Origin of the sequence: Bartonella quintana (assembly GCF_009936175.1) — a bacterium.
In the GTDB taxonomy this organism is placed as follows: domain Bacteria; phylum Pseudomonadota; class Alphaproteobacteria; order Rhizobiales; family Rhizobiaceae; genus Bartonella; species Bartonella quintana.
This window is the reverse complement of the sequence record NZ_AP019773.1, coordinates 1,095,756-1,182,500: the sequence shown is the minus strand read 5'-3', so window position 1 is coordinate 1,182,500 and position 86,745 is coordinate 1,095,756. Positions and strand designations below refer to the sequence as shown.

The window sequence follows — 86,745 nt, the reverse complement described above, 5'->3', positions numbered from 1 at the left end:
GGTGCTGGAAGGTTAAGAGGAGATGTGCAAGCATTGAATTGAAGCCCCAGTAAACGGCGGCCGTAACTATAACGGTCCTAAGGTAGCGAAATTCCTTGTCGGGTAAGTTCCGACCTGCACGAATGGCGTAACGACTTCCCCGCTGTCTCCAACGTAGACTCAGTGAAATTGAATTCCCCGTGAAGATGCGGGGTTCCCGCGGTTAGACGGAAAGACCCCGTGCACCTTTACTATAGCTTTACACTGGCATTTGTGTTTGTATGTGTAGGATAGGTGGTAGACTTTGAAGCAGGGGCGCTAGCCTTTGTGGAGTCATCCTTGAAATACCACCCTTACCGATATGGATGTCTAACCGCAGTCCGTTATCCGGATTCGGGACCGTGTATGGTGGGTAGTTTGACTGGGGCGGTCGCCTCCTAAAGAGTAACGGAGGCGCGCGATGGTAGGCTCAGAACGGTCGGAAATCGTTTGTTGAGTGCAATGGCATAAGCCTGCCTGACTGTGAGACTGACAAGTCGAGCAGAGTCGAAAGACGGTCATAGTGATCCGGTGGTCCCGTGTGGAAGGGCCATCGCTCAACGGATAAAAGGTACGCCGGGGATAACAGGCTGATGACCCCCAAGAGTCCATATCGACGGGGTTGTTTGGCACCTCGATGTCGACTCATCGCATCCTGGGGCTGGAGCAGGTCCCAAGGGTATGGCTGTTCGCCATTTAAAGCGGTACGTGAGTTGGGTTCAGAACGTCGTGAGACAGTTCGGTCCCTATCTGCCGTGGGTGTTGGAATATTGACAGGACCTGTCCCTAGTACGAGAGGACCGGGATGGACGTATCTCTGGTGGACCTGTTGTAGCGCCAGCTGCATAGCAGGGTAGCTATATACGGACGAGATAACCGCTGAAAGCATCTAAGCGGGAAACTCACCTGAAAACAAGTATTCCCTGAGAACCGTGGTAGACCACCACGTTGATAGGTCAGGTGTGGAAGTGTGGTAACACATGAAGCTTACTGATACTAATCGTTCGATCGACTTGATCGTTCCCATTTCCTATAAGCATTCATTAAAAATAACATCAAAAACTAGCTTCTCATCCTTTCTATGCTCTTTGCTGACTTGGTGGTTATGGCGGAGCGAACGCACCCGATCCCATCCCGAACTCGGCCGTGAAACGTTCCAGCGCTGATGGTACTTTGCCTTAAGGCACGGGAGAGTAAGTCGCTGCCAGGTCTGCTAAGCGCATAGAGCATCACTCACAAAATCTGAAAATAGAAAAAACACAAAACCAAGAAAACAATTAAGCGTGGACAAAAAATTACGCTTAATTTATTATCCTTCATAACGCGGGGTGGAGCAGCCCGGTAGCTCGTCAGGCTCATAACCTGAAGGCCGCAGGTTCAAATCCTGCCCCCGCAACCAATATAAATAAAAAGATCAGAATTTAGAAAAATTTCTCTTCAATAACCGCTTCCAGAGAAGTTCAGGTAAAAAATCCCCCCTGATCTGTATCAAAGACAAAAGCAAAAAAGCCACAGGCACACAGCTGCCTAAAGCTCCCCAGAATTATCGGTTCGTGCAGGACGAAAAGTAGGGTGTCATTTCTTCCCTTTGATTCTTCAAACAATGGGTGCGATTTAACAGACCGCGAGACTCCTTCAAACTCTCTCTTCTAAAATCATTATCATAGAAATCTTCCTGGCAGAAATTGCTAGAACCTTGCTAAAACAAGGACAAAACCTCACAGGAGCATTTTGGCTCATGTCTTGGTTAATGCTCGACAGAGGAAAAACCACAAATAAGAAAAAACAACGCAATCTATGGCTCGCAAACGCGCTTGCTCACACGCCAGCTCTGCTCAAAAACAAGACAAGCAAGAGAAAATCCATAAGGCTTTGCTGTTCCATAAAAAAAGACCAAAAACATTCCCTCTGTTTCTAAAGCGCCAAAAATCGGCTCTGAAAATCAAATATCTGCTCATAAGCAAAAGCCAATAACTTCAAGGCTTAACGTCGTAATCTGATCTCCACAGCACTGTCAATCCATCATGCACCTATTCAAAGGCTAAGAGCTTCCATGCTCGTTTAAATCAGATCAAGAGATAGCACGCTTGATGGTTTAAGCGGTCAGAACGCTAAACGAGCGTGCCAACGATTGCTCCCTGTTTGTTTTTGGTCTTTCCTTTCCATTTTTGGCGGATATTTGTCCATTTTGGAACATAATTGTTCAAGAGGCATTTTATCTCCATCATCATTCAAGGAGATAAAAACATGGAAACCCGCATTCCTGAAGACACACCCTTCGATACGCATTTTCTAGGAGAAACATCACTAGAGGAGCAGTATCCTCTCTTTTATACACCCATTTCATGGTCAGCAATCTTTGCTGGCCTGGTGACAGCTCTCGCTACCTCAATCTGCTTATCTTTTCTCGTTGCAGCTTTAGGTTTAAGCCAAATGGACTTCTCCTCTTCCTCTCCTTTTGAAGGCTCTTTCCTCTCTGTGGGGATTGGTTCTCTTATCGTTATGCTGATCAGCCTTGCAAGTGGGAGCTTTGTTGCTGGACGTTTTGCAGAAACATCAGGGGCCCTTCATGGCTTTTTAACCTGGGCTCTGTTAACACTTCTGATGGCTCTCCAAGCTTCCCTCTTGGTCTCAAGTGCAGCAAGCTTAAGCGCTAAGATTGTCTCAGAAAGTGGTGCAACACAACAAATCGTGGATAGTCTTAAAACAGATGTCTTTCCCCTTCTTTCAAAATTAAACGGCAAAAATGTTGAAAGTTTTTTGCGTGAGAACACCGAAAATGGGGTCGATTTTGATAAACTCCGCAGCGAGTTGCGCACCCTTCTCAAAAAAAGCGAAATCTCTGCTCTTGATCCTGACCGCTTGAAACAAGCCTATCAGAAAGCGCTCAAAGATGTTGGTTCAGTACTAACGGCTTTCAAAAACGATCCTTCTCACTCTCGCATATATTTGAGAGAGCTAAGACATCGTCTTTCTGACCATATCCAAACCATGACGGCAAAGTTTAATCAGAGCGAGATCATCGACGACCTTATGAAAGGGGGCATGACACGTGCTGAGGCACAAAAAGCAGCCAACCATGCACTGGATGTTTATCAAACAGCAGAGGCAAAAATTGGACAAACAATCAAAGCTTTTGAGCAACAGGCTAATACCTTGTCTGAAAAGCTAAACACAGCAAAAAACAATGCCCATCACGGTGCGGATAAAACTGCTAAAACAGCATCGCACATGGGATGGTGGGGCTTCTTGGGAAGCTTGATTGGTGCCATCCTTTCCAGTGTTTTTGGCTATTATGGTTACAGAAGCCGTAAGAACTCTTTCACGCTTTAATAACTTTCCTTTCATAAACCATGAAACCAATAAAAAGCTGTACAATCGGGTGCAGCTTTTTGTTTGCAAACCTTCTTATGCCTTTGTTGTAGGAAATGATCCTTCATACGCATAAAAGAACTAAGGGCTCTCTCTTCTGCGATCACTTAGCATCCTTGCTCAAAAACCTTGTATGGAGGAGAAATGAAGTCTCCCTGTTCAAGCACCATCTCCACCTTTACCTGCTGTAAACCAAAGACAATCTGTTGGCACGCTAGTTTAGCGTTCTGATTTGCTTAAGCCATCAAGCCTGTTCTCTTTTGAGCGGATTAATCCCATGGCGATATTTTAGCAAGCTTCGAACCAGGAAGCTGATCCTGTTCCTCAAGTAGATTGCCAAAAAATTGCCCAAAGTAATATTGTTTTATATGCGCAAAAGTGGACAATTTGCGCAAGAAATTTTTGAGAAAGTCGCTCAAACTTTATCCAGAAATGGAAGAAGATATTCACAATGTGGATGTGGTCGCTTTCTGGAGGGCAATTAAGCCAGAGAAGTTTGCTGGGATTGTTGCTGAAAGTATTTTGGGGATATGCTCTCTGAGCTTGCTTAAGGAATAAGAAGGTTTGCAAACAATTGGGGTAATGCCAGCTTGCCCTAGTCCAAATGGGGGACGCAATATCCTTATTGTCAGTCTGTTTAAAGAGAAAGAAGATAATCTTTACACAAGGAGGCTGTTTTGTGAAATATAATATGTGATGTTTGTTCTGTTTGCGCTGTGTCATGAAGTTTGAAAGTATTTTTAAATTTTATAAAACATGTTACCTATCACTTTTATAAATGAATTGCTTTTTGATAGTATCGGAAAATTTAAACAGAGATTGTGTTAGGTTGTAGAATGTTTTGTTCAGCTTTTTTAAAAAAGCGTGAAATATATGGACCGCTTTGTATAGGTTTTGATCCTAGTCACCACATTTTACAATCATGGAACTTAAGCTTTGATTATAAAGGATTAAAAGACTTTTGCGATATCCTCTTAGCGGCAGTTGTTGGTCATGTGGGTATCATAAAACCACAAGTCGCATTTTTTGAATTATATGGTGTGGAAGGCCTTCAAGTTCTCAAAGAACTTATTGAAAATGCACACGAACAAGGTTTATTGGTTATCGCTGATGCAAAAAGGGGTGATATTGGCTCTACTGTGGAAGCTTATGGGAAAGCTTGGCTTGGTTCAAGCAGCGCATTTAAAGCTGACGCTATAACAGTCAATGCTTTCCTGGGTTTTGATGCTCTTATACCTCTGATAAAGGTTGCAGAAGAAACAGCAACAGGAGTTTTTGTGGTTGTGCAATCTTCAAATCCAGAAGGCAAGCCCATTAGAAATGCACGTATCGGCAACCAAACACTCTCTGTTCATTTGGCACAGCGTATTTGTGACTATAATAGCCAGTCTTCAGGCAAGCATCAGTCTGTTGGTCCTATCGGTGCGGTCATTGGAGCAACATTAGGAAATGAATCAAAAGATACAATCGAGCAATTAAAAAACAGTCTGTTTTTGGTTCCTGGTGTTGGCGCTCAAGGTGGAACAATAAAACAATTGGCAGATCAATTTCCTCAAAGGCTATGGCAGAATATCATTCCCTCAGTTTCACGATCGATAACAGATGCTGGTCGCAATGTTGTTGATTTAAAAAACATTATTAATAGCTTTGTGGAGCAATCTCAAAGCACTCTCTTGTCTTGAGGTTCTTTTGCTTACGGTATAAAGATGAAAATCTCTTATAAACGAAGGGTGCTTATTCCAAATAAATGCTTTTGGGCTTATCCAAAATTAGCAGTTGCTAGAAGTGAGAATGACTAAAATCAAAAATTACTTGTGGTACTGCTAAAAATTACTGACGCATATTCCACTTAGTGTTTAGATAGGCATAAAAAATGGAGCAGATGATACTTGGGAGGCATTGATTTGATGGAGGGAAAGGAAAACGCAGTCAATTTTGGGAAACGTGTTTAAGTGCAAAAAGTCTTCCGCAGCCTGAGGTTGAGGTTAGTTTATCCCCTTCTTTGGAGATATTAGAAAACCAGAAAGTAAGTCTCGGACATGCTACAATGACTGTACAGATGACAAGCTATGGTGATGATCGTGTTTTTTTCCTATACACAACCGTTTTTAGGTGTGGTCTTACAGGAATATGCAGCTTGGTCAGTTTTAATATGAGGATGAGGCGTGGAAATTCATTGTCAAAAACAATATTGGTGCAAGACTAAACTGTTTGGTCTTGTGATATTTTCTTGTTTCGGGCACTCTTACCTGTTACCTGCGAAAATCGTGCGATCATAGTCCAAAAAGATGAGTGAGTAGATTGAATATGGGAGCTCTGAACCGTTTAAGGACAAAAGCCGTAGGAACACTGCGGGGATAAAAATAGATGGGCATTCGTCTCTGGCTCCTCCTCATTTTTGGTCAATGAATGTAAGGACGCTAACATAGAATTTACTTCCTGATATGGAAAGTGCAAAAATCTCTTAACGGATTATCCTAAAGGCGGCCCGCTTTGCCTGGTAAAAAGCAAAAACTTCTGAATATTACAGAAGGTCCAGATCGATAAAGTTGGGACTGCTTTTGCATTGAGACGGTTCATGAGAGGCATATTTACTCTTTTCTTAAACGATTTTATTCACATGTTGATCCCTCTTGAGATGTACAAGCGAATGTTTTTTCTGATTTTGAATGTGAGGGTTTGAAATGAGAAAATCTTACTCTTTTTAGGGTTCTTAATTTAAGATGCGAAGCAATGCATTATCTTTATAAGTCAATGTGTTATCTAATATAAGACAACGGCTAAACGGTATTAAAAGCGTTTAACCTAGATTGATGTATCTGCTGAATTTATTATAATTATTGATTACATGGTTAAAATTAATTTTACCAGATGAGGAAATGTTTTAATCTGCATGTTTTTATAAGAAAATGCAAGCATTGTCATTCAGGTTTTGTTTAAGATATTGCTGAGATTAGAATGCTTCATTACCTCCTTTTACAACAAATATTTGTATAATTTCAGGTAAAAATCGTCTGCAGTGATGAATTGTATGAGTTGCTTGTATTGAGTGATGAAATCAAAATTACCTTTGAAGATTAATTTTATTTAGAAAAAAATTCTCGGCACCTGGTGATTTAAAGATGAGAAATGTGTCTTTAAGGGATATGACAGGAAGAACTGCTTTATAAAAAAACAAAAAGATATCTTGATTATCTATGTTATGTACAGAAAAAGTTTTCAAGCTTGATTAAAAATACGCCAATGAAAAGGTTTATTGCAAATATGCGTTGTGAACTTTTTCATCAACAAATTGCCACAAAGTTTTCATAAAAATGTTCTCAAATACTTTTATCTTATTGTACGATGGTTAGGCTTCATGCCGTGTGTGCTATGGGTACCTGGATGTGTCTTGCTTAGATTGATACGAGGAATGACTGTTTTGTATGCAAGATGCAAGGGAATATTTGATCAGCAATTTTTCTACGCTCTATTTGTTTTTTGGCGGACAATTTTTGGCATTTGTTTAGAAAATGCGTTATGTGGTAGCGCTTTTGCATGTTCTCAAGATCACTTCGCTCATTCTGAGAAGTGCGTACTGAATTGTTGGTAAGAGCTTTGATGTTTTATGAAAATACCCGATTTCAGTATAAACCTGCAATCCTGGTCTGTCGACGATAAAATGTGTTGTAAGAGTTTTCAAAAATCGTACCTTCCCGTACAGCCTGTTATGATCTGTGGTGGTCCGCGTAAATGTGAAAGAAAGGGAGAATTTCTATGTATCAGATTGATTACAACAGCTATCGTTCTGTCAAGAGCTTTAATCGTCGTATTCGTTTTCTTGTAATGCACTATACTGCCATCAATTTTAAAGAGTCGATTGCGGCCCTTACGGGAATGCAGGTTAGTGCCCACTATCTTGTTCCTGATCCTTTAGAGCAGACGTATATCGAGGCGGGATTTAAGGATATGCGTATCTTTAATCTGGTTGATGAAAATGAGCGTGCTTGGCATGCTGGTGTGAGTTCATGGGCTGGGCGTAATAATCTGAATGATACATCTATTGGTATTGAAATCGTTAATTTAGCGACTAGTCACTCTGATTGTTCAGAGGAGACGGATGCAGAAGTGGCTTTAAAGGATGTGCGTTTTTCAAATCCAATTCATGAAAGTGGGGGGGCATTGCAGGCTAATATTGGTTCATTAGCTAAGGGTAATAACATGGGTGATACAGCTCTTCCCTATCACGCAGTTAATTTAGTGCCTTGTAATAATGAGGTATTTACATTTCCTCCTTATAATCCCACGCAAATTGATGCAGTTAAAGAACTTGCATTGAATGTTCTTCAACGGTATCCTGATATTATGCCAACCGATGTTGTGGGTCATAGTGATATTGCCATTGGAAGAAAGAGTGATCCAGGTGCAGCTTTTCCATGGAAAGAACTTTATGTAGCAGGCATAGGGGCATGGTATGATGATGAATTAAAGGAGCATTATCAGAGGCAGTTTTGTGAAAGTTTTCCAAGCAAAGCAGATATTGTGACCAAATTGAGATGTTACGGATATGATACTTCAGCTGCAGGAAGCGAAATTGGGTACAATGAGTTAATTCGGGCATTTCAGCTTCATTTTCGTCAAGAAAATTATGATGGAATTCTAGATGTTGAAACAGCAGCGATTATCTATGCATTGGTAGATAAGTATTTTCCCTCGAATGAATTTAACGTGACTTGATTTAAATACATGTTCATTGCCACAATGACCATTTTCTTTTGTTAAGACTATTTTTTGGTTCTCTGCCGGTAAGGTTTGTGTGAGAGAAAGAAGATCATTTATGCTGTAAGAATAAAGTTACATGTGTAAGAATGAATGGGAAAAGGAGAAAAAAGGCTACGTGGTTCGTAGAGGGAGCCTTTAAAATCTCGTTTTTTCCGTCTATGTAGCATGTAACTTTTCCATCATTTTTAAAAAGAAACTTAAAGTCAAGACATGATGCGTAATACAAAAGAACAGAGTACTTTAAGAGTTGCATAGAAAAAGGGGTATGATAATTTATATTCATAATATTGGAGGATAAACGTACGGATTATTAGCACTGTGCAAGAAAAATTTAGTGATATGCCAAGAGTAATTCTGGAAAAGGAGGCGTGTTATGAATGCCTTCATACTCATAATATTTGATGCAAAGGGTGAGGCAAAGTTCAACAATAGTTGAAATAAGCAAACAAGCAAGAGATATACACTGCCAAGAAACAGAAATGCAATGTTTTCAAAACTTTAAAAATATACATTACTCGTGCTTTTGAGTGAATGTTTTTATGTACAAAAAAGTTATTAAAACTTACAAAGAATTCCATTATTTATTTTAACATTTTCATTTTTACTGATAAACATTTTTATGATTTATTTTTACCACACTTTAGATTGATATATTCAAACTTGTTTCCGAGGACATTTGCACAATTTTTATAATAAATTTTTTGATGATCAAAATCTGCGTTATTTGAAACAAGTGTTCAAAGCTTATCAAATATGCTTATCAGCACTCATCTGATTCATTTCTTTGGAGTGTTTTTGCAAAGTAAGCAGTTTTTTTATCAAAGATAGCTGCAGATAAATTTGATGTAATATTGTTGTGACCCTCATAGATGGCTTTAAAAAGAAAAACTGGCAACATGGATCGCCAGTTTTTTTTAAAAGTCTCATCAAAAGGATTAAAATGAACGCTGGAAGCGGATCATACCTTGCAAGGCACTTTTTCCATTCAAAGCATGACTATATATTGTATTATTGTCCACGCCTCTGAAAGTGCGATTATCTTTCCAAGAGATATAAGTCAATTCAGGTGTAATTATGAAGCCTGGAATCGGCGTGTATGCAATATTTACAGAAGTTGCAAAGGTCTTGGCAGCACTATAAGAAACTTGAGCGTTCAAATTTACTTTTTGATTGAGTTTATAAGTTGTACCAGCCCAAGCAGCCCATTTGCTGCCCCAGTTTGCGTAAATCGTTGTATTTTGTCGTGATAGTGTATTGTCTTCGTCTGCTGTGTAGTAATCAACGTTATTTTTATAACCACCCATTACCCATAGGTTTACACGATCATTGATATTAAAATCTAAACGTGCTTTACCAGCCCATTTTTTGTAGTAAGCATCATATGCAGCAACTGTTGAAAAGCCACCCCATTGTTGCATAAATTTTACACCAAAAACCAGATTGGGAGTGTAATTTTTTATCCCTTTACTTGGAAGGCTATCGTTAGAAACGTTAGCAATTTTACCATCTTTATCGATGTAATAGTATTTAATGTCTTTAGTATCGGGACCTGTGGCATTGCCTAATTCAGCTCCAATGATAGCCGAGAATCCAGTATCACCACTAAAGGTATAAGAAATAAAATTGGTGCGTATATTGCCTGCTGGTGCTATGCTGTCATCATTGATAACATTTCCATAACCTCCAGTCCAACTGTTAAAAATTGTATCGTCAAGACCTATACGAAAACCACCAAGTTCAATGTAGGCAGCCGCGAGTTTTGCACCATCTTTGTCTTTACCATTACTCCAGCTTGAGAAGATCCGTGCATATGAACGAAGTGTTCCCATTTCTGTTTCAGAAGCAGCTTGGAAAACTAGGGTTAGCCGTGATGATGCGCCATAGGTTTTCTTTTTATTAGTTAATTGGCTATTGGTTGTTGCATCGATATTATCACCACCTAGAAAATCAGCACGGATATTTCCTGAAACACGGATACAGGTTTCTGTGCCAGGGATATAAAAATATCCTTTGCCATATGCATCGCAAACGCGAACATATTTCACAGGTTCTGGTTCTGCAACCGCTTTTGAAGCTGCTTGTGTTTCAGAAATTGCTAAAAAAGCTACTGTAGAGCTTAAAAAGATGGACTTAACGTTCATAATCGATCTCCAGTGAAAAGATAATTTATCCCTCTTAGGGAACATTATTTACTCAACTCATTACAGACAGGAAAGAGTGAAATACATGATACTTATGATTCTAGCCATACTGTTCTTTTTTAAATATACAAATACCAAATTGTCTTTTTAAAGGATATTTATACTACTATTCAGGGAAATGTGATGAAAAAATCATAATTTTTCATTTGTTAATTTTTTATCTGATTGGATCAATGAAAAAGAAAAATCTCAGATATTTTTAAAAAAAATCGAAAATGACTTGAACTTTATGTTGAGACCGTTTATTCACCGCCCTTGGAGAGGTGGCCGAGTGGTCGAAGGCGCTCCCCTGCTAAGGGAGTAGGGCTCAAAAGGCTCTCGAGAGTTCGAATCTCTTCCTCTCCGCCATTTTCAGTAAAAAAATAACTTGTATAAAAGTTCGGGAATTTTGATTTCTTTAGGTTATTTTTCTATCTATCCCTAACTTTTTTGAAATTTTTTTGATTGCTCCTATTGTTAGTCGTTTTTATCAACTGTTTGGGTATAAAACAATACCCTGCTGTCTTTGATGCAGCCAAAGAGTGTTTTCATTTGCGAAACCGTAGCGCCTGCATAGCAGCACGTTTTTCTGCTAGTTTAGAAAAATTGGCAGAAAAACATCTGTTTTAAATTGGCTCTTTTCTGTTTTAAGTGAATGATATGATCTGTTACATCTTTCCAGCTGCTTCAAACAGCAGCATCATAATGCAAGCTCATGTACAAAAGAACGTTAATCCAAACATTTTCATAAATCCATGATTCCATTATTGATAATATTTCTTTATGTCTTTTCTTGTCTCAATGGGACACTCTGTTTCTTGAGAGATATTCTTTTTACATTCTAAGGTTGAATTGTATTCTAACCAATTCCTACAATACCGCTTATAATGCTACTGAAAGAATTTATCTGGTGATAGAAATGTGCATAATGCAAAAAGCGATTCTGTTTATTGCCTAGAGAATGATAAATCCATCCACGATGGCGTTCACAATGAGGAAAGTTCTCATTTGCATAGAGAATTTGTGCAATAAGCAATAATTAAGTATCGTTATATTGGGTGGTTTGAAGGCATAGAAGATAAAACTTTCCTATCATAAAGACGCTAGCCATAAAAGAGTATTTACGCCGATATCTGTCAGACAGAATAGCACAGAGAAAATCAAGAAGCAGGATGGTGAATGAAAAGGCGATTTGAAGCAAGAGCCAATTTTTCCAGGCTAATTCTATAGACATTAAAAAAAAATTGCATAGTAAATAAACACCAATCAGCATCTGTACTGCACATATAAGCTCCATAAGTGAGAGCGAGAGTGCGTGGTTTGTTCATTGTTATGTTCTACAGACTTTACAGCGAGGATTCTTTTTTAAAGAACGCTATTCCATGAAAAGTTTGCTACTTTATATACCCACATGGCGGTCAGTGAAAAGCAGATTGCCATAACCACCTAAAAATTTAAGGGCATCATTGGCAGACATGGACGCTGAAAGAGTGTTCACAGGAGGAAATGTTGCAACTTTGAAGTTATTTATTGATAGCAGCTCAGGCTTCGTAAATGAAATGATCGCTTTTTTAGAGAGATATCCTACGGATGTGCTGCATGCATAGCCTAGTTTGCCTAGGGATATAAAAGGAACTGAAGACAGCGATATCATTGACATGGCCGGAATTTATATAGGCTTGTTTATTTTTTACACACCATTTGTTTATCCATGGTATCAGCAGCTGCTTAGGTGAATCCGCAGAAATGATTCACAAATCGGCTTTGAGCAATTTGTTGTATCTTCTTTGGTAGTAACCGACATTTTGTAATTCACTCATTTCACTTTCACTGTTTCTCCGTATCAATTTACGCCGAAGAATGGTTGTTTTAAGTAGCTCCTACATCTTGTTCAGTAAAAAGGATTGGTATGGTAAGGTTTGTCATCTCGATTACATCATTGTAGACCAAGAATTAATTTCCCTATGCCAGAGGATGCGAGTATCGCTGACAAATGATTACCAATTCCGCCACATCCTAAAATGACTACTACTTTTTTGTGAAAGGGTATGCTGAACGGCTTCAGGCTCCATACCATAACTTTGATAATGGAGATGACTTCTGAAATATCGATCATTGAGGATATTGTCCTATGTTTCGGTTAAAACAAGAAAGTGATTAGAAAAAAAGTCAAACGCATAGTTAAAGTCTTCTTTTAGCATAGTTGACGGTAGCGATTATAAGCTTCTTCTAGCGCCTTTTTCTCGATCCACTGTGCTGCGATAAGGACCAAAGTCTCCCAATGTATTCGATCATTGATAATAAACTGCTTTACGCCCGCATCAAAAATCACATCATTTTTACGAATGAGAACACGGGTGTATTTTCCCAAAATATATTGCTATTCCATTGTTCTTCTACACTGACTGATCAAATCAACTTTTCCCTGAAAAGCAATTTCAGGGAAAAGAATTCTTCATTATCAGTTAAAACCTATATGATCCATAACACCCCTCACAGTCTCTATGTTTTCGCTATTTGCTACGTCTGTGACAGAAGAGAAAGCCTATGGCAAAAATAATACTGGAAATGCACTTTTATGATGTAAAGTGAATATTTTTATAAAAAAAATTCATGAAGACAATTTTAGAACAAAGAAAATATTCTACGTTAAAGATTATTTTTTGTATTAAAAGAATCAGTGAAATTTGTTTTTGGTAGGCTTATCTTCTATGGTGCTTAGTTGGTTAACTCTCATAAAATTCAAATGATGTGCCCCGGAAGTATTCACTGGATCGTTTTGATATTTCTCTCATATTGGAGATATCGATTTGCTGTCGAATTTTGCCATTAAGTTTTATTTGCGTGGGTGACGAATTTAACGTGTTTAAAGCACATCTCTTGCAGGATAAATTTTGAACAGTAGTTTTCTTATTGTTTAAGATGCAACTCTATTGGATTAAACAATGATTGCCAGAAAGTTAAATTGCTTCTTACGATTTTGTTAAAATGGCATACATTTTCAAAGAGATCCAAGGCATGTTTGTTTTGAGTCGTAAGGCTTGTGATGTGCTACAAGAGAGTTTCAAAAGTTTTGATTTTTTAAAGTGCAAACACTTTGGATGTTTAGAGTGGCTAAAAAAAATAGCTCGAAAAGCAGTCTTGATTTAAAATAGACTATAAAGGTATGTTAGAAAATTCTATTCCTGAGCCTTTATTTACGCATCTCTCACCTTAAGAAAGATATATAAAATCAATAAGTTATACATAAAAAAGAACATGGTGCCCAAAAGAGGACTCGAACCTCCACGCCTTACGGCACAGGTACCTGAAACCTGCGCGTCTACCAATTCCGCCATCTGGGCTTAAAATTCAATTGATCTAAGCTTGAGAAGCAGCTCTGTCAATAAAATTATAGAATTTATTCTTCAGCTTAAAACTATTGGATTGAACTCCTTGTGTCCACTACGTTTTTAGAAATTTAGGGTGTGATAATGGTCTTTGATGAAATTGTTGAATCGGAATTAAATGTATAAATAAGAGGAATGCCAGTTGTTAATTCTTGAGATATAATTTCTTCACTATTTAGACCTTCAAGTGCCATAATAAGAGCACGAAGAGAATTACCATGTGCTGCAATCAAAACAGTTTGAGAACGCAAAATATGAGGTTGAATATGGTAAAGATAGTAGGGCCAAACACGTGCACCAGTATCGCGTAGGCTTTCTCCATTAGGGGGCGCAACAGCGTAGGAGCGACGCCATATTTGCACTTGTTGTTCTCCCCATTGTTGACGTACTTCATCTTTATTTAGCCCAGAGAGATCACCATAATCACGTTCATTCAATGCCGAGTTTTTTATCAATGGCAAATCTGATTGTCCCATTTGTTTTAAAATGTGCTGAGCTGTTTTTTGTGCACGCTGTAAGGCAGATGTATAAGCAATATCAAATTTTAAACCAGCTGCTTTGAGATTTTTTCCTGCTGTTATTGCTTCTGCATGGCCTTTTTCTGTCAAACCGGGGTCTTTCCAACCGGTAAAAAGATTTTTGATATTCCATTCACTTTGTCCATGACGGATTAATACAAGTGTGCGTCCCATTATGAATTTCCTAGATTACATTGATTGTTTAAAATTCATCTTTAAGTCCTAGAACGTCGAGCATTGAATAAAGACCATTTTCATGGTTCTTTGCCCATAAAGCTGCTTTTAATGCGCCATTAGCGAAAATAGAGCGGTCTTGCGCTACGTGTGAAAGAACAATGCGTTCATTTGGGCCTGCAAAAGTGACACTGTGGTCGCCAACAACTGTTCCACCTCGTGAACAGGAAAAGCCAATAGTGCCTTTTTCACGTTCACCTGTATAGCCGTTGCGGGCGTTGACGCTCACATTTTTAAGCATAACATTGCGACCTTCGGCTGCTGCTTGTCCAAGAAGAAGAGCTGTTCCAGAAGGGGCATCAACTTTGCCGGAGTGATGCATCTCGTAAATCTCAATATCAAAATCATCCACTTCTAATGCTTTGGCTGCTTTCTTTACAAGGCTAGCTAAAAGATTGACTCCAAGGCTCATATTTCCAGATTTGACAATAGTTGTATCTTTCGCAAAATCTGCAATTTTTTCTTCTTCTATTTTACTAAATCCTGTTGTGCCAATAATATGGACCAGACTTTTTTGGGCAGCATAGTTGGCATAGAGAAGACTAGCTTGTGGCTGAGAAAAATCTAAAATACCTTCTGTGTTAGAAAAAGCATTTTCCGGATCATCCGTGATGCGAATGTTAAGAAAGTCTGAACCAGTCAATAGACTGGCATCTTTATCTACAAAAGGTGATCCTTTTCTTACAAGCACGGTACAAAGCTCTACATCTTCTCTACGCTGGATAGCTGTAATGAGCTCGCGTCCCATTTTTCCGTTAGCACCAACGACTGTAAGGCGCATATTTGTCTCCTTCTGATACTTTACCCTTTTAAAAGTATAGGCAAATTCTTTTCTTCTTTCTAACGGTTCTTTTTCTCTATAGGAGAAAATTTATCTCTTTAGTTATGTGAACCAATTGCCGGCTTATATAAGCTTGTAATGAAAAATATCTTCTTTATTGGGGAGAGATGCTTAGAAGTCAAGATCTGCATAATGAGGACTCGCCACAATTCCTCGGATACGATCTGTTAAAAGAGAGCGAAAAGAAGGTCGTGATTTGATCCGCATATACCAGTCTTTGGCTGCTGAGGATTGCTCCCAATCAATTTCTCCCAGAAAATCAAGTACAGAAATAAGAGCTGCGGCTGCTAGATCCGCATAGGATAATTTAGAGCCGACTAACCAGTCACGAGATGTACAAAGCCAATTGAGATAGTTCATATGCGGTAGAATGTTGGCACGTGCATTGCGTAAAATTTGTGAATTGGGGGCGCCACCGCCAACGGCTAGTGGCATTTCACGTTTATAAATTCGTTCTCGTACAATATGGCGTGTAGCTTCATTTTCAAATTTATTTAAAAACCAGTCGTTCAGACGGCGAACTTCAGCACGGTCTAAAGGATTTTCCGGAAAGAATTTATTCTCTTGTCGCAAACTCCCATGTGTTTCATCTAAATATTCGTAGATAACAATAGCTCCTGATAATGGAACTTCCTGTTCAACAAGAAGAACAGGGACATTTCCAGCTGGATTAAGTGCAAGAAATTCATGTCTTCTTGCCCATTCATGTTCTTCAATCAGCTGAGTGTTTATACTATATTCGCCAAGAATAAGGCGTATAAAGCGGGAGGCAGAAGAGAGAGGAGAATGAAAAAGTGTCAACATAGTCTACATTAGCAAATAGAGTTGATAAGAATTCTTTCAAGTAATAAGGATTTTTGGATTTTTATAAAATTTCTTTACTGGAAGTACAAGATTATTAGCAGCTGCAAGCAATTATGCTTAATAAACTCTTAATAACAGGAATATGTTCTACACTGCAATCGCTTGTAAAATGGCAGCCCGCAGTTCTTCCAAACCTAATGCTTTTTCTGAAGATGTCACGAGAAGTTCAGGATAAGCTGCTGGATGTTTGAGAAGCTTTGTTTTTGTGATCATTATTAATTTTGCAAGCTCGTTCGATTTGGTTTTATCACTTTTGGTCAAAACAATCTGATAAGAGACGGCTGCTTTATCAAGCAGATCGAGAACATCTCCATCGTTCTTTTTGATTCCATGACGTGAATCAATCAAGACATAAACACGTTTCAGTGTTGTGCGACCTCGTAAGTAGCTAAAAATCAGATGTGTCCACGCATCAACCAGATTTTTAGGAGCTTCAGCAAAGCCATAACCTGGCATATCTACGAGTGCTATAGGAGGGAGATTTCCTGGTTCCCCACTGAAACCATCGGGTACGAAGTAATTAAGTTCCTGAGTACGGCCTGGTGTATTCGAGGTGCGTGCCAAGCCTTTTTGTTGGACAAGCGCGTTTATCAAGGATGATTTTCCAACATTGGAACGTCCTGCAAACGCAATCTCTGGTGGTCCTTCAGGTGGAAGAAAACGGATTGTAGGAATACCACGAATGAAAATCCACTTGCGAGAAAAAATTCCAGAAAGTGAAGAATATTTTGTCATTTATGTGCTTCTTTTTTTGGTGATTTCCACCACATGGCTTTAAGATTATCAAAAAGCTCAATTTTAACACCTTGACGTTTCATCAGGATACTTTGTTGAAGTATCGACAATATATTGTTCCATGCCCAATAGATGACAAGACCAACAGGAAAGGAAGCCAGCATAAAGGTAAAAATGACAGGCATCCACGCGAAGATCATAGCTTGCGTTTGGTCTTGGGGAGCGGGATTCATACGCATTTGTAAAAACATTGTTATCCCCATAATTAAAGGCCATGCACCAAGCATAAGAAACGTTGGAACTGTGTACGGTAAAAGACCAAACAGATTAAAAAGAGAAGTCGGATCGGGTGCTGCTAAATCTTGAATCCAGCCAAAGAAAGGTGCATGCCGCATTTCGATGGTGATATACAGAACTTTATAAAGAGCAAAGAATATTGGAAATTGGATCAGCATGGGCCAGCAGCCTGCAAGAGGATTGATTTTTTGGGTTTTATACAGTTCTATTATTGCTTGTTGTTGTTTTGTTCGGTCATCTGGATATTTTTCTTTTATTTCCAGCAACATCGGTTGTATAAGCTTCATGCGTGCCATAGATTTGTAAGACTTATTTGCCAACGGGAAGAGAAGCGTTTTCAGGAGCACTGTGACGAGAAGAATGGCGATACCAAAATTGCCTGTTTGCTTATAAAGAGTGTCAATGAGGGAGAACATTGGTTTAGTGATGAAATCAAACCAACCCCAATCGATTAAAAGAGCAAATTTCTTAATTTTCAGGTCATTTTGATAGTGATTAATGATTTCAACTTGTTTGGCACCGGCAAAAAGACGGTTTGTAACGATTTTCGTTTCATTTGGGGCAACCGTTAAAAGCGAACCCAGCAAGTCAGATTGATAATGCGTATTCAGGCGATCAAAATAAATAAACCGGCTTGTATATTCTTTATCTTGTGGAGGAATAACCGCCACAGCCCAATATTTATCAGTAATACCAATCCAACCGCCGATGTTTTTGGAGAAAGTTATACTTTTCTGGCTATTATCGGGATTCGGATTAAGCTCTGCTAAGGTTTTGTATTTTTCTGTTTTGAGTGAATCACCTGCAATACCTATCATGCCTTCATGGAGCAAATAGGTTGCATTTGTATGTTCTGGCGGAGCTGCACGGGCAACGCGAGCATAGGATGAAAGATATATCGGTTTATCACTCTCATTTTTGATAGAATCCTCAATGGTAAACATGTAGTGATTATCGACCGAAAGGGTGCGGCGGAAGATTTGCCCTTGTCCGTTATTGTAAATTAAAGTGACGGGGGTTGAAGGGGTTAGTGTTGTATTGTTTCCTTCTATTTGCCATTGTGTATCGGATTGTGGCAATGCCTTTGCTGACAAGGATGAACTTGTGAAACCAAATTCAGCAAGATAAGTTGTTGTAAATCCTTTAGGGTTTAGTAAAGCAATTTCCGGTGATTTTTTATCGACTGTCAGGCGATATTTTTTAAGTAAAAGATCATCGAATTGTGCGCCAACAAGATTAATGGAACCTTCAAGTTCATCGGTTTTTATGGCAATACGGTTTGTTTTAGCTAACGCCTCATTGCGAATTTCAGGGGTAATTGGATGAGTGATTATAGAAGCTGATTCATGTGTTATTGATGCATTGTCAGAAAAATATGGAGTGGAAGTAGAAAGTGTTGACTGTTGTTTTGATAATTGTTGTGCAATTAATCGTTTTTGTTGTAATTGAGCCTGCTTAGGAGCAACATAAAAAAAATGCCATGCAATAAGCACTCCAAAAGACAATCCAATAGCGATAAAGAAATTACGGTTATATTCCATTCATATTATCCTGTTGCCGTTTCTGGTGTTTTGTTTTTGGCTTTATCCGCCGGCTTAATTCACTGATCAAAAATGTAAAAGGTGCATGAAGCGCATCAGAATGTGCTACAATGACGTAATCTGTTCCTGCTTCTATGTCGTCTGTTAAACCAACCCTCACTGCTTCACGCAGACGTCTTTTGATACGATTGCGTTTGACAGCATTGCCATTTTTACGTGTGACAGTGAAGCCTACACGTGCAACAAGAGGAGATTTTATTCCTGCTGTTTGTTCACGAGATTTAACTTCGAGCAAAAATAAGGGACCACGTCGTTTTTCTCCTGTACGTACAGCCAAAAAATCCGCTCTCTTGCGAATGCGGCAGGGATGTTTTCTCTTCATAAATGCGTTTCGCAATTTTGCTAAATGCCTGAAAAGCAGGCATCAGAGGTTTATAACAAAAGCTTCACAACGAAGAAATGATGCGTACTGTTTAACTGTTGTGAAAATTTAAATATTTAAGCGGATAACCGCTTACGTCCACGAGCACGCCTTGCAGCAATGACTTTACGTCCACCAGCTGTTGCCATGCGTGCACGAAATCCATGTCGGCGTTTACGGACAAGTTTAGAGGGTTGGTAAGTACGTTTCATTTATTTAAATACCGCGGAGTGCGGCCCTTCTTAGCTCTATGAGCAATTCTGTGCTATATGAAAAATCTGATCCTATCATAAGATTGCTAACCCATAAGGAAAAACATAAAAAAAGTCAATCTTCGATTATTTTTCTCTCTCTTGAAAAATACACAAAATTTCATGATGGATATTCATTTTGTTTGTGATACTTTAAAGTTTAAGGAAAATAATGATTGGTTGCAATGACTGAGTTGACAGTCATCTCTTCTGTCTCGCAAATGAACGAGCAAGGCGTTGAAGGGGTAAAGAAAGACGTGTAACTTGCTGTTGGCTGCTTAAAAAGTTTGCCCAATCTTATAGAGAAACATTCGATTGTACGACAAACATGTTTGATGGGGTTTTAGATCAGATTTCACGTTTGCGGTTTTTTATTTGAGAATGATTTCGTATTTTAACTAAAGAGATGAGGTATAAAATATTTACACTTTATAATTCTCATAAAGTGGGAAATTTCAGGTGATGAGCCTTAGTGTTTTTTGTCCTTATTGCTACTGTGTTCGCTGGCATTTGTATAGAGAGAAAAGAACATGGATTCTATTACAAGGGAGGCTATCCGCAACGCGTTACGTAAAGTCAAAGGACTGAATGTTGAAAGTGATATTGTCTCGTTAGGGCTTCTTTCAGAAATATTGATTGCTCATGGCAAGGTTTTCTTTTCCATTACAGTTCCTGATGGACGTGTGCAGGAATGGGAATCGTTGCGTCGTGCGGCTGAGAAAGTGGTGAGTGCTATGGAGGGGGTTGAATCTGTTGTGGTCACACTTACGGCAGAAAAAAAAATGAAGGTGGCTTCTCAGGCGCATAGAGACGTAGGGTCAAAACGGAGAGCAAATGGATTGCCTGTGAAAATGCCGATAGAAGGTGTGCGGCACGTGGTTGCAGTTGCTTCTGGAAAAGGGGGGGTTGGCAAATCTACAATGGCGATAAATATTGCTTTAGCTTTACACGATTCTGGTTTCAAAACGGGTTTGATGGATGCGGATGTCTATGGTCCATCTTTGCCACGTTTGACAGGACTTGTTAACCAAAAGGCACAGCTTATTGGCGGGAAAAAGCTTCAACCTCTTGAAAAATTTGGCCTTAAATTAATGTCGATGGGATTTTTAGTCGAGGAAGAAAAGCCGGTGGTATGGCGTGGTCCCATGGTGATGGCCGCTGTAACGCAATTGCTGAGAGATGTTTTATGGGGGCCTTTGGACGTTTTGGTAGTTGATATGCCCCCGGGGACAGGGGATGCGCAATTGACGCTTGCTCAACAAGTACAGTTGACCGGTGCACTGGTTATTTCTACCCCTCAGGATCTTGCCTTAGTTGATGCTCGTAAAGCGATAGAAATGTTCATGAAAGTCGATGTTCCCATTTTAGGGCTCATTGAGAATATGAGTTATTTTATTGCTCCTGATACGGGAAAACGCTACGATATTTTTGGCTATGGCGGCGCGCGTGCAGAAGCAGAACGTAGAGCTTTACCTTTCTTGGCAGAGGTGCCGCTTGATGCAGCTTTGCGCTCTTCTTCAGATGACGGTGTACCTCTCTTGGTGGCTAAGCCCGGTGGGGAGCATGCGAAGCTTTGTCGTGCGATTATTGATCAAGTAAAAAATAAATTCTTTTAAAAATTTATGTTTTTTTAGTAGAATTTGTTAAGAGACGATAATTTAAAACATAAAGAGTTGTTTTGTTGGTGATTTCAATGTTTGAGCGCTTCATTGTTGGATGAGATATTCCAAAAGGTTGAATAAACGAAAAATTGATCATGCAATTGGGTGACTTAGGGAGTGTTTTCCGAACTGTATAGATAAAGCAGTGAGGTGGAGAAAAAAAGAAATATTGGCTATTCACGTCAAAAAAAAATATGGAGAAAATGAGAACAATTTAAGCAAGATCGTATAAACTTAAAAGGTTGCCCAAAAGATAGTTTTTAAAACGATGCATCAAAGAAAATATCAATATATTTTTATGTGTTCATAAAATAAACGGTGCCTCATTCAGGTACTAAAAAAGCGTTTTTTGATATGAGATTTTTGGGTATTGATCATACTCTCTTGCGAAGGTTTTGGAGAATCTTGTAAGATCAAGTATTTTCATGCTGAAGTTTCCTGCTTTTTCAAAAATAATGCAAGCACAAGCAGTTGTTTCGTTGCTAAAATGAGAGATTTACTTGGGGTGACAATTTTGCTGCAGATGGATGCGGTTGGTTTGGAAATGTGGGTTATAAGGATGATCTGAAAAATCTCGCTTTAGGGGTGGAGTAAGCGTAAGATAGAGAAAGAGGCGAAATTATTGTTTTGTCCTTTGAGGCAGAGGCTTTATGGAAGGTTATTGAGGTTGATAAAACATTTATAATATAGGAAATTCACTTTGCTGGAAACAATAATGGTAATCAAGATGCTGGAGAAAGTCATTTTGTTGTGGTGCGTCCTGTGAAAAAAATTTTGGCAAACATGGCTTATGAGTATGATTGGTGAGAGTTAATGGAGAGAGATTACTTGAACATGAAAGAAAGGCATGCGTGAAAAAGCATATTTTATAGGTGCTCATGCTTATTCTGCACCCCTCCTAGAACCAGCGCTTTATCTTGTGGCAACACCTATCGGAAATCTTGCAGATATCACTCTTCGTGCTTTGCAAGTGCTTGCAGGAGTTGATATTTTGGCCTGCGAGGATACGCGGGTGACCCGTATTTTGTTGGAACGCTATGGTATTCAGAAAAAAACTTTTCTTTATCATGAACATAATGCACAAAAAGCGGGGCCGAAGTTATTAGCGGCTTTGTCAGAAAATAAAACTGTAGCACTTGTATCAGATGCGGGGACACCACTGATTTCTGATCCCGGCTTTAGACTGGTAGAAGCAGCTCGTAAAGCCGGTTATAAAATCGTTCCGATTCCTGGTGCATCAGCTCTTTTAGCCGCTCTTGTGACGACAGGGCTTCCTACCGATAGTTTTTTCTTTGCGGGTTTTTTGAGTGCGCGCAAGGCACAGCGCCAGAAGCGGTTGGAACAATTAAAAGCCATTCCCGCAACTTTGGTTTTTTATGAATCGCCGCATCGTCTTGTCGAGACTTTACAGGATATGGTCTCTCTTTTTTCAGCTGATTGTCCTGCTGCAATTTGTCGTGAGTTAACAAAAAAGTTTGAAACAATAGATGTTTCCAATTTAGGAGATTTGTTAAAAAGCTATAGGAAACAGTTACATATTTATGGGGAAATTGTTGTGCTTGTTGGGCAAAAACTTGCCCCTTTGGAAGTGATGAGCGATCAAGAAGTGGATGAATTGTTATTAGAATTGGCGCATACACATTCTGCTGCTAAAGTGGCAGCTTTGGCTGCAAAAAAGACTGGCTTAAAAAAGCAAGAACTTTTTCAACGGTTGAATTTTTTAAAAGATGCGTGAAACTTTAAAGGATTCTTGAGCCTATGAAAAAAGAGCGCAGGCAAAAGTCTTTTCATCGAGGTGTTCGTGCAGAAAAATGGGCTGCTTGGTGGTTGCGGTTTAAATGGTTTCACATTGCTGAAATTCGTTTTAAAACAAAATGTGGTGAAATTGATTTAATTGCACGGCGTGGAAATCTTGTTTTAATCGTTGAGGTAAAAGCACGTTCAACATTGGCTGAAGCAATGGCTGCGGTTTCCCGGATGAATGAGAGGCGCATTGAGGCAGCAGCCGATATTTGGTTAGCACGGCAAAAAGATCGTGCTCTTTTAGATGTACGCTTTGACTTGATCGCGATTTTGCCGTGGCGTTTGCCGCAGCATATTCCCGCATTTTTTACGTCTGATAAATAAGAGTTTGTATAGCGTTTTAACCATGGTAAATGAAAAATATTTCGTTTTTATGAGCATATGGGGTAAACCAAAGTGCGTGACAGTTTGAGCAAGGATGAGGAGCAAAAGATGGATGATTATGAGAAGTTTGCAACTGGCTTATTGATTGTTTTTGGGGCGCTGATTATTGGTGGTTTAATGGCAATGCATATCGTGCTCATGAATAAACCGGGTTTTTTATTTGCATTAACGGCAGCTAGCGCTGGTTGGTTTTCTGCGTTTGCAGTTCTCTTTGATAAGCCCAAAATCTATTTGGGATTAATTATTTTTGCTATATTATGTGTTGCTTCTTCAATTAGTGTTTATGTTAGTTAAAATGCATGAAGTGCTGTTTGAGCTTCGTTTAAAAATGTGAGAGCGAGGAGTAGAAATGAAAATTGGCTTTTTGGGAACTGGTAAAATCAGTGCTTCAATGGTTGATGGCTTAATGATGAGCGTTTTTGATGTTTCTTCCATTATCATTTCACCACGCAATGCGCAAATAGCAGCGCGCCTTTCGCACAATTATAATAAGGTTAGGATTGCTGAAAACAACCAAGCGTTGCTGGATGTTAGTGATTGTGTGTTTCTTTGCTTGCCTAATCAAATTGCAGAAGAGGTTCTGCGTCCTCTTCGTTTTCGTCCAGAGCAGCTTGTCATTTCCGTGCTTGCTATGGCAAAAGCAGCAGAGATCGAAAAGTGGATCAATCATAAGGTTTATCGTGCTGTTCCGCTTCCTTTTGTGGCAGAATGCAAAAATTTGACGCCAATTTATCCAGATCATCCATTTTTACGCAATTTATTTGATGCGTTGGGCGGCACATTGGTGCTGGAAGTGGAAGATCAATTTAATCTTTTTATGACTGCCGGCTCACTCATGGGGGTTTATTTTAATTTTATAAAAACAGCACATCAATGGTTTGTAACAAAGGGGTTAAAAAAACAGCAGTCGGCAGATTTTCTTGCCATGATGTTTGGAAATCTTACTGATGAAATGCGCAAAATTACAAAAACTGATTGTTCAACGTCTCTTGATTTTGCACTGCTTGAGAAAGAGTTTTCAACGAAGGGCGGAACAAATGAGCTTTTGTCAAACTGTTTTTCGCGTCAAGGGGGAAGAAGTGCTTTAACAACGGCTCTTGAGACCACTTTGCAAAAAATGAATACTTCATTTACAAATGAAAATGCTTGATCAATATTTTGTCTTTTTTGATCTGAAAGAGAGGCATATTTGCGCGTTTTTTTATCCTTGCGTGAACAAGGTTTAGCAAAATTGTCTGCTGGGCACACTCATATCTTTCGGATCAGAGGTGTAGGATTCGCTTAACGGTGGTAAGTGGAATAGCATCTATCGATAAAGCTTGTGAATTTTGGTGTAAGAAAGGCGGTAGGCAGATGTTTTGGCAGAGCTTACCCAAGGACTTACAGGTTATGGTGGTGACGCTGTGAGGATCATGCCATCTTTGTCAAGGTTTATCCCTATGCTGCGAACTGTAAATTGTACAGCAGGTTATGGAGAAGATTAGTATAAGAAGGCAGTGTTGGCAAAAAGCACAAGGAAGAGTTATCTGCAGAGTTATGCTGTAAGATGCCTTGGCCAAGTTTTCCGTTTTCTTCTTAACGACAGGAGACTGAAATGCATTTATCCGAGCAGCTTCGCTTATTGAAGGAGGGAGAATACATAAATTATCGCTGATAAAGGTTTTGTTCAGAGATACAATAGAAAACGCATAAGAAAGCAAAACAGCATTCCTGTCCTTCCTTTTCGTTCAAATAAGAAAACAACGCAGAAGAATGGTGAACATTTTTACAAAGAGTGTTACCTTATCGAAATTTTATTTAATAAAATTAAATAGTTAAGACGCATCTCCTTGTGATTGGGATAAAAAACTTCTTCTTTTATGGGATTCGTGGTTTCTGCTTCAATTTTTTTTCTAGCTTAGAGAATGAGGTATCCGAAATCTCGTATTTTATGATGGTTATAGTGTAAAGAGCGTTTCATTGTGTTAAAGAATTGTATGTATTGATGGTGTGGGAATGAGATTTTGGTCTAAGAAAGCACCGTCATTGATTGGGTTTTATAGACTGCAATTTTAGTGAAATGAACAATGATTACATATTTGGATAAAGTGGTCCTTCGTTGCCTTGCGGACAGGTCCAATTGATATTTTGATTAGGATCTTTGATATCGCACGTTTTACAATGGATGCAGTTTGAAGCGTTGATAACATAAGTTTCATGATCATTATGGTCTAGCCATTCGTAGACAGCAGCAGGGCAATAGCGTACGGAAGGTCCTGCGTAAATTGCATATTCAGAATCTTTTTGTTTTTCAAGTGAGGCTATTTTTAAATGGCAAGGTTGATTTTCTTCATGATGCGTATTGGAAAGGGCAACACTGGAAAGTCGGTCAAAGGTTACAACACCATCTGGTTTTGGGTAAGCAATGGGTTGAAATTTTTCTGCTGGTTCAAGACATGCATAATCTACTTTTCCATGAGAGAGCGTTTTAAATAAGGAAAATCCGAATAATTGTTGCCACCACATATCAAAGCCAGCAAGCTTAATCCCGCATTTTGTACCATATTTTGCCCAGAGTGGTTTGGCATTGCGTGCCTTATACAGATCTTTGCCAATCGGACCTTTTCGCCAATGTTCTTCGATTTCATTGATTTCATCATGGGCGCGACCTTGAGCAAGAGCTTTAGCGATTTTATCAGCTGCCAATATGCCGGATAAGATGGCATTGTGTGATCCTTTGATCCGGGGGACATTGACAAATCCGGCAGAACAGCCGATAAGCGCACCACCGGGAAAGGTGAGTTTTGGTACAGATTGCCAACCACCTTCGCTGATAGCGCGTGCACCATAGGAAAGGCGTTTTGCACCTTTGAAGATCTCATAAAGTTTAGGATGTGTTTTAAAACGTTGAAATTCTTCGAAGGGAGAGAGATAAGGATTTTTATAATCTAAGTGCACAACGAAACCGACAGAAATTAAATTTTTTTCCTGATGATAAAGAAAACCTCCACCGCCAGTATTATCGTCTAATGGCCAGCCGGTAAAATGTTGAACTAAACCAAGGTTGTGTTTTTGGGGATCGACTTCCCAAAGCTCTTTGAGACCTAGACCAAATTTTTGTGGTTCACGGTTTTGGCTAAGATTAAACTTTTGTATCAGTTGTTTTGCAATTGAGCCCCGTGCTCCTTCCGCGATGAGTGTGTATTTCGCCAGTAAGGCCATACCAGGCATATAATTTTTTCCAGGAATTCCATCTTTTTCAAGACCCATATCACCTGTGAGAATACCAATAATAGCTCCGTTATCGTTTTGGATGGTATCCGATGCAGCAAATCCAGGATAGATTTCAACACCGAGTGCTTCGGCTTTTTTACTTAGCCAGCGGCAGACATCGCCAAGCGAAACGATATAGCAACCGTCATTTGATAAAATTTTTGGGCGAAAAACATTGGGAAATATTTTAGCCTGCTTCGGCGTTAGCGAAAAAAATTGGTCACTGGTGACGGGCGTTTTGAAGGGATGATCGGGTTCGTTTCTCCATTCTGGTAAAAGTGTATCAATGCCGATGGGATCAACAACTGCACCGGACAGAATATGAGCACCGACTTCGCTACCTTTTTCAACGATTGTAACAGATAATTCGGGATTAATCTGTTTTAGACGAATTGCGGCAGAAAGTCCTGCAGGTCCTGCTCCCACAATCACTATGTCAAACTCTATGCTTTCGCGTTGATACAGAGTTTCATTCATAACTTATAAAGCTTTCTCTAATTCAGGGATAATTTGGTGAAGATCGCCTACAAGGGCGTAATCAGCAATTTGCATGATGGGGGCTTCTTCATCTTTATTGATGGCTACAATAATTTGTGCATCCATTATACCGGCTAAATGCTGGATTGCACCGGAAATACCAACGGCGATATAGAGCTCAGGGGCAACAACTTTTCCTGTTTGTCCAATTTGCCAATCATTGGGGGCATAACCTGCTTCAACTGCTGCGCGGCTGGCGCCCAAAGCAGCTTCTAGTTTGTTTGCAAGAGGCAGAAGGAGCGTCATAAATTGTTCTTGTGAACCAAGACCGCGTCCGCCTGATACAATAACACGGGCTGAGGTAATATGAGGGCGATTGCTTTTGTTGGTTTCTGCTTTTACGAAAGAAGAAAGCTTTGGGTTTGGGGCTGGTGTTATTGTTTTAATGGGAGCAGCATTATTTTGGGAGAGGGTTGGTGTGAAAGAGGCTGTGCGGACTGTTATAACCTTTTGACGATCATTGGTGCGTACAGTTTCAATTGCATTTCCTGCATAAATTGCTCGTTTAAAGGTATCGGGTGCAATAACGGCGATAATGTCTGAAATTTGCATAAGATCAAGAAGAGCAGCCACGCGCGGCATCACATTTTTCCCGGTGCTGGTGGATGCCGCTATGAACACATCATAATCATTCGCTTGTTTAATGATTGTATCCGCTACAGGTTCAGCCAATTGGTGTGCTAAATGATCAGCTTCAGCGACAAGAACTTGCCGTACGCCAGCAAGGTTGGCGCTGTTTTCAGCGATCACTTGAACATTTTTTCCACAAACCAAAATATCGATATCGTTGCTGATTGCGCGAGCAGCGGTGAGTGCTTTTGCAGTTTCTTCTGTATTATGTTCGGCCAATAAAAGAATTGCCATAAGTTTTTACCTTTTTATGCAGTGTTGCTTTTGATCCATTGGTTATCGAATATTAAATGCAATTTGTTTGTTTTAATGCGCTGATAAGTTCTGCTACATTAGCTACTTTAACACCAGCTCGACGGGGTTTCGGTTCTTCAACAAGTAAGACTGTTAAGCGTGCTCGTGTCTCTGTACCAAGATCGGCAAGAGCTCTTTGTTCAATGGGTTTCTTTTTCGCTTTTATGATATTGGGGAGAGAAGTATAACGTGGTTCGTTTAACCTTAGATCAGCGGTCATAACTATGGGAAGAGGAAGGGAAAGGGTTTGTGTGCCGTTATCTACTTCTCGGATAACTATAGCGTGCCCATTTTCTATGTCCAGGCTTGAGGCAAAAGTCGCTTGTCCCCAACCAAGAAGGGCAGCTAACATTTGTCCGGTTTGATTGCTCTCATCATCAATAGTTTGTTTGCCTAAAAAAACCATATCTGGTTGTTCTTCGTGAACAATGACCTTGAGAATTTTAGCAATTGCTAAAGGTTCGAGTGTTTCTTGCGTTGTTACAAGGAGCGCACGATCTGCACCCATTGCAAGCCCTGTTCGTAAGGTTTCTTGTGCTGCTTCTGGTCCAATTGAAACAAGAACGACTTCTGAAATTTTGCCGGATTCTTTTTGGCGGATTGCTTCCTCTACGGCAATTTCGTCAAAAGGGTTCATGGACATTTTTACATGGGACAGATTAACGCCTGTGTTATCGGGTTTGACGCGTATTTTGATGTTATAATCAACAACATGTTTAACAGCGACGATTATCTTCATAATGATCCTCTTTGTTTGTATGATCACAAGTTTATAGTAATAACCACAAGAAACAAAATTATTTAGAACTGAATCTCACTTAATAATTAGTTTTCTCATTATATAAGCTTTCTTATGTTTACTTGTATGCTTTTATCGTTGTTTCCAATTTACGGTTTTGCTGTCTTTTGTGCTTTAATTTGCTTTCTTCGCTTGAAGAAAAAATCAATGTGCAATCATTTCAAGCGAATGTGATTATCAGAGTTTGTAAAAAAGAAATTACGAATAAGGATTTGAAAGAATAGGAGCACAAAATGATAAATGCTAGACGAATAGTAAAATGAAGATATCCTTTTTTAGTTGCACATGCTCAGTTTATAATGGGTTAATAGGTTTTTAATGTAATGAAAAAAGAGTAAAAAAAGCAAAAATAGAGAAATAATTTTTCAATTCAAATCTTGAGAGCAGGAAAATCAAATATCACTCTTTCAAACTATTTCTGGAAAATGTTTTTGGAAGTTTTTAAAGCTCTATTTACTAAAATAGAACACACTTCCCATTCATTTGTGTGATTCTTTGCAGAAGATTAATACGGCGTAACATTTGTGAATACAATTAGGGGTAGCGTTTGTGAAAACGAAGAATTATATTACAAAGCAGGTTAGGCATGATAAACCTTTTTCTTTTGTTGTTGAGCAGAAAGAGAACATGGGTGCATCTGCTGAAGTAACGATGTCAGATATCGCTAAGAAACTACGCTCTGTTCACACACAAATGGAGATGAAGTATTCGCCTCATCATTTGATATCGCGCAGTTCTTTGGAAGAAAATTTTAAATCTTATTTGGATGACATTAGTCGGGCGATTTTGGCTGAGTATTATGTACGTCGCCAAAAAGAAAAAAAGCTTTTTGAGTCTCTAGAGCAGATTATAATGCTTGTTCAGAGTTTGCAGAGCGAAAAGAAAAGCTTAGAAGAAGCAACGGTTACACGGCGTGTTTCTGATTCAAAATCGCTTGATTCTGTTGTGCAGCACCTTGCTCAGATGGCATGTGAGGGAAACCAAGAACGTTCTTCGTGCCAAGAGGTAACAGGTTTTTCCGGACAAAACAGTATAACTCCAATTCAAACAAATGCTGTAAATGTATTGCAACAAGGTGATAGAAGCTCTTTGCTTGTAAATGCTGATAGTGTGGAGCCTTCTTTAAAAGAGGTCAACGGGCTTGTGGGGAGTTTTGTAATGGAAGAGAGGCGTTCTGATGTTCAAGCATCTGGTCGTTCTATCGTGAAGGATCAGTATACTCCTTCCTTAAAGGTAGAATCTCCTTCTTTAGATGTGAAATCTGGGGACACTTTCTTTTTTTTACGTTATCCTGTTAAAAAATTGCTTCTTTGTTTTTTAACCATTGCATTTATGGCAGCAGTAACGTTATGCTTTCTAAGAGCAGCTCATTTTTAATTTTATGATATTAGATTAATAGACATGGTGTGTGCAATTCGATTTTGCAAAGGCATGTATGGCATCTAAAATTGTTCTTTTAAACACACAATAAAGATTGTTGGAGAAGGGTTCTCAAATTAGCTAAAAAACCTCATATTGTCTTGAAGGTTCTGTAAGTGAGTATTTATTTACCAATTGCTGAAATCTCGCTCAACATGCTGATCTTGATTGGTATGGGAGTGGTTGGTGGTTTTTTTTCAGGTCTTTTTGGAATTGGGGGTGGTTTTCTTATCACGCCTTTATTGATTTTCTATAATATTCCTCCTGCTATTGCTGTTGGAACAGGGGCTAATCAGATGATTGCCTCCTCTGTGACGGGGGCGATTACACATTTTAGAAGACGTACTCTTGATATCAAACTTGGTATTCTTTTAGCGATTGGAGGGGGGATTGGTTCTTTAGTCGGGATTCAGATTTTTTCTGTTTTGAAAAAATTGGGGCAATTAGATTTAATGATTTCGCTTCTTTATGTAATTCTTCTTGGAAGTGTGGGAAGTTTGATGATTATTGAGAGTTGGCGCGAGATGCTGCGTCAGCGCAAGGCACAAAAAGTCAATATTTGTCTTGCTGGTAGACACAATTGGATTCATCGGTTGCCGTTAAAAATGCGTTTTCGGACATCAATGATCTATGTCAGCATTATTCCAGTTTTAGGGATTGGTTTAATTGTTGGATTGTTGTCTTCTATTATGGGAATCGGTGGAGGATTCTTCATGATACCAGCATTGATTTACCTTTTGCGTGTCCCAACTAGTGTTGTGATTGGAACTTCACTTTTTCAGATTACATTTGTCTCCTCTTTTACGACAATTTTGCAAAGTGTGAGCAATCAGTCAGTTGATATTGTTTTGGCTTTTTTGCTGATGCTTGGGGGAAGTATTGGTGCGCAATATGGAACAAGTGCTGGACGGAAATTAAAGGCTGAACAATTACGTATGGCGCTTGCATGTTTGGTGTTAATTGTATGTATGCGTCTTGCTTTTCAATTATTTGTACGCCCTGATAATCTTTTCTCTCTCGATATTCTGATGAGATAAAAATGGGTAAATTATTTTCTTTATGCATCATTGCAAGCTGTTTTTATGTCATCTCTTTTCCTATAAGGCCATATGTTAGCGCAAAAGCTTCTTTCATTGATCAAGTTGATCACGAAACTATCCAAATTATCTTAACAACGAATAGGATTACGGTTGATACACATTTCGATGGTTGTGATCTTTATATTGCCGGCGTTTTAGATCCGTTATATTCTCGACAGAACCGTTATGATATTGTTGTGAGCTTGGAAGGGCAAACGCGTTCGATGATTATGCGCAAAAAAAAACGTAATGCTGGAATTTGGATTAATGCAGACTCTCTGATTTTTAAAAATGTTCCTCTCTTTTATTCAATGGTAACAACGCGTGCGATTGATGACATTACCAGCGCTGAAAATTATAAACGCTTAGGCTTAGGATTATCCTATTTGTTGCTACAGTCGGATGAACAAGATCAGGAGAAAATACAAATCTTTCGTGATGAACTTATAAAATTGCAAAAGGCCAAAAAACTTTATAACGAGGAAGTGGGCGGTGTTCGTTTTGGTTCTGGCTCACTTTTTACAGCGCATTTTCGGTTACCGGCAAATATTCCTGTTGGACATTATCAGGCTCGTGCTTATCTTTTTCGCGATGGACAATTTATTGATAGTGCGACCACGACTCTTGAAATTGTAAAAGCACATATTGCTTATACAATTTTCTTTGGTGCTCATAAGCATAGTTTCCTGTATGGTATTATTGCAGTATTTGTGGCTGTTAGTACAGGCTTTTTATATCGTTTGATTTTTCGAAAAGATTAGTGGAAGGAAAACTCTAAGGCATTTATTTTTGCGGAAAATGCGTGAAAAAAGAAAAATAGGTAAAACAATGACTGCTCTCATCATGGTCATATGGAAGAAGTTTATAAAAGTTATAAATCCTGTTTTCCATGGAAATTTAAAAAATTCCATTATTGCTTGCACAAAATCATAAGGCGTTCACCCAAAAAGCTTCATTACCACGCCAACCAGGATTGAAAGAACAAGTGATTTCATAGCAACATGTTTGAATATCTCTCCCAAAATGAATAAAAAGAATTCGACAACTTTTTCTTTTTATTCTACGTCTTTCCCTGCGTTTACTAAATATTGAAAAAGAGCTCCACAGCACAAAGGAATATACTGCGTGCTTTCCTCGTTCTTTCATGTGCAATGTGGAGAAACAATGCGCTTAGGTAGAAGTTGTGTTGAGACTTTTTATAAAGTTCTTCTCATTGACACACTTTTGAACATAATGTACTCCAGTTGTATAAATACAATGGTCTCATCGTCATAAAATTGAGGAACGCAAAAATAAGGAATACAAAGATTTTATTGCTGTTTATTTTTCCGTTTGTTTTTTCTTACCTCTCTTTCGAGTTTACCACCTTGTAAGACAGGCGTTACCTCTGTACTGATTTCTGAAACACGTTCATGTTCTATAGGCATTTTTCGTGGTATTTTCATAGTATTTTCTTCATTAGTTTTTTGGATATTCTTTTATTTTTAGGAGTTCGAAAGGGAATGTTTATGCTGTTTTGGTGTTTTGCATAGGTTGAGAACTTTTCAGTCCATCGAAGGTTCCTCATAACTATATTAATATGTTGTGTGTAGAATGGGATTTCAAGCCATTCCCTTTTAAAGAGAGATATTCATTCCTATAAAGATGTGCTTGTATGGGTGTTAGGATTGAATGTTTCAACATCCATGAATTGAAAAAATGATGAATTTGTTTTTTGAAAAAACAGAAGCAACGAATGTTGCAGAATTTAGTGTTTCCGAAATAGCGGGGGCTTTAAAGCGTGTTGTTGAAGAAAGGTTTAGTTATGTGCGGGTGCGTGGGGAAATATCGGGTTACCGGGGCGCCCATGCTTCAGGTCACGTCTACTTTTCCTTAAAAGATGATAAAGCACGATTGGAAGCTGTCATTTGGCGCGGCATTATGGAAAAGCTCAAATTTCCTCCTGAAGAAGGGATGGAAGTGATTGCTGTCGGCAAGCTTACGACTTATCCTGGGTCTTCAAAATATCAAATTGTCATTGAAGCTCTTGAACCAACAGGCGTTGGCGCTTTGATGACACTTCTGGAAAATCGCAAGAAAAAGCTTGCGGATGAAGGCTTATTTGACGAAGCAAAAAAGAAACCTTTGCCTTATATGCCTCGAATTATAGGCGTTGTGACATCACCAACAGGCGCTGTCATTCGTGATATTATTCATCGTATATCGGATCGTTTTCCGTTGCATATTTTGGTTTGGCCGGTACGGGTTCAGGGGGATACAAGTGGTCGTGAAGTGGCTGATGCTCTTAAAGGTTTTAATGCTCTCCCTTTCGGAGGACTTGTTCCTAAGCCTGATCTTATTATTGTTGCACGGGGAGGGGGAAGTTTAGAAGATTTGTGGGGATTTAATGACGAAGTCGTTGTTCGTGCTGTTTATGAATCTGCCCTTCCAGTTATTTCTGCTGTTGGGCATGAAACGGACTGGACCTTGATTGATTATGTCGCTGATTGGCGTGCTCCAACTCCTACGGGAGCAGCAGAACGAGCTGTTCCCGTTAAGCTTGATCTTGAAGTGCAAGTGGCATCGCTTGGTGCACGTTTGCGTATGGGGCTGGCCCGTTATTTTGATTTTCATCAACAAAAATTGCGTGCTCTTGTCCGAGGACTTCCAACCGTCGATCAACTCTTCGCTTTACCTCGGCGCGGTTTTGATGAAATTTCAAGTCGATTACAGCGTGCTCTTTGTGTAAGTTGCGATAAAAAACGTTTTTATTTTCATGGGCTTAATCTACGTCTTTCGCCGCGTTTACTGAATACTGAAAAAGAACTACGCAATACGAAAGAATATACTGCGCGCCTTCATCGTGCTTTTGTGCGCAATGTGGAAAAACAACGCGCTCAGCTAGAGGTCGCATCTAGGCTTTTAAAAAGCACTTCTTACCAGAATATTTTAGAACGTGGTTTTGTTTTGGCTTTGGGGCCAGATAATAAGCTCATTAAACGATTGGTGCAGTTTCCTGAAACTGGGCAAATAAATTTGCGCTTTTTTGATGGTGAAATGAGTGTTTCAGCGCGTGATCATGGTCTTAATCGATCTTCAAAATCTAAACGGATAAAGTCGAAACAAGATGATCAAGGAACACTCTTTTAATACGGGAAATGGAATGTTCGATGAAGGGCTTCTTAAGGGAGCGGATGGAAAAGTTCGTTGTGCATGGGCAGGTACAGATCCGCTGTATTGTGCTTATCATGATAATGAATGGGGCAAGCCTGTTTTTGAGGATCGCCGTTTATTTGAAAAAATTTGTCTTGAAGGTTTTCAGGCAGGGCTTTCTTGGCTCACAATTTTAAAAAAAATCTCTCATTTCCGCCAAGCTTTTGACTTTTTCGATTTTGAAAAAATTGCCTGTTATGATGAAGAAAGGGTACAAATGTTGATGCAGAATAAAAGCATTATTCGTCATGAGGGGAAAATTCGGTCAGTGGTTAACAATGCCCTCAAAGTGCGCGAAATAATTACAGAATGGGGAAGTTTGTCCCACTATTTTTGGTCTTTTCAACCACCACAATCAGAGCGGTATGAAAGGATAGATTTTCAAACACTGTTGGCTCATTCCATAACACCTGCTTCTCTTCGTTTTTCTGCAGATTTAAAAAAACGTGGTTGGACATTTGTTGGTCCCACAATTTGTTATGCTTTTATGCAGGCAGTAGGGATTGTCAATCATCATCTTGAGGGGTGTTTTTGTCGATAAATTTGTGAAGATCTTTTCCATAAGGGGTGGGGGTATTGTTGAAGAGGACAATAGAAGAATGGGGGTGCTTTTCTGATCGTTTAATTTTCTTCTTGTTCTTTGATAATTGCTGCTGAGCATGATGCTATAGTATATACTGGTTTTAACAGGTAGAGCAATTTTATAGAAAAAGGGAAGGAAAATCAGTTAGCGGTTTTTCAGGGGTAATTTCTAAAATTTTTTATTTCTGGAATCATGGTGAGTGCAATTTATGCCATTGGTTTGAGTAATACTTATCCGTTTTATTTGTACAGTGGTTATAATAAGGCAAATGATAGGCGTTTTATTCATGCCTGTTGATGAAGGTGAAGTGGTTTTCAAGTTTGTCGGTGCGGAACTATTATGCATTGTTCTGTTTTTTGAAATTTAATGAAATATGTTTGTTAAATTTTTTACTGAATGTATCACCATTTTTGTATGGTATTATTCCCAAATGCTTGTGTTACGCTTTCTGATAGCTTTCTTTTCCAGGAAGTGATTTTGCTACGTGTGAGTTTCAGTTTTTTAGGAAGGTGCTTAAGATCAAATAGATTTGTATCCACTGCCTTGTTTCATTCAATCCTTAAAATTTTTTTTGAAGGCGCAGCAATGATGAACGTCCAAATTGGGAAGGATTTAGAGCTAGTCATGTCTTTAGGGGGAAGTGTGATGCATTTTATTTTTACTAATGAAAAAATCCATTTTATTATGTACTTTCTCATTGGCTATGATGTCTTATCGAGAGATAAAATTTAGAGAATTAATGTTTCTCATTGCAATTTTATCTCTGTCGGCTCGTTTAGCATTTTAGATAAAAAAAGAAAAATTTCCTTTTACGCTCAGCTTTTAAAAGACTAAACGGCTTGGGGGGCAGAATGCTAGCCAGAATGTTTTTTTGTGTTTTGCTGGCTGTTCAGTTCGCTCTTGATAATCTGGTAAGGATGAGTGTACACTCTGAAATTGAATGTCTGAGAAGATGGAATTGTTTTTAAAATTTGCACAATTATTTTTGATACAGTTTAAGGAAGTGCAATGGTGAATCTGTGAATCTCCGTGCGATGACTTTTCAGATGACTTATTGGAAGGTTTGTTTGAGAATGGTATGTAATTTATTGTGGAGGAAAAAAGTATTGTAATGTCGATGTGATATTGGATCTTTGAAGGTGTACTATATGTTTTCTATGGTTTAATTGCAACGTAAGCCAATGAGTTTGAAAGTGAATGACTCTGTCTAGGTCGTTAAAACATGTTTGTTCAGTCTTTATTTTTATAAATTTACCGTATCGTTTCAAACTAATTAATCGATACAATAATATTTAAAAGGAAAAGTCTATGAACTTGAAAAGAAAGATATTGAAAGGCAGCAGTTCTTTTGTTTCTGCTCTTATTGCTATGGGGATGTTTTCGCAGCAAGTTTCAGCAAAAACACCTGCCGATACCCTCGTGATGGCTTGGAATATTGATGCAATCGAGACGTTTGATCCTGCGCAACTCAATGACGTTTATGGAACTGAAATTATTGTCAATGTTTGTGATAATTTAGTCGATTTTTCTACAGATGATGCTGCTAAAATGGTTCCCTCTTTGGCAAAAAGTTGGGATGTTTCAGGTGATGACCAAAGCACGGTGATTACTTTTCATTTGCGTGATGGTTTGAAGTTTAACGATGGTCGGCCCGCTAAGGCCAATGATCTTGTGTGGAGCATGAAGCGGGTTGTTAAATTGAAGTTGGCCAATGCGGCAACATTTAATGAATATGGTATTACAGAAAAAAACGTTGATTCTGCTCTTCAAGCACCGAATGAGAAGACGGTGGTGATGAAATTTGATAAGCCTTATCCAGCGGAGCTTCTTCTTAACAATATTGCTGCAAGTCATGCTGCTGCCTTGCTTGATCGTGAAACGATTATGAAACACGAAAAAGATGGTGATATGGGAAACCGGTATTTGGCGAGTCATGCTGCTTGTGTTGGTCCTTATCAGTTAAAGAGTTGGCGTCCTGGAGAAGCTATTTTGTTGCGTGCAAGTTCCAACTATTGGAGGGAAGCACCTAAGCTTAAGCAGATTTTAATTCGCCATATTGTAGAACCAGGAATGCAACGTTTATTGTTGCAAAAACACGATATTGATGTCGCACGTAATTTAACGCCAGAGGATCTAGCAGATCTCCAGGCAAAAACAGATCTTAAGGTTGAAAAAGTGTTGGAGCCATCCATGATGTATTGGGGGTTCAATACGACAAATCCACTTTTTGCCAATGAAAAAGTGCGTTTGGCGATGCGCTATCTTATTGATTATGAAGGTCTGGGAAAGACTCTTCTCAAAGGTGTTGGTGTTCCACGTGCAAGCTTTATTCCTCTTGGTAATCTTGGAGCTTTGGATGAAAAAGAAGGACAGCCTTTTAAACTTGATCTTCAAAAAGCAAAGCAGCTTTTAACGGAAGCAGGTTATCCAGAAGGGTTTGAGGTCAATTTTTTAGTGGGAAACTCTCCTTATGCTTTGTCTATTGCTCAGTCCCTTCAAGATAGTGCAGAAAAGGTGGGTGTACACCTTAAAATTGAACGTTTAGCGGGTACACAGTTATTTTCAAAACTTTATGCACGTGCTTTTGATACGGTTTTTGTTGGGTGGAATAATGACTCTACCGATCCTCATACAATGGCTTCGCGCCTTGTTTACAACCCTGATAATCGGTTTGAGGCTAAAAATACAGCCTACCCTAGTTGGCACCATGGATATTTGGATGAAGATATGAATAAAAAGGTTGAAGATGCGTTGTTTCAAAAAGATCCACAGAAACGAGCACAAATATATGCTGATTTGCAGCGTGAACTTATGCAGAAAGGGCCTTATGCTTTCATCTTTCAGAAATATGGTTTTGTCGCAATGACACCTGATGTTAAAAAATGGGTTTGGAATAATGCACCGCGTATTTTTTATAGTGCAATTGAGAAATAAAAGCATATTAAGTGGTATAAAATATAAAGATATAAAGAGAGTGTAATCATAATGTATGATGACAGTGTCTCCTGCGTAAGAGCAGTTTCAAGGCCATTTAGTAGATCAAATTGTAGGGGAGCTTGCTGTAAATGCTGTAAAGTGCGGTTAAGGTGCAAGTTTAAGGAGGTGTGGTCAATATTGATAAGCATGGAGATAATATTTTAGAGATATTTGTTCATTGTGGTCTAGCTGTGTGCCTCTCAATGAAATGATAAGTTAATTTTTCAGAATCTGTGTTCTCATGAAAGTTAGAGAGGAGCGTTCATTCTTATTATGTTGTGCTATCTATGCTGTTGAGAGATGAAGTGGATACATCAGAAATATTTTAGGTGTGAATAAGGCAAAATAAAATGCAAAAGATAAAAAATGCAAGAGTGGGAAATAGCGTGAGAAAGAAAGGAATATTGAAAAGTTTTGGTGTTTTATTAGGGGCAATTGGATGTTTGCATATATCCGTACCACTAGCGCTCAGTGGATCATCTAAGGACATCTTGGTGATGGCTTGGAATATTGATTCTATTAGCAGTTTTGATCCAGCCCAATCGGTTGAAGTTGTAACAAGTGAGTTATTGACGAATATTTGTAGTGCATTGGTGCAGTATGATCGGAATGATCCTATGAAAATTCGTCCTGCTATGGCTCAGTCTTGGGATGTTTTTGATGGTGGGAAGAGAATTGTTTTTCATCTTCGTCATGATTTAAAATTTGATGATGGAAGGAAGGCAACTGCACGAGATCTTGCGTGGTCAATGCAGCGGATTGTTAAGTTAGGATTGAGCTATGCCCAATCTTTGATCAGCTATGGATTTACGAAAAACAATGTTGAAACAAATATTCAGGCCCTTGACGATAAAACTTTACAACTGAAATTGGATAAACCTTATCCTCTTCAACTTATATTGACTGTGATTGGACAGTCCTATGCTTCTGCTTTGCTTGATCGCCAAACGCTTGAAGCGAATAGTGTTGGTGGTGATATGGGCAATAAATATTTAGCTACGCATTCAGCTTGTGTTGGCCCTTATAAATTGGAGCGTTGGATCCCGGGAGAGCAGGTTGTCTTGCAAGCTACCCAACATTATTGGGGAGATGATGTGCCAAAGATTAAACAGATTGTCGTGCAACATGTCCCTGAATCAGCAAGTCAGAGACTGCTTTTGGAAAAAGGTGATGTGGATATAGCCCGTGATCTCTCTTCAGAGGATATCTTGGATATTGAAAAAAAGGGGGGGCCGATCAAAATTAGCCGTGTTTTGCGACCGCAGTCTGTTTACTTATCGTTAAACAACAAAAACGCAATTTTTGCTAACGAAAAAGTAAGGTTGGCACTTCGTTATTTGATTGATTACGAGAACCTTGGAAAAACTGTTTTAAAAGGTATTGCAATTCCCCGTGCAAGTTATATGCCATTAGGTATTCCAGGGGCTTTGGATGAAAAAGAGGGAGTGCCGTTTAAGTTTAATTTAGAAAAGGCGAAGCAATTAATCAGTGAAGCAGGTTATCCTAATGGTTTTAAGGCCAATCTTTTAGTTGGAAGCCTTACCTATATGTCATCTGTTGCGCAGTCTATCCAAGAAAATGCACGTAAAATTGGTATCGAGTTTACAATTCAAAAAATGGCACAAACTCAGTTATTAAGCCGTGTGCGTAATGGAAATTATGATACCGCTATTATGGGGTGGGGAAGTGCTGATCCTGATGGACATCCTCCTTCAGTAAATCACGTTTTTAATCCTGATCCAACATTTACAAAAAAACATAGTATGCATTTGGCTTGGCGTGCTGGTTATTATGATGAAAATGTCAATAAAATGGTGATAGATACGTTGTTTGAGCAAGATCAAAATAAGCGTATTGCACAGTATCGTGCTTTACAGCATTATGTGCTTGAACACGGCCCTATGGTTTATTTATTTCAGACATATTATACCGTTGGTATGGGACCAGCCGTAAAAAAATGGGTTTGGAATACTTTTAGACTTTACTACAATGATGCAGAAAAGTACGCGCAGTCACAGGAATAAAGATTGCGGGGGCTATTTGATTGTAATGTTTGACTGTGTGGCAAAGGGGGGATGCTACACTAATATTTTAGATTTGTAGGATCTTATCAAGATGACTTTATCATCTCCAAAAGCCAATGGGGTAATATCACCATGGCAGAAAAATCTGGATATATGGGTATTTCTTTTCAAAGCATTTAAGCTATTGATTTCAGTATTTATTACGTTGCTTGGTTTGGTGACTATCACTTTTTTTATTGGTCATCTTCTTCCTTTAGATCCCGTTCTTGCTATTCTTGGCGATAATATAAGTCAGGAAGCTTATGATGCAATGTTTTATAAGTTGGGGCTTGATAAGCCATTGATTGTTCAATATTGGAATTATCTTCACAATATACTTTTGTTTGATTTTGGGGATGCTTTAACCTCGGGGCGTCCTGTCTTAACAGATATTATGCGTGTATTTCCTGCAACATTAGAGCTTGCCACAGTTGCTATTGTTATTGGAACAGCTTTTGGTATTCCGTTTGGTGTCTTTGCCGCGATGTATCGCGATTCATTTATCGATTATTTTGTTCGTGTTTTTACACTTCTTCGTTATTCAACGCCAACTTTTTGGCTTGGATTAATGGCGTTGTTGGTATTTTATGCTAAGCTTGGCTGGATTAGTGGTCCGGGACGTCTTGATTTTCTTTACGAATATTCCTTTGAACCCAGAACAGGATTTTTTCTTTGGGATACCGCCATGCAAGGGCAATGGGAGGCTTTTGGCAATGTTTTTAGCCATATTATTATGCCTGCTTTAATTTTAGCTTTTGGTGCTATGGCTTATATTAGTCGTATGACTCGTGGGTTTATGATTGAACAACTTAACCAAGAATATATTATTACTGCACGCGTTAAAGGATTATCTTGGATGCGAACAGTTTGGTTTCATGCCTTTCGGAATGCTGCTGTTCAGATTATCACTGTTATCGCGCTTTCGTATGCTTTTTTATTAGAAGGTGCTGTATTAACAGAGACAGTTTTTGCTTGGCCTGGTTTCGGGCGTTACTTGACCAATGCTCTTTTATCTGGAGATATGAATGCAGTTGTGGGATGCACTTTGCTTATAGGATTTCTCTTCGTCGTCATTAATTTATTTTCTGATTTACTTTATCGCATCTTTGATCCAAGGACACGCTGAATATGGCTATAATGAATCATCCTAAACCGCAATCGTTATTTTCTTTAAGCCGTTGGTTAAATGAATCTGTTCCACGGTCAATAATTCAAGCGAAATTACAAAAGATTTATCATTCAGTGATCAAATTTTCTCGTAATTTTTCGGCTGTATTTGGTCTGATTATTATTTTTGTTATGATCTTATGCGCAGTTTTTGCTCCTTGGATTGCGACCCATGATTTTGTTAGCAATGACCTTGCTCATCGATTGCAGCCACCATCTATGTTGCATTATTTGGGGACAGATGAATTGGGGCGTGACATTTTTAGCCGTCTCGTTTTTGGAACACGTATTACTCTTTATATTATTTTTCTCACGACAATTATTGTGGGGCCGATAGGGCTGATTATTGGCACTGTATCTGGCTATATAGGGGGGTGGGTTGATACTCTTCTTATGCGTATTGTTGATATTTTTCTCGCTTTTCCAGGTTTGATTTTAGCGCTTGCTTTTGCCGCAGCTTTGGGACCAGGCATTGAAAATGCATCTATTGCAATTTCAATTGCAGCGTGGCCACCAATCGCGCGTTTAGCGCGTGCTGAAACTTTGACTATACGTTCATCTGATTATGTCTCTGCAGTTCGCTTGCAAGGTGCTTCTGCTTGGCGAATTATTTTGTTTCATGTTGCTCCGATGTGTATTCCTTCAGTGATTGTACGGTTAACGTTAGATATGTCTGGAATTATTTTAACCGCTGCTGGTCTTGGTTTTTTAGGGTTAGGCGCTCAACTCCCAAGCCCTGAATGGGGAGCAATGCTTTCGACGGGCCGTGAATTTATGATGACATGTTGGTGGGTAGCAGCGATGCCCGGGTGTGCAATATTGTGTGCAAGCCTTGCCTTCAACCTTTTAGGTGATGGACTTCGTGATATATTGGATCCACGCAATGGATAAAAAATTATTAGAGATAGAAGATTTGCGTATTTCTTGTCCTACAATGCGCGGCGTTTCAGAAATTGTGCGCGGTGTTAGTTTTTCCATGGGAAAAGAAAAAATCGGAATTGTTGGAGAATCTGGGTCCGGAAAATCAATGACTGGTCGTGCGATACTCAGATTGAGTCCAAGATCGGCAATCGTTAAAGCTAAAAAGATGTGCTTTGACGATGTCAATTTATTGACAACCAGTGAACTACAAATGCGGGCTATTCGTGGCAAGCGTATCTCAATGATTCTACAGGACCCAAAGTATTCGCTTAATCCATTAATGCGAATTGGAGATCAGATCATGGAAGCTTACCGTATTCACCATCGTGTTTCAAAAGTCGATGCGTGGGAAAAGACAATTTCTATGTTGGAATCTGTTCATATTCGCAATCCTGAACATGTGATGCGATTATTTCCTCATGAAATCTCAGGCGGTATGGGGCAGCGCGTGATGATTGCAATGATGCTTATTCCTGAGCCGGATTTAATTATCGCAGATGAGCCAACTTCTGCGCTTGATGTCACTGTGAGATGTCAGGTTTTGTCAGTCTTAGATGAACTTGTGACAAAATCGGGGACGGGACTTATTTTTATTAGTCATGATTTGAATATGATTGCTGATTTTTGTGATCGTGTTTTGGTTATGTATGCTGGTCGCATATTAGAAGAATTGCCTGCATGTGATTTATCTCGTGCGCGTCATCCCTATACCAAGGCTTTATTAGACAGTTTGCCACGGCTTGATAAACCGGTTGATGTTTTGGTTGTTCCTGAGCGAGATCCTGATTGGCTCCATGGGCCAACGATTGTTAATGGTGTTTGAGGGAGTTGTCCATGGCCAATTGTGAAAATATTATTGATGTTTCTCATTTGTCGGTAACCTTTGGGCGTAGGCATAGATCAGTAACAGTTGTTAAAAATGTCAAGTTTCATATTAAGCGTGGTGAAGCTTATGGTTTGATTGGTGAATCAGGATGTGGAAAATCAACCATTTTGAATACATTGGTTGGGCTTATCCCGCATTATAGTGGGCATTTTGTTTTTGATGGACAAGAAGTAGAAAAAAAAAGAAATAAGGATTTTCTGCGCCGTGTTCAAATGGTTTTTCAAGATCCTTACGCTTCGCTTCATCCAAGAAAAATGGTCTATACTGTTCTTTCTGAATCTCTCAAAATCCATGGTATGGATAACCTAAAGGAACGGGTGCATGATGCTTTAAATTCCGTTGGTTTAGATTCTTCATTTCTTTATCGTTATCCGCATGAATTATCTGGAGGGCAACGTCAGCGTATTGTTCTTGCGCGTGCTTTGATTATCGAGCCAGAAATTTTTCTGCTTGATGAGCCGACATCTGCATTGGATGTGTCGGCACAGGCTGAAATTTTAAACTTATTGAAATCGTTACGAGAGGAAAAAAAACTCACTTATTTGATGGTATCTCACGATCTTGCTGTTGTTGCACACATCTGTGAACGTGTTGGAATGATGCATCAGGGGATTATTCTTGAAGAGCTCAGTAATGATGATTTGCGCAATTTACACGCGCGAAATGACTACACAAAGATGTTTTTTGAAGCCAGTATTAAACCTATTCCTCATAGAGAAGAAAGAGTGTGATAGATTTTACAGAAAAGAGGATGATATTTCTGTTAGAGGTTTCTGCTGCCGCAATATAGGATTCATTTATTGTTTTCTTATAGTTCTTAACTTAGAGAATTTTATCAGTATAAATTTTCTAAGAAATGTTTTCGCTTATAATATTTATTCTGTTATGCGCTCAACGTTGTGAGCTATAAGATATAGCTCATAAGGTGCGTTATTTTTCTGATATTGTATTATATTTCTTTACGATGATGAATTTGTATTCAACGGTTTTTATTATGGAATTTTGAGTGTGAGGCTTGTAAGAATAACAATATGTTATTAGAGGCGCTGTATTTCATGGAAATAATTCTGATTTTTTATAGCATATATTCTCTTTTTGTTGTCTTTAGCTTGTTTTCTCTTCGTTATATTTTTTAAGTTGATTTATTCACAAATGGTGAGCGTAATTCTTTGAAAGATAGATGGATTTTTTTAAGAATCTTGTAATCGCAAATGGCAATTGTTCAAATGTTTTTGGTTATTTTCGATCATAAAAAAGAGAGAAAACTTCTTTTTAATAAAGAAAGATAATTTTAATACTAAAAGGCGACACCGACATATTACGCTGCCTTTCATATTAAAGCAAACAGCATGAAAGTACGTTTACTTTTACAGGCTTGTCTTAAAACTGAAGTGCATTCCGCCTGAAAAATTCGCTCCAGTTATACCAGTTTTTTAAATTTTGTTGATAACTAACATCACTATGAAGCAAGAAATTCTAAGATAATTGGACACTGATGTTAAGTCCGCTTTCAATTGAAGATCCTATGGGATCATGTTGATAATTCTTATCAATATATATGCTTCACCATCGCTAAAAATTTTGATTGCATTCACTTTTTCATAGAAGGAAATAGAACGACCGTTTTTAGCGGTTATAACGGTTTTGGTCAAATGCTCACCAATATACGGATTAACTATTGATGGGGATTGTTCATATTAACTTTAAAACCATCGGTATCTGCAAGAGTATCAAACATTAAATGTTGGTAGACAAGTTGTGCTTGAGGTTCAAGTGTCACGCCTTCAAAACCGGTTGCAAATTGTTTGCCAAATAGCAGAGACATTTAGCATCTTCGCATTTATCAATTTTTTTGTTTTGCCATAACATTGGTGATATCTCCCTTATAGGATTCCACTTAAACCTTTACCATGAATTATACCCATACTGGTTACCTGAATTTTATCATAAGTTGCGCTTGGGGTGCCTATTATGTCTTCTCCAAGCTTTAGCTGAAAGGGTGGTTGCGTCATGTGCATTGAAATGGACGTTAGATAGCATCATGACTATAGCAACTGTACACGGTAAAGGATATTTTTATACATAATATTTCTGTCCTCCTTATAATTTCCAAAAGTTCCCCACTTATAAGAAGGATAATAAATGGATATTTATCTTCCCGACATGAATAGGTTGTTTTTATTTTCGTGTTAAAATGTTATGTTAATTAAATAATATTTTTATATTTAGCCATTAAAATGTTATGAAGTTTTGATACCAAGTTATTATGAGATCTTTTATTGATAAGTAAATATCATTTTGTACCAATCTTAATTGTTTTCTCAGAAAAGAGAAAAGATACTGAAAAAATCAGAAAAGAGACTTTTTTCAAGAGAGAATGGTAGTGTTTACACAAGCTTTATACGTGCCAAAGAAAGATTTTTGAAAATCACTTGAAAAAATAAATTAGTATGAAATTTTGTGAAAAATTGTACAAAGCTGGCTGAAAAGCTACACTACAAAGTGCAAAAAAATCTCTGAAAAATATTATGAAAAAAATGGTAGCGGAGGAGGGATTTGAACCCCCGACACAAGGATTATGATTCCTCTGCTCTAACCTACTGAGCTACTCCGCCAAAACAGACAAATATTAATAAATAAATATGGTTGCAACTTATCTCATCTTTTGCGGATATAAGAGGTAGAATAGTGAGATGTCAAGCATCGTTTTTAAGCTTTTCTCTTGTCATTCTATTTTATCCTCGATATGGAATATATGGAAGTATAGTTTTCATATGATTAATAGGATAAGGCATAAAAAATGGTGCCACGTGTAGCGGTTTTAGGATGCGGTCATTGGGGGCAAAATCATATACGAACACTCAAGAGTCTTGGAGCTTTAGCAGCAGTTTCTGATGTTGATGTTGATCGTGCTGCAAGTTTTGCAAATATGTACGGTGTTGATGTTGTTGTGCCTGATGATCTTTTTACTCATAAAGATATTGATGCTCTGGTGCTAGCATTACCTCCACAATTTCATACAGAAAATGTTCTACAGGCTGTTAAAAATGGCAAAGATGTTTTGGTTGAAAAACCAATTGCCTTGAATGTTGCGGATGCTGAACGTCAAGTTCAGGTTGCTAGAGAATACGGACGGATTTTTATGGTGGGCCATATTTTGCGCTTTCACCCTGCTTTTGAAAAAATATCTGAATTGGTGGCAAAGAAAGAATTGGGGGATGTGCGGTATATTTATTCTCATCGATTAGGCTTTGGAAAATTTCATACACAAAGCGATGCTTTATGGGATCTTGCTCCTCATGATCTTTCAATGATTTTGGCTTTGACGGTATGTGAACCCTCTGAGATTCGCGGAGAAGGGGCAGCTGTAATTGATCAGTGTTCTGATTTTGCTCATATTCATATGACTTTTCCAAATGGTATCCGTAGTCATCTTTTTGCTTCACGCCTTAGCCCCTATCGTGAAAGGCGTTTAACGGTTATTGGTACAAAAGCTATGCTCGTTTTTGATGATATGGAACCGTGGAGCCGTAAAGTGGCATTGCACCGTTTTGCCGTTTGGAAGGAGAATAAAGAGTGGGCTTTTAGCACTGATGAGTTCAATTATATTGAGCTTTGTGAAGATTTGCCGCTTACTTGCGAATTGCAGCATTTTCTTCATTGTATTGAAACGCGTCAATCGCCTCGTACAAATGGCGATGATGCTCTTGCTGTTTTACGGATTTTAACTGCTGCGAGTGTCAATTATCAGAGATAAAAGAGATATAAGTAGCGCTTTTGCATTCTTGTGATTATCAATGGAGTTAATATGCAATTCATCGATCTTGGGGCACAGCGTGCACGCATTAAAGATAAAATTAATGCTGCAATTACGCATGTGGTAGCCAGTGGCAAGTATATTTTGGGACCAAAAGTAACAGAATTTGAAGAGCGATTGGCAGATTATCTTGGCGTTAAACATGTGGTTGCGTGTGCCAATGGAACTGATGCCTTGAAGATGCCTCTTATGGCTAGAAATATTGGTCCAGGTGATGCTGTTTTTTGTCCTAGCTTTACGTTTTCCGCAACTGCTGAAGTGGTCGCGTTGGTGGGAGCAGAACCTGTTTTTGTGGATGTTCGGCCTGATACATTCAATATTGACGTTGATAAACTTTGTGAAACAATTGAGATGATTAAAAAGGAGGGACGTCTCAAACCAAAGGCGATTATTGCTGTTGATTTATTTGGACTCTCTGCTGATTATGCACAAATTACTAAAGTGGCTGTAAAGGAAAATCTTTTTGTGATTGAAGATGCCGCCCAATCTATAGGGGGGAAAAGCGGTAATATTATGTGCGGAGCTTTTGGTGATGTTGCCGCGACAAGTTTTTATCCTGCAAAACCATTGGGGTGTTATGGCGATGGGGGTGCTATGATGACCAATGATGAAGATTTAGCAGCAGTGTTACGTTCGATCTTATTTCATGGTAAGGGTGAAACGCAATATGATAATGTGCGTATCGGTTTGAATTCACGTCTCGATACAATTCAAGCTGCAATTTTACTAGAAAAGTTCGTTATCTTTGAGGATGAGATGGAAAAGCGTCTAGCGATTGCGCAATATTATTCCAATAATTTAAGAGATATTGTCACAGTTCCAGAAGTGGGAGCAGATGCTCGTTGTGCTTATGCACAATACACTATTAAGGCAAAAGACCGCGATAGATTACAGGACTATTTACAGAAAAACTCTATTCCGACAATGGTTTATTACAAAACTCCATTGCATCAACAGCTAGCTTATAAGCACTTTCCTTATGTAAAAGGTTCTCTTTCTGTTTCTGAGTCTTTAGGAAACTGTGTTTTAAGTTTACCTATGCATCCTTATTTGACACAAAGTGATCAGGATATGATTATCCAGAAAATAAGAGATTTTTACCATTCTTGAGAGAGTGTCTTTATCTTTAAAGCTATCTCATAACGAACTTTATTTGCATTACATCTTTGAAGGTGTTTTAGAAAAATAGTGATTTAAAAAATAGAGGTAGAATTATACCAAATTTTATTAATAAGGAAGCTCAGAGAAAGGTTTCTTATGTTTATTTCTTTCAAGAAAGATAATAAATTTATTGAGTTATGGAAGATACAGTTAATATTAAGGTTTATTGATTCAGAAATTCATACTAAACTTTTTTTGAAAGACGACTTATGGAAGAGATTTTTTTTTGATGCAGGTTATTTTTTTGCGAATACGCGATGCTAAGTCGTTTTTGCTTTTAGAATTTTCGATCAGTATGCTAATGGGTGAGGATTCACCTTCTTGCAGGGCTATTTGAGCAGCTAATGTCGCCGCTAAATCTTTTGTTTCTTCGCGCAGTTTATATAGAAGTTGATGGTTAGCAGCAGCGTTAAGCTCATCGGATTGAATTTCCTGTAAACGTTGTTGATAGTGTGCGATTTTTTCACGCATAGTTTTGATTTCCATTATGAAAGTATTTGTTGCGAGAGTACTGTTTTCGTTCTTTATCGGGGTAGTTTCTTTTTTATGAGGGGAATAAGAAGTCCCTTGTGTTGGAGGATACAGCCGGTATAGTTTTTCTGTTGCTTGGCTAAGTTGTATTTTCTGTTGGGCGTATTTTTTTTGCAAAGATTCATATTTTTGTTCGTTGCGTACTAATTCTACAGCATGTTGGGCACAGAGAATATCCTGGTTTGCTTGTATTTCAGTCAGGGATAACGGAATTTGTGTAGAAACAGCTTTATGTGCAAAGTGAAGAGCTCTGCGCCAAATAAGGGGAGAAAAAAGCACTAACAACCAGGAAGTAGTGGCAACTCCAAGAACAAAAAAAAGAAATAATTGGATAAACATAAATCCCCTTTTCAATTGAGAGTTCGTTTAAAATGGATTCCATGTTGGTTTGGATGTTAATTTTAAATACCCTACGTTAATACCAAGCCGTGCGCCAATTCCTGTACGTACTGGAATTAATAAGATATTTTTGCGTTTAAGGACATGAAAACCAACACCTGCTACTAAATAGGCCGAACCTGCAATACCTCCATAGCGTCCCCATAAATTATTTATATTATTGAGATCATAAACTAAGATCATTAAACGGGAGCCTTGACCGCCAAAATCCCATCCCAAAGAGGGACCTTGCCAAAAAACTTTATGCTGACCGTGGCTTTTGGTAAAAAGCTGTCCTTCGCCATAGGTTAATCCAGCAAAAAAGGCACCAGAAGCTTCTTCGCCTAAAATATAGGCATTGGGATAACCGTATTGCGAAAAGATATTTTCAATTGCGACTGCTATACCGCCGGCAGTTCTTCCAAAAAAAGTATGCCCGGAATCGATAATTTCTTGCAGCGAATAATAGGGGTCTTTGTGTTCTATTGGTTGGGGTTGAGCATGTACAGCGTTTATTTTTACGAATAAAAGGAATATCAAAGGTACGATATTTTTGTACCAGCGTGTTAGGAGAGAGAGAGCCATAGAAATTTTCCCTTTTATTGGTTACAAACAAAAAGATAATATTAGCATTTTTATTTGATTCAAATAAAAAATAAGACGTAAGGTTATTTAAATTCTTGAATTTGCTTTTGAAAAAATTTTTAGCATGATTGTTAAAGTTCCCTATATGCATTGGATGTTAAGAGTTTTTCTTTAAAATGAAGCTTATTTTTAAATCTAGGAGTTTTCGATAATTATGACGTTAGCTGTTTCTTTAAAGTCTACCGATCTTGCTGCTTTGCTCTGTAGCCGTATTTGCCATGATTTGATTTCACCTGTTGGTGCTATCCAAAATGCGATGGAGCTTTACGATGAAGGAGGAACAGATGAAGATACTTTGCAATTGGTGCGTTGGGCCGTTGCAAGTGCTTCTGCACGTCTACAATTTTTGCGATTAGCTTTTGGTTTTTCAGGAGCAGCTGGGAGTCAAGTAGATACGCGTTCCGCTGAACAGGTTGCTCAACAATATATGAAGGAAGAAAAAGCAACATTAAAATGGCAAGCTCCTGCTTTGCTTTTACCAAAAAATGAAGTTAAACTTTTGCTTAATTTGTTATTGATTGCAAATACAACAGCTTCTCGTGGTGGTGAAATAGTTGTTATGATTTTGCAAGATGAAGATAAACGTTCTTTTCGGTTTGAGATTTGCGGTAAAACTTTACGTATTCCTGCTCATTTTGTTGCTTTATATAATGGAAGAATTCAAGAAGAACTTATCGATGCGCAAGTTATCCAGTTTTACTATACAATGTTACTTGCCGAAATGACAGCCATGGAAATAAACATTGAAGAAACTGCTAGTTGTATTGTTTTGGAGAGTACAAAGAATCTTTAAGGAAGATAAAATTATTTAAGCCGTTTGAGAAGATGACTTAAGATTGTATCAGTGAACGGGACTAGATCAGGGAGCGGTGGCTTTAGGATCTCTTAAGCTATAAACATTCCCTCTAAACAAGAGAGCTTTTATGTAGCGAGCCTTTTGTTGTAACAGAGAATAAAAATCTCGGCCCGCTATACTCCGAGATTTTACAATGTGCATTTTCACTGCTTAAGCGGTTTTACGTACGTTTTCTTCAACTGGATCACGTAACACATAGCCCCGTCCCCAAACTGTATCAATGTAGTTTGCGCTAGAAGATACTTCTTCTAATTTCTTCCGCAGTTTACATATAAAAACATCAATAATTTTCAGTTCTGGTTCATCCATTCCACCGTAGAGATGATTGAGAAACATTTCTTTGGTGAGTGTGGTGCCTTTGCGCAGAGAGAGAAGCTCTAGCATCTGGTATTCTTTACTAGTTAAATGAACGGGACGTCCAGCAACTTCGACTGTTTTTGCATCAAGATTGACGGTGAGATCGCCAGTGACAATGATCGATTGTGCATGGCCTTTAGAGCGACGAACAACCGCATGAATACGTGCAATGAGCTCATCCTTATGGAATGGCTTAGTCATATAATCATCCGCACCAAAGCCAAATCCCCGGACTTTATCTTCAATGGCATTCATGCCGGAAAGAATGAGAACAGGGGTTTTTATTTTTGCCAATCTTAAGGTCCGCAGGACATCGTAGCCTGACATATCCGGTAGATTCAGATCAAGCAAAATGATATCGTAATCATAAAGCTTACCTAAATCGGCACCTTCTTCACCTAGATCAGTGATATAGACATTAAAATTTGCCGACTTTAGCATTAACTCAATACTCTGAGTGGTTGCTTTATCATCTTCAATTAATAATACGCGCATTTTATATCCCTCACTTTGTTCCTCTCGAATCAAGAGGAGCATCTTTATTTTATGGCAGTTGATAAAATCACTGCTTCTAAAAAATAATTCATAAAATCAAACACTTATCATAAAAGTGTTTATGAATATTTCAGTGGTACGCGTAACAATCACCACTGAATTTCCTACTATCTATGATAGTGGTTAACAAAATATTTTTATTTTTAAAAGAGGTTCACAAAATTATTTTAGAAAAACCGTATATTTTTAATGAAATAAAAAAGGAAGTGTTTTTTCCACTAAATTTAACTTTAAAAAAAATCCGGTAAAAGATGATTTTAAATCACTTTTTTACAATTTCAGTATTTATTTACCGAGCTTTAAATCTCTTCATCCTATAGTGGAGGCGAAAAGTAAACAAATGGTTATTGCTCTTAAAGCAGGTCGTGTTTGCAGCTGCTTTATGGATAGGTAAAAATATAGTTTCAAGTTAAAAAATGGACTTTTTTTATCAGAATAAAGTGTAACGAAAATTATACATTAAGAATGCGAATTGTGAGTTGGCGCAATCAAGGAGTAGTGAGTATGAAGCCACGGGAAAGTATGGTGCGACTAAAGATGTTTCAAGTGCGTGGGAAACGTCGTGAAATCGCACAGCTTGAGATGATGATCGCAGAATTTGAGCGAATGGTATTAGAGCTGGAAGCGCAAATTATTCATGAAGAACGTAAATCTGGAAACAATGATATTCATCATTTTGCTTATTCTTCTTTTGCTCGTGCAGCGCGACAAAGGCGCGATAATCTTATAAATTCAATTCGTGATTTGCAACTGCAGAAAACAAATGCTGAAATTGCTCTCCATGAAGTCACTACAGAGTTACAACGTGCACGGCTTTTAGAGGTGCGGGAAAATGGGGCAGTAGCAGGTGATGACAGTATCATGATTCAATCTAACTCGATGACCAGATAATAAAATTTTTTGGAAATCTATTCCTTGCGATACTTGACTTGTATGCTGAAAGCACAAAACAGCCAAACCCTTATCGAGCTTAGCTATTCTAAAAGTATTTTGAAGCCGGATCAATGGCAATTAATGTCTATAATGTTGGATTCTGGTTGTTCGTAATCCAGCTAAGCCATGTTCATCGATCAAACTCTGCCATGAAAGAAATTCCTCTACGGTCAAAGTATAGCGTTGACATGCCTCATCAAGACTTAACAATCCACCTCTTACAGCTGCAACAACTTCAGCTTTGCGACGGATCACCCAGCGCCTTGTGGTTTTAGGCGGTAAGTCGGCGATTGTGAGTGGACTTCCATCTGGCCCAGTAACATATTTCATTTGTGTTTTTATCGAGTTTGTCATTGTATCGTCTATTTTTAGTCAAGGACTTGATTCGTTTATAAAACATGAAATTTAAAAAAGAGCTAAATGCGTTGAAAGAAAAAATTAATAAAGCCAATTAATACGTGAAATATGACACAAAGGGAAGTGATAGAATAGCCTATTGTACCTTATTTCATCACTCTTTCTTCATCTTCAGATGCTTTATAAGAACGTGATTCTATTGGTTGTGGAAAGGATAAAAAAACAATATAAAAAGACAGTAAATAGCATAAAAACAATGTGTGCATAAGAACATGAACGGATAGATGCACATTAAATAGAGAATGAATACATGTTTTTGAACAGTCTTGATTTGCCAGGACAACCTGATAATTCTCGCATTGTTGTAGCAATGTCGGGCGGGGTTGATTCATCGGTTGTTGCAGGTCTTTTGAAAAAGGAAGGTTACGATGTCATTGGGATTACGTTGCAGCTTTATGATCATGGTGCTGCAACACATCGCGTAGGAGCATGTTGTGCTGGACAAGATATTGAGGATGCGCGTCGCGTAGCAGAGACATTGGGAATACCTCATTATGTTCTTGATTATGAAAAACGATTTCGTGAAGCTGTGATTGATCCTTTCGCAGAAAGCTATGCACATGGAGAGACGCCTGTACCATGTGTGGCATGCAATCAGACTGTGAAGTTTGCTGATTTACTAGCAACTGCGCGTGAATTAGGTGCGGATGCTTTGGCAACAGGCCATTATATTCGCTCGCGTCCTCATGGTGCGCATCGGGCACTCTTTCGCCCTTTTGATGTTAAACGTGATCAGAGTTATTTTCTTTTTGCAACAACACAGGAACAGATTGATTATTTGCGTTTTCCACTTGGTGACTTGCCTAAAGCACATGTTCGTGAAATAGCAACAGAAATGGGCTTTGTTGTTGCCGATAAACATGACAGTCAGGATATTTGTTTTGTTCCGCAAGGAAAATATTCTGATGTTATCACAAAACTGCGTCCAGAAGCCGTTAATCCTGGGGTTATTGTGCATATCGATGGACAGGTTTTAGGTAAACACTCGGGAATTGTTAATTATACTGTTGGTCAACGTCGTGGTATTGGTGCTGCAACCGGTGAAGCGCTTTATGTAGTTTATCTAGACGTGGAAAATGCACGTGTTATTGTTGGGCCGCGTGAAATGTTGGAAACACATAAACTCTTTTTGCGTGATGTGAATTGGCTTGGTGATGAGCGATTGGACAATTTTCCTTCCGATGGCCTTGAGGTGGCTGTAAAAGTTCGCTCAACGCGTCCTTCACATCTTGCTCGCTTGCATTATAAAGAAGATGTTTTTTCTGTTGACTTTTTGGAGTGCGAAAATAGTGTAGCACCAGGGCAAGCTTGTGTTTTTTATGATGGAAATGGTGATGGAGCCCGCATTCTTGGGGGTGGGTTTGTAACCCATTCACAACGTGCTGTTGGTGTTGAAATGATGTTGAAACGCGTTTTATGCAATCCAGAAACAAAAGCTGCTGTTTCCTCCGAACTTAAAACAACCGCTTCTAAATAAAAGAGATACACTCATAGGATGTTTTTTAAACTTAAAGTGTTATCATCTTTAGTGGAGCTTATCAAAATCGGTAAAATGAGCTAATGCAAATCCTTATGCTGTGGCAACATTGAGATTGTTAAAGTCGTGAGCCATAGGAATATGTAAGGTTTTTGATTTTTCTAGTACATGGATTGGTAAGCCATCGCCTTCTGTTCCTGAAATAAGCACCACCCTTCTTGTTGTTTTTACTTGCTTGAGAGTAATACGCAGAGGGAGAAAGCGCATAAAGATGAAAATTTGCATCGTTTAGAGCTGCTCTAATGTCATTAATATCAGCTCCTTGCGTATAGGATACCTTTAGAGTTGCACTTGCAGAAACTCTGATTGATTTCCTATAAAGTGGATCGCATGAAGTTTTATCAACGATAATATCATTCTGGCAAAGGCGGTTGCGTTGCGAAAAATAGCTTCTCTCATGGTTAGAGATATTACATAAAACCAGAATCAAAGCTTTTTCTGGAAGATCGTGTAAAAATTTTTGTAATGATGATAGTGCTTTGCATTCGCCTATACCGAGTAGTCCACGATGAAATATGGAAGCCTGCAATATTATCCATGATTTTTTGCGGAACGTAATAAATGGGACAGGTTGGCTGGGTTGCTTCTAAAAGAGACATAAGTCCAGGAAGACGTTCTGTCACAATGAGTAGTAAGAGAGCAGAGAATTCTTTTGAATGCAGCAATGCTGACAAGATTATTTTTCCTTCAGCAATAAATTGATGTTGCTGTCTAACAAGATTTTTTCACGGGGATATTGTTATGGTTTCTCAGACGAGGATCATCAGTTTTGTAGATTGTTTTGATATTCAAACACATACAGAGCTTTTAACGTTATTTTTTACAATGACCAGATGTTGAATGTTTGCTTTATTTTTGAAGAGAGAGATGAGAAAAATTCATTATTTTAAAACTTATGGTAGAATACATGTTGACAAATTACAACCATAGGTATAATATAGAAATACCGAGTGCGGCACAATGGAGTGTTTCCGTACCAGGTGCAGAGTCTTAGGTCCCCGCTATTTCCTAAACTCTGTATATCCTTAAATTCCTAAGGGAAAAGAATCTGGGTCCCCAATGCCCAGATTCTTTTTAGGAGTGATTATGTCTTTCTCTTTACTCTTTCCTTAAAAGAGTTCTTAGGTTATTTTAACGATCGTAATGTTTTTGATACAGTTGAGGTGTAAGGTTGCAGTAGGAAGTTGAGCAGCCTTTTTTGCTATGTGCAATTATATTGACAGGTTGATTGGTTTAATGTTCATAAAAGGTTGATAAACGGCGCATAAGTGTGATGCGTTTGAGCAAAAACAACAGGTGATTTTTCAATCATAAGGCATTAAAACCGTTAAGCACTTAAAAAGCTATGAGCATCAAAATGATGCATTTGATTGCTGTTGGAGAGTTTCTTGTTTCTATTTTTGAGTCATATCTGTGTTACTCTATTTGTTATGTTATATCGTATAAAAGGATAGTTGTTGGAAATGACAATAGGGTCTTTGAGAGTCGTTTATTGTATTGTGAAACTTCTGTGATATTGAGAAAATATTGGCGATATATCAAAAATATCATTATATGAGTGAAAGTGTTATTCCTTATTTTGTGTAGAAGACGAGGGTGTGGTTATGGATGTAAAAATCAATATACAAAGCTTAACCTTATACTCTATTTTTGTTGCTTGTATCGTTTTTGCTTTGAAATATTGGGCATATCACATCACCGGTTCGGTTGCACTATATTCTGATGCATTGGAATCAACCGTCAATATACTTGCGACATTGGCAGCATGGTGGGCTGTTAAAATCAGTGTGAAGCCGGCAGATCATAATCATCCTTTTGGACACCATAAAGCGGAATATTTTTCCACAATTCTCGAAGGAGTGCTGATCATTATTGCGGCAGTTATCATTTTAAGAGAAGCGTGGATGGCTTTTTCGACCGTTAAATTGTTGCAGGAACCTGGAATATGGCTCGTTATTCATTTTGTCGCGAGTGTTATAAATTATCTGTGGGGTTGGATTCTTATGAGGCAGGGAAAAATCCATCGTTCACCGGCTCTTAAGGCTGATGGCATGCATTTTATAACAGATGTTTTTACTTCACTTGTCATTTTAATTGGTCTGGTTGTTGGTTTTGTGGGTAGATGGGGTATTTTGGATCCAATTTTAGCGATAATTGTTGCTGTTAATATTCTTTTTCAAGGATGGAAGGTGATTAACAGTGCCATTCAGGGATTAATGGATGTTGGTGTTGAATTGAATGAAAATATGCGGATTCGTGAACTTATTTCTGCAAATGCACATGGTGCGCTTGAAGTGCATGATTTGCTTACGCGTGTTGCTGGCAGAGTTACTTTTATAGAATTTCATTTGGTTGTGCCGGCTGCAATGCAGGTAAGAGAAGCACACCAGATTTGCGATAAAATTGAAGGTGTTCTTCAAGAAGAATTTGACAATGTGCGTATTTCTATTCATGTAGAGCCAGAGAATGAGGCTAAGTTGCCTCCAGGTACAACGATGATTCCTTTTTTATAAAGAGACTTTCGCCAATTCTATTATTGTTTAAAGACATATAAACCAGAAGATATTTTCCCTTGGGTGTTTTTCAAAGTGTTAAAGATCAATTATTTCAGTACACGCCATTTCACTTTTTTGATTGATAAGACTATAACGTTGTAACTGACAGTGCCATTGATGATGAAACCGCTCAATGGAAAATAAGTTGAAGCCTGCGGGGGGGGAGGTATCGCCAAAAGCTTGCGATGCAGAGGCAACACCCACAATAGGAATTTTCCCCATTGTTCCTTCAACGATATTCAATGTTGGTAAATGGGTATGTCCGTGAAGAACAAGGTCACAGCCATGATGTTTAATAACCTTTAGAAAACGCTCTATGCCCCATAATTTTTTATGCCAAGAGGTTGCATGGTGAAAGGGGGGATGATGGATCATGATGACACGAAAGAGATTGCGTGCTGCAGCTTCGTTTAAAAGTTGTGCTAAAGTTTGCGCTTGCATTTTGCCAAAATAGCCAGAAGCTTGAAAAGGTGGTGTAGCAATGGCTGAAGAAGCACCTATAATGGCTACATTCTTGCGAATGCGCATATAAGGAAAGGGAAGAGCGTTCTTTTGAGGAAAATCACCTGTGATCCAAGGTTGGAAAAGAGTGCATGCCTTTTGGAATGCTCCACGAACATAGGCGTCATGATTCCCAAATGTTAAAGAAATATTTTGAGGCTGACCTTGGTTAAGCAACCAATTACGTGCTTGTTCAAATTCCTTATCGAGAGCAAGATTGATAAGATCACCAGAGATCACCAAGTGATCAGGTTTTTTCTTTTTTAAGGTGTCTATTAAAGTTTCTAGGGCATTTTTTGCCATTTGGTTCTTGCGTTTTTTTTGCCAATTAAGATAGCCGGTAAAGCGCTTCCCCAAAAGCTCGACTAAGGAAGGTTGTGGCAGAGGTGGAAGATGTACATCTGATATGTGGGCAAGATAAAACATGGGCGTTAGCATAGCGTTGAAAACGATTTAGACAATAAATAAAGAACATAAGGCAAGTTGGGGCGTTTTTGAAGGCAAGAGAGAGTGATAAAATGAGAAAAAGTTTATGGAAAATGTGAGAGAAACTCTTGGGGAATTTACGTTTTACTAATCTTTGAACGAAAAAGGGGAGTGGTATGGTACATTATTTTTTGTATCATCCGTGTCTGTTTTTTTGTGAGATAGGCTTGCATTTTAAAGTAGCAACACAAAATCTTAAGACTTTTTAACGGCTTTCACGATACCACATACTGCTCAATAGTAAAAGGCAGGTGAGCAGTGCGCAGAAACCAGAAAAGATCGAAAAATAAAAAGCGTTAATTAAACGGGTTTCTGTTGCTTCTTTGAGAACAATTGAACGAACAAGGGGAGATGTAGAGCCGGTTTGTGATCGAACCAATTTGATAGGAGGAAGATCAATGCTTTCTTTTTTCTTGTTGTGTAATCGTGTGATGTGTCCGCCAGTGTGTTTACTGATGGGAGCTAGTTTTTCTTCCGTTGAAATTAAGTCAAACAATTCCAGATTATCGAGCATCCCCACAGCAGAAAGGACTGTTAAATCCCCATTTTGTATGGTAAAAATCCCTTTTTCATTGGTGTTGATAGCTGCAGTAAAGAGCCCTTCTTTCTCTTTGGTAAGAATGATATTTTCTTTTTTGCCGGAGGGAAAGGTTATTTCGACTGGTTCTGGGTGATCTTTGAGCGTTTGGCGGCGAATCATTAAACGATGATGGTCACTAGTGGTGCTTAACTTTTCCTCTTCAAGTTCTGGTTCTTTCATAAGCCAATGGGAAATTCGCCGATAAAGAGCTGCATATGGTCCTCCACCCTCAAAACTTCGTGCCCAAAGCCAACTTTCGTCGGAAAGCAACATGCCTACACGTCCTTTACCAAAATGGGAGAGAAGTAAAAGTGGTTGTTCATCAGCTCCTTTCATGAGGGCAATGCCTTTGTTTATGTTTTGAATGGCAATTTGTCGTAGCCATTGCCCCCATTGAGAGGCTGGATAGGTAGGTGTTGCGAGACCTCTTGTGACAGGATGACGTTTACCTTCTTTGGTTAATGTAGGACGAAAAGGCTTTTGAATAATAACACCATTGGGCAATGCGGGCAGGACGCTTATTAAAGGTGTCTTCGCAAGCGAGTTTTTTTGGGTAAATTCAGGCCCTGTTATTATCAGCAATGCACCACCCTTTTGTACATATTGGGCAATATAATCATAATAGATTAATGGAAGAACCGCAGAATGTTGGTAGCCGTCCAGGATAATCAGATCAAAATTATTAATCTCTTCAACAAAGAGCTTTGTTGTAGGGAATACCACAAGTGACAATTGGCTTAATGGCGTATTGTCTGCTTTGTTGGGAGGACGCAAAATCGTAAAATGAACGAGATCAATATTGGAGTCACCTTTCAAAAGATCACGCCATGTTCGTTCACCATTGTAAGGCGCACCTGAAATAAGAAGGACACGCAAATTTTCTCTGATTCCTTCAATCATGGCTATGGCGCGATTATTTTCAGAGCTTAATTCACCTCTCTGTGGATCAGTGGCAACTTGAATGATATTTTTTTCAGCATGGGGCAGGGTAATTTCAGTTTGAAAAATGGTCCCGGGAATTACAGAGTAATGGCCAACTTCTTGTCCATTGACACTTACCGTAATATTTGCCTGCGCTGATGTAGATTCTTGGGGTTGACCTTTATCTTCTACTAAGATGGAGAGCCTTTGTGGTTTATTTATAAAGGCAAAGCGGGGGGGAGCAATAAATTTGATTTGGCGGTCAAATTCATCTGATTTTCCTGTTATAAGAGCATTGACAGGCGCTTTATGGTGAAGATCGGATAATGGTGGAATGTCATGCACTTGCCCATCAGTGATTAAAATTGTGCCTGCATAACGAGATAGTGGTACATCGGCTAGAGCCTGTGTTAAAGCATGAAACAAATTCGTTGAGGGTTCATATTGATTGTTAGAAAGTTTTCCAGCATCGATAAAGCACGGCTCAAATTGTGGATAACGCGCCAATGCATTGGTTAATTGCGCGCGTGCTTCGTCACTATCGATTGTACGTGTGCCGAATGTTTGGCTGTTGCTACGATCAATCACAATGCCGATAGTGCTTTTGAGTGGTTCACGTTGCTCTTTTATGATCATTGGATTCAGCAAAGTAACGATCAATGAAGCCAATGTCATTAGACGCAATAAAGATCCTTGACGCTGTATAACGAGGCCGGTAATCACAAAAAGAGCAGATATCCCTCCTAATAATAGGATCCAAGAGAGTGGCAAAAAAGGCTGAAAAGTAAAGAATGATATCATTGCCTTTTTTCTCTTTTAAAGCGTTCCAAGAGTGCAGGGACATGAACTTGGTCGGCTTTATAGTTTCCGGTAAGAACATAGATAACAATATTCAATCCTGCTCGAAATGCCCATAGGCGTTGCATTGGGTCATTGGGAATAAGTGGATATTTCCACATGCCTTTTTCGTCCAGTGCCCAAGCACCAGCGAAGTTATTGGCGGTAATAAGAAGAGAACTTACATTATCACCAGTGGCAAGAGGATTTTTGTTTTTTTTATTCATTGATGATGATTCAACCCATAAAGGTGAACCACGATAGAGACCAGGAAAATCTGGCATAATATAAAAAGAATAAGCAATAACATGATCAGCTGATGCGGGCTCAATGGCTGGAATGTTTAACCCTTTTAAGATGGTTCGTAATCTTTGTGTGGCTGGGGTTGCAGTGCCTTCAAGATTGAGATTGGCATTTATTTGATCGCGCGTGTCAAATAAAACTGTGCCTCCATTTTTCATAAAATTATTTATTTTTTCAAGACTCCTTTGTGTTGGTAAAGGACTGTTAGAATCAATCGGCCAATAAATAAGAGGATAGAAGGCGAGTTCATCTTTATCAAGATCAAGTCCTATCACAGAGCTGGGCGAAAGCATTGTACGCTCTGCAATAAATTGACTGAGAGTTTCTAGTCCGCTCTTACTCGTTGTATCGATTTCATGGTTGTTGGTTATAATATAAGCAAGATGTGTAGCACCAGCTGCTTGTACTATGGTTTCATCATGATTTTCTGCGTCGTATGCATGAACAATTGGTACATGGAAGAATAATGTGATGAGACTTAGTATGAGGGGGAGAAAAAAAAGCATATTGCTCCGTCGATTGAGAAAAAAAGCGCCTCCCATCCATAAAATGAGAAAATTGTCAAAGGCGAATAATAAGATGGCTAATCCTAAAAGTGGACCAGTGAGATGTTTTTCTTTTGTGTCGTAGGATAATGGACTCTTACTTAAAGAGGGTGGCAAGGACGATTGTTTCATCAAGCGCGATGAATGATTTAAGAGATTGAGTGCATAAAGATTATTTTTAAAACCGTAAAGCCCGGGCGGGGTATGAAAAGAGGCAAGGGGTGGCTCTTGCGCATCAATGACGAGCGGAACAACATCAGAGGGAGGGGGTTGTAGTTGTCCATCGGCGGTTAATGTCCGCCAAGGGTTTTGTACTGTTGTTATTTTTATCTGTGTTGGGTTTTTGTTTTCATAGGCACTCAATGTGATGAGTTTTTGCAACATTTGTGCAAAAAAACCAGAAAGAGGAAGATTTGACCACGTGGGGTCAGGGGCAATATGAATAAGAATGAGTATGCCTTTGCCACGACTAGCCGCTGTAATAAGAGGTGTTCCATCAGCAAGGCTGAGCAAAGTTTTTTTTAAAAGATTTGAGTTCGGTTCCGCTAGAATTTGGCGTGAGACTGTGATGTCTTCGGGGAACGGAAGATCAAAGAACAAGCTATTTTTTGTAAAAGGTGCAAGTTTTTGCGGCTTAGTCCAAGACATGATACTTCCAAGCAGGCGTTTGCCAGGACGCAGTGGCACTGGTAGCAGGTTATCATGGTGTTCTGTCGCACTTAAATTTTCTCCTGCAAAGCGGATGAGTGTTCCACCTTTATTGATAAAATCAGAGAGTTTGTCTTCTGCTTCTTTTGACATATTGACAATGTCACCCATAATGAAAACAGATGGATTTTGTTTGAGTAAGTTATTAATATCAACGGAAAACTCTTTTCCTCCTGCTGTTATAAGCTGCGTATGGCCTTGCAATGCCTTGATAATGTAATAAAATGGAGAAAGTAAGGGCTGTGCCATTTCATTGACATTTGGTGAGAGAAGCGCAACGCGGTTTACTCGATTATGGCTATCAACTAGGAAGGTGGCTGCAGCATGGGCATGGTTTTCGATTTTTATCCATGCAATATTATTGTATAATTCAAGTGGTAGGTTAAAAGGAACAAGAGTTGTTGTTTCTCCCTCGTGAAAGTTTTTCGCAAAACGGCCAAGGAGTTGACTGTTTAAGTCATAAAGGTTTAATGTGACCGTAGTTTCTCCGTGCGTGGTTGCACGAATGACGCGTGCACCAATGTCTCCGTTGTTATTTTCTATGGCTATTATGCCAGTTAGATCGGAAATATCAGCTAAATACCACAAAAATGTTTTGGGTTTTAGCTGTTCAATGAGAGAGAAAGCTTGATTATCTTCGGTTGTTTGTAATCCATCGCTTAAGTAAGCAATATCGAGAGGTTTATCTTTGGCTTTTTCAATCAGTTTTTTCAGTGCGCGTACACGGTTGACAGGCCAAGGTTGGGGTTGCAAATGCATTAAATGTTGTTTTACTGTTTTTGCAGGCAAGGGACCAATATTCGAAATGTTGCTTTGGGCTGTTGGAAGAAAATAAACATTTTTTTGATGTTTTTCTGCTTGTGCAAGGAGGGTTTCGGCAACAGTAACACGTTTTTTCCATTCTTTTGCAGATGCCCATCCATTATCGATAATAAGTGCAAGTGGTTGAGATCCGGAGAGTATCGTTGGCTTTTTATTCCAAGTAGGCTGTGCCAAAGCGATAATAATCAGTGCTGCCATGGTTAATCGTAGCACCAATAGCCACCAAGGTGTATGGTTTTGGGCTTCCTGTTGATTGCCTGATTTAGGCAGAAAGCGCAAAGGAGGAAAGAGTTCTTTATGCGGGGATGGAGGTGTTATCCGCAACAACCACCAAATGATCGGTAAGAACAAAAGCCCAAGTAAAAGCAGGGGAGTACCAAAACTCAAAGTGACCTCCTACTGTGAGATGGAGAACCACCTATTTTGTTTGCAAGTTGCAGAATGATTTCTGTTAAGGGCCGATCGGTTTTACTCACATGATAGGTCCAACCTTGGCGTGAGCAAAAATCTACCAATTGTTGGCGCCGTGCTTGATACAACTTGCAATAGTGTTCACGGAAGTTTTCTGCTTTTCCTAAAACGCGTTTTTCTTTTGTTTCAGGATCAAAAAATTCTGTACGTCCTGTGTAGGGAAAGTGCTCTTCTGCGGGGTCAGCAACTTCAATTAAATGAGCAGTGGTTTGTTTTGCAGACAAAACTGTTAAATGCTGGATAATTTTTTCCGGAGCATCGAGAAAGTCGCTCATGATGATGGCATGTGAAAAACGTGTTATGGTTGAAAAATCTGGAAATGAATTTTCTGTGTGATGATTTGCCAAAGTTAATGCCATACGTTCTATGACATTGGATGTTCTTGTAGGTGGCATTAAATTGGGGATAGCAATATGTTCGTCGCTGCGTACAAGAAGTTTTGCTAATGCAAGGGCAAGAATGATGGCATGATTGCCTTTAGAAATTTGCGAAAAACGCGAACAATAATGCATAGAGGCGCTCTGATCAGGCCAAATCCAAACTGTTTGTGTCTTTTCCCATTCGTATTCACGTAAGTAAGTATGTTCACCACGCGCTGAGCGGCGCCAGTCAATACGTGTGATGGCTTCCCCTTCAATATAAGGACGAAATTGCCAGAAATTTTCCCCGTTACCGCGTTTACGTTGTCCATGCCATCCGCTTATCAATGTATTAGCGATATGGTGTGCTTGCAAAAGAAAATACGGCATTTTAGCAGCATCTTTATGCGGTTTGGCAGCGAGTAACAGTGGAGATTCTTTTGAAACTTTTTTGCCAATGGCCATTAGAGAATGTCTTTCACAAGATTATCGATAATGTCTTTTACGGTTATATTTTCAGCATGTGCAGAAAAATTGAGTGCCATACGGTGTTGTAATATAGGTTGAGCCAATGTTGCAACATCATCAAGTGAGGGCATTAAACGTCCATGATAAAGAGCGCGGGCACGGGAACAAAGGGAAAGTGCTTGTGATGCCCGAGGACCAGGTCCCCAAGCAACATAAGTGTTTGCGAGGGTGTTGTCTTTATGAGGGCGAGCTGAACGAACAAGCTTTAAAATAGCTTCGACAACATTTTCGGAGATGGGCATTTTTCGGACAATTTGTTGAATTTTTTGCAGTTTTTTTGTTGATAAAATCGGTTTTATACTTTGTTTTTTTTCTCCTGTTGTTTCTAAGATAATACGTCGTTCCGTGATTAGATCAGGATAATCAATATCGATTTGCATCAAAAAACGATCCAGTTGTGCTTCGGGAAGTGGGTAAGTTCCTTCCTGTTCGAGAGGGTTTTGGGTTGCAAGCACATGAAAAGGTTTTGGTAAATTGTAATGAGTGCCAGCAACAGTAACATGATATTCTTGCATAGCTTGTAAAAGAGCTGATTGTGTGCGTGGAGAGGCGCGGTTAATTTCATCGGCCATGAGCAGTTGGGTGAAAATAGGGCCTTGAATGTAGCGGAAAAAGCGTCTATCGTCTTTATCTGAATCTATAATTTCAGAACCGATAATGTCCGATGGCATCAAGTCAGGCGTAAATTGAATGCGTTTTTCATCAAGCCCCAATACTGTTCCCAATGTTTCAACAAGACGCGTCTTAGCAAGCCCTGGAACACCAACGAGAAGAGCGTGTCCTCCAGCCAAAATGCTTGTTAAAGCGTATTCTATCACATGATTTTGACCAAAAATAACTTTGTCAACTTCTTGTTGTAGAATATCTAATTCTTTGTGTGCTGTATCAATACCGTCAATGATAACTTGAGCTTCGTTATTGATAGGAGTCTTCTTCATAGAATTGGATAATGTATCGCTTTGACTCATATGTGTTCCTTACGGCGGTTTGTCGCAAAATTGATAATTTTCTTTGTATGATTAAATATTTTATAATTTGTAGCAGAAAATGACGAGAAAAGAAGTGTAATACGCTGTTTTTTTAAATATTCGTGCACAGATACAGAGAGAGAATTCTATTTTGACGAATGGGAGGATTTGTAAAGGATGTTGTGGAAAATTGTTGTCTTATAAGGATACCAGTTTGAGGGAATGGTGGCAATTTGTTTGAAAGGTTAAAGAGTGAGCACAATACAAAATTTCAAACATGTTGATTGGTTGCAGCAGAGTCAACTCCAAACGCTTCTTCATGTTTTATCTTTGGACGGTGAAGAGGCACGTATTGTTGGGGGGGCAGTGCGTAATCAGCTGTTAGAGCAACCGATTAGTGATATTGATGTTGCTACAACCTGTTTTCCACAACAGGTTATAGCGCGTGTAGAAGAAGCGGGATTTAAAGCTATTCCTACAGGTATTGCGTTTGGTACAGTCACGGTGGTTGCTCAGTCATGTTCTTATGAGGTTACAACTCTTCGCTCTGATATTGAAACGGATGGTCGTCATGCAAAAGTGGCGTTTGATCGTGATTGGCAAAAAGATGCTGAACGGCGCGATTTTACTATGAATGCGCTTTATTGTGATGCTGATGGCAATCTTTATGATGCAGTAGGAGGTTTGAACGATGTTGCGAGCAGAACAATACGTTTTATCGGTATTCCAGAGAATCGTATTCGCGAAGATTATTTGCGTATTTTGCGGTTTTTTCGCTTTTTTGCTTGGTATGGAGCGGGACGACCTGATGTGCAAGGATTGAAAGCGTGTGTTTATTTAAAACACGGTCTGCAAAAACTTTCATCTGAGCGTATTTGGGGGGAAATGAAAAAACTTCTCGCTGCTCCCAATCCAACACGTGCTCTTTTATGGATGCGCCAGAGTGGAATTTTGACACTCATTTTCCCTGAAACAGAAAAATGGGGTATTGATGCGATTCATTCACTTGTGAAAACGGAACAAGCTCTTGGTTGGAAAGTCGATCCGTTGTTGCGCTTAGAAAGTCTTCTTCCTCCTGATCCCATACGTCTTCATGAAATGGCACATCGCTTGCATTTATCTTATAAGGAAACAAAGCGATTAAAGGAGTGGGCAGAGTTGGAAATAATTAGCCAAAACTGTTCAGAAAATTTTGTGCAAAAATTGATTTATTTTTATGGTCGACAGCCGGTTTTAGATCAATTATCTCTCTCTTTGGTTGCAGCACATGTTGATGCTTTGAAGGGAAACGAGGCTTTGCAAAAAGCAGAAAATTATATGAGGCTTTATCAGCTTGCTCAAAAATGGCAGATTCCCACTTTTCCTGTTAGTGGCAAGGATTTGATGAAGAAAGGTTTGGCTAAGGGAGTGCTTTTAGGACAAAAGCTCAAAGAGCTAGAAAGAATATGGATTGAAAGCGGATTTTCAATAGATCGCAATAGCTTATTAGAAAAAATTAATGTATGATGCTAAATTTTTCGAAGAGTATTCTGCTTTTTCCTATTAATTAGAGATTCACAACTATTTTTCTTTTAGTGATGCTATTTTAGAGTTGCTGATCGCCGAACTGGCAAGAGATTTTTAGTGGTGTTGCGATCTTCTATAAAGATGCGGTAATTTTTACTCTATTTGAAAACTATGGGCGATGTGCAGTGCATCGGCATTTTTATTAATATATTAAAGATCTTAATGAGGATTTTGTATTTTTCTCATCAAGTTTTTCTTTTTTCATGATAACCAATTTGGCGGAGTGCTTCCCCTGTTGTTATAGCGACACTCATTGCAAGGTTTAGAGAGCGTGCGTGTGGTTGCATGGGAATTTTTAATGAGTGATCAACGGCTTCATGAACATAATCGGGAACCCCTGCTGATTCACGACCAAAAAGTAAAACATCGTTTTCCCGATAGCATATCTGCGTGTAACATGTTTCTGCTTTTGTGCTCAAAAGCAAAAGACGACGGTTAAAGTGTTTCATAGTGCTCATAAAATTTTGCCAGTCAATGTGTCGGTTTAGCGAGGCATATTCGAGATAATCCATGCCCGCTCGCTTAAGGTTGCGATCTGATAGGCTAAAGCCTGCAGGTTCAATAATGTGCACATGTAAACCAAAACACGCGCTAAGGCGCAAAATCGTTCCCGTGTTACCAGCAATATCGGGTTGAAAAAGAGCAATGTGAAGCATCATACACCATGTATTTATGGTTTTTCTCTTATATTTGTAAAGGAGCTTTGTGGGTTATTCCAAAAAATATAATTGAGAAGCGTGTGTTTTTTGCGTTTAGCTATATCATTCACTCTGGATTTCAGGAGAAAAGTTATGGCTATAAATTTATCACTAGATAAGAAAAATCGTGATCTGTGAAGAACGACAATGACCATTCATATCTGATGCAGATTTGCATGAATACGAAAATATGCACTATTTAGAAAATTTTTAGGACACCTTTATTTGCGAAGTACTGTCGCATGTTCTGGATGTCTAACTGGGTGAGGATTTTTTCTGACGATAAAGATGGCAAGCAGAAGCGTGTTGGTTATGAAATCAATTTTAATCATTTTTTTACCAGTATTCCCTTGTTGCGAAAGCTTTACGATACGAATGAAGAGCTGAAACAGATTGAATGGGAAACTGCAGTACTGTTTGAAGGTGACAGCAGTTCTGTATAAGTCTTATTCTCTGTAAAAAGATTATGGTTTTGCGTAAATTGGTCAGATATCAAAGCTTGGAATATTACTCGAAACAAATGGATTGCAGGTTTTTGCAATGAGTAGCGCATTAAATATATCTATCTGACGATATTACCTTATATGGCTTGAAAATTTTCAGACTGCGTCCAGGCTGGAAATAGAAAATTTCGATTCTAAAATGCAAATATCCGAGAAACCAAAGAGTGTTGTAGATGTGAAGCATAAGGAAGGGTGAGAAACTGTTTATTAAAATTGAGATTAGAGGTTTCCTCTTCAAGGAGAGGAAAAATTGTGCAAACGGCAGAAAGGCTTCTCTAAGTTCTGTGCATTTAATTTAAACGAGAGAAGCAGGTAGAGTGATGGTCACGTCCCATGTTAAGAACAGCAGTGTTACGGGGAAGAAGTATGGCCTCAGTAGCTAATCAAGGATTGGCAAAGGATTGACCGTTTATGGAGGCTAAGTCTTTCAGATTGTATGAGGGCTGAAAATTTTACCCATCGTTTTATTGAAGATGTTCATTTTATTTTAAAACGGAGTTTCAAAGGCAAGAATTTGCTTTACCCCTCAAGATAAAGGTGGAGCCTTCATCGCTAAGAGTTATGAAATCTGGTGTCAGAAAGGAATCCTCACAACTGGTTTTGGTAATGCTTTTCAAGAACTATAGGTTATGATGGTGAAGCTGTGAGAAGGATATCACCTTTTCTCAGATACATCTGTGTGCTGGAAGTTATAGATTGTTGAGCAGGACTATAGAGAACATCAGCATGAAAGGGCAGTGTTGGCAAAAGTGAGCCAAGATTTGATAACGAAAGGTCATATTGTGATGGATGCTGTGCGTCAAGCTTTACATTTTTTCTTGACGACAGAGAGCAGACATGACGCTGCTCAAGCAGCTTAGCTTATTGATAGTGGTGAAAATACATCAGTTATTTTGAGAATGGTTATGTTCAAAGGTAGCAAAGAGAAGGAGTGAGGAAGCAAGACTGTTTTTCTGTCATTTTCCTTTCTGCTTAAACAAGAGGACAGTACATGACGATGTTGAACATTTTTCCAGAGAACGCCACTTTATGGAAGTTACTTTTAATAAATGCGAATATTTCAAACGTATCTCCTTAAATGGGATAAAAGGCTGCTTTTTTATGGGATTCTTAGTTATGCTTTAATCGCGCTCTGAATTAGAGAGTGAGGTGCACAAATGAAAATAGGTAAATAAAAATAAGAAATTTTCTTAGGGTGATAATACTGTGTAACAATAGCTAGGTAATTTTTATGAGGGTTGTATTTTTCAGGTTCACATGATGCTATGTAAAATGTGGTGGATAATATTTAAGAAAATTTGATATCTATGAGACATTTCATGAGCTTAGTTCTTTCTTTTTGTGTTTGCGTGGGGGGCGTAATGATACGTTTGGTGAGCTATTGTTTCTGTAGGGCTTGCAGAAAACAGGTTGCAGTGCAAAAATAGATTCATGTCTCACCGTTTCGATAACTTACCAGATTTGTTTAATTTACCACTTAAGCCAAATTTTTCATGCGAATTGGATTTGCAGAAACAGGGGTTCTTTCATATAGCGGGTGTTGATGAAGTTGGACGCGGTCCTCTCGCTGGGCCTGTGGTAACAGCAGCAGTTATTTTGGATAAAGACCATGTTCCGGATGGATTGAATGATTCAAAAAAACTTTCTGCCCAACGACGTAATGAACTTTACTGTGAAATTTTGCAAAGCGCATTAGCAGTTTCGATTGCGAGTCTTTGTGCCCGTACGATTGATCAATCTGATATTAGAAAAGCAACTTTAGAAGCAATGCGTCGTTGTGTTACAGGGTTAGCAATTCCGGCTCATTATGCGCTCATTGATGGACGCGATATTCCTTTCCAGCTACCATGTCCAGCAACTGCTTTGATTAAAGGTGATCAACATTCGGTTTCAATTGCAGCAGCATCGATTATTGCAAAAGTAACGCGTGATCGCATGATGAAATGCGCTGGACAGATTTATAAAAACTATGGTTTAGAGAAACATGTAGGTTATGCAACACTAGCACACCGTATTGCCCTTGATAAATATGGGCCAGTTGTGGGATTACATCGTTATAGCTTTGCACCACTCAAAGGGCGCTCTAGAGATAATATGTCATGACGATTTTGCCTCTCAATAACGCTTCGATAAAAAAGGCAGTTGCACTTCTTGAACAGGATAAGCTAGTGGCACTGCCGACAGAAACTGTCTACGGATTGGCTGGTGATGCAACCAATGGGAGAGCCGTCGCTTCTATTTTTTTTACAAAGAGGCGGCCAAAATTCAATCCTCTTATTGCTCATGTAAGCGGTATTGTCATGGCGGAACACTATGTCGAAATTGATTTTCTTTCACGTCGATTAATGGAAGTATTTTGGCCAGGTCCCTTAACACTCGTTCTCCCTTTAAAGGCACATCATAATATCCATCCTTTAACTACTTCTGGTCTGAATACATTAGCTATTCGTTTTCCAGATAGTCGTTTTGCAGAAGTTGTCGAACGTTTTGGTCGACCTCTCGCTGCTCCTAGTGCAAATCAATCAGGGTGCATTAGTCCTACTTCGGCTGAAGCTGTTTTTGCATTTTTAGGAGAATCTGTTCCTTTGATACTTGACGGAGGAGCTTGTAAAATAGGACTTGAATCAACAATTGTTAAGGTTTGTGGTGAAAGTATTTATCTCTTGCGTCCCGGGGGGCTTGCTGCTGAAGAAATTGAAGCAGTTGCAGGGAAACCATTGAAGCGACTAGATCAACAGGCAGCGATTGAGGCGCCAGGTATGTTAAAGTCACATTATGCACCCAATGCTATGGTACGTTTGAATGTGCAAAAGGTAAAACATGGTGAGGCACTTTTAGCTTTTGGTCGAAAACGCATTATGGGTGTTGAAAATGCTGTTTCTGTTTTAAATCTTAGCGAGAGTGGGCAGTTAGAAGAGGCAGCTTCTCATTTATTTGAATATATGAAGCAATTGGATTCACTCAAGGTGAAGTATATTGCAGTAGAACCTATTCCATCGTACGGATTGGGTGAGGCTATTAATGATCGTCTCATACGTGCTGCAGCTCCAAAGGAGAAATGAAGATGGAGCAAGGTTTGATTGAGAAATTTAGAAAAATTGTTGGTGCTGCATATGCTATAACAGATCAGGCTCTTATTGCACGGTATTTGCGTGAAGAGCGTGGACTTTTTCATGGGAAAACACCGTTGCTTTTACGCCCATCGTCTACAGAGGAAATTTCATCAATTATGCAATTGGCTAGTCAAACACGTACACCGATTGTACCGCAGGGCGGAAATACAGGTCTTGTCGGTGGTCAACAGCCAGATGAAAATGGCTGCAGTGTTCTTTTATCCATTGAACGATTGAACCAGATTAGATGTATGAATCTTGAGGGGAATTTTGCTGTGGTGGAGGCTGGCGTTATTTTACAGGACTTCCAGAAAAAAGTGGCTGAATCGGATCGTTTTTTCCCTCTTTCTCTGGGTTCAGAAGGCTCCTGTCAGATAGGGGGAAATCTTTCATCTAATGCTGGAGGAACAGCCGTTTTAGCTTATGGCAATATGCGTGAGCTTTGTCTTGGTTTAGAAGTTGTTTTGCCTGATGGTCGTATTTTAGATGATTTGCGTTTTGTGAAGAAAGACAATAGCGGCTATGATTTGAAAAATCTTTTCATTGGTGCGGAGGGCACTCTAGGCGTTATCACTGCAGCAGTTTTAAAACTTTTTCCAAAGATCAGAGGAAAAGCAGTTGCCTTTGTGGGCTTACACAGTCCAGCTAAGGCTCTTGAATTTTTATCTCTTGCTCAGAGCTATGGTGGAGGGATGTTGACTGGTTTTGAGCTGATGGGACAACTGAGCTTACAAATGGCTTTAGATTATAAAATGTGCGAGAAGTCTCCTTTTGAACATGGGCATGAATGGTATGTCTTAATTAATATTTCATCATTACGGGGTGATGATGAGGCATTATCGGTGCTACATACTATTTTGGAAGAATCTTTAAAGAATGCAGTGATCGAAGATGCGGTTATTGCGCAATCATTAAAGCAGCAAGATTTTTTCTGGCAATTACGTGAAAGTATGTCACATGCACAAAAGTTAGCAGGAAGATCTATTAAGCACGACATTGCGGTACCTATTATTTCCATTCCTGATTTTATCGCTGAGGCAGCTCTTATTGTTGAAGATATTGCTCCAGGTGCGCGGGTGGTTTGTTTTGGACACATGGGCGATGGAAATCTGCATTATAATATTGCACAGCCCCTTGGAGCTGATACTGCGGCGTTTTTGCAGTTATGGTCACAAATGAATCATCGCATTCACGCTCTAGTAATGGACTATAAGGGCACATTTTCTGCAGAACATGGAATTGGTCAGCTTAAGCGTGAAGAACTTCGCACTTTCAAATCACCTGTTGCATTAGACATTATGCAGAAGATTAAGAAAACACTCGACCCGTTAGGGATTATGAACCCTGGAAAAATATTATAGTTCAAGAGTAGTAAATTTTGTCATGTATTTTTGTTTAGATTTTAATAACCAAAAAAGAAACCAGTTGTTTTTTATTCAATCTTTTAATAATCCAATGAGAAAAAGCTGTTAGAGGGTGTATGTTATTAAGATAAATTGGGACACTGTATATGGCTAATCAATGCTTTAATCAGGCAAAAGCGGTGCTTGAATTTCGATTGGATCCGTGCCATTTGCCACAGACAACGACATATTTTTCATCAAAAACAGACAATCAAATAATTTGTTCATTAAGTGAACGCGGTGTTTTTTTTAAAACGGATACTTCCTCAAGCTTATCGCGTTTAGTGCCGTCTTATCATTTTAAAGGAATTGCGGCATGTACTGTCAAAACCCGTTCAGGAGAAAGAGCCGTTGCATTAGAGTTGCTTCATGCAGATGAGGAAGCTTGTATCCCGCTTTTAGTTTCTAGAGATTTGAATAATGTTCTTCTGGATTGGAGATTATGGGCGGATACTTATAACCTTCCTATGCTTATGATTAATGAAGATAATCGCGTCATAGTGGTCAAAGATCGTTCTGATTTACGTCAATTTTTTTATGCAACTTTGCATTCTAAACAAAAGCACTTTTTACTGCGTTATAGCAATCCGTTGGGTTTGCGTTTAATAATCGCGAATCGGATTGCACTATAGTTGGATTGATGTACATTCATTTTTCGCCGTTATGCAGCCGGATGTGTTTATTCGCGCTGTATTTTGCATTTTTGTTGACTTTAAATGAAAGTTTTGTGTGAAATAGAAGTTTGTGACAGGCGTCAATGTCATTAAATGCTTATTCTATTGTCATTATAACAGCTCCGAGCAGCTAAGCTATTGGTTTTAATGATAATGGGCATATCTTGTTGACGAATGTAGATTTTAATTTTGCAGCATCATTCAAGCATTGAATGAGTGTTTTAAGTGAAAAAAAATTTACAACTTTTCTCTCTACAAAACTATAACAATAAATAATGCTTGGTTTCCAGCTTGGGTAAGCAAAAGATTGTTTGTAAAAAGTGATGAGAAAATGAGTCTTAAATAAAAACAGCCGTAACGATAATCACGTGATTGCGATCACAATTTTATACTCAGAAAATTTTCTTATTTTATCTGTTTTTCTTATGGGCACGAACATTTTATTTTTAAAGGAACATTCAATATTCTTTCCAAAATCATGAAAAATTTAGTAAAATTAGCAGATTTATGCATCATGCTATCTACATGAGATTATCACAAATCATAAAGAGAAGAACGTTCAAAGGATTTAGCTTTCTCGCACAACGGCTCGCCATCCGATATCGTGGCGGACAAAACCTTCTGGCCAATCAATATAATCAACAGCTTCATAGGCACGTTTTTGCGCCTTGGTAATGGTTTCTCCTGTTGCTGTTATACTTAAAACGCGTCCACCATTAGCAATGAGTTCTCCATTGCATAATATTGTCCCGGCTTGAAAAACTTTCACATCAGGAAGAGCATTTACCTTATCAACATTACGGATAACAGTCCCTTTTTGGGGAGAGTTTGGGTAACCGTTAGCAGCCATCACAACGGTTAAGGCAGTTTTTTCAGACCATTGAAGAGGTTTATTTTCAAGATTTCCTTGAGCTGCTCTAAGAAGAATCGGGAGAATATCATCTTTTAGACGCATCATTAAAACCTGACATTCAGGATCACCGAATCGTACATTAAATTCAATTAATTCCGGTCCTTTCTGCGTTATCATCAATCCGACAAAGAGAATACCTTTAAAGGGGGCTCCCATTTCGTCCATGCTGCGGAGAGCTGGTTCAACAATTTCTTTGAGGGTACGATTAACCATTTCTTGGGTCATGATGGGAGCTGGTGAATAAGCTCCCATGCCACCGGTATTGGCTCCAGTATCACCATCGCCCACACGTTTGTGATCTTGGGCCGATCCGAAAGGAAGTGCAATTTTACCATCACAAAGGCAAAAAAAGCTTGCTTCTTCACCTTCAAGAAAGGATTCTATAACAATTTTTTCTCCTACATCGTTAGATGTACTTTTGAAACAGGCATCAACTGCACTAAATGCTTCTTCCATTGTCATAGCAACAACGACACCTTTACCAGCAGCTAAGCCATCGGCTTTAATGACAATGGGGACGCCTTTTTGATGAATGTATGCTTTAGCTTTTGCTGCATCATTAAAACATTGGTAAGTTGCTGTAGGAATGTTATTCTTACGGCATAAATCCTTTGTAAAAGCTTTTGAACCTTCTAGCTGAGCAGCTTTTTGAGTTGGTCCAAATACACAGATATTAGCGTTATTAAGGGAATCTGTTATACCCGCAACCAGTGGTGCTTCTGGTCCAACAATCACGAGGTCAATAGAGTGCATTTTGCAAAAATCAATGACGAGAAGGTGGTCATCAATGTTCAAATCAATATTTTCACCTAATTCTATTGTTGCAGGATTTCCAGGAGCGCAATATAATTTTGTTAACAGTGGCGATTTTGCTATTTTCCATGCTAAAGCATGTTCTCGTCCGCCTGAGCCGATAAGAAGAATATTCATTGCTTGCTCCTATCACAGAAGATGATGAAATCAGTTTTCTTGTCATAAGAGTGAAATGCTTCTATCGCAAGACTAAAGGTGAAGCCATTTGATGAAAAAAAGTAAAAATATTGCACATATTCAATCTTGTGAGAGTCAAGGGCGAGTTATGGATGCCTCCTCCAAACAATGGGTCTACCATTTTCTTCCGTGCTCTTTATGGTTTTATGCTCAATTAGCACGTTGGGACCGGCCTATCGGATGGCAGTTGTTGATGTGGCCTTGTTTCTGGTCAACAACGATGGCTCTTCTCTCTTATGAAATGCATCGATATCCTCTTTTATCAATGTTAATGAATTGGTTATGGTATCTCTTTCTTTTTTTTCTGGGTTCTGTAGCTATGCGGGGTGCAGGGTGCACTTGGAACGATCTTATTGATCATAAAATTGATTCTCAGGTAAAGAGAACACGTTCTCGTCCATTACCGACAGGTCATGTGAGTCGCTTTCAAGCAAAAGTTTTTATATTAGTGCAATGCTTAGTTGGTTTAGGCGTCTTATCGCAATTTAATAGGTTTAGTTTTTTTCTAGGTATCTCATCATTGGTGGCGGTTGCACTTTATCCTTTTATGAAACGCATAACATATTGGCCGCAGTTTTTTTTAGGTGTTGCATTTAATTGGGGGGCATTAATGGGGTGGTCAGTTGTGTGTGGAAGTTTGAGTTGGGCACCGATCTTCCTTTATATGGGATCAATCTTGTGGACGATAGGGTATGATACAATTTATGCGCATCAAGATAAGGAGGATGATGCTACTGTTGGCGTATTTTCCACAGCACTTCTTTTTGGTAAAGGCACCAAGCATGCTCTGGTATTTTTCTATAGCGGTTTTTTGGTGCTCGTCAGCTTAGCGTTTTATTTGGCGCAAGTCCCTGTTTTTAGTTTTTTGGGGCTTTTTGTGGCAAGTATCCATATGTTTATTCAAATTAAAGTCATTGATATAGATGACAGTTCACAATGTCTAAAACTTTTCAAATCTAATTCGTTTATTGGTTTCGTTGTTTTCGCTGGTTTGGTATGCAGTGGAATATGGAAGGCATTTCATCCTACAGTTTAACAGCAACAAGTTATAATAAAATCGTGGATTATGGGATGCTAAAAGTGAAGGGAATAAAAACCTATAGGGATGCTTTTATTGTTTTTGTTTTTCGCAACTTTCATAGTCTGTTTGCATTCTGTGGTTAAGTTTTTTGATTCTAGCCTTAGTTCTTTCTTATATAAAATTGCCATCTTATAGAAATAAACTAAAAACGGGCTTGAGTTGAGATGTCTGAATTAACCACTTCACTTTATCAGGATTAAAATGTGTAAGATCATTTTACCTTTCTATGTTTCATTTGAATACTGCTGATTGCTTCTCCGGGTTTCTACTGAGGACACACTTTTGCTTGGATAAACCTTGTAAAATTCCAATCTCTCTTCAAAGCGCTACAGTGGACAAAAGATTATTATCAACAAAGTTTTACACAGAGGATGCATTTCTCCGATTTAAATTGAAATCAATGACCTATTCTTAATTTTGCCAATAGCCGTTTCATCTTTATAAAGGCAAAGCCTTTATGCTTTAAAGCTTGGAAGATTAGGGATAAAGTTTTTGTCTTTGCCAATCGACTTGCTCAACAGAATCGCGCGTAAAAAGTAGGCGATCATGTAAACGGAATGGGCGGTCGCACCAAAATTCGATAGAAAGAGGCTTAACACGGAAACCAGACCAATAAGGTGGGCGTGGGATATTGCCTACTGCATAACGCGCAGTATATTGAGCAATTGCCTTTTCGAGGACAAAACGATTTTCTAATGGTTGAGATTGTTTGGATGCCCATGCACCGATTCGGCTGCCACGTGGTCGCGATTGGAAATATACATCTGCTTCCTGAGTACTGACTTTTTCAACAATTCCCCGAATTCTGATCTGACGGCGGAGAGATTTCCAATGAAAAACTAAGGACGCTTTCATTGATTTTAAAATTTCTTGTCCTTTGCAGCTTTCATAGTTGGTATAGAAAACGAAACCTCGGGAACTAAAGTCTTTCAGAAGAACCATACGAACATTAGGTAAGCCTGTTTCATCAACTGTTGCTAACGCCATAGCGTTAGGATCGTTTATTTCGCTCACTGTTGCCTCTTCAAGCCATTTTGCGAAAAGTGCGAAAGGTTTTTGCATTTGCATAAAGTCATTATCCATTTGTACTTTGTTGCTCATAGTATCTCCGAATGTCAGCGAGTACGAGAGGGATATTCTTATTCTGTGGTTTATTTTATCATCGAGAAGTAAAGCGCTAGTTTTTTCTATTTTAAAAAGCCACTTCGGTTATGTATTTTTATGGTGTTTTAATTATTTTTTCCTTTAGCATAGAATTGAATGCGCTATATTAAAAATATCTATTCTATCTGGTATTTTAGTCTCTTTATAGACATATAAAGAGAGAAAAGATTATTCTCTAGAGTGACTGATGAAGCTGTAAGGGATATTGAATAACGTATGAGTTGATATTTTGAAAATGAAAAAATTGAAAAGAGGGCAAGATGCGTGATCCTTACACAATTCTGGGTGTGGCCCGTACCGCAAAACCGCAAGAGATTAAGTCAGCATTCAGAAGATTAGCAAAGAAGTATCATCCAGACCATAATATGGATGATGCAAAGGCTAAAGAAAAGTTTTCTGAAATTAATCAAGCCTATGAAATTATAGGTGATAAAGACAAAAAAGCACAATTTGACCGCGGTGAAATTGATATGGAGGGAAAACCGCTTTATCAAGCCTATGGTGCTGGTGAAAATTTTAGCAATAGACACAATCCTTTTTCAGGAGGAGCGAAGGGATTTGATTTTGGTTCTTCAGGTGGTGCAGGTTTTGACGCGAGTGATCTTTTTCGCGATTTTTTTGGGAAAGGAGGGAGCTTTTCGAATTCTGCACAATATAATCGACCTCAACAAGGAGCTAATGTTCTTGCCAATCTTTCCGTCACATTAGAGCAGATGGTTGGTGTAGAAAAAGTGGAAGCCGTTTTTCCTAATGGGAAAAAGTTAAAAATTAAGCTTCCAGACTACGTTGAGGATGGGCAAACCATTCGTTTAAAAGGTCAGGGAGAAGGGGTGGCTTATGGGCAAGCAGGAGATGCGTTAGTAACTATTCACATTCAAAAACATCCTCGTTTGCGGGTTGAAGGAAGGGCACTTCATCTTGATTTACCAGTTTCCCTTAAACATGCTGTTCTAGGAGCAAAAGAAGAAGTTGAAACTTTAGAGGGACGTGTGGTTTTAACGATTCCTGCTTGGTCAAGTTCTGATCGTGTCTTACGGTTAAAAGGGAAGGGGCTGCGTTTAAAAAACGGAAAAAGAGACGATTTTTATGTGCATATTCGTATCATGTTGCCGGAAGGGGGAGATGCTGCGTTAGAACAATTCTTGCAAATGCAAAAAGGGTAACTTTATAATATATTAAGAGCATAGTTTTTGTTTGATTTTAAAGCAATTACTTGAAGAAAAAGTTGACCTATGTCATAGGCAGGTAATAATATTAATTTCAAGTAGCAACGGGGCAGTGCTGATGGCTAAAGGTAATGGTTTATTGTACGGCAAACGTGGTTTAATTTTGGGATTAGCCAATAATCGTTCTATCGCTTGGGGGATAGCTAAAGCAGCTGATGCAGCAAGAGCAGAGCTTGCTTTTACCTATCAGGGTGAGGCGATGAAAAAGCGTGTTGAGCCTTTGGCAGAAGAAGTAAATGGATTTGTTTGCGGTCATTGTGATGTTTCTGATAGTGCATCTATTGATGCGGTCTTTAGAACAATAGAGAAGAAATGGGGCAAACTTGATTTTTTAGTTCATGCTATTGGTTTTTCTGATAAAGATGAATTAAGCGGTCGTTATGTGGATATTAGCGAATCAAATTTTATGATGACCATGAATATTTCTGTTTATTCCTTAACGGCTTTGACGAAACGTGCAGAGAAATTGATGTCGGATGGCGGTTCGATTTTAACACTGACTTATTATGGTGCAGAAAAGGTTGTTCCCAATTATAACGTGATGGGAGTTGCGAAGGCAGCGCTTGAAGCGAGTGTGAAATATCTAGCAGTGGATTTAGGTCCTAAGCATATTCGTGTTAATGCTATATCTGCTGGGCCAATCAAAACATTGGCTGCTTCTGGTATTGGTGATTTTCGTTATATTTTAAAATGGAATGAATATAATGCTCCTTTACGTCGTACGGTGACAATTGAAGAGGTAGGCGATTCTGCTCTTTACTTTCTTTCAGATTTGTCTCGTTCTGTTACCGGTGAAGTGCATCATGTGGATTCAGGGTATAACATCATAGGCATGAAAGCTGTTGATGCCCCAGATATTTCCGTCGTTAAAGAATAAAGTGATGCTTGATAAGGTTTTATTTGACAGAGGTGATTTAGCCGAGTTTAAAACGGCTAATGGTATTTTGGGGTAGAGTCTGTTTGTGCACAGTTCGACGTGTGCTGTGGTTGTGTGTATTTGACGGAGAAACGAGTCATTTTTCATGTCACATAATACATTTGGTCATTTGTTTCGTGTAACAACATGGGGTGAAAGTCATGGTGTTGCTCTTGGTTGTGTCATCGATGGTTGTCCTCCGGGGATTACTTTTACTCTTGCAGAGATTCAGTCTTATCTTGATAAACGCAGACCAGGACAATCCAGATATACAACGCAGCGCCGAGAACTGGATCAAGTAGAGATACTTTCAGGGATTGTTGTTCAGGACGATGGGGCAACATTAGTGACAACGGGAACGCCAATTTCCTTGTTGATTCGAAATACGGATCAGCGTTCTAAGGATTATGGCTCAATTGTCCATCAATATCGTCCCGGTCATGCAGACTATACGTATGATGTTAAATATGGCATTCGTGATTTTCAAGGTGGAGGGCGTGCTTCAGCACGTGAAACGGCAGCACGTGTTGCTGCAGGTGCTCTTGCACGTAAAATTGTGCCTGGTTTGATTGTCCGGGGAGCTTTAATAGCCATTGGTCCTCATAATATTAATCGTGATCGTTGGGATTGGTTAGAGGTTGAGAACAATCCTTTTTTTACACCTGATGCAGAGATGGTGCCCGTTTTTAGTGATTATATCGATACAGTGCGTAAAAATGGTTCATCTGTTGGTGCTCTTGTTGAGATTGTTGCAGAAAATGTTCCGGCGGGTTTAGGGGCGCCTATTTACGCAAAACTTGATCAGGATATTGCATCATCCTTAATGTCGATTAATGCGGTTAAGGGTGTTGAAATAGGTGATGGTTTTGCAACTGCCTGCCTGACAGGAGAAGAAAATGCAGATGAAATGCGGATGGGAAGTGATGGGAAACCAGTTTTTTTATCCAATCATGCTGGTGGTATTTTAGGCGGAATATCGAGTGGACAGCCAATTGTTGCACGCTTTGCTGTGAAGCCTACTCCATCAATTTTAACATCTCGTCGTTCAATTGATGTTGATGGTAATGATGTAAATGTTATAACGAAGGGCCGTCATGATCCATGTGTTGGAATTCGTGCTGTTCCTGTTGGTGAAGCGATGATTGCTTGTGCTATTGCTGATCATTATCTAAGGCATCGTGGTCAGGTTGGGCGCTTTGAAAGATAAATGATGACATATGACCAAAAAAAATTTGTTTCTGCACTTCGGGCTTTTGAACGCGGTGAAATTTTGGTAGTTACAGATGATAATGACCGTGAAAATGAAGGTGATTTAACCGTTGCAGCTGTCCATTGTACAGAAGAAAAGATGGCATTTATCATTCGCCATACAACGGGTATTGTTTGTGCACCTATGCTAAAAGAAGAAGCGCAACGGTTTAATCTTACTCCTATGGTGTCAGATAATAATTCAGCGCATCGTACCCAATTTACTGTTACTATTGATTTTAAACATGGAATAACAACGGGTATTTCAGCACATGATCGTACACTAGCAGTGCGTAATCTTGCTAATTCAAATGCCGGTGCGAGCGATTTCGTTCGTCCAGGACATATTTTCCCTTTAATTGCCCATGAAGGGGGTGTTCTTATGCGTTCAGGTCACACCGAGGCAGCTGTTGATCTATGTAAATTAGCTAATTTGCCCCCGGTTGGCGTTATCGGTGAATTGGTCAATGATGATGGCAGCGTTAAACATGGAGATGAAGTTACAAAATTTGCGCAAGATAATCGATTGCATATAATAAAAGTTTCAGATTTAATTGCTTATCGTCAGCGTAAGGAAATATTGATCAAGCATGTTGGAGAAATGCATATTGAAACACCAGTAGGACCAGCTGTTTTTCAAAGTTATCAACTGCCTTGGGAAACAGTCCAGCATGTTGCAATCATTTTTGGTGATATCCGTGATGGTGAGGATATTCCTGTGCGTTTGCATCGTGAAAACATTATGAGCGATATTTTTGGTCAATCGTCAGATATTATAACTATCATGCGGCGTATGATGGAAAAAGAAAAACGTGGTGTATTTGTTTATTTGCGTGAGGGATCTGTTGGTGTACAATCAGCTGTTGGTAGTCAGGCATTGGCAATGAGAGGTTTGGAAAACCATGTGCAAGCAATTGAACGCGGAGAAGAATGGCGACAAATTGGTTTAGGATCACAAATTTTAAAACATTTAGGGATTAGTTCTGTTATCGTTTATGCTGCTAACGAGCGTCATTATTTAGGTTTGGAAGGTTTTGGAATTCGTGTATCCAGAACAGATATTTTGTGAGGATCACATGAAACAAGAGATACAAACGGGGGATATTACTGCACTAAGTTTTGAGCAAGCGCTTAAGCAGCTTGAGGTTATTGTTGAAAATTTGGAACGTGGGGATGTTCCTTTAGAACAATCAATTGATATTTATGAGCGCGGTGAAGCTCTTAAAAAACATTGCGATAGACTCTTAAAAGCTGCAGAAGCTAAAGTTGAGAAAATTCAGCTTTCAGAGGAAGGCTCCCCGAAAGGTGTGGAACCACTTGATTCGAAATAATGTTAAATAGTTCTGGAATATTGCAAGGTAAGAGGCGTCGTAATCTCGTTTATAGGAACGGATTTTATCAGTTTCTTTTTTATAAAATGAATTAAAATGAGAAAAGCTGTAGATAATTCCACATCGATAAAGTATTCCGATGGAAATGCACCACACCATAAACGAAAGAGTGGAGAAGGCTTATTCTTACCGTTTCACTCTCTTGATAAAATAATATAAGGGAGTTTTTTTTGTCTCGGACATTGACGCCATTGCTTGACCGTATTTGTTTGCCGCAAGATTTGCGGGCATTGCCTGAGTCTGATTTGGTACGTTTAGCTGATGAGTTGCGGACAGAAACAATTGATGCAGTTTCTGTAACAGGTGGTCATCTTGGTGCGGGGCTTGGTGTTGTGGAGCTTACTGTTGCGTTGCATTATGTTTTTAATACACCGGAAGATAGGATTATTTGGGATGTTGGTCATCAAACCTACCCTCATAAAATTTTGACGGGGCGTAGAGATAGAATTCGCACATTGCGCCAAGAGGGTGGATTGTCAGGTTTTACGAAACGTTCAGAAAGTGTGTATGATCCATTTGGTGCGGGTCATTCTTCTACTTCTATTTCAGCTGGTCTTGGTATGACGGTGGCTAGTGCTTTGAAAGCAGAGAAAAGGCGCAACATTATTGCTGTGATTGGTGATGGTGCTATGTCTGCTGGTATGGCTTATGAAGCGATGAATAACGCTGGTGCTTTGGATGCACGTCTGATTGTTATCCTTAATGATAATGATATGTCTATTGCTCCTCCTACTGGTGCAATGAGTGCGCATCTCGCACGATTGGTTTCCCGTCCTGCTTACCGTAGTTTGCGTGAACGGATAAAGATGTTCAGCAAAAAAATGCCAAAGTTTTTTTTAGATAAGGCACGTCGTTCAGAAGAATTTGCGCGTGGTTTTTTGGTTGGGGGAACTTTATTTGATGAGCTTGGCTTTTACTATGTTGGACCAATAGATGGCCATAATTTAAAGCATTTATTGCCTGTGTTGAAAAATGTTCGTGAATATCCTAATGGTCCTGTTTTGGTACATGTAGTAACCCATAAAGGGAAGGGATATGCACCTGCGGAAGCATCATCTGATAAATATCATGGTGTTAATAGTTTTGATGTTGTTACAGGTAAACAGATTAAGACACAAGGCAATGCTCTTGCCTATACTAAGGTGTTTTCTAATGCTTTAATAGAGGAAGCTACGCATGATAATAAGATTGTTGGTATAACGGCGGCAATGCCAACAGGAACAGGGCTTGATGCTTTTGCTGAAAAATTTCCTGAAAGAATGTTTGATGTTGGTATTGCTGAGCAGCATGCTGTAACTTTTGCTGCCGGTATGGCTTGTGAAGGGTATAAGCCTTTTGTTGCGATTTATTCTACTTTTTTACAGCGTGCTTATGATCAGATTATTCACGATGTATCGATTCAAAAATTACCGGTACGTTTTGCCATTGATCGAGCCGGCTTTGTGGGTGCAGATGGTGCGACGCACGCTGGCAGTTTTGATATTGTTTTTTTAGCTACTCTTCCTGAATTTGTTGTCATGGCGCCTTCTGACGAAGTTGAACTGATGCATATGGTACGTACTGCTGCAGCTTATGATCAGGGACCAATTTCTTTTCGTTATCCGCGTGGTGAAGGTGTTGGCATGGATTTACCGCAGCGCGGTGAATTATTAGAGATTGGAAAAGGGCGTGTTCTTCGTGAAGGAAGCAGGGTAGCTTTGGTTTGTTTTGGAACGCGGATGTCAGAAGTGTTGGTAGCTGCTGATGCGTTGATAGCAGAGGGGTTGTCTACGACGGTTGCGGATGCACGGTTTGCGAAGCCTTTGGATAAGGATTTGATGCGCCGTTTGGCATGTGAGCATGAGGTCTTGGTGGCCGTTGAAGAAGGTGCAATAGGTGGATTTGGAGCACACTTATTACAATTCTTGGCAAAAGAAGGGCTTTTAGAGCATGGTCTGAAAGTTCGCACATTAAAATTTCCTGATGAATATTTGAATCATGGTTCACCAGAGAAAGTTCTTTCGCGTATCGGACTTGATGCTGTTGGTATTGTCAACACTGTCTTTACTGCTTTGGGACGCGAAATTCGAACAGTGCAGAAAGTTCGAGTATGAGATGGCTGTTAGAAAAAGACTCGATATTCTTTTAGTTGAAAAAAATTTTTTATGACGCGATCACGGGCTCGTGATGCTATCATACGCTAAACCGTCAAGGTTGATGGCGAAATCATTTTTAAAGCTGGGCAAATTATTTCTGCTGACGCAGAAATTGTTGTTTGTAATCCAGCACGCAATTATGTTTCATGTGCGGCATTGAAATTAATGCGTGCACTTGATGCATTTTCGATTGTAACGGATAAAGTGACAGCCATTGATATTGGTGCATCAACAGGTGGTTTTACGCAAGTTCTCTTAGAGCGTGGAGCAACGCATGTTATTGCTGTTGATGTTGGCCATCATCAATTGGGTGCACGTTTAGCTGGCAACAGTGCGATAACCTTATTAGAAGGCTTGAATGTTAGAGATTTGAAACAGAAACATTTAGGTGGCAGGGAAATTGGTCTCATCATATCGGACATCAGTTTTATTTCTCTTAAACTTGCCTTACCTCCCGTTTTGTCTCTAGCTAAGAAGGGAGCTCAAGCGGTTTTATTGGTAAAGCCACAATTTGAAATTGGTCGAGAAGCTTTTAGGAAAGGTGGGGTATTGAGAAATCTATCAATAGCAAAACAAACTGCTGAAGAACTTTTGATTGGCTAAATATGTGCAAATAGGATGGAGTACAAAGGTTTGCTTCCCTCACCTATTGCAGGCGGTGATGGCAATTTGGAATATTTGTTATTTGGAGAAAAAATGTGTGAGCAACAGAGTTATAATCGACCATAGGAGCGAACGGTTACGGTATTTCTAAGACATTGCATGGCTCTATCTATGTTCCTTTTACTTTACCGGGAGAGGTTGCTATAGTTGCTTTTCATGGAAAGTATGGAGAACTTATTACCTTAGAAGAAAGATCATCAGAACGCATTGATGCTCTCTGCCAACATTTTGAGAGTTGTGGAAGGTGTGTGCTTCAGCATTGGCGTGCTGATGCTTATCGCTTTTGAAAAAAGCAATTAGTTGTTGATACCTTAAAAAACATGGGATCGATGATATCCTTGTTTCTCCTTTGATTGAATGTGAATACCACAATCGTCGACGAATCTTTAACAGCGCTTGCGATCCGGAAAGGTTACATTGTTGGTTTTAATCGCTATTTATCGCATGATGTTATCACACTTGAGGAATGTCCAGTTACATGTTTAGAGATTATGTCTAAACTAGATGATATCAAGGTATTTTGTGCTCTTTTAAGCAATTATACCAAGAGATTTCAGGTTACGATAACAGCTGTTGAAAATGGTTTAGATGTTGCTTTAAATGGGTGTGTGGTGGGGGGATGACGTATTCGTCAGAAAATGGTTCATACAGCTCTTGCGCGTGGAATTACACGTTTATCTGTTGAAGGTAAAGTTTTGATTGAACGAGAAAAACCATTGGTTTACTTTGAAGATGTCTGTGTTGAGTTTCCTGCTGGTGGGTTTCTCCAAGCGACTCTAGAAGCAGAAAATACTATGGGCAATGTTATTTTGGTCCATTTAAAAAAAGCAAAGAATGCTTTGGATTTGTTTTCAAGAATGGGGACTTTTACATTACGTATGGCGAAAAAGATGAATGTTCATGCGGTAGAAAATGATGGGACAGCGTTAGCGAATTTAGATCGGGCAGCACATTTTGCAACCGGTTTAAAGACAGTAACTTGTGAAAAACGTGATCTCTTTCGTCATCCACTTTCTGCGAGGAAATTTGCGTGTTTTGAGTGCGTTGTTTTTGATCCTCCACGTGCTGGTGTGCAAGAATAGGTGCGTGAATTAGCGAAGACAACCATCCCACGTGTGGTGGCCATTTCGTGCAATCCTGTTACATTTGTTCGTGATTTATCTCTTCTTTGTTGCAGGGGGTTACAATAGAACAAGTCATACCGATTGATCAATTTTTATGGTCACCGCATCTTAAAATTGTTACTGTTTTGAGTAAGCGTAAAGTGAATATCAGTTGGGAACTTTAGCTTATTTGAAGGATACCAAAAGAATTATTGAATGAAGGATATTTGATGAGGTTCTATACACCTAAGTTGAGATTTGAGAGAAAATGTGGAGAGGTGGAAACGTTCCATTTGTAAAAAGAAGCAGCATTACTGAGAAAAGTATGACAGTCAAGTGCAGGGATTTTACAAAGGATCTAAGGTTTATTAAATAAGTTTCTCAGATGCGTATAAGGACTGGAAACCCCTTACCGATATTCTTTTGTTGAAGGCGTTCATTTTATTTTAAAAACCGAATGCAAGGACGAGGATTTCTTCTTTCTCTCAGCCAAATGGTGTAGCGCCCATTCATCCATGGCAAGTGGCATAGCATCGATCAACAAGCATTATGAATCCCTTAGAATAAAAAAACAATCAGTTTTTAGAAGCGTTGGCCAAGAATTAAGGGTTATGATGGTGAAGCTGTGAGGATCGATACTACCTGTGTTCTAACTCATTCCTATGTTGCGGGCTATAGATTCTGCTACAGGCTATAGAGAACGCTAGCATAAAAGGAAGCATTGGCAAAAAGCAAATTAAGATTTGACTCTGAAGAGTCAGGCTGGATTGGGTGCCTTGAGCCAAGCTTTGCATTTTCTTCTTAACGACAGGAAACTGGAATGCATTTATCCAAGCAGCTTAGCTTGTTGATTGAGGTGAAAATACAAAAATTATTGCTGATAAAGGTTCTGTTTAGAGGCATAAAGAGAAGAGGTGAGGAAGCAAAATACATCTCTGTCCGTTTTTCCCGCTTAGACAGGAAAACAGTGCAGAACAATAATGAACAATCTTTACAAAGAATGCTAATTTATCGAAAGCTTCTTCAATAAATTCAGACGTCTCTCCTCGTGTTTAGATAAAAAATTTCCTTCTTTTATGAAGTCGTTGGTCTATGCTTTAGTTGTCTTCTGGTTTAGAG

General features: G+C 39.0%; 66 protein-coding genes, 4 tRNA genes, 2 rRNA genes and 4 pseudogenes (1 of these 76 cut by a window edge). 47 read left to right on the top strand and 29 right to left on the bottom strand.

Annotation, left to right across the window (positions count from 1 at the left end; genetic code table 11):
• The 8 genes and pseudogenes from MF1_RS04870 to MF1_RS04845 form a co-directional block, all read left to right on the top strand.
• Positions 1–1,039: ribosomal RNA gene (locus tag MF1_RS04870) — 23S ribosomal RNA — on the top strand; it begins 1,774 nt to the left of the window's first position.
• 74 nt (positions 1,040–1,113) lie between these two features.
• Positions 1,114–1,228: ribosomal RNA gene (rrf, locus tag MF1_RS04865) — 5S ribosomal RNA — on the top strand.
• Positions 1,229–1,340: 112 nt separating this feature from the next.
• A tRNA-Met gene (locus MF1_RS04860) sits at positions 1,341–1,417 on the top strand.
• A gap of 848 nt (positions 1,418–2,265) precedes the next feature.
• Positions 2,266–3,351, top strand: coding sequence for a YrzE family protein (locus tag MF1_RS04855; RefSeq protein ID WP_161510594.1), 1,086 nt, complete (start codon positions 2,266–2,268; stop codon positions 3,349–3,351).
• 426 nt (positions 3,352–3,777) lie between these two features.
• Complete coding sequence (locus tag MF1_RS06610; RefSeq protein ID WP_162532069.1) at positions 3,778–3,948, top strand: hypothetical protein; 171 nt, start codon at positions 3,778–3,780, stop codon at positions 3,946–3,948.
• Between the two features lie 278 nt (positions 3,949–4,226).
• The gene (pyrF, locus tag MF1_RS04850; RefSeq protein ID WP_014924353.1) at positions 4,227–5,072 is read left to right on the top strand and encodes an orotidine-5'-phosphate decarboxylase; all 846 of its coding nucleotides are present in this window, start codon (positions 4,227–4,229) and stop codon (positions 5,070–5,072) included.
• A 269-nt stretch (positions 5,073–5,341) separates the two neighbouring features.
• Positions 5,342–5,546, top strand: a pseudogene (locus MF1_RS06935) (isocitrate/isopropylmalate dehydrogenase family protein); the annotation flags it as partial.
• Between the two features lie 1,600 nt (positions 5,547–7,146).
• Positions 7,147–8,106, top strand: coding sequence for an N-acetylmuramoyl-L-alanine amidase (locus MF1_RS04845; protein WP_014924352.1), 960 nt, complete (start codon positions 7,147–7,149; stop codon positions 8,104–8,106).
• Positions 8,107–9,086: 980 nt separating this feature from the next.
• Here MF1_RS04845 and MF1_RS04840 read toward each other — a convergent pair.
• Positions 9,087–10,292: a porin gene (locus tag MF1_RS04840; protein ID WP_161510593.1), complete on the bottom strand. Its 1,206-nt coding sequence runs from the start codon at positions 10,290–10,292 to the stop codon at positions 9,087–9,089.
• Positions 10,293–10,609: 317 nt separating this feature from the next.
• Between MF1_RS04840 and MF1_RS04835 the strand changes: the two genes are divergently transcribed.
• Positions 10,610–10,700, top strand: a tRNA-Ser gene (locus MF1_RS04835).
• Positions 10,701–12,525: 1,825 nt separating this feature from the next.
• Here the strand turns inward: MF1_RS04835 and MF1_RS06930 are convergent.
• The 9 genes from MF1_RS06930 to rpmH all read right to left on the bottom strand — a co-directional run bounded on the left by MF1_RS06930 (position 12,526) and on the right by rpmH (position 19,383).
• The gene (locus MF1_RS06930) at positions 12,526–12,702 is read right to left on the bottom strand and encodes a hypothetical protein (protein ID WP_240532094.1); all 177 of its coding nucleotides are present in this window, start codon (positions 12,700–12,702) and stop codon (positions 12,526–12,528) included.
• An 888-nt stretch (positions 12,703–13,590) separates the two neighbouring features.
• Positions 13,591–13,675, bottom strand: a tRNA-Leu gene (locus MF1_RS04825).
• A gap of 116 nt (positions 13,676–13,791) precedes the next feature.
• Positions 13,792–14,412 carry a 2,3-bisphosphoglycerate-dependent phosphoglycerate mutase gene (locus tag MF1_RS04820; protein WP_161510592.1) on the bottom strand — a complete coding sequence of 207 codons (621 nt, stop codon included), beginning with the start codon at positions 14,410–14,412 and terminating at the stop codon, positions 13,792–13,794.
• A gap of 28 nt (positions 14,413–14,440) precedes the next feature.
• Entirely contained in the window at positions 14,441–15,253 is an 813-nt protein-coding gene (dapB, locus tag MF1_RS04815) for a 4-hydroxy-tetrahydrodipicolinate reductase (protein WP_161510591.1), read from the bottom strand.
• A 171-nt stretch (positions 15,254–15,424) separates the two neighbouring features.
• On the bottom strand, positions 15,425–16,117 hold the full coding sequence (locus MF1_RS04810) for a glutathione S-transferase family protein (RefSeq protein ID WP_011179679.1): 693 nt from the start codon (positions 16,115–16,117) through the stop codon (positions 15,425–15,427).
• A 147-nt stretch (positions 16,118–16,264) separates the two neighbouring features.
• Positions 16,265–16,912 carry a ribosome biogenesis GTP-binding protein YihA/YsxC gene (gene yihA / locus MF1_RS04805; protein ID WP_014924349.1) on the bottom strand — a complete coding sequence of 216 codons (648 nt, stop codon included), beginning with the start codon at positions 16,910–16,912 and terminating at the stop codon, positions 16,265–16,267.
• Positions 16,909–18,750: a membrane protein insertase YidC gene (gene yidC / locus MF1_RS04800; RefSeq protein ID WP_042995436.1), complete on the bottom strand. Its 1,842-nt coding sequence runs from the start codon at positions 18,748–18,750 to the stop codon at positions 16,909–16,911. The genes yihA and yidC overlap by 4 nt, the downstream gene beginning before the upstream one ends.
• Positions 18,740–19,132, bottom strand: coding sequence for a ribonuclease P protein component (rnpA, locus tag MF1_RS04795; RefSeq protein ID WP_014924347.1), 393 nt, complete (start codon positions 19,130–19,132; stop codon positions 18,740–18,742). Before rnpA ends, yidC begins: the two co-directional genes overlap by 11 nt.
• A gap of 116 nt (positions 19,133–19,248) precedes the next feature.
• Positions 19,249–19,383, bottom strand: a complete 135-nt coding sequence (gene rpmH / locus MF1_RS04790) for a 50S ribosomal protein L34 (RefSeq protein WP_005864709.1) — start codon at positions 19,381–19,383, stop codon at positions 19,249–19,251.
• Positions 19,384–19,952: 569 nt separating this feature from the next.
• On the opposite strand from rpmH, the gene MF1_RS04785 reads away from it, so the two are divergent.
• The 5 genes from MF1_RS04785 to MF1_RS04765 all read left to right on the top strand — a co-directional run bounded on the left by MF1_RS04785 (position 19,953) and on the right by MF1_RS04765 (position 24,420).
• A complete protein-coding gene (locus tag MF1_RS04785; RefSeq protein ID WP_014924346.1) occupies positions 19,953–21,038 on the top strand; it encodes an Mrp/NBP35 family ATP-binding protein in 1,086 nt (361 codons plus the stop codon).
• A gap of 892 nt (positions 21,039–21,930) precedes the next feature.
• A complete protein-coding gene (gene rsmI / locus MF1_RS04780) occupies positions 21,931–22,818 on the top strand; it encodes a 16S rRNA (cytidine(1402)-2'-O)-methyltransferase (RefSeq protein ID WP_014924345.1) in 888 nt (295 codons plus the stop codon).
• A 23-nt stretch (positions 22,819–22,841) separates the two neighbouring features.
• Entirely contained in the window at positions 22,842–23,210 is a 369-nt protein-coding gene (locus MF1_RS04775) for a YraN family protein (RefSeq protein WP_011179673.1), read from the top strand.
• Positions 23,211–23,318: 108 nt separating this feature from the next.
• On the top strand, positions 23,319–23,564 hold the full coding sequence (locus MF1_RS04770; RefSeq protein WP_011179672.1) for a hypothetical protein: 246 nt from the start codon (positions 23,319–23,321) through the stop codon (positions 23,562–23,564).
• 55 nt (positions 23,565–23,619) lie between these two features.
• Entirely contained in the window at positions 23,620–24,420 is an 801-nt protein-coding gene (locus tag MF1_RS04765) for a pyrroline-5-carboxylate reductase (protein ID WP_034450525.1), read from the top strand.
• A gap of 920 nt (positions 24,421–25,340) precedes the next feature.
• Here the strand turns inward: MF1_RS04765 and MF1_RS04760 are convergent.
• Genes MF1_RS04760 through MF1_RS04750 form a run of 3 tightly spaced genes read right to left on the bottom strand, consistent with a single transcriptional unit; the run spans position 25,341 to position 28,722 of the window.
• Positions 25,341–26,999: an electron transfer flavoprotein-ubiquinone oxidoreductase gene (locus MF1_RS04760; protein ID WP_042995435.1), complete on the bottom strand. Its 1,659-nt coding sequence runs from the start codon at positions 26,997–26,999 to the stop codon at positions 25,341–25,343.
• Between the two features lie 3 nt (positions 27,000–27,002).
• On the bottom strand, positions 27,003–27,923 hold the full coding sequence (locus MF1_RS04755) for an electron transfer flavoprotein subunit alpha/FixB family protein (RefSeq protein WP_161510590.1): 921 nt from the start codon (positions 27,921–27,923) through the stop codon (positions 27,003–27,005).
• Between the two features lie 52 nt (positions 27,924–27,975).
• The gene (locus MF1_RS04750; protein WP_014924340.1) at positions 27,976–28,722 is read right to left on the bottom strand and encodes an electron transfer flavoprotein subunit beta/FixA family protein; all 747 of its coding nucleotides are present in this window, start codon (positions 28,720–28,722) and stop codon (positions 27,976–27,978) included.
• Positions 28,723–29,331: 609 nt separating this feature from the next.
• On the opposite strand from MF1_RS04750, the gene MF1_RS04745 reads away from it, so the two are divergent.
• The 3 genes from MF1_RS04745 to MF1_RS04735 all read left to right on the top strand — a co-directional run bounded on the left by MF1_RS04745 (position 29,332) and on the right by MF1_RS04735 (position 32,041).
• Complete coding sequence (locus tag MF1_RS04745; protein WP_161510589.1) at positions 29,332–30,159, top strand: hypothetical protein; 828 nt, start codon at positions 29,332–29,334, stop codon at positions 30,157–30,159.
• Positions 30,160–30,317: 158 nt separating this feature from the next.
• Positions 30,318–31,238 carry a sulfite exporter TauE/SafE family protein gene (locus MF1_RS04740; protein WP_011179666.1) on the top strand — a complete coding sequence of 307 codons (921 nt, stop codon included), beginning with the start codon at positions 30,318–30,320 and terminating at the stop codon, positions 31,236–31,238.
• Positions 31,239–31,240: 2 nt separating this feature from the next.
• Positions 31,241–32,041 carry a TIGR02186 family protein gene (locus MF1_RS04735; protein ID WP_014924337.1) on the top strand — a complete coding sequence of 267 codons (801 nt, stop codon included), beginning with the start codon at positions 31,241–31,243 and terminating at the stop codon, positions 32,039–32,041.
• Positions 32,042–32,590: 549 nt separating this feature from the next.
• On the opposite strand, the gene MF1_RS07045 is transcribed toward MF1_RS04735, so the two are convergent.
• Positions 32,591–32,725, bottom strand: a complete 135-nt coding sequence (locus tag MF1_RS07045) for a hypothetical protein (RefSeq protein ID WP_260480038.1) — start codon at positions 32,723–32,725, stop codon at positions 32,591–32,593.
• 256 nt (positions 32,726–32,981) lie between these two features.
• Here MF1_RS07045 and xseA point away from each other — a divergent pair, with 256 nt between their 5' ends.
• From xseA to MF1_RS04690, 9 genes are all read left to right on the top strand, one after another.
• Positions 32,982–34,409, top strand: coding sequence for an exodeoxyribonuclease VII large subunit (xseA, locus tag MF1_RS04730; protein ID WP_174235352.1), 1,428 nt, complete (start codon positions 32,982–32,984; stop codon positions 34,407–34,409).
• Positions 34,387–35,013 (top strand): DNA-3-methyladenine glycosylase I, encoded by a 627-nt coding sequence (locus tag MF1_RS04725; RefSeq protein ID WP_161510587.1) that lies wholly within the window; start codon positions 34,387–34,389, stop codon positions 35,011–35,013. Before xseA ends, MF1_RS04725 begins: the two co-directional genes overlap by 23 nt.
• 627 nt (positions 35,014–35,640) lie before the next feature.
• Entirely contained in the window at positions 35,641–35,787 is a 147-nt protein-coding gene (locus tag MF1_RS04720) for a hypothetical protein (protein WP_161510586.1), read from the top strand.
• A gap of 576 nt (positions 35,788–36,363) precedes the next feature.
• On the top strand, positions 36,364–37,989 hold the full coding sequence (locus tag MF1_RS04715; RefSeq protein ID WP_161510585.1) for an ABC transporter substrate-binding protein: 1,626 nt from the start codon (positions 36,364–36,366) through the stop codon (positions 37,987–37,989).
• Between the two features lie 428 nt (positions 37,990–38,417).
• Positions 38,418–40,055, top strand: coding sequence for an ABC transporter substrate-binding protein (locus MF1_RS04710; protein ID WP_161510768.1), 1,638 nt, complete (start codon positions 38,418–38,420; stop codon positions 40,053–40,055).
• Positions 40,056–40,146: 91 nt separating this feature from the next.
• Positions 40,147–41,220 (top strand): ABC transporter permease, encoded by a 1,074-nt coding sequence (locus tag MF1_RS04705; RefSeq protein WP_042995432.1) that lies wholly within the window; start codon positions 40,147–40,149, stop codon positions 41,218–41,220.
• 2 nt (positions 41,221–41,222) lie between these two features.
• Positions 41,223–42,152, top strand: a complete 930-nt coding sequence (locus MF1_RS04700; protein ID WP_011179659.1) for an ABC transporter permease — start codon at positions 41,223–41,225, stop codon at positions 42,150–42,152.
• Positions 42,145–43,005, top strand: coding sequence for an ABC transporter ATP-binding protein (locus MF1_RS04695; RefSeq protein WP_014924330.1), 861 nt, complete (start codon positions 42,145–42,147; stop codon positions 43,003–43,005). The genes MF1_RS04700 and MF1_RS04695 overlap by 8 nt, the downstream gene beginning before the upstream one ends.
• An 11-nt stretch (positions 43,006–43,016) precedes the next feature.
• Positions 43,017–43,799, top strand: a complete 783-nt coding sequence (locus MF1_RS04690; protein WP_011179657.1) for an ABC transporter ATP-binding protein — start codon at positions 43,017–43,019, stop codon at positions 43,797–43,799.
• 944 nt (positions 43,800–44,743) lie between these two features.
• Here MF1_RS04690 and MF1_RS07165 read toward each other — a convergent pair.
• Both MF1_RS07165 and MF1_RS04680 read right to left on the bottom strand, forming a co-directional pair.
• Positions 44,744–44,893: an autotransporter outer membrane beta-barrel domain-containing protein gene (locus MF1_RS07165; protein WP_240532093.1), complete on the bottom strand. Its 150-nt coding sequence runs from the start codon at positions 44,891–44,893 to the stop codon at positions 44,744–44,746.
• A 713-nt stretch (positions 44,894–45,606) separates the two neighbouring features.
• Positions 45,607–45,683 (bottom strand) — tRNA-Met (locus MF1_RS04680).
• A gap of 185 nt (positions 45,684–45,868) precedes the next feature.
• Between MF1_RS04680 and MF1_RS04675 the strand changes: the two genes are divergently transcribed.
• A complete protein-coding gene (locus MF1_RS04675; protein ID WP_014924328.1) occupies positions 45,869–46,825 on the top strand; it encodes a Gfo/Idh/MocA family protein in 957 nt (318 codons plus the stop codon).
• Positions 46,826–46,876: 51 nt separating this feature from the next.
• Entirely contained in the window at positions 46,877–47,995 is a 1,119-nt protein-coding gene (locus MF1_RS04670; protein WP_161510584.1) for a DegT/DnrJ/EryC1/StrS family aminotransferase, read from the top strand.
• A gap of 258 nt (positions 47,996–48,253) precedes the next feature.
• Here MF1_RS04670 and MF1_RS04665 read toward each other — a convergent pair whose 3' ends face one another.
• Both MF1_RS04665 and MF1_RS04660 read right to left on the bottom strand, forming a co-directional pair.
• Positions 48,254–48,916, bottom strand: a complete 663-nt coding sequence (locus tag MF1_RS04665; protein WP_161510583.1) for a hypothetical protein — start codon at positions 48,914–48,916, stop codon at positions 48,254–48,256.
• Between the two features lie 27 nt (positions 48,917–48,943).
• Positions 48,944–49,540 (bottom strand): DUF1134 domain-containing protein, encoded by a 597-nt coding sequence (locus MF1_RS04660; protein ID WP_014924325.1) that lies wholly within the window; start codon positions 49,538–49,540, stop codon positions 48,944–48,946.
• Positions 49,541–49,754: 214 nt separating this feature from the next.
• Between MF1_RS04660 and chpT the strand changes: the two genes are divergently transcribed.
• Positions 49,755–50,393: a histidine phosphotransferase ChpT gene (chpT, locus tag MF1_RS04655; protein WP_014924324.1), complete on the top strand. Its 639-nt coding sequence runs from the start codon at positions 49,755–49,757 to the stop codon at positions 50,391–50,393.
• 213 nt (positions 50,394–50,606) lie between these two features.
• Here the strand turns inward: chpT and ctrA are convergent, their stop codons facing one another.
• Positions 50,607–51,308, bottom strand: a complete 702-nt coding sequence (gene ctrA / locus MF1_RS04650; protein WP_011179651.1) for a response regulator transcription factor CtrA — start codon at positions 51,306–51,308, stop codon at positions 50,607–50,609.
• Between the two features lie 564 nt (positions 51,309–51,872).
• Here ctrA and MF1_RS04645 point away from each other — a divergent pair.
• The gene (locus MF1_RS04645; RefSeq protein ID WP_161510582.1) at positions 51,873–52,259 is read left to right on the top strand and encodes a flagellar export protein FliJ; all 387 of its coding nucleotides are present in this window, start codon (positions 51,873–51,875) and stop codon (positions 52,257–52,259) included.
• Positions 52,260–52,379: 120 nt separating this feature from the next.
• On the opposite strand, the gene sciP is transcribed toward MF1_RS04645, so the two are convergent.
• Positions 52,380–52,655 (bottom strand): CtrA inhibitor SciP, encoded by a 276-nt coding sequence (gene sciP / locus MF1_RS04640; protein WP_011179649.1) that lies wholly within the window; start codon positions 52,653–52,655, stop codon positions 52,380–52,382.
• 313 nt (positions 52,656–52,968) lie between these two features.
• Between sciP and mnmA the strand changes: the two genes are divergently transcribed.
• Entirely contained in the window at positions 52,969–54,195 is a 1,227-nt protein-coding gene (gene mnmA / locus MF1_RS04635; protein WP_161510581.1) for a tRNA 2-thiouridine(34) synthase MnmA, read from the top strand.
• Positions 54,196–54,288: 93 nt separating this feature from the next.
• Here the strand turns inward: mnmA and MF1_RS04630 are convergent.
• Positions 54,289–55,053, bottom strand: a pseudogene (locus MF1_RS04630) (TrmH family RNA methyltransferase).
• Between the two features lie 806 nt (positions 55,054–55,859).
• On the opposite strand from MF1_RS04630, the gene MF1_RS04625 reads away from it, so the two are divergent.
• Positions 55,860–56,768 carry a cation diffusion facilitator family transporter gene (locus tag MF1_RS04625; protein ID WP_161510580.1) on the top strand — a complete coding sequence of 303 codons (909 nt, stop codon included), beginning with the start codon at positions 55,860–55,862 and terminating at the stop codon, positions 56,766–56,768.
• Positions 56,769–56,846: 78 nt separating this feature from the next.
• On the opposite strand, the gene MF1_RS04620 is transcribed toward MF1_RS04625, so the two are convergent.
• From MF1_RS04620 to MF1_RS04600, 5 genes are all read right to left on the bottom strand, one after another.
• Positions 56,847–57,749, bottom strand: a complete 903-nt coding sequence (locus MF1_RS04620; RefSeq protein WP_161510579.1) for a metallophosphoesterase family protein — start codon at positions 57,747–57,749, stop codon at positions 56,847–56,849.
• Positions 57,750–58,002: 253 nt separating this feature from the next.
• The gene (locus MF1_RS04615) at positions 58,003–60,099 is read right to left on the bottom strand and encodes a glutamine amidotransferase (RefSeq protein WP_161510578.1); all 2,097 of its coding nucleotides are present in this window, start codon (positions 60,097–60,099) and stop codon (positions 58,003–58,005) included.
• Positions 60,096–62,900, bottom strand: a complete 2,805-nt coding sequence (locus MF1_RS04610; RefSeq protein WP_161510577.1) for a DUF4159 domain-containing protein — start codon at positions 62,898–62,900, stop codon at positions 60,096–60,098. Before MF1_RS04610 ends, MF1_RS04615 begins: the two co-directional genes overlap by 4 nt.
• The gene (locus tag MF1_RS04605) at positions 62,897–63,808 is read right to left on the bottom strand and encodes a DUF58 domain-containing protein (RefSeq protein WP_014924315.1); all 912 of its coding nucleotides are present in this window, start codon (positions 63,806–63,808) and stop codon (positions 62,897–62,899) included. The genes MF1_RS04610 and MF1_RS04605 overlap by 4 nt, the downstream gene beginning before the upstream one ends.
• The gene (locus tag MF1_RS04600) at positions 63,808–64,839 is read right to left on the bottom strand and encodes an AAA family ATPase (protein ID WP_161510576.1); all 1,032 of its coding nucleotides are present in this window, start codon (positions 64,837–64,839) and stop codon (positions 63,808–63,810) included. Before MF1_RS04600 ends, MF1_RS04605 begins: the two co-directional genes overlap by 1 nt.
• 252 nt (positions 64,840–65,091) lie before the next feature.
• Between MF1_RS04600 and MF1_RS04595 the strand changes: the two genes are divergently transcribed.
• The gene (locus MF1_RS04595; RefSeq protein WP_014924313.1) at positions 65,092–66,345 is read left to right on the top strand and encodes a CCA tRNA nucleotidyltransferase; all 1,254 of its coding nucleotides are present in this window, start codon (positions 65,092–65,094) and stop codon (positions 66,343–66,345) included.
• Positions 66,346–66,590: 245 nt separating this feature from the next.
• Here MF1_RS04595 and MF1_RS04590 read toward each other — a convergent pair whose 3' ends face one another.
• Complete coding sequence (locus MF1_RS04590; protein ID WP_014924312.1) at positions 66,591–67,064, bottom strand: tRNA (cytidine(34)-2'-O)-methyltransferase; 474 nt, start codon at positions 67,062–67,064, stop codon at positions 66,591–66,593.
• Positions 67,065–67,354: 290 nt separating this feature from the next.
• On the opposite strand from MF1_RS04590, the gene MF1_RS04585 reads away from it, so the two are divergent.
• The 5 genes from MF1_RS04585 (at position 67,355) to MF1_RS04565 (ending at position 72,754) form a co-directional block, all read left to right on the top strand.
• Positions 67,355–67,546 carry a hypothetical protein gene (locus MF1_RS04585; protein WP_145960262.1) on the top strand — a complete coding sequence of 64 codons (192 nt, stop codon included), beginning with the start codon at positions 67,355–67,357 and terminating at the stop codon, positions 67,544–67,546.
• A 1,491-nt stretch (positions 67,547–69,037) separates the two neighbouring features.
• Complete coding sequence (gene rnhB / locus MF1_RS04580; RefSeq protein ID WP_161510575.1) at positions 69,038–69,709, top strand: ribonuclease HII; 672 nt, start codon at positions 69,038–69,040, stop codon at positions 69,707–69,709.
• The gene (locus MF1_RS04575) at positions 69,706–70,668 is read left to right on the top strand and encodes an L-threonylcarbamoyladenylate synthase (protein WP_161510574.1); all 963 of its coding nucleotides are present in this window, start codon (positions 69,706–69,708) and stop codon (positions 70,666–70,668) included. Before rnhB ends, MF1_RS04575 begins: the two co-directional genes overlap by 4 nt.
• A 2-nt stretch (positions 70,669–70,670) precedes the next feature.
• Positions 70,671–72,080 (top strand): FAD-binding oxidoreductase, encoded by a 1,410-nt coding sequence (locus MF1_RS04570; protein ID WP_161510767.1) that lies wholly within the window; start codon positions 70,671–70,673, stop codon positions 72,078–72,080.
• Positions 72,081–72,229: 149 nt separating this feature from the next.
• Entirely contained in the window at positions 72,230–72,754 is a 525-nt protein-coding gene (locus MF1_RS04565; protein ID WP_161510573.1) for a DUF6101 family protein, read from the top strand.
• 610 nt (positions 72,755–73,364) lie between these two features.
• On the opposite strand, the gene purD is transcribed toward MF1_RS04565, so the two are convergent.
• Positions 73,365–74,639 carry a phosphoribosylamine--glycine ligase gene (gene purD / locus MF1_RS04560; protein ID WP_161510572.1) on the bottom strand — a complete coding sequence of 425 codons (1,275 nt, stop codon included), beginning with the start codon at positions 74,637–74,639 and terminating at the stop codon, positions 73,365–73,367.
• Positions 74,640–74,730: 91 nt separating this feature from the next.
• Here purD and ubiA point away from each other — a divergent pair, with 91 nt between their 5' ends.
• Complete coding sequence (gene ubiA, locus MF1_RS04555) at positions 74,731–75,735, top strand: 4-hydroxybenzoate octaprenyltransferase (RefSeq protein ID WP_161510571.1); 1,005 nt, start codon at positions 74,731–74,733, stop codon at positions 75,733–75,735.
• Between the two features lie 522 nt (positions 75,736–76,257).
• On the opposite strand, the gene pdxH is transcribed toward ubiA, so the two are convergent.
• Positions 76,258–76,881, bottom strand: a complete 624-nt coding sequence (gene pdxH / locus MF1_RS04550; protein ID WP_011179142.1) for a pyridoxamine 5'-phosphate oxidase — start codon at positions 76,879–76,881, stop codon at positions 76,258–76,260.
• Between the two features lie 323 nt (positions 76,882–77,204).
• On the opposite strand from pdxH, the gene MF1_RS04545 reads away from it, so the two are divergent.
• From MF1_RS04545 to MF1_RS06920, 8 genes and pseudogenes are all read left to right on the top strand, one after another.
• A complete protein-coding gene (locus tag MF1_RS04545; RefSeq protein WP_161510570.1) occupies positions 77,205–78,107 on the top strand; it encodes a DnaJ C-terminal domain-containing protein in 903 nt (300 codons plus the stop codon).
• Between the two features lie 121 nt (positions 78,108–78,228).
• Complete coding sequence (fabI, locus tag MF1_RS04540) at positions 78,229–79,047, top strand: enoyl-ACP reductase FabI (protein WP_011179144.1); 819 nt, start codon at positions 78,229–78,231, stop codon at positions 79,045–79,047.
• Between the two features lie 145 nt (positions 79,048–79,192).
• Positions 79,193–80,293 carry a chorismate synthase gene (gene aroC / locus MF1_RS04535; protein WP_161510569.1) on the top strand — a complete coding sequence of 367 codons (1,101 nt, stop codon included), beginning with the start codon at positions 79,193–79,195 and terminating at the stop codon, positions 80,291–80,293.
• A gap of 3 nt (positions 80,294–80,296) precedes the next feature.
• A complete protein-coding gene (ribB, locus tag MF1_RS04530) occupies positions 80,297–81,403 on the top strand; it encodes a 3,4-dihydroxy-2-butanone-4-phosphate synthase (protein ID WP_042995558.1) in 1,107 nt (368 codons plus the stop codon).
• A 7-nt stretch (positions 81,404–81,410) separates the two neighbouring features.
• Positions 81,411–81,665, top strand: a complete 255-nt coding sequence (locus MF1_RS04525; RefSeq protein WP_014923862.1) for an exodeoxyribonuclease VII small subunit — start codon at positions 81,411–81,413, stop codon at positions 81,663–81,665.
• Between the two features lie 230 nt (positions 81,666–81,895).
• The gene (dxs, locus tag MF1_RS04520; protein WP_161510568.1) at positions 81,896–83,818 is read left to right on the top strand and encodes a 1-deoxy-D-xylulose-5-phosphate synthase; all 1,923 of its coding nucleotides are present in this window, start codon (positions 81,896–81,898) and stop codon (positions 83,816–83,818) included.
• 1 nt (position 83,819) lies between these two features.
• Positions 83,820–84,556: pseudogene (locus MF1_RS04515) on the top strand (TlyA family RNA methyltransferase); the annotation flags it as partial.
• A 4-nt stretch (positions 84,557–84,560) separates the two neighbouring features.
• Positions 84,561–85,811: pseudogene (locus tag MF1_RS06920) on the top strand (class I SAM-dependent RNA methyltransferase).
• Positions 85,812–86,745 lie beyond the last annotated feature (934 nt).

Excerpts from the sequence above, each read along its gene's own strand:
- MF1_RS04855 (WP_161510594.1), top strand. The coding sequence starts at position 2,266 with ATGGAAACCCGCATTCCTGAAGACACACCCTTCGATACGCATTTTCTA.
- pyrF (WP_014924353.1), top strand. The coding sequence starts at position 4,227 with ATGTTTTGTTCAGCTTTTTTAAAAAAGCGTGAAATATATGGACCGCTT.
- MF1_RS04845 (WP_014924352.1), top strand. The coding sequence starts at position 7,147 with ATGTATCAGATTGATTACAACAGCTATCGTTCTGTCAAGAGCTTTAAT.
- MF1_RS04840 (WP_161510593.1), bottom strand. The coding sequence starts at position 10,292 with ATGAACGTTAAGTCCATCTTTTTAAGCTCTACAGTAGCTTTTTTAGCA.
- MF1_RS04820 (WP_161510592.1), bottom strand. The coding sequence starts at position 14,412 with ATGGGACGCACACTTGTATTAATCCGTCATGGACAAAGTGAATGGAAT.
- dapB (WP_161510591.1), bottom strand. The coding sequence starts at position 15,253 with ATGCGCCTTACAGTCGTTGGTGCTAACGGAAAAATGGGACGCGAGCTC.
- MF1_RS04810 (WP_011179679.1), bottom strand. The coding sequence starts at position 16,117 with ATGTTGACACTTTTTCATTCTCCTCTCTCTTCTGCCTCCCGCTTTATA.
- yihA (WP_014924349.1), bottom strand. The coding sequence starts at position 16,912 with ATGACAAAATATTCTTCACTTTCTGGAATTTTTTCTCGCAAGTGGATT.
- yidC (WP_042995436.1), bottom strand. The coding sequence starts at position 18,750 with ATGGAATATAACCGTAATTTCTTTATCGCTATTGGATTGTCTTTTGGA.
- rnpA (WP_014924347.1), bottom strand. The coding sequence starts at position 19,132 with ATGAAGAGAAAACATCCCTGCCGCATTCGCAAGAGAGCGGATTTTTTG.
- rpmH (WP_005864709.1), bottom strand. The coding sequence starts at position 19,383 with ATGAAACGTACTTACCAACCCTCTAAACTTGTCCGTAAACGCCGACAT.
- MF1_RS04785 (WP_014924346.1), top strand. The coding sequence starts at position 19,953 with ATGGATTCTATTACAAGGGAGGCTATCCGCAACGCGTTACGTAAAGTC.
- rsmI (WP_014924345.1), top strand. The coding sequence starts at position 21,931 with ATGCGTGAAAAAGCATATTTTATAGGTGCTCATGCTTATTCTGCACCC.
- MF1_RS04775 (WP_011179673.1), top strand. The coding sequence starts at position 22,842 with ATGAAAAAAGAGCGCAGGCAAAAGTCTTTTCATCGAGGTGTTCGTGCA.
- MF1_RS04770 (WP_011179672.1), top strand. The coding sequence starts at position 23,319 with ATGGATGATTATGAGAAGTTTGCAACTGGCTTATTGATTGTTTTTGGG.
- MF1_RS04765 (WP_034450525.1), top strand. The coding sequence starts at position 23,620 with ATGAAAATTGGCTTTTTGGGAACTGGTAAAATCAGTGCTTCAATGGTT.
- MF1_RS04760 (WP_042995435.1), bottom strand. The coding sequence starts at position 26,999 with ATGAATGAAACTCTGTATCAACGCGAAAGCATAGAGTTTGACATAGTG.
- MF1_RS04755 (WP_161510590.1), bottom strand. The coding sequence starts at position 27,923 with ATGGCAATTCTTTTATTGGCCGAACATAATACAGAAGAAACTGCAAAA.
- MF1_RS04750 (WP_014924340.1), bottom strand. The coding sequence starts at position 28,722 with ATGAAGATAATCGTCGCTGTTAAACATGTTGTTGATTATAACATCAAA.
- MF1_RS04735 (WP_014924337.1), top strand. The coding sequence starts at position 31,241 with ATGGGTAAATTATTTTCTTTATGCATCATTGCAAGCTGTTTTTATGTC.
- MF1_RS07045 (WP_260480038.1), bottom strand. The coding sequence starts at position 32,725 with ATGAAAATACCACGAAAAATGCCTATAGAACATGAACGTGTTTCAGAA.
- xseA (WP_174235352.1), top strand. The coding sequence starts at position 32,982 with ATGAATTTGTTTTTTGAAAAAACAGAAGCAACGAATGTTGCAGAATTT.
- MF1_RS04725 (WP_161510587.1), top strand. The coding sequence starts at position 34,387 with ATGATCAAGGAACACTCTTTTAATACGGGAAATGGAATGTTCGATGAA.
- MF1_RS04720 (WP_161510586.1), top strand. The coding sequence starts at position 35,641 with ATGATGAACGTCCAAATTGGGAAGGATTTAGAGCTAGTCATGTCTTTA.
- MF1_RS04715 (WP_161510585.1), top strand. The coding sequence starts at position 36,364 with ATGAACTTGAAAAGAAAGATATTGAAAGGCAGCAGTTCTTTTGTTTCT.
- MF1_RS04705 (WP_042995432.1), top strand. The coding sequence starts at position 40,147 with ATGACTTTATCATCTCCAAAAGCCAATGGGGTAATATCACCATGGCAG.
- MF1_RS04700 (WP_011179659.1), top strand. The coding sequence starts at position 41,223 with ATGGCTATAATGAATCATCCTAAACCGCAATCGTTATTTTCTTTAAGC.
- MF1_RS04695 (WP_014924330.1), top strand. The coding sequence starts at position 42,145 with ATGGATAAAAAATTATTAGAGATAGAAGATTTGCGTATTTCTTGTCCT.
- MF1_RS04690 (WP_011179657.1), top strand. The coding sequence starts at position 43,017 with ATGGCCAATTGTGAAAATATTATTGATGTTTCTCATTTGTCGGTAACC.
- MF1_RS07165 (WP_240532093.1), bottom strand. The coding sequence starts at position 44,893 with ATGTCTCTGCTATTTGGCAAACAATTTGCAACCGGTTTTGAAGGCGTG.
- MF1_RS04675 (WP_014924328.1), top strand. The coding sequence starts at position 45,869 with ATGGTGCCACGTGTAGCGGTTTTAGGATGCGGTCATTGGGGGCAAAAT.
- MF1_RS04670 (WP_161510584.1), top strand. The coding sequence starts at position 46,877 with ATGCAATTCATCGATCTTGGGGCACAGCGTGCACGCATTAAAGATAAA.
- MF1_RS04665 (WP_161510583.1), bottom strand. The coding sequence starts at position 48,916 with ATGTTTATCCAATTATTTCTTTTTTTTGTTCTTGGAGTTGCCACTACT.
- MF1_RS04660 (WP_014924325.1), bottom strand. The coding sequence starts at position 49,540 with ATGGCTCTCTCTCTCCTAACACGCTGGTACAAAAATATCGTACCTTTG.
- chpT (WP_014924324.1), top strand. The coding sequence starts at position 49,755 with ATGACGTTAGCTGTTTCTTTAAAGTCTACCGATCTTGCTGCTTTGCTC.
- ctrA (WP_011179651.1), bottom strand. The coding sequence starts at position 51,308 with ATGCGCGTATTATTAATTGAAGATGATAAAGCAACCACTCAGAGTATT.
- MF1_RS04645 (WP_161510582.1), top strand. The coding sequence starts at position 51,873 with ATGAAGCCACGGGAAAGTATGGTGCGACTAAAGATGTTTCAAGTGCGT.
- sciP (WP_011179649.1), bottom strand. The coding sequence starts at position 52,655 with ATGACAAACTCGATAAAAACACAAATGAAATATGTTACTGGGCCAGAT.
- mnmA (WP_161510581.1), top strand. The coding sequence starts at position 52,969 with ATGTTTTTGAACAGTCTTGATTTGCCAGGACAACCTGATAATTCTCGC.
- MF1_RS04625 (WP_161510580.1), top strand. The coding sequence starts at position 55,860 with ATGGATGTAAAAATCAATATACAAAGCTTAACCTTATACTCTATTTTT.
- MF1_RS04620 (WP_161510579.1), bottom strand. The coding sequence starts at position 57,749 with ATGCTAACGCCCATGTTTTATCTTGCCCACATATCAGATGTACATCTT.
- MF1_RS04615 (WP_161510578.1), bottom strand. The coding sequence starts at position 60,099 with ATGATATCATTCTTTACTTTTCAGCCTTTTTTGCCACTCTCTTGGATC.
- MF1_RS04605 (WP_014924315.1), bottom strand. The coding sequence starts at position 63,808 with ATGGCCATTGGCAAAAAAGTTTCAAAAGAATCTCCACTGTTACTCGCT.
- MF1_RS04600 (WP_161510576.1), bottom strand. The coding sequence starts at position 64,839 with ATGAGTCAAAGCGATACATTATCCAATTCTATGAAGAAGACTCCTATC.
- MF1_RS04590 (WP_014924312.1), bottom strand. The coding sequence starts at position 67,064 with ATGATGCTTCACATTGCTCTTTTTCAACCCGATATTGCTGGTAACACG.
- MF1_RS04585 (WP_145960262.1), top strand. The coding sequence starts at position 67,355 with ATGTCTAACTGGGTGAGGATTTTTTCTGACGATAAAGATGGCAAGCAG.
- rnhB (WP_161510575.1), top strand. The coding sequence starts at position 69,038 with ATGTCTCACCGTTTCGATAACTTACCAGATTTGTTTAATTTACCACTT.
- MF1_RS04575 (WP_161510574.1), top strand. The coding sequence starts at position 69,706 with ATGACGATTTTGCCTCTCAATAACGCTTCGATAAAAAAGGCAGTTGCA.
- MF1_RS04570 (WP_161510767.1), top strand. The coding sequence starts at position 70,671 with ATGGAGCAAGGTTTGATTGAGAAATTTAGAAAAATTGTTGGTGCTGCA.
- MF1_RS04565 (WP_161510573.1), top strand. The coding sequence starts at position 72,230 with ATGGCTAATCAATGCTTTAATCAGGCAAAAGCGGTGCTTGAATTTCGA.
- purD (WP_161510572.1), bottom strand. The coding sequence starts at position 74,639 with ATGAATATTCTTCTTATCGGCTCAGGCGGACGAGAACATGCTTTAGCA.
- ubiA (WP_161510571.1), top strand. The coding sequence starts at position 74,731 with ATGAAAAAAAGTAAAAATATTGCACATATTCAATCTTGTGAGAGTCAA.
- pdxH (WP_011179142.1), bottom strand. The coding sequence starts at position 76,881 with ATGAGCAACAAAGTACAAATGGATAATGACTTTATGCAAATGCAAAAA.
- MF1_RS04545 (WP_161510570.1), top strand. The coding sequence starts at position 77,205 with ATGCGTGATCCTTACACAATTCTGGGTGTGGCCCGTACCGCAAAACCG.
- fabI (WP_011179144.1), top strand. The coding sequence starts at position 78,229 with ATGGCTAAAGGTAATGGTTTATTGTACGGCAAACGTGGTTTAATTTTG.
- aroC (WP_161510569.1), top strand. The coding sequence starts at position 79,193 with ATGTCACATAATACATTTGGTCATTTGTTTCGTGTAACAACATGGGGT.
- ribB (WP_042995558.1), top strand. The coding sequence starts at position 80,297 with ATGACATATGACCAAAAAAAATTTGTTTCTGCACTTCGGGCTTTTGAA.
- MF1_RS04525 (WP_014923862.1), top strand. The coding sequence starts at position 81,411 with ATGAAACAAGAGATACAAACGGGGGATATTACTGCACTAAGTTTTGAG.